The following is a 105,098-nucleotide window of genomic DNA, read 5'->3' on the forward strand; positions in this document are numbered from 1 at the left end:
TGTATTTGCCCTTGAGTTTTAACATTTTGAGCGTTTACAATTCCCGATTGCCATACACTTGGTATTCCTGGAATTTGACTAACAAATGGTACTGTAGCAATGAGAGCGATCGCTCCTATACCTGCAATAGAAACACCCTTCATAAATTAATAACCTCAAACAACTTTCAAAATGTTGATTGCTGATTTATAATTCCCTGTTTTTGCTAGGAAACGTCGTATTAGTCTGTCAAGATTGATTTAATAATTTGTAGTTATAAAATAAAATGCCAACTACAAATGCAGACTATCCCTCTCAGCAAACTGAGAGGTAAGAGAAATTAAACTATCTAATTGACCTTACGTTGGAAGGTAAATGTCCTTTGAATACCCGGTGCAACCTGACCAGTTACAGTATCAACATACTTAGTAACATCAGTGTTCACTGTCGTTCCAGTTTGATCAATGCCAGAGGAACTTGCTGGATTACCACTGAAGAATTGGATAGTGGAAGCACCAGAATCCTTTGCAGAACCAACGATATTGCTAGTATCAATTTGACCACTAATATCGTTGTCTAATGCCCAATTATTAGGAGATTGTGTACCATCTTCAGTAATCACAATCTTGTCAGCATTTAAAATTATGTTTCCAGTTCCAGATTGAGGATCGGAAATGTTTGTGTACCGAATCTGGTACTCAATAATATTCCCAGGAGCAGGATTTCTAGATACATCGGCGACAGCGGGATTCGGATCTATACCATTGACAGCAGGTGTGGATTCAAAATTATCTTGACCTGTACCAACTGCTGGCCCAGTTCCTTGTAAAATTCGTGACATTTTCACTAATTTCAAGAAACCAGTATAGACGCGATCAATAGTGATGTTTTGACTATCAGCTATACCATCTGCATTGGTATCAATAGAAGCAGTAATAGGAACTGGGAAGCCTCTATTAATATCAGTAGATAATGCTGTGCCTGGAGGTAAATCAACTTCTACACCATAGTTGATACTTGCACCAGCAGCAACGTTGGGAATACTCACCGTACCACTAACTAAGGCAAATCCTCCTGCTTGAGTATAGTTATAGATAGCAGACTGACTATTATAGGTAACAGTTACCTTGGTATTATCTGGTAAATCAGCGGTATTAGTTGGTGGTGTTGGCACTAATGTAATCGTGCCAGGATTAGTCCCACTGTTTCTAATTGAGTTGGTAAATCCGACTGACTGCGGATCAATCGTACTACCAGGTGCTGTACCAGCAGGAACGAGAGAAGATTTGTTAGTGAAATCATCGTTGGTTAGACCTGATGGGCCAGTAGCATCTGGCGCATTCTGTGGCCCGTTGAGTATAGCTGAGGCTACAGGTGTTTGCACTGTGAAGGCGTTTGCTTCACCACCAGTACCAACACCACTATTGTTATTGCCTGTATCAACTCCCGTTTCAGGAGTTGTTGGGTTATCAATATAGCCGTCATCAACATTAGCAGGCGGTAGAGTATCAGGAACACCATCACCATTGGCATCTGTACCCCCAGGAGGTGTCATATTGCCTACAGACCCATCGTAGTTGCTGGGATTTTGATCACCAGATTCGTCGTATACTGGGGCGTTAGTGCCAGGAGTTTGACCAAACAATTGGGCAATATTAGCAATAGTTAAAGGTGAAGTTGCAGTTGATTCAACGGCTAGCTGAATTGAGAAGCCGTTCACCGTTGTTCCTGGAGCGATAGAAGTAATAGTAGCTGGATTATTGATAAAACCAACGCGAGTTACTGAAGCTAAAGAGGCTGGTGCTGTTGTAGTCCATGTGGCTGTATTAGCATCAGTGGATATTGGACTTGTGGTGTAAACAGTTTGCCAACCTGGAGGTGGAGTTGGTGCAGCCGCCAAATCTGTACCCGCAGGAATCGCATCAGAAACCAGAATACGGTTAACTGGATTCCCATCAACATTGATGCTTGTCCCTGTCAAAGCTGCTGGGGTTATTCCTTGTCCTGTTGGGTCATTGGACTCAACTCGTAAACTCAAACCGTAAGTCAGTTTGTCATCTGTAATCGCAGCTGTGCCAGCATTGTTGTAAGCACTACGAGTCTTGAGAACAGTGGCTAAAGCATAGGTTTTTAGGCTGGAACCAACTGTAATTTGCTCTGTGGCACTTGCTTCACGTGTACCATTGACAGGTACGCCAGCTACCTCACCAGGACTACCATCGGCGTTATCTACAGTGTAAACGTCACCACCATCAGGATTCCGCAGCTGGTTTTGAGCATTACCAGGAGTGTTACCAAGGGTAACGGTAATTATATCGTTGGTTTGAGCGCCAGGCTGTACAGTTACTGGCACGCGTACTAATACAGTACCGTTAACGGGAACTGAGGGTGTGTCTACGCCGCCTGGAGAAACGTTTGTCCAAGTTGCACCGCCATCAGTACTGTATTGCAATTGGCTACTAGCTGGTGCTTGACCATTTTTATCATTAGGTAATATGCCAGATACTGTACCCGGCCCTGTTGTTGTCGCTTGGTTAGGGATGTGGAATCTTGTTGGGTCATTACCGACGTTTGTTAGGGTGTATGTGTAGGTCAATAAATCATTAACCCCAGCAGTACCACCGTTATTATCTGTGACACCAGAGGCCGAAACGGTGATACCAGCAACCTCTGCTACAGTTACAGTCACAGTATTAGAAGTAGCATTAATACTTGTCCCTGGATTATTGGGATCTTCGTAGGTTGCTGTTGCCGTGTTACTTATAGATATACCTGCTGTAGTACCCTCAGCTAATACAGGGGCGAGAAACTGAAAAAGGCTACCAGTTAATAATGCTGTTGCGACTAGAGAATGATAGCGCTTGCGTCTATTGTTTATAGATTTTTTTAGAGTTACCATAGATGTAGTTTGTTTGTTTGCTGAACTTCTCTCCTGAATCTTCAAGCAGGATAAAGTTCGGCAATTCCCTAAAGAATTACCGTTTATATAACCCCAAACTTGAACGCTTCAGGAATGCACATTTGGGGAGTTAATTGATTGACTCCCCTAAAAGAATATATTGAGGCAACGCGCAGAAATAGATTGCTGTTTGATTCGCACTTAGCCTTGAGGTTTTAGGCTTGTAGGTATGAATACACGTAATTTACTCTTATGTACTGTCTGAGTTATCAATAACAAATAGAATGTAACTTTTGCTGCGAAAAAAACCTTCAGTATAAATAAGTAACTTCTCTAGCAGTAAATGCGAGCATCGCAGTGTATCAGCCAACTTTATATTGAAGCTTCGATAACAGTTTTAAAAAGTACTAAAACCTATATATAAAGGCAGTTATAGATACTTGCTGTGATGTTCACACATTACCCTATCAAATCCATAGAGATAAAAAAGACAAAAGAATGAGGAAAGCTAGTCAGTGATCTAGATCACAACAAAGGGCTGATGATCAATATAAATGCGAAATCATCATCTTATGTATTCAAATTTGTCATCATCTCTTTCAGTATTACAACTAGGTAGCTTTGCTTCACTTAATAATCTATTTTGATTTGGATCTGGAAAAAACTGAGTATTAACACTGGATAAATTAGGTTTTTACTTTTAATTAAATTTTACAAACATCATTTTTCATTGCTTTTGAGTATCATTAAGCATACCCGATAAAAATAGTCGGGTATGTTTGACTGGTATTTTTGCTCGTGTTACTATCAAGCGACAGTTGACGGATAAACGGGGAAGCTAGTTTATGACTCAGGCAACAACCATAGATAACCAAACGCTCAATGCCACATTGAAAGCCTTGAAATGTAAGGAATGTGGTGCAGAATATGAACTGCAAGCTAGTCATGTTTGTGAGTTTTGCTTTGGGCCTTTAGAAGTCAAGTACGACTACAACGCCATACGTTTAACCGTCAGCCGTGAAAAAATTCAAGCCGGGCCAAATTCAATCTGGCGCTATCGTCCCTTTTTACCCGTTGTCACCGACAATGTTATAGATGTGGGAACTGGTATGACTCCATTAGTTCGTTCCCATCGTCTAGCACGTCGCTTGGGTCTAAACAAGCTTTATATCAAGAATGATGCCGTCAATATGCCTACCCTGAGTTTCAAGGATCGGGTAGTGTCAGTTGCTCTGAGTCGGGCTAGGGAGTTAGGTTTCACTACTGTTTCTTGCGCGAGTACTGGCAATTTGGCAAATTCGACAGCTGCGATCGCAGCTCATGCCGGGTTAGACTGCTGTGTGTTCATTCCCGCAGATTTGGAAGCAGGTAAAATCTTAGGTAGCTTGATCTACAGTCCTACTCTCATGGCTGTGAAAGGTAATTACGATCAAGTCAATCGTTTGTGTTCAGAAGTTGCTAATACACACGGTTGGGGTTTTGTCAATATTAATTTGCGCCCTTACTACTCTGAAGGTTCCAAAACTCTGGGGTTTGAAGTTGCTGAACAACTGGGTTGGGAACTACCTGACCATATTGTTGCGCCTTTGGCTTCTGGTTCACTATTTACCAAGATTTATAAAGGTTTCCAAGAATTTGTAGAAGTCGGTTTGGTAGAAGCTAAGAGTGTACGTTTTAGTGGCGCTCAAGCTGAAGGTTGTTCCCCCATCGTCGAAGCCTTCAAAGAAGGGCGCGACTTTATTAAACCAGTCAAACCAAATACAATTGCTAAATCTCTGGCGATCGGCAATCCAGCAGACGGCGTTTATGCTGTAGATATAGCGAACAAAACTAACGGTAATATTGAATCAGTCAATGATGCAGAAATTATTGATGGTATCAAGCTACTCGCAGAAACCGAAGGTATCTTCACAGAGACAGCCGGTGGTACAACTGTGGCTGTGCTAAAAAAATTGGTAGAAGCTGGCAAAATTGATCCAGATGAAACTACCGTGGTTTACATTACTGGCAATGGTTTGAAAACCCAAGAAGCAGTACAAGGTTACATTGGTGAACCTTTGACAATTGATGCTAAACTAGATAGCTTTGAACGTGCATTAGAGCGATCGCGTACACTTGATCGCTTGGAATGGCAACAAGTTCTCGTTTAATCATTTGTTCAAACCAAGGACAAATTCCCACTTTTCACTCCTAACTTTCCTAGTTCTATGGCTGTAACAGTTTTAGTTCCTACTGCTCTTCAGAAATTCACAAATAACCAAGCTACCCTAGAATGTAGTGGTAGCAGTATTTCTGAATTATTTGATTCTTTAGAGCAAAATTGTCCAGGTATCAAATCACGATTGTGTGATGAACAAGGGCAACCCCGACGCTTTTTAAATTTGTATGTCAATAGCGAAGATATTCGCTTTTTGGAAGGGACAGCTACAGCTTTAAAAGATGGTGATGAAGTGAGTATTGTCCCTGCTGTTGCAGGTGGTTGAAATACCAAAAATCTAGCCCAATCCTAACTTTAATAGTAAGCAAAAAGGCTCTTTTTGATCTGTTTCGCTTGGTATTTAGGAATGAGTAAGTTTTTGTTGCCAAGACTCATTATTGTCAATGGTCAAGATAATCCGTTTATAAGACTCATCTTTTAACTCAATTGTTAAATAATTTGTCTGTTTATCGGTATACCAAAACTCTTTACCCCTATTTGTGTAATAGGTTCCAGCTTTAATTACTCCAGGAATAAAGGTTCCAGGGGCACGTAAATCTTTCCAATTACTTTGGGGTTTGGTTATTGTCACTTGTTCAATATGAGCTAGTGGTATTTCCCAGATTTTTTGGCAGCGAACAGCTAGTAGTTGTTCTTTCCAGGTAAATTGTATCTGTAACTTTTCGTCAACTATACTCATGTACATCATCAACTTCCTTGTCAGTAATTTTGGCTCTTGTAAGGGCTGACAACTTAAAATTTTGTTTCAAACCGCTAAAGCCCGATTGGGTAATAGGGGTTTTATGTCATGATGGCAAAGTAGAACACATAAAGCTTTCTTTTATTACAGGGAATCTCTCATGGCTCTCCGTCTCGGTGATACAGTACCCAACTTTACGCAAGCCTCTACACACGGCGACATAAACTTTTACGAATGGGCGGGTGACAGCTGGGTAGTGCTGTTTTCTCACCCTGCTGACTTCACACCTGTTTGCACAACAGAGTTAGGCACCGTTGCCAAACTGAAACCAGAATTTGACAAGCGCAATGTTAAAGCGATCGCTCTGAGTGTTGACGATGTAGAATCCCATAATGGTTGGGTAGGAGACATCGAAGAAACTCAAAGCACAACCCTCAACTATCCAATTTTGGCAGATGCAGATCGTAAAGTTTCTGACCTTTACGACATGATTCATCCTAATGCTAATGCATCTTTAACAGTGCGATCGGTTTTTGTAATTGACCCCAATAAAAAACTACGTCTCAGTTTCACCTACCCCCCCAGCACTGGACGCAACTTTGATGAACTTCTGCGGGTAATCGATTCTCTGCAATTAACTGATGATTACAGTGTAGCTACACCAGCTGACTGGAAAGACGGCGATGATTGCGTAATCGTCCCCTCACTCAAAGATCCAGAAGTGCTGAAGCAAAAATTCCCCAAAGGCTACCAAGAAGTCAAACCCTATTTGCGGATGACTCCTCAGCCTAACAAGTAAACCTGTAAATGATTTCGTGCATTAGACGCAAAGGCGCAAAGATAAAACTTTGCGTTTTTTCGTCTAATCTGCGAGAACGCCTAACGGCGAATGCGTGAAAATAAAATTGAAGCCTAGCCTGGGTCAATATTATGCTTTCATCTCCCTTGGTATTGCAAATTCCTCCGTCAATACAAATGACAGATGAACAGTTCTTCGAATTCTGTCAAGTTAATCGTGACTTACGGATTGAACGTCATAAACTAGGAGAAATATCAATTATGCCACCGACAGGAGGGACAACAGGTAATAGAGGAGGCAACATATTTGGCCAGTTGTGGGTGTGGTCAGAACAAGATGGTACAGGTATAACTTTCGACTCCAGCACTGGATTTAAGTTGTCAACAGGTGCAAATCGATCGCCTGATGCTTCCTGGATTAAACTAGAACGGTGGAATGCTCTTTCAGCCGAAGAACAAGAGAAATTTGCTCCCATTTGTCCAGATTTTGTAGTCGAACTTAGATCCCCTAGCGATAACCTCCAATCTTTGCAAGAAAAAATGGAGGAATATATGCAGGAGCCAGGAATACAATTAGGCTGGTTAATTGACCGCAAACAACGTCAAGTTTATATCTATCGTCCAGGTCAACCAGAGGAATGTTTGGATAATCCTGCTAGTGTTAGCGGTGAATCGGTATTGCCTGGGTTTGTTCTGAACATGAGTAAAATTTGGTAGAGTCAACCGCCTGCGGGGAATTAAAAATTAAAAATTAAAAATTAAAAACCCCCACAGATAAATCGGGGGCTTGAATAAAAATCCCTGATGCCTTCATGAACAAGATTTCTATCTTACCCAACTATATTAATGGTCAGTGGTGTACATCTAAAACTAAAGATTACTTAGAGGTGATCAACCCAGCTACAGCAGAGGTACTTGCTCAAGTGCCTTTATCACCAGCATCTGAGTTAAATCAAGCCGCCGTTGCCGCAGCCGCAGCTTTTACAACATGGCGACGCACTCCACCGACAGAAAGAGTCCAGTATTTATTTAAACTCAAAAATTTATTAGAAGAACATTTTGAAGATTTAGCTCGCACGATTACGCTGGAATGTGGTAAGACTTTGGCTGAATCGCAAGGCGAAATGCGTCGTGCGATTGAAAACGTGGAAGTCGCCTGTGGTATTCCCATGATGATGCAGGGAACCAACCTCGAAGATGTTGCCAAAGGTATTGATGAGATGATGATTCGTCAACCTCTGGGAGTAGCGGCGGTAATCTGTCCTTTCAATTTTCCGGGTATGATTCCCTTTTGGTTTTTACCTTATGCGATCGCCTGTGGCAATACTTACATTGTCAAGCCTTCGGAAAAAGTACCGCTGACAATGCAAAAAGTTTTTCAGTTACTCGAAAAAACAGGTTTACCCAAAGGAGTGATAAATCTAGTTAACGGTGCTAAAGAAGTTGTAGATGCTATTTTAGACCACCCCAAAATTCGGGCGATTAGTTTTGTGGGTTCCACGCCAGTAGCTAAATATATATATAGTCGGGGAGCAGCTAATGGCAAACGATTACAATGCCAAGGAGGCGCAAAAAACCCCATTATTATCTTGCCAGATGCAGACATTGAGATGACTACCAAAATCGCCGCTGATAGTGCTTTCGGTTGCGCTGGACAGCGTTGTTTAGCCGCCTCAATTGCAGTTACAGTAGGCACAGCACGTCAAACTTTTACAGAAGCGATCGCTGAAACTGCTAAAAAGCGAGTGGTAGGTAATGGTTTAGACCAGAATGTGCAAATGGGGCCAGTAATCACCGCCCAAAGTAAGACACGAATTGAAGAATTGATTCAAAAAGCTGCAGACGAAGGTGCAAACCTCTTAGTAGATGGGCGCTATGCCAATATTACTGGGTATGAAAACGGCAACTTTATTCGTCCCACAATCTTGCAAAATGTCCAGCCAGCCGGAGAAATTGCCCGCACAGAGATTTTTGGGCCAGTGTTGAGTTTAATACATTTAGATACTATTGATGATGCGATCGCCTTAGTTAATAGTAGTCAATATGGCAACATGGCTTGTTTGTTTACTACTAGCGGTGCAGCAGCTCGTAAATTCCGCTACGAAGCAGAAGCAGGTAATATTGGTATCAATATTGGTGTTGCTGCACCGATGGCGTTTTTTCCCTTTAGTGGTTGGAAAGAAAGCTTTTTTGGTGACTTACACGGTCAAAGCAACCATGCAGTAGAGTTTTTTACTCAAACTAAAGTCGTTGTTGAACGCTGGCCCAGTGAGTGGTCACGTCAATTTTAATAAAAACTTCATCCCTTCACGGGTTGAGTTTTGTTAGTAGTCAGTGGTCAGTAGTCAGTGGTCAGTAGTCAGTGGTCAGTAGTCAGTGGTCAGTGGTAAAGCGAAAAGTGCGGTAAGGTATTGAGGTCTTGGGGGTTTCCCCCAGGAGCGACTGCCGCACCCCTTGTGGGTCTTGGGGTTTCCCCAAGTAGAGGATCTGGCGTTTCTACCCCGAACTTTGCTCAACGGGGGGAACCCCGCGCGCAAGTTCTCTTCAAGAGGAGTAACTTTTCAAGAAGATTTGTGAAAACTACCTTTAAAGGGATGGGGTATTAGACCAAATTACAAAAAACAACACTTCGACAAGCTCAGTGCATCGCTAACAACTGACAATTGACCACTGACACGCGCAGCGTAAATAAATCTTCAGATTGAAGCGATCGCACCAGAAATATTGAGGCATTCTGAAGTATCTTGATTTTGAGACATTAGTCAAAAATTTTAGAGTTGCAACATCCATGTGCCAATTGCTGGGAATGAATTGCAATGTTCCAACTGATATTTGCTTTTCTTTTGAAGGGTTTTCTGCAAGAGGAGGCAAAACCGATCATCATAGTGACGGTTGGGGCATTGCTTTTTTTGAAGGAAAGGGTTGTCGGCTGTTTTTAGATGAAAAACCTGCAATTGCTTCACCGGTAGCAGAGTTAGTAAGGCGCTATCCCATCCACTCTACCCATGTGATTGCTCATATTCGCAAAGCTACCCAAGGTGAAGTTGCCCTTCACAACTGTCATCCTTTTCGCAGAGAACTTTGGGGAAGATATTGGGTATTTGCCCATAACGGCAATTTACCAGACTTTGATCCAGAAAATCAGCGCTTTTTTCAACCAGTGGGAAATACCGATAGTGAAAAAGCATTTTGTGTGATTCTAGAAACCTTACGACGAAATTTTCCTGACGGTAAGCCTACCCTAGAAAAACTGTATCCTGTTTTACGTAAAATAACAGAAAATCTCAACTCAATAGGTGATTTTAATTACTTACTTTCAGATGGGGAACACTTCTTTGCCCATTGCTCAACAAAACTCAGCTATATTGTGCGTCAAGCGCCTTTTGCCGCTGCTCACTTGATTGATCAAGATATGACTGTGGATTTTCAAGAGGTAACTACTGAGCGCGATCGCGTTGCTGTTATTGCTACTACTCCCCTCACAGACAACGAAGTTTGGACACAAATTCCACCAGGAGATTTGCTCGTATTTCAGAATGGTTTTCCCTTGAGCATAGATGAGCGCTCTTAATTCGTAATTCGTAATTCGTAATTCGTAATGACGCTCTGATGACGCTTTAACGTTTTAACTAAACCTAGAGGCAGTCTCGAAAAACTAGGTTTAAAAGCCAAATTTATTTAAAAGTATTTTTAATTGCCTCCAAAACTGTTAAAATCTCCATATTCTTGATAGAGAATATGATGTTTTGTATTTCTAATTAAAATACTTGCAACTATCTAGTAATATAAACACATATAACTGTATTCCCATCGACTAACCGCAGTTTTAGAGGAGGAAAAGGAATGGCTTTGTGGCAACGTCCACTGAGAAGTTTACAAGCAAATTGGTTCAGGTTAAATTCGCTTAAAGGTTTGGTGTCGCTCTTTTTGGTAGGAGCAGTCTTGAGTGTAGCGCTAGCCGCCTGCTCTGGTGGAAATGTCAGTAGTTCTAATTCTACCGCCCAAACCCCAGGAGCTAGTCCTGTGTCCGCTAAAAAGCAGAATGTTGAATTAACCTTAGTTTCTTTTGCTGTTACCAAAGCAGCCCACGAAGCCATCATTCCCAAGTTTGTAGAAAAGTGGAAGCAGGAACATAACCAAACTGTCACCTTCAACCAAAGCTATGGCGGTTCTGGTTCTCAAACTCGTGCCGTCATCGATGGTTTACAGGCAGATATTGTTCACTTGGCACTGGGATTAGACACCCAAAAGATTGAAAAGGCTGGACTGATTCAGCCAGGATGGGAGAAAAAAGTACCTAATAATGGCATTGTTTCCAAGTCGGTTGCAGCAATAGTTACTCGTTCAGGAAATCCCAAAGGCATAAAAACTTGGGCGGACTTAGAGAACGATCAAGTAAAACTTATTACCGCCGACCCCAAAACATCAGGCATTGCTCGCTGGAACTTTTTAGCTCTATGGAATTCTGCGATTAAAACTGGGGATGATGAAGCTAAAGCGACCGAATTTGTGACTAAAATCTATAACAATGTACCTGTTTTGACAAAAGATGCCCGTGAGGCAACTGATGCATTTTTCAAGCAGGGTCAAGGTGATGCCTTGATTAACTATGAAAATGAAATTATTTTTGCTCAACAAAAGGGCGAAAAGATTGATTATGTCGTTCCTGATATCAACATTTCTATCGACAATCCCGTCGCTGTGATAGACAAGAATGTTGATGAGCACGGTACACGCGAAGTTGCTGAAGCATTCGTTCAATACCTATACACTCCAGAAGCACAGCAGGAGTTTGCTAACTGGGGATTCCGCCCAGTGAATGAAACAGTAGCCCAAACAAAGGAAGTTAGCGATAAGTATCCCAAGGTTAAAACTTTAGGTACTGTTCAAAACTACGGTGGTTGGGACGTGGTTCAGAATAAGTTCTTCGCTGATGGCGCTCTTTTTGATCAAATTCAAGCCCAAAAGAAACGTTAATTAGTCAACAGTCAATGGTAAGCCGAGGCGTTGTCTCACTACTGACAAAAACTTCCTGAAAATTTAAAATTTTGTATTTCTGAATATGACTCTATCTCCTTCTGTAGAAGTTAACACTAAAACTCCTGCCTGGAAGAATTTTCTCAATCAATTGCGGCGAGTTCCTTGGACATGGCGAATTACCTTGGGATATCTGACAGTAATGTTATTTCTCCCTATTGCTGCGATGTTCCTAAAAGCTAGTACGGAACCTCCTGCTAAGTTTTGGGAAATTGCCACTAGTGAGATTGCCTTGGCAACATACAATGTCACCTTTGTCACATCATTGGGCGCTGCCTTTCTCAATGGTATTTTTGGGACTCTAATTGCTTGGGTTTTGGTTCGCTATGACTTTCCGTTGAAACGTGTGATTGATGCCACCGTAGATTTACCTTTTGCTCTACCAACTTCAGTCGCAGGACTAACGCTGGCGACAGTTTACAGTAATAACGGTTGGATTGGTTCGCTATTAGAACCACTGGGAATTAAAGTATCTTTTACTCGTTTGGGAGTAGGGGTAGCAATGATCTTTATCTCACTACCTTTTGTGGTGAGGACTGTACAACCCGTGCTTCAAGAAATGGAACATGAAATAGAAGAAGCCTCTTGGTGTTTGGGTGCTTCGCAATGGCAGACTTTCTGGAAGGTAATTTTGCCGCCTTTATTTCCCACAATTTTGACTGGTGTGGCTTTGGGTTTCTCCCGTGCAGTGGGTGAGTATGGCTCAACTGTGATCATCTCTTCCAATACACCTTTTCAAGATTTGATTGCACCTGTGCTAATTTTTCAACGTTTGGAGCAGTATGACTACTCTGGCGCAACTGTAATTGGCATAGTTCTACTGACAATTTCGTTAGTGTTGCTGCTCGCAATTAATTTTTTACAAGCATGGGCTAGAAGATATGACAGTAAATAAGCCAAAAATTCACTCATCTGGGTCTAGTGCAGGTCAAGCCAGCTTAAAACAGCAGAAAAGTTGGGTTCCAACGGTTTTGATTGGTGTAGCGATCGCTTATTTAGTTCTGGTTCAATATATCCCTGCGATCAACGTTTTTGTCCAAGCCTTTAGCAAGGGGATTGGCCCGTTTTTGGCCAACCTGAGCCGACCTGCTTTTCTTCATGCAGCTTGGCTGACACTATTACTGGCATTAATTGCTGTACCTTTAAATACAGTCTTTGGACTATGTGCAGCCTGGGCGATCGCTCGTCATAAGTTCCCCGGACGCGCCATAGTTCTGAGCATTATTGACCTACCTTTTTCTATTTCACCCGTAGTTGCAGGGTTGATGCTTGTACTACTCTACGGTCGGCAAGGATGGTTTGGCCCTTGGCTCCAAGCACATGACATCCAGATTATCTTTGCTTTTCCAGGTATGGTGCTGGCTACGGCATTTGTGAGTATGCCCTTTGTCGCGCGAGAAGTTATTCCAGTCCTAGAGGAATTTGGCAAAGATCAAGAAGAAGCCGCCAGAACCTTAGGTGCTAATGATTGGCAAATATTTTGGCGCGTCACCCTGCCCAGTATCCGTTGGGGCTTGCTCTATGGTTTAATTTTGACTAACGCCAGAGCAATGGGTGAATTTGGGGCAGTTTCAGTCGTAGCAGGTAACATTGCTGGCAAAACGCAGAGTTTACCACTGTTTGTAGAGGACGCTTACAAACAATATGAAACTGAAGCTGCCTTCTCGGCTGCTGTACTGTTAGCGATGCTAGCAGTAGTTACATTGCTGCTGAAGGAGATTTTGGAACGTAAAACCCGTATTAAAGATGTTGAATAAGTGAGGGCATGGAACATAGGGTATGGTAAACAACAAAGATTAATGCCCAATACCAAAACATGTTCACTAGTGCAGGCTGGTGAAAACAACTATCCGCCTTCTTGCACTAGTACCACAATACATAAATAAAGTTGTAATTAAAAATGAGAATCAATACAAATCTTTTTTTGAAAACCTTTACTACGAGTTCTCAAGCACTGAGTACAAATTGCAAATATATTGGAAATTTAATTTTGCTTGGCTAAATCACACTTTCGGTAGACGATTTAAAAGTCTACTTATGTAGTATACTATCTTATAAGTAGTATAATCAAAATTATTAGAGTCTTCTAAAATATAGTTGCACCTGCGAATTTCTACTTGACTCAAAGATTTTTGTATAAAAATGTATTTTAACAGCGGGTTTGTCTGAGATTATTTTTAGATATTTTTGATGTTTAGCATCAATCAATTTATCACCTGCTCCAATTCATTTTTAATTCATATTACAATTCAACTCCATAGACACCTGTTTTTTTGTTAGTATTCAAAAAAACCCATACATACAGTTACCGTTCAATTGTTGTTTGTCAGTAGCTGTAAAAAACTGTAACAAAAGGGATAAAGCACCTGAGGTTGAATGTCTGATTTTTTCCAAGGAAATTTCCCATTAAAATCCGTATCAGTGATCAAGAGTGCGCCCAAAAGCCCAGAGGCTGAGACCGAGGTGAGTGGAAATTTAGCTATAACCATAGCCGAAGCTGCATCAGACCGCAAAGCAGGCGAAATTCTAGTGCTAAGGGTAGCTGACGTATCTTACCTAGCAGATTACTTTGTGATGATGACTGGCTATTCCAGAGCGCAAGTCAGGGCGATCGCTGAAGCAATCGAAGCAAAAGTAGAGAATGAGTGGCATCGTCGTCCTTTGCGGATAGAAGGAAAGTCCGAGGGAAGTTGGGTGCTACAAGACTACGGCGACGTGATCGTTCACATCATGATGCCAAAGGAACGAGAGTTTTATAATTTAGAAGCGTTCTGGATTCATGCAGAACGTATTTCCCTTCCAGAATCTGATGAGGGTGGGGGTAAGCCAAAATGATTAGGTCTTCGGTTTCTAATTGCCCAGTTCCCATAGACCAACAACCACTTAATGAGTATGAAGAATTAAAAGCCTCCTGGCTATTTCGTGATTGCACCTTAAACTTGCAGGAGTATATCACAAAAATGGCCTGGATTTGGGGTTTATCATGGCTGGTGGCAGGGCCTGTCGCAGCAGCAAGTTTTTCCCCAAACAAATATTTCGCTCATTTTCTTCTCTGCGGAGCAGCCGGAGCGAGTGTAGGGGTATTGCTAAGTTTAACGCGATTGTATTTAGGCTGGCTTTATGTGCGCGATCGCTTGTACAGTACAACTGTATTTTATGAAGAATCAGGCTGGTATGACGGTCAAACCTGGATTAAGCCGCAAGAAGTGCTAACCCGCGATCGCTTGATTGTGACATACGACATCAAACCAATTTTACAGCGACTACAATTTACCTTTGCTGGCTTGGCTGGATTGTTGGTTATTGGTACTATAGTTTGGCATTTGTTTTAAATGGTTAGTTGTCAGTTGTCAGTTGCCAGTAGTACAAACTACTGACCACTGACCACTGACCACTGAAAATTCATAAAAAAGAGATAAATATTAACCCATGACAATGGGAAAACGAACTCAAGCCACAGCACTGGAAGTCCGGCTGCTAAGAGAAGGCATTATTGAATCGAGGCATATAGTCCACGCTGTTGTATGCGATGAACGGGGGCGGGTTCTTACCGTTGCCGGAAACTCTGAAACTGCTGCATTTGTCCGTTCCGCGCTCAAACCATTTCAGGCACTCGCAGTTACCACCACAGGTACTTTGGAACGGTACAACCTCAGCGATCGCGATTTGGCAATTATCACAGGTTCCCATCAAGCTACAATCGAGCAAGTACGACAAGTTTTTAACATCCTTTGGCGCGCCGATCTTGACCCGACAGTACTTCAATGTCCTATTCCTCCAAGTAAACGGAGTGCTTTAGAATACAATTGCTCTGGTAAACACGCAGGAATGTTAGCTGTTTGTCAACAACGCCGTTGGCCTTTAAATAACTATTTAGATCGCAAGCACCCAATCCAGCAATTGATTTTAGGGAAAGTAGCAGAATTGCTGCGAATGCCAGCGGAGGAATTTATCAGCGCTCATGACGACTGCGGCGCACCAACTTATTTAATGCAACTTGGTCAGATGGCTTCTTTATATGCCCTGCTAGCCTCTAGCACTAATTTAGATATGGAGCGCATCGTCCGGGCAATGACTCATCATCCGGCTATGGTAGCAGGAGAAGGAGAATTTGATACAGAACTCATGCGTTTAACTCCAGGGGAACTGGTAAGTAAGGCTGGAGCCGAAGGAGTGCAATGTATTGGCAGACTTGGCGAAGGCATGGGATTGGCTATTAAAGTCATGGATGGGGCAAAAAGGGCAAAGTATGCCGTTGCTATCCACTTGCTTCAGCAAATGGGTTGGATTACTCCTAGCGCCGCAGAAAGTCTGTCAGAAAAGTTTATGGCTTTGGGTAAATACAAGCGTTTAGAAGTAGTTGGAGAATTATCATTTTTATAGTTGCCAAATTTCTAAACTTGGGTTATACTTTAGAAGTCAAGAGCGACGCGGGATAGAGCAGCCTGGTAGCTCGTCGGGCTCATAACCCGAAGGTCAGTGGTTCAAATCCACTTCCCGCCACCAAATACATAAAACAAACCCCTGCAATCCTTAAAGGTTGTGGGGTTTGTTTTATTTACGCTACGCGGGTCAGTTGTCAATAGTTCAGTTGTCAGCGATGCACTGAGCTTGTCGAAGTGTTGTTTTGGATTTGGTTTAATACCCCATCCCCTTGTGGATGAATCACATCCTCAAAGAAAACTTCTGCGCCTGGAAACCGGGACGCACAATGCCAGTTCCCTCAAGTCGGTAGAATCGCCCACGAGACTCGCTCGACTTTTCGCTTTACTACTGACCACTGACCACTGACAAAACTCTATCTCTTTTGGGTAGGGTTTTTAATTTTGATCTATTCTGGAATAGAAACCTTCCAAAAAGCGCGGAGAATCATGGTTGTGAAGTTGCAGCGACCGATTTTGGTGGGAGGATTGGGACTATCCTTTTCCCTGTGGATTTTACAAAGTTGGCATCATTCAATAGTGCAGCTGAGTGAGTTTGGTTTATTTAGTGCCTTAGCTGTTGGTGGTGGTTTGTGGTTATTCCGGCAAAATCGCCCCAAAAATCATCTAGAGCAGCTAAATGGTATTGTTGTAGATCGGGTAACAGTAGAAACTGCGATCGCCAAAACTGAAGCCCTAATTAACCAACTAGCACAAGAAGCAGAAAATCATCCAGCCTTAGAAACTTTACGAGAACAAGTTGCCCAACTGCTGTTGGAGTTAGACCGACAAGAAATTAAAGTGGGTGTTACTGGTGGTAAATCTGTTGGCAAAAGCACCTTAATTCAAGTGCTAAAGTCTAACTGGAGCAAAGAAATATCGCAGAAAGTTAGCTTTCAAGAAACAGCACCCTTATTTAGAGAAGCGGGTGAGAAGTCAGATACAGCGGCTTTGGCAGAAGTAAACAAAACTGATTTTGTCCTGTTTCTTACCAATGGTGATTTAACAGACTCGGAATTTCAAACCTTACAACAGCTAAAGGCAGCAAGTCAGCCCACAACTTTGGTTTTCAATAAGCAAGACCAATATTTGGCAGATGAACGTGCTAGTGTCTTGCTGTCCTTAAAACAGCGGATGCCGGGAAATGTAGTTGCAACTGCGGCTTCTCCCATTCCTATTAAAGTACGGAAACATGAAGCTGATGGAGCAGTGCAAGAGTGGATGGAACAGCCAGCGCCAGATATCCAGCAGTTGACGCAGCAATTGAGTGAAGTTTTGGCACAGCAAGAAAAGCAGCTAGTTTGGGCAACTACCATGAGGAAGACCCTAGCGCTAAAAACTGAGGCGAAAAACTGTCTAAATAAAATCAGACGCGATCGCGCCACCCCAGTTATAGAACAATATCAATGGATAGCTGCTGCTGCTGCCTTTGCTAACCCAGTTCCAGCACTTGATATTTTGGCGACTGCGGCTATTAATGCTCAAATGGTGATGGATTTGGGTAATGTTTATCAGCAGAAGTTTTCTTTGGAACAGGCGCAAACTGTAGCTGGGACAATGGGAAGTTTGATGCTGAAGCTGGGTTTAGTCGAACTTTCTACAAAAGCTGTTAGTACTGTCCTCAAAAGTAACGCCATCACCTTTGTCGCTGGTGGTGTTGTGCAGGGAGTGAGTGCTGCTTATCTCACTAGGGTTGCAGGGTTAAGTCTAGTCGAGTATTTTGAGCAGCAAGAAGTAGCCATAGATTCTGGTAATAATTTGAATTTAGACAAGTTGCGGCAAACTTTGCAAAACGTCTTTCAGCGAAATCAGCAGATGGCTTTTTTGCAAAGTTTTGTTAAGCAAGGTGTGAAGCGTTTATTGCCAGAAACACAGCAGGTTGAAGTTGTCAGATGACTTCGCGCAAAGGCGCTAAGAAAAACTTTGCGTCTTTGCATGGTTCGGCACTTCTGATGATTCCAGAATAATCTGCAAGCAGTCCTCTTTTCTGGTAACTTTACCAACAATACGTTTTTCTTTTAAGGAGTTATTTATCAGCACCGCGATCGCGTTTGCATCACCTTGTTTCGCAAGAGCCAGTATGGTTTGTGAATCCATTTAACTATTTTTTTAAAAGCTTGTATTTATAAAGCCCAAAACCAACTCATGTCTAACCACTTCCTGAACAATTTTTTATTGTTCTTAATTATTGAGTTAGAACATATAATTCGTTTAAATTCAGTCTTGAAACACTATTATAAATGAGCGATCGCCCTTGTATTTTCTCTTTTTTTGCTGGTTCTGGTTTTCTAGATTTAGGGTTTGAAATTAGTGGTTTTAATATTGTTTATGTCAATGAAATCTTCTCCCCATTTATGGCAGTATACCGCTATTCGCGGGATATTCTCAACTTACCATTGCCAGAATACGGACATTATGAAGGAGAAGCAGCAGACGTTACTAAACTTATCGATGGAACGCAGGCGCAACGCTTAAAAGAATTAGTTAAAGATTGTCGTAAATCTCATAATATTGTGGGCTTTATTGGCGGGCCTCCCTGTCCTGATTTTTCTACTGGTGGTAAAAATAAAGGACGGCTGGGAGATAATGGTAAACTTTCGGCTTCTTATGTAGAATTAATTTGCCGTAATCTACCAGATTTCTTTTTATTCGAGAATGTAAAAGGTTTATATAGAACGATAAAGCACCGTTTATTTTTTGAAACGCTGAAGCAACAATTACAGCAAACAGGATATATATTAACAGAACGGTTAGTTAATGCTATTGAATATGGTGTACCCCAAGACAGAGAAAGAATTATTCTGATGGGTTTTAGAAATAATTTTTTGAAGGAAATGGAAATCAGTCATGAACTTACCTTTCCTTGGAAAAAACACATTTTATATCCTCAAGAAAAGGTGTTTGCTTATCCTTGGCGTAAATGTGAACCGTTTCAAGAAAGTTCTATAACTATTTGTCCTAAAGACATTCCTCAAGAACTAACGGTTGAATATTGGTTTATAAAAAATAATGTGTTGAAACATCCTAATGCTAAACATTATTTTCAACCAAGAGCAGGTATTACCAGATTTGCTACTGTTGACGAAGGAGATGATGCCAAAAAATCTTTTAAACGTCTACACAGATGGCGTTACTCTCCGACAGCTTGCTACGGAAATAATGAAGTACATTTGCATCCTTACAAAGTTCGCCGAATATCTGTAGCAGAAGCTTTAGCTATACAATCTTTACCTGTAAATTTTGTATTTCCAGAAAATATGTCACTCACCAATATGTTTAAAACTATTGGTAATGGAGTACCATATCTAGCATCAAAGGCATTAGCTCAGACTATTGTTGATTTTTTAAGAATTAACATTTATCCTCCTCATGTCACAACAGCCTAATGTCAACTTAAATACCTGTAAAATTCTCGTACCTTTGTAAAGCTGACATGTCAGACCAGTTCAGCAGCTTGTTTTCAGGATAAACTCGTAATAAATATGCTTTAATATATATATAAGAAATGTTTTAATTTTTTATAAAGATTAATAATCAATTATTGGCAAAGGCACGATGGCAGCAGACTATCCAGACATTGATATTGCGCCATTCATCGATCACGCCCTGCTAACACCTACAGCTACCCCAGAGCAGGTTGAGCAATGGTGCGAAGAAGCAGATAGATTTCATTTTGCAGCGGTTTGTCTTCATCCCGCTTATGTGAAACAAGCAGCGGAACTCCTCCACGCTAAGAATCCAAAAGTCTGTACGGTAATTGGCTTTCCTACTGGTGCGACAACTTCAGCAGTCAAACTGTATGAGGCTCAAGAAGCAGTAGAAAATGGTGCTACTGAGTTGGATGTTGTGATTAACTTAGGTTGGTTGAAAGCTGGCAAAACTGAAGAAGTGCATCGGGAGATTGCCGAAATTTGTGAAGAGACTGGGCAAACTGTCAAGGTAATTTTGGAAACAAATTTACTGACAGATGCAGAGAAAAATTTGGCGGCGGAAATATGTATGGAAGCGGGAGCAACATTCTTAAAAACCAGTACAGGCTGGAATGGTGGTGCTACGGTAGCAGATGTGCGGCTTTTGAAGGAAATAGCAAAAGAAAGAGTAGGAATTAAAGCCTCAGGGGGTATCCGCACAGTCCATCAAGCCCTAGACTTAATTCTAGCGGGTGCTACTAGATTAGGAACGTCTTGCAGTATCGATTTGCTCCGCCAGCGCGATAACCTGGGAAAGGGTGGATAGTCATTTGTTTTTTGGTCTTTGTCATTTGTCCCAACCTAATGACTAATGACTAATGATTAATGACTAATGACTAATGATTAATGACTAATGAGTAGAACCTATAAAGCAACTGGGATTAATCTCAAAACCCAGGCACTGGGAGAATCTGACAGAATAGTGACAATTTTGACACAGGAATTCGGTTTGATTCGAGCAGTTGCCCCTGGCGCACGCAAGCACAACTCTAGCCTAGGTGGCAGGAGTGGAATGTTTGTGGTGAACGAACTATTGATTGCCAAAGGGCGATCGCTCGATAAAATTACTCAAGCACAAACATTAAAAACTTATCCGGGTCTAGCTCAAGATTTAGGAAAACTATCTGCCAGTCAGTATTTGGCAGAAATAGTCCTGTGTCAAGCTTTGAGCGAACAACCCCAAGAAGAACTTTATGAATTATTCACTGAACATCTCCAGCGGTTAGAAGCCTTACCTAAAACAGAGGCAACTGCTGTTGTAGCACATCTGGCTCAGGGGGTATTTCATCTTTTAGCTTTAGCAGGAATAACGCCCCAGGTACAAGTTTGTTGTTTAACTCAACGTCCATTAACGCCAGACTTTACACATCCTAATTGGCAAGTAGGATTTAGCATTACTGCGGGTGGAACAGTTTGCTTAGAGGCTTGGGAAAGTTTGCGATCGCAGGGAGAAAGAGTAAAACACAAACATGCTTCTTTCGTCTCCCCTATTCCATTTACCCTAAAATCTGGTTATCAAACTGTTGCCCATCGGCAAGAAATACCAGTAATTTCCAGTCGCCTGAATGCTACAGAACTGGCTATGTTCCAACAGTTGTCACAACCAGAGATAATGCAAGTTAACTCAGCCAAAGATTATGGCTGGTTATCTGTTGAGCAGATTTTGCGCCAGTATGCTCAATATCATTTAGGTCGCCCTATTCGCTCTGCTTCTTTGATCGACTCTTATTTTGCTGCCAACCATGATGCAACCGTCTGATTTGGATACAAAAATCCTACCTTTGTCACCAAGCTACGCTAAAAAACAGAATAGGGCATCAGCTCCTACAGTTGGAAATCATCTGAGTGCAGTTCCTAAGCCTGCACCTAGTCAGATGAATAACCAAGAAATGTCCGCAAATAATAAACGTGGAACATCGGAAATACCAAAAACCGATGTTTCTCAGCAATCCGAAAAACCAGCTAAAGAACAATTAACTACGGCCCAGACAGACAAAAATGGCGATCGCAACGGACGGAATTTACCAGTAACTCCTGTCCCAGAAAAAGAATTAGATGGATCTGGTTCAGGTAAAAAAACAATATCAGATAATTTACCACAGCAGGGATTTTTACCCGTATTAAAAAATCCTAATTTTCTTGCCCTTTGGGGTGGTCAAGTTTTTTGCCAATTGGCAGATAAAGTTTATTTAGTATTAATGATCGCTTTAATTAATACTCAATTTCAATCCAGTAATCAAAGCATTAGTGGTTGGGTATCAGCTTTAATGATGGCTTTTACCATTCCAGCAGTACTGTTTGGTTCAATTGCTGGTGTGTTTGTGGATCGCTGGTCGAAAAAGACTGTACTGGTAGCAACAAATGTTTGGCGTGGCATTTTGGTTTTAGCAATACCCATGTTGCTGTGGTTGACTCATGATTGGCAACCTATAGGCGTGATACCAGTTGGTTTTGCGATTATCTTGGGTGTAACTTTTTTAGTTTCCACACTGACACAGTTTTTTGCGCCAGCAGAACAGGCTGCGATTCCCTTAGTCGTTGAAGAACAGCACTTACTTTCGGCAAATTCTCTGTATACGACAACGATGATGGCATCGGTAATTGTCGGGTTTGCCGTAGGAGAACCGTTATTAGCGATCACCGATGCCATTTGGCTAAAACTCGGTGGTGGTGGGGAACTTGGCAAAGAATTATTGGTAGGTGGTAGTTATGCGATCGCTGGGCTAATTTTATTTTTCTTAGCGACTAAAGAAAAAACCCACGACTCCGAAACTGAATTTCCTCACGTTTTTTCGGACTTACGCGACGGTTTTAGCTACTTGAAGGCTAATTATCGCGTCCGTAATGCTTTATTACAACTGATTATTTTGTTTTCTGTCTTTGCCGCCTTAACTGTTCTTGCTGTTCGCATGGCAGAAATAATTCCTAACTTAAAAGCTTCCCAGTTTGGCTTTTTACTGGCCTCTGGTGGTGTTGGAATTGCAGTAGGGGCAACAATTTTAGGACAGTTTGGTCAACGTTTCTCCTATACTCAACTCAGTCTTGGCGGTTGTGTTGGTATGGCAGCATCTCTAATTGGTCTTTCAGTATTCACAACCCAGCTATGGATAGTCCTGTTGTTAGTGGCTTTATTAGGTGTCTTTGGAGCGCTAGTGGGTATCCCAATGCAGACTGCAATCCAAACAGAAACCCCAGCAGAAATGCGTGGCAAAGTATTCGGTTTACAAAATAATGTCATTAATATCGCCCTTTCTTTGCCCCTAGCATTGGCAGGTTTAGCAGAAACCTTTGTAGGTTTACAGGCGGTTTTTTTGGGATTAGCTGCGATCGTCTTTTCAGGAGCGATTTTAACTTGGTACAACTCCCATGAATAGTTATCAAAGTCAGAAAAGTCATGATTTATAACTTTGGTATTATTGCTAACTGAATGAAAATTTTTGCTTTCATGTTAAACTGAGTTCAGTGAAAATTTATCAAAAACTTCCTGGGTATCAATTGGATATTAACCAGAGTAAGTTGTCATCAATATATATAGATAAGCAACTTATAAGTAAAGCAAATAAGCGATAAATACACTGATTTAATAATTGTAAAAATTGGTTTATCGATTAGGTTAGCGTGGAGTTTTATGGTAAACAGAAGACCAGGAACTGCAACGGGATAAAAGACAAACAACCAAGGATAAAAAACTTATATATTAAAACCCGTTTTTCTGATAGCTAAATTAAAGAATGCGTATAGCCTGGATTGGAAAAAAATCACCCTTTTGTGGCAACGTCACATACGGCCGGGAAATTACAAATGCCTTATTAGATCGAGGACATCAAGTTAGCTTTCTTCACTTTGCCCAAGAAGAATCTGCACCCGATAATTGGCCAAACTGTCAAGATGTGCCTCTACCCTTCATTTATAAGTCTCAGGTTTACACAATTCCTACTTTCAAAGCGACCAAAGTCTTAACTCAATCACTACGTCGCATCAAGCCAGATGTAGTTCATGCTTCATTGACTTTATCTCCCCTTGACTTTGTTTTACCAGAAATCTGTGAAGAACTAAATTTGCCCCTAATTGCCACTTTCCACACACCATTTGCAGGCAAGGGGGCAAAATTAATATCTGGAACACAACTTTTAGCTTATCAACTCTACGCACCTTTTTTGGGTAACTACGATCGCGTGATTGTATTTTCTCAAATTCAACGAGAATTGTTAGCACGGATGGGTGTACGAGAAGAAAATATTGCTGTGATTCCCAACGGCGTGGATATTACAAAATACTCTCCTGGGCCTTCTACAGTTAAAGCAGAATTCAAAGCCGAACGCTTATTTGTCTACCAAGGTCGCATAGCCCCAGAAAAAAATGTTGAACCCTTACTCCGGGCTTGGAAACAATCGGATATGGGAATTAATAGCAAATTACTAATTGTAGGTGACGGCCCTTTAAAGCCATCTTTAGAACCTTTTTATAATTGGGAATACGGTATTACTTGGTTAGGATTTGTAGCTGATGAAAATCGCCGCATTGAAATTTTGCGGGGTGCGGATGTATTTATTTTACCTTCACTAGTAGAGGGTTTATCTTTATCGCTGTTAGAAGCTATGGCTTGTGGACTAGCATGTTTAGCGACTGATGTGGGTGCAGATGGAGAAGTGATGGAAAAAGGCGCAGGGGTAGTGCTAAATACCAAGACAGTGCGATCGCAACTAAGAACTCTCTTACCACTATTCCAAGACCATCCTGAATTGACAACCTTACTTGGGCAAAAAGCCAGACAGCGCATATTAGATCGCTATACTCTCAGCAAGAATATTACTTTATTGGAAGAATTATATCGGGAAGTTTTAGCACAACAGCCTGTACCCCTGAGTTGGGGGGCATAGGAAAGTTTGATCGAAAGCAGACCATAGATTTTTAATTTAATTTCTCTCAGCGATCACCATTTATCGCTGAAAATTTGTGTTTTTGATTTTGTGAACACAAAAATTACTCCTCATTTACCAACTTGGATTAGCTCAAAAGAGGGAATAAGAGGCAACTTTTGCCACAGATGTCACAATCTGTTGAAATAACTTTACAAAAGTTAAGGTATTTTGTTACACTCCTTTACATAAAAGCTTAACCTCTGATGAAAAAACTGCATGACCTGGTGCAGTTCCGTTGTTGACCACCGAGGGTAAACCAATACCTTTGCTATTGAATCAAAGATATACCTGCTAGACAGTCCCTAGACTGGCTTGAGGTCGCGTGCGAAAAAACTGAATTGTTGCCAGTAATTTCGAGTTGGTTGGGTCTCACCTTTAAAACTAGAAATCTGGGATTAACACGAGTTAATTGGATTTCTTGCCAACTTGTTTCAGTTTTAAGATTCTTGGTTGGAACTTTGACAGTAGCTAATTAGCAAACAATAATTTGGAGATTTCGCTCATGTCTTTAACTATCGAATCAGCTCAAAATATTTTCTCAAAAACTCAAGTTCCAAGCCCGATTCCAGCAACCATCGCACTGTTTGATCAACTCGGCGTTGACGATCAACTAGCATATCTGTGGTTTGCCTACACTGAAATGGGTCGTACAATTACTCCCGCAGCACCTGGAGCCGCACGCCTGCAACTAGCGGAAAATTTACTCGCCCAAATTAAGCAGATGTCTTCTGAAGAACAAACCCAGGTGATGCGAGATCTGGCTAACCGTGCTGACACTCCTATCAGCCGTTCTTATGGTTTTTTCAGCGTTAATACTAAGCTAGCTTTTTGGTATGAGTTAGGAGAATTAATGAAACAGGGCGTGGTTGCTCCCATACCATCTGGTTATCAAATGTCACCTGGTGTGCAAGTAGTGTTAGAAGCAACCAAGAAGCTTGATGCCGGACAGCAAATTACAGTACTGCGTAACACCGTAGTAGGCATGGGATTCGATACTTCTTCCCTTGGCCCTAGTAGCTATCCAAAACCCGTTGCAGAACCAGCATTTGAACGTACTGCTCCAATTGTTAGCTCTGTTAAAATTGATGGCATAACAGAAGCGGCTGTACTCAGCTACATTGAAGCCATGAATGCAGACAACTTTGATGCTGCTATCAATCTCTTTACTCCCGACGGCGCACTGCAACCACCATTCCAAAAACCGATTGTTGGTCGTGACGCGATCGCCAAATATATGCGTGAAGAAGCGCAAGGACTGAACATGATGCCAAAACAGGGTATCTGTGAAGTTCAGCCAGATGGTTCTAAGCAGCTGAAAGTTACAGGTGTAGTACAAACTCCTTGGTTTGGCGTTAACGTCGGAATGAATATTGCTTGGCGGTTCTTAATCAATCCCCAAGGCCAAATTTTCTTCGTAGCGATTGACATGTTAGCATCTCCTGAAGAACTGCTAAGTCTGCGTCGCGTGTAGAAGTTAGGGTGGGCGTTGCCCACCCTGTTCAAAAAAGTTTGGGAAAGTTAGCCTTTTAAAGGCTATGTTCAAAAGCGATCGCGTTTCTGGCTTCCTTCAAGTACCAAATAGCTTTAGGTTATTTGGTACTTGGAGTTAAAAAATATAGAGTGCTTGCCTAGAAAAGTTTTCAGTCTAATCTGAAGTTTCTGTACGACTGCTTATTCTTTGCCGATACCTACAGATTGAACAGTAGCACTCAACATAGATGGATCAATTGAAATACCTAAGCCCTCAGCTATACGGCGGCCATAAGAAACATCTGCTCGGAAGAAATGGCAAAGTTGACGCATCTGGATGTCCTGTCTTGCTTGACTAAGACTGCCAACGATATTATGAGCAAGACGCTCTTGTTGCTCAGGAGTTAGTAATCGATAGAGATCACCTGCCTGGCTATAATCGTCGTTTCCTTCACGGTGATTGTAACGATCAACGGTGACATCGCCCAAATGGGTAGGTGGTTCTGCATAAGCTGGATTTTCTTTGGGCGTACCTTCAACACTATTCGGTTCATAGTTAGGAGCGCTACCGCCGTTATTTCCCAACGCCATGAAGCCATCTCGCTGATTATGCATTACTGGACATTTGGGCTGGTTGACAGGTAGTTGCTGATAGTTACCGCCTAAGCGATACCGTTGAGCATCTGGGTAAGAAAAGATGCGAGCTTGAAGCATTTTGTCTGGAGAGAAACTAACACCCGCAACTACCGCACTAGGACTAAAAGCGGCTTGCTCAACTTCGGCAAAATAATTTTCTGGGTTACGATTTAGTTCTAATATCCCGACTTCGATTAAAGGATATTCCCCTTGTTTCCAAACTTTCGTCAAGTCAAAAGGGTTATCTCGATGTTTTGACGCTTGCTCCTCGCTCATCACCTGAATACACATCCGCCACTTAGGGTAATCTTTTTTAGCGATCGCTTCAAATAGATCATGAGTTGCATGATCCGGATCTTCGCCTTTGAGCTTGCTCGATTCTTCCTCTGTCAAGGTTTGATGCCCTTGCAAAGTTTTAAAGTGAAATTTGCACCAGACGCGATCGCCTTGAGCATTAATCAAACTGAAAGTGTGACTACCGAAACCATCCATGTGTCGATAGGTTTTGGGAATCCCCCGGTCTGAAAACAGGATTGTCACCTGGTGAAGAGATTCAGGACTAAGTGACCAAAAATCCCATTTTGCGTTCTGGTCTTTGCAATTGGTTTGGGGATTGCGCTTTTGGGTATGGATAAAATCAGGAAACTTTAATGGATCGCGGATGAAAAAAATAGGGGTATTGTTGCCTGTAATATCCCAGTTGCCTTCTTCAGTATAAAACTTGATAGCAAAGCCTCTAGGGTCACGCTCGGCATCTGCTGAACCCTTTTCTCCCCCGACTGTAGAAAAGCGCAAGAGGACTTCCGTTTTCTTGCCAATCTCAGAAAAAAGTTTGGCTTTAGTGTAGCGAGTAATGTCATTGGTAACAGTAAAAGTACCATAAGCAGCAGCACCTTTAGCATGGACAACTCGCTCAGGAATACGTTCTCGGTTGAAATGAGCCAGCTTTTCGAGCAGGTGGAAATCTTGGATTAATACAGGGCCACGCGGCCCAGCGGTGAGTGAGTTTTGGTTATCGGCAACAGGGATACCGTCAGCAGTTGTCAGTTTTTGGGGTTTAGCCATAGATAAAGAAGTAATCCATTAAATTACCGAGATTTGCTCAAAGTATAAACAGACGCTTATTTGTAGAATGAGCTAAATCGTAGTCATGATGACTACATAAATAAATCATACTCGTAATGATTATGATTTACCACCTTTTTTCTTTCTTTAGAAGCAGATGTCAGGATGAAAGTTATGTCAAGTGGTGTAGATAAGTATGAAAACTTATAATCGCAGTTGGCTCGAATAGACGTTTTAGGTTCTATAGTAAAGTCGCTTGATGAGCCTCTAGTTGCTTTTGGAAACTGTTAGTTAAGATTAGACTTGAGATTTTAGCGAATCCTTTAAATTTAAAGACCATCCTAAACTGGTTGGCTGTTCATAAACTCGCTTCAGAGTATTTACATCTCTAAGAGAAATAGGTGGTGAATTGCGAACCTGGGAAAAATACAGAACATCAGTTTGTAGGGGACTATGACCCCAAATTCCCAAAGCGTGACCAAGTTCGTGGCGGGCGGCTGCGGTGAGGTAATTACCTATCTGACTAGGACTTAGCAGGATTGTAAACTTGTGGGATAAAATTTTGTTACTGTTAGTATATAACTCGTAAGTAGTTTGTGCAGAACGGGCACGGGTGATTTTGCTGCCTGGGATAGCCTGTAGAGGCGGCGCTTTCCGCAAAATTGTAATATCAGCAGCTTCTGGCTGTTCGACTACTATCAAAGGCAAATAAACATTCCATTCTTGCACAGCTTGTAAAACGCTGTTAACCCAAGCTTGAACTTGCTTGCTCCTAACAACTTGTGGTGTTTCTACATATACACGAATAGGAAATTGTGACCAGACTAAATAACCGACTTTGGTAGTTGTGACTTGAGAAAAGTAATCACCACTGTTTGTGCTGTCTTGCCAATGCACCAATTTGGGTGGTAGAGGGTGAGGTTTTGGCGAAGGTAGGGATGTGGAAAGAGAAATTTTTAGGTCTGGATTATGTTCTGGCGTATTTGTTAGAACAGCAATTGATTGGAGGTTAGTAAAAACAATTAGCAGCCCTGTACCAATAACTAAGGCAAGAACTGCTAATAACCGTTGCGTATTTAAATTTTTGCGGGTGTTAGGTTTTGGGTATTGAATTTTGTTCCCCATCTTCCTATTCCCCTATCCTTACTTAGGTAGCCAACCGGCACTCAAGACTACTGTTAAACCCATAAAAATAACTGTCAGCGCCCAGGTGACTCTATTCAAGGTGTTTTCTGCGCTTTTGGTGCTGCTAAATAACTGGGCTTGTCCACCAATGGCTCCAATACCATCACCTTTGGGGCTGTGTAGCAACACTAAGATAATCAAACCAACGGCGGAAAGTGCCCAAATACCTTGCACAATATTAGTAGCTGTCATGGTAGCAATCTCATTTATAAAAAGTTTCAAAACAGAGCAGTCAAAAGTTATGAGTTGGGAGTTGAAAAATCCTTAATTTTTAACTCCTAACTCCTAACTTGATTTACATCCCAGCTTGCACGGGAGTGCGAGTACGTTGTACATCATAAGCTGCTGGATTGAGGAGCGATCGCCCCGTCATTTCTGGCGGTTGGGGCAATTGTAAAATATCCAGAAGCGTGGGAGCAATGTCAGCTAGCTTGCCATCGCTTCGCAGTTCGACATTTGTACCATGTCCAGGAATTTTTACTTTCTCTCCTTCCACCAAAATCAAGGGAACTGGATTGGTGGTATGAGCCGTCCAGGGATTACCCCCTTCATCTAGCATATACTCAGCATTGCCGTGGTCGGCAGTAATTATTGCTGTACCTCCGGCTTTGGTGATACTGGTGAGTAGGCGACCCAAACAGCGATCAACTGTTTCAATCCCTGTAACTGTGGCTTCTATTTGACCAGTATGCCCCACCATGTCTGGATTGGCATAATTAATGACTACCAGAGAGTAGATGCCTTTTTGAATAGCTGCGATCGCTACATCTGTGACTGCTTCTGCTGACATGGCTGGAGCTTTATCGTAAGTCGCTACCATTGGACTACTTACGAGTTCTCGGTCTTCTCCAGCAAAAGGTTCTTCCAAACCACCATTAAAGAAATAGGTGACGTGGGCATATTTTTCGGTTTCGGCGGTGCGAAACTGCTTTAGACCGTGATTGGCAATTACTTCTCCCAGAATATTACTCAAATTCTGTGGTTCAAAAGCTACAGCCACTGATAAGTCTGAATCGTACTGAGTAAAGGTCGCAAACGACAGCGGGGTGATTTGCTGTCTTTCAAAGCCTGTAAATTTAGGACTCACAAAAGCCTGAGTCAGCTGTCTAGCGCGATCAGGGCGGAAGTTGAAAAATATCACCCCATCACCTGGTTCTACTGCACCAGGAGCAATTCGGACTGGGGCAATAAATTCATCCTTCACTCCTTCGGCGTAAGACGCTTCTAAGATTTCTATAGCTTGGCGATTATCAACTGCACCATCTTGCGTGATCACGTCATAAGCACGTTTGACCCGATCCCACCGATGATCACGATCCATCGCGTAGTAACGACCGCTGAGGGTGGCGATACGTCCAATTCCTATATTCTTTATGTAGTCTTGCAGGGATTGGATGGCTTTTATGCCCTCGGTGGGTGCGGTGTCACGACCATCAGTAATCGCATGAATACAAACTTCTGAAATTTGCTGTTCTTTGGCTAAGTCCAGTAGTCCGAATAGATGGGTGATATGCGAGTGTACGCCTCCCTCAGAACAAAGCCCTATGAGATGTAACTTGCCATTTTGAGAGCGTACTTCCTGGCAAATTTTGACCAGTGCGGGGTTTTTGAGAATAGAACCATCTTCGACCGCATCGGAAATGCGGACTAATTCTTGCGGTACTACTCGCCCAGCGCCAATGTTCAAATGGCCAACTTCTGAGTTACCCATCTGACCCTCTGGCAACCCTACGGCTTTTCCTGATGTGCGGATGAGAGTATGAGGATAAGCCGCCCATAAGCTTTCCATGATTGGAGTCTTAGCAGCAATAATGGCGTTTCCTCGCTTTTCCTCGCAGTAGCCCCATCCGTCTAAAATGACTAGCACCACAGGAGCAACAGGTGCTTTGGTCATAGTAAAATTGCCCTTTACTTTTTGTAATACCCGAATGATACCACTGCTAATCACCGCTGCAAGTGAATTTCTGCTTATTAACTTATTTTATGAATTACTTTATAGTTTTCTTAGTTTTTTCTTAATCTTAGTAAATTTTATGTGTATTTTTATGATGCTTAAATTATTGGTTAGTTAGTAGTAGTGTTTAAACACTACTACTAACTAAGTCGATCACTTCTTTTTTGCAGAAGATTTGGCAGATTTAGCAGCTTTTTTAGCTGCTTTCTCGGCAGCTATTGCCGCTAATTTAGCCTGTTCTTTTTCTTCAGCAATTTTTTCCAGGTAGTAATGATAATCGCCCAAGTAGACGCGGAATTCGCCATCACGGATTTCTACAATTTTGTTGGCTACCTGAGAGATAAAATATCGATCGTGGGAAACTACAATTGCCGTGCCATCATAGTTTTGCAGGGATTCTTCCAACATTTCTTTTGCTGGAATGTCTAGGTGATTTGTCGGCTCATCTAAAATTAGCAAATTTGCTGGACGTAAAAGCATTTTTGCCAAGGCCAGTCGGGCTTTTTCTCCTCCACTCAATGCTCCCACTGGTTTAAATACAGTGTCACCAGTAAATAAAAACCGTCCTAAAAGCGTTCGGACTTCTTGATTATCCCAATCGGGAACTTCGTCATGGATAGTTTCCATGACTGTTTTCTTCAAGTCTAAAGCTTCAGCTTGATTTTGTTCAAAGTAACCAGGGATGACGTTGTGATCGCCTAATTGAACGCTACCTTCGGTGGGTGGTTCCATACCCATAATCACACGCAAAAGCGTAGATTTACCCGCACCGTTGGGGCCAAGAAAAGCTATGCGATCGCCTCTTTCAATTAGAAGACTGGTTCCTAAAAATAAAATTTTATCATCGTAGATATGAGTTAAATCTTTAATCTCTACAACTTCTCTGCCACTCCGGGGTGCAGGAGGAAAGCGGAAGTGTAGGGTTTTAACTCCAGCAATTGGTGCTTCAATTCGCTCAACTTTGTCTAGCTGCTTTTCCCGGCTTTTTGCTTGGGTGCTGCGAGTTGCACTGGCGCGGAATCTGTCAACAAATGCTTGTTGTTTATCTAGTTCTTTTTGCTGGCGTTCGTAGGCGCTAAGCTGTGCTAATTGACTTTCAGCTTTTTGTTGCAAGTATGCCGAGTAGTTACCAAGGTAAGTAGTAGAAACACCACGTTCAGTTTCTACAATCTGGGTACAGAGACGGTCAAGAAATTCTCGGTCATGGGAGACTATAACCATTGGCGTAGTCAACCCCTTGAGGTAATTTTCTAACCACTCAATGGTTTCTAAATCTAGGTGGTTTGTTGGTTCATCCAGCAGCAAGACATCGGGTTTTTGCAGAAGGATTTTACCCAAACTCATCCGCATTTGCCAACCACCAGAGAAAGCGCTGACGAGGCGATCGCCATCTTCAGAGTCAAACCCCATTTCCGGTAAAATTTTTCCAATACGTGCGTCTAAACCATAGCCATCCAAAGCTTCAAACTGACGCTGCAAGCGATCCAATTTATCAATCAGTTTATCTAGTTCTTCTGGCGTAGCCGTTTCCATTTCTTGCTGCACATGGGTTAGAGACATCTGTACTTGGTTAGCTTCTTGAAAGACTGTCCAAAATTCTTCTCTAACGGTGCGACTGGGATCAACTTCAAACTCTTGGTTGAGGTAGGCTATGTGCAAACTAGCGGGACGAATGATTTCGCCGGCTGTGGGTTCAATTTCTCCAGTGATAATCTTTAACTGGGTGGATTTTCCTGCACCATTGACACCGACTAAGCCAATGCGATCGCCTGGTTTGACTTCCCAGTTGATATCTTTGAGAACCTCGCCTGTGGGATAAATCTTACTGATATGTTCGAGTCGCAGCATCAAGTTTCTCTCAGGTAGGGAATGGGTAGTTAAGGACGAAGTATTAACACCGCTTCCAATATTAACAAAAATTAACTCAAGATTCTGTTTTTTCGCACTATTAATCTTCACTCTGAGAGTGCTGTTGTGCAGCCTGCCTTACTTCCTCTACACTCAAATCTAAAGCCTCCGCTATCTGCTCTACATTCAATCCGGCTGATAACATTGGTAGGACTGCTTTTAACTTACCTAGCCGTTCACCTTCTTCCTGACCTTCCTGAAAGGCTTCTTGATAAACTCGCGTTTGCTTTAACTCGCTTAATCCAAACATTGCTTCTATCTCCTTTCTGCTCATTTGAGGCAATTTATAAACAAAGATTGTCTCTGATTAATTGTAATAATTGCTGTTGTTGCAGTTGTGAATTGATTTCTTGTTTGGTTCTGTTTATCAACTCTCTACCTTGGGCGATCGCAGTATCTTCAGTGGCAATTATTAATTTAATGGTAGCGATACCAATTGGTAGAGATGTAGATTCACCTAATTCATCTAGATAAATTCGTCTGACTCGCTGACTAGTAAAGAACTCACGATAATGTTTAATATCTCCTGTATCTAAACTCTTGGTTGGATATAAAACTACAGCATTCCAATCATTTTGGGGTTTATTTTGCCTGAGATATAAACATATTTCTGCAAACAGTCGTGAATAAATTTCGCCGTCTGTTTGAAATTGTACTTCGACAAAGTAAATTGGATTTTCAGTAGTTTGTACAGGTAGAAATACACCATCGATTCTGAAGGCTGTTTGCTTAACTTCAACTGATGAAAATTGGTAAATGTTAGCTTCTTCAGGAGAATTGCCAATGAGTTCAAAGAAGATATTAGGGAAATCTTGAAATAGGCGATAAAAGATGCTGTCTATTTTCATGAATATTGGAGTTTTAACACAGAGGGACGCTAAAGTAAGCGCAGAGTATTGCAGAGGTTGCAGAAGACTTTAGGCGTTTTGGGTACTTTCTCAGTGTCCTCTGTGACTCTGCGGTTCGCTATATTAGATTAACTAGCCTTCGCCTCATCCCCAAACGCTTCAGCAACAGCAGTAGCAGTCAATCTATCAGTCGCAGCTTTGTCACCCCTTCAGCCGCCTCATTCAAAGCGAATTTAATTATTATCATTATTTCAGTGAAATGGCGAATTTACTTTACACAGCATTAGAAAACCGCCTGTCTGTGTTGAAAGCAACACTACAACAAGCGGTTTACCACGGCTTTTAACAACAAATATTTAGTTAGTACTAGAACTTGCTAACTCTGCTAAACGTTCCTGCTGGTCTTGAGAGATGCAAGATTGAATAACCGTCTCTAAATCGCCTTCCAGAACAGGATTGAGGGAATAGTTTTGACCTAAACGGTGGTCAGTAACGCGGTTATCTTTATAGTTATAGGTGCGGATTTTTTCCGATCGCGATCCTGTACCAACCTGCGATCGCCGCATGGAAGTTACCTCTTCTTGTTGTTCACGTAACTTCATTTCGTACAGTTTCGCCCGCAGGATTTGCATTGCCCGTTCTTTGTTTTGCAACTGGCTACGTTCTTCTGTACAGAAAATTCGTATTCCTGTCGGCTTGTGGAATAAGTCAGCGGCTGTTTCTACCTTGTTGACGTTTTGTCCGCCAGCACCACCAGAACGAGCCGTACTCATTTCAATATCTTTCGGGTCAATATGAATTTCTACGTCATCCACCTCTGGCATAATCGCCACTGTAGCAGTGGAGGTGTGAACTCTTCCACCAGCTTCAGTTGCAGGTACACGCTGCACACGATGTACCCCAGCTTCAAACTTTAGCTGGCTGTAAACGTTGTCACCTTTAATTTCTAGAATGACCTCTTTCCAACCACCCATGTCTCCTAGAGATTCGCTCACCAAGGAAACTTTCCAGCCTTGAGTTTGGGCATAGCGCGTGTACATCCGCATCAAATCGCCAGCCCAAATACTCGCTTCATCCCCACCAGTACCAGCGCGAATTTCCAACATGATGTTTTTGTCATCATTGGGGTCGCGGGGTAGTAGTAAGACTTTCAAGCGACTCTCTAAATATTCTATTTTTTCCTCTAATTCATTTACTTCCAGTGCCGCCATTTCTTGCAACTCTGGGTCACTCGCAGATTCTTTATAGACCTGACGCGCTCCGATCAAATCTTCTTGGGCTGTTTTCCAAGTTTCATAAGTATCAACTACTTCTTCCAAAGAAGAGCGAGACTTAGCAATTTGTTGATACTCATCAGGATTGCTAGCAGTATCGGGGTCGCCAAGGCGACGCGTTAATTCATTAAAGGTTTGTTCAACGGATTTTAGTTTGCCCAGTAAGTATGATTCAGCCATGACAAGTGCGATCGCTCCTTAAAATAACAAATTGGCTCAAGCATTAAATGACAATCGACCCAGCAGGCGCAGGGTCGTCGTTAACAGCAGAGCCAACCCGCTACTTTTTGGTTTGGTCGTCACCAGAGGTTTGAGTGCTGGACATACCGTATTTGCGAAGGAAGCGCTCAACTCGACCCTCGGTGTCAATAATTTTTTGAGTACCTGTGTAAAATGGGTGATTTCCCGACCAAACATCTACGTGTAGTTCTGGCTTGGTGGAGCCAACGGTCATTACAACTTGACCGTTACAGTAAACTTTAGCGTCCGGATACCACTTGGGATGAATATCAGATTTAGCCATTGTTCTTTGTGTGGTGAATCTATATAAATTATAACTTTCAGCTTTTAAGCGAATTGAGGCATTAGGGAGTGGGAATAATTTCCTCTATACCCCATGCCCGATGCGCCATACCCAATGCCCTAACGCTTAGAGTACTGAGGCGCTTTCCGAGCTTTGTGCAAACCATATTTTTTCCGTTCTTTTGCACGGGGATCGCGTGTGAGATAACCTTCAGTTTTCAAAGGTGGACGGTTGTCTGGGTCTAGTTGGCATAAAGCACGAGCAACTCCCAAACGAACAGAATCAGCCTGTCCGGTTAAGCCGCCGCCTTCTGCTTTCACCAAAATGTCATATTCGTTTTCTAGTCCCAGAGTTTCCAGCGGCCCTTTAATCACTCCCAAATAATTGGCATTAAATTGGAAGTATAAATCTCCAGGTTTGCCATTAACAATTAGCTTACCTTCACCAGGAACCAAGCGTACCCGCGCTACTGCGGACTTACGGCGGCCAGTACCCCAGTAAACGGCGCGACCGCTATTGGTATCTACTGCTTGCATTAATTTTCTTCTCCAGGAATTGTATTAATTTTTAATTCTTGAGGTTTTTGAGCATCATGGGGATGAGTAGGCCCAGCATAGACTTTCAGTTTAGTAAACAATTGTTTACCCAAGCTATTTTTAGGCAGCATACCTTTAACAGCTTTTTCTAAAATTCGTTCTGGTAGGCGCTGTTGCAATTTGGCAAAAGTTTCAGTTTTCATGCCACCAGGACGACCTGAATGACGATGATAAAGCTTTTGGGTGCGTTTCTTGCCTGTAACTGCTACTTTCTCAGCATTAACTACAATTACAAAATCACCTGTGTCTAAGTGAGGAGTGAATTCGGCTTTCTTTTTGCCTCTCAGAATTTGAGCAATTTCGCTGGCTAAGCGGCCAAGGCGTTGGTCAGTAGCATCTACTAAGTACCAGTCACGCTCAATAGATTTTTGAGGAGGAAGGTATGTTTTACTCATTTTTTCTTTGTCAGTTGTCAGTTGTTAGTGGTTAGTTGTCAGTTGCTAATGACTAATGACCAACTTTGGTAAAGTGTCGTACCAAATCTCTTTTGGAAAGGGGAAATCAGGATATCCGACTCGTAACAAGCATAAACCTTGTGGAGGTGCGGCATGTTTCACTTCTTGCCGACGTTGCTCTTTCCAGAGTTCGGTAAAGTTAGCAAGTGTCCGCTGCCCAGAGCCGACTTGCGCCAACATCCCTACCAACAGCCGTACCATGCCATACAAAAATCCATCTGCCTGTATTTCAATATGGATAAATGGCCCACTGCGAATACACTCTACTGCTTGTACCTCTACCCAGGAGTGCGATCGCTTTGATCCTGCGCGGTGAAAAGCAGCTAAATGATGCTTTCCCAACAGAGGTTTCAGAGCAGCTTGGATTAAGGATTCATCCAGGGGTGCATAATAATAATGCCAACTGAAGGATTTCACGAACAAGTTCGGTCGATCTTCAGTGTATATTGTGTAGCGATAACGTCGATAGGCTGCACTAAAACGAGCGTGCCAACGTTGATCTACACTAGCTGAAGCCCTTATTAATATATCTTGAGGCAGATAGCTGTTAAGAATTGTTGCCCACTTGTGAGCTGGAATTAAACCTGTAGCTTCAAAATGGGCGACTTGAGCAGCGGCATGAACCCCGGAATCGGTTCGCCCGGCACCGTGTAAGGTTACATGATGACCAAGAATTTTAGCGATCGCTGTTTCTATCTCTTCTTGGACTGTACGCTGCTGTTTTTGTCGTTGCCAGCCATGAAAATGAGTGCCCAGGTACTGAATGACCAAGGCTACTCTATAAGTTGGTGTGGGCTGGTGGCTTTCTAACATAAAATCTACATCAAGACTGAAGTGTGAAGTATGAGGTATAAAATTTTCATCCTTTGTCCTTCATCCTTCATCCTTCTTAGACCAGTTCAATTATTGCCATTTCAGCATTGTCACCTCGACGAGGCACAGTATGCAGAATACGGGTGTAACCTCCTTGGCGGCTACCATACCGAGTAGGAGCTTGCTCAAACAGAGCGTGAACTAGTTGTTTGTCATAGATGTAGCCTAGAGCTTCGCGGCGTGCTGCCAAGGAGCCATCTTTAGCCAGGGTAATCATTTTGTCAACTTTGCTCCGTACCACTTTAGCTCGAATTAAAGTGGTGGTGATTCGACCATGACGGATCAGTTCGGTGGAGAGCGATCGCAACAGGGCGCGGCGCTGGTCAGCTGGTTTACTGAGTTTTTTAACTCGACAACGGTGACGCATAATAATGCACTATGTATTATTAAAGGTTTTGGCTTAGGCGTGTTTAGATCCTCTTTCTTGCGGCAGGGTAATGCCTAAGCGTCGCTGTAAAGCTTCAACTACCTCTTCCGCTGATTTTTGACCGAAATTTTTAATTTCTAACAGGTCTTCTTGGGTATAGTCCAACAAATCGGCTACGGAGTTTACTTGCGCTCGTTTGAGACAGTTGTAAGCTCGCACCGAAAGTTGTAATTCTTCGATGGGAATCTGAGCTGTTGGATCATCTGGAATATCAGCCCCTGTATCTGTTGGTTCTAGTGAAATATCTTTCAACGGGTTGAATAGATCTACTAGAATCCCAGCGGCTGAAGATAGCGCTTCTTGGGGAGATACACTGCCATTTGTCCAAACTTCTAACAGCAATCTGTCTTTGGTAATCGAGCCATCCCCACGGGCTTCTTCAACGCTATAGTTAACTTTCCGCACCGGCATAAATACCGAGTCAATTTGGAGAAAGTCCAAAGAAGTGGCTTCTTCACGCCCTCTTTCTACGGTGCGATATCCTTTACCTTTCTCGATCCGAAATTCCATTTCCAGTTTGCCCCCCTCTGCTAGGGTAGCTACATACTGGGTAGGATCGATGACTTCTACTTCACTTGGTAAATCAAAATGGGCCACAGTGACTGTTGCTGGGCCATTTACGAGTAATCGGCCAATCTGGGGTTGTGAAGAATAGCTTTTAAGGATAACTTCCTTCATTTTCATGAGGATTTCCAGTACATCTTCTCGCACGCCCGAAACTGTAGCAAACTCGTGTGTAACGCCTGCAATCCGCACTGCTGTAACTGCTGTCCCCTCTAGATTGGACAATAATACCCGCCGTAGCGCGTTGCCAACCGTGGTTCCTTGACCACGCTCTAGAGGTTCCAGAACAAATTTACTATAATGGCTCCGACTTTCCTCTGTATTAGACTCTACACATTCAATTTGAAACTGCGCCACGGAGTAGCCTCCCTTGTTTTAAGGTGCTGCTAGCAGGCAAATCTATTGCCTCTCGAAATTTACTTTATTGTCTTGAAGCTTAATTTAGGTGTCAAACCACTAACATGCTTTGGCAAGAGAGGTTGAAGCCCTTTTCAGCCTGTAGACAATTATCATAATTTGGGTGATCTGAAATTTAGCAGCCCTCTATAAAAGAAGATCTGACATGTTTCTGATCGCCCAAGCCGTCAGAAGTTCTTTAGCGCTCACCCTGCTTGGTAATTTAGAGAACAAACGCTCAAGCAGTAATTGCAGGTGACTTCTCTTTGCTTAGACCTTTCGCCCCCAACCGCCCAATAGGTTTGCTCTAAACTCGGCGGCGCTTGGGTGGGCGGCAACCATTGTGAGGAATTGGGGTAATATCTCGAATGAGTGTAATTTCCAGCCCTGCTCCTTGAAGTGCCCGGATAGCAGTTTCTCTACCTGCTCCTGGGCCACTGACCATCACCTCAATTTGGCGCATTCCTTGGTCAATAGCCCGGCGTGCTGCGCTTTCAGCAGCAGTCTGGGCTGCAAAAGGAGTTCCCTTTTTTGCACCTTTAAAACCGCTAGAACCAGCGCTTGCCCACGAAATAACATCTCCATTTTGATCAGTAATGGTGACAATGCTATTGTTGAAAGTAGACTGGATGTAGGCCATCCCATTTGGGACGTTCCGTTTTTGCTTTTTGCTCCCGCTTTTTTTAGTTGGTTGTCTCGCCATGTTTGTTTAGTTAATCTAAAGGTGAAACTTGCTTTGATGAACAAGCGATGAAATTTATTTACCTGGAGCCTTTTTCTTCCCAGCAACGGTCTGCCTTCTCCCGCGACGGGTTCTAGCATTGGTACGAGTTCTTTGACCTCTAACTGGCAAGCCCATGCGATGACGGCGACCTCTATAGGAACCAATATCAACCAAACGCTTGATATTCATCGCCTCCAAGCGCCGCAAGTCCCCTTCAACTTGATAGTTGCTTTCTATTTCTCCTCGCAGGGCGGCTACATCGGCATCACTTAAGTCTTTAACGCGGATGTCTGGGTTTACACCTGTGGTCGCTAAAATTTCTAGCGATCTTGATAATCCAATTCCGTAGATGTAAGTCAGACCAATCTCGATTCGCTTATCGCGTGGAAGGTCTACTCCGGCAATACGTGCCACAATCAATGTCTCCCTATTGTTCTCGCAATTGCTGTTTAAAAAACGCGATTAGTTGCGTTTGTACTTTTTGGGTGGTTATGTGTATCACACCTGACTCTCAGATTCTTGAGAGTACTATCCTTGACGTTGCTTGTGCTTGGGATTCACACAAATCACCATGACGCGACCACGACGTTTGATCACGTTACACTTTTCACAAATTTTTTTGACTGAGGCTCTAACTTTCATGCCTTTTGTAATTGACTCCAAATAGTAAATTATAGCATTTTTAGGGAAATTAATTCAGCTAATTAACTGGCTAACAGCCAAAAAAATGGTTTTATGGTAAACTTTTCTGCATATACTTACTTCTTCCGGAGCCGATAAGTGATTCTACCTTTTGTTAGGTCATAGGGCGTTAATTCTACTTTGACGCGATCGCCAGGTAAAATCTTGATGTAGTTGCGGCGAATCTTACCAGAAATATGTGCTAGGACGTTAAAGCCGTTATCCAAGTCAACACGAAACATAGCATTAGGCAAGGACTCTGTTACCGTTCCTTCCATTTCAATCAGATCTTGCTTAGACAATTTGGTTTTTCCTCAACTCAACAATTTTCTGTTCAGTTGCAGCAAGTTACTTGCAAAAGAACATAATTTGAGAAATATATCAACAGTTTATTAATATATCTTAGCTAAAATTGACTTGCTTCTTTTCTTAATCAGTGTAGTAGGGAGTAGTTGATGGTGAATTTTCTACTCCCTGCTCTCAAGTTATGAAGCAATTAACTGGTGTAGTTCGCTAGTAACTTCTTCTTGGGATTGATCTCCGTTGACACTCAAAAGTCTTTGGCGATCGCGGTAATAATCAATCAAAGGTGCAGTTTCAGCACGGTACACTTCTAAGCGACGACGAATCACTTCTTCACTATCATCTTTTCGTCCTCTAGCTAGTAAACGTGCTACCACAACTTCATCGGGTGCATCCAGATTGACTACCCTTTCGCCACTCTGATGGATTTTTTCTAATAATTCTTCTAGAAAAGCCGCTTGTGTCACTTTGCGGGGAAAACCATCTAAAATCCAACCAGATTGTGCATCTGATTGATTGAGGCGTTCCTGTACCAAATCCTGTACTAGCTGATCAGGAACTAACTCGCCGCTATCTACATAGCTTTGAGCCTTAATCCCTAAAGGGGTTTGCTCTTTCATGGCTTGTCTTAAAATTTCACCCGTAGAAATATGAGGAATATTCAAGTGTTCAGCCAAGGTTTGAGCTTGAGTTCCTTTACCAGCTCCAGGTGGTCCCAAGAAGATTAATCGCGTCACTATTGTTTCACCATTCCTTCATAGCGCTGAGATATCACATAAGTTTGGACTTGTTTTGCTGTATCAATTGCCACACCTACTAAAATTAATAGTGAAGTGGCACCTAGACCCCTAAAGGTTGGTACTCCTAAAGCACTTTCAACAGCAGTGGGAATAATCGCGACAAAGCCCAAAAAGATCGCACCCAAAAAAGTTAGTCGATTGATTACGCGCTCAATATACTCACTTGTAGCTTTTCCGGGACGAATACCGGGAATACTAGAACCCATTTTCTTCAAGTTTTGCGCCACATCAACCGGGTTAACAATCAATGAAGAATAGAAGTAACTGAAGAAAATAATTGAAGTTAAGTACACAAGTGCGTAGACCCAAGGTTGAGAACCACTCGGACTTAAATAAGTACTAACAATGTTTGCTATTTCAGGGTTTTTGGTAAAATTAGCAATCAAAAGAGGCAGACTGAGGATAGCAGCCGCAAAAATGATTGGCATTACACCACCGGAATTGAGACGCAAAGGCAAATAGCTGCGTTGCTCTGCCAATACTCTCCTACCCACTTGGCGGCGGGCTGAAATAATTGGGATGCGGCGGATTCCTTCTTGAACAAACACAATCCCAACAATAGTTGCCAAGAATACCAAGACCAGCACAATCACACGACCGACTATTTCTCTGCCGCCAACTTGTACCAAGTCAATGGTATCGCCCAGAGATTTTGGTAACGAAGCTACAATGTTGACAAAAATTAATAATGATGCACCGTTACCAATACCACGCTCTGTGATTAGTTCCGATGCCCACATGACAAACATTGAACCAGCAGTCAGAGCGATCGCAGTTTCAGCGACAAATATTGGGCCGGGATTTAAGGCAAATTGCTGTAAAAATAATGCCGAAAAAGCCACACTTTGAACAATTGCCCAAACTACAGTGACATAACGTGTAATTTGCGAAATTTTTCGCCGACCCGCTTCACCTTCATTTTTTTGTAAATTTTCTAAAGATGGAATTGCTGCGGTTAACAATTGGATGATAATAGACGCATTAATGAAGGGTAAAATTCCCAAAGCGAAGATTCCTAAAGTCGAAAGTCCTCGCCCAGAAAATATATCCAATAAACCGAATACGGAATTATTACCCGAAATGGCTTCGCCAAACCTAGCTCTATCAATCCCTGGTATGGGTAAAAAGATGCCTAGGCGAACCAAAATTAAAATACCGACGGTGACAAGCAGCCTACCTCTTAGTCCAGCTGCTTGCGCCATCTGCATAAAAGTTTCTTGAGCCGTTGGGGCTTTATCTCGACTGATCATAGACTGCTACCTTTTATAGTGAATCAGGCACTGGAAACGGGTTGGCTGCTATTTAAGTGCGCTGTTGCTCTCACTATAAAATTTCACAACTCCCGCCAGCTGCCTCAATTTTGCTCCGAGCTTGACCTGTAAAAGCTGCCGCTGTTACCTTGAGCGCAACGCTCAATTCCCCATTACCCAACATTTTCAATGGGCCCTTGATAGCAGTGACAATACCTGCTGCTTTTAAGGAGTCCAAAGTTACTTCTGTATTGGCAGGAAGGGAGGCTAACTTCTCTACATTAATCGTAGTGTAATTTTTCCGATTCACAATCGGAAAGCCCTTCAGCTTGGGTAAACGGCGGTACAATGGCTGCTGACCACCTTCAAAACCTGGTCGAGTACCACTGCCAGATCGAGACTTTTGGCCCCGCATACCTAGACCAGCACTGGCACCTTGACCAGCAGAAATACCTCTAGCTACACGCCGCTTGCGTTTTTTTGAGCCTTTTTGCGGCTTAACATCGTTCAGTCTCATGATGTAATTAGTAGTTGTTTACACAAAATCTCTGTAAGTGCGGCTCTACTAAATGTAGAGACTTTCAATAGGAATACCGCGATCTTCCGCAACTTCAGAAAGAGTCCGCAGTGTAGATAAGGCATTGACTGCGGCTCTAGCATTGTTGAGTGGATTGTTGGAGCCTAGTTGCTTAGCTAAGACGTTACGAACTCCAGCTAATTCCAGCACAGTCCGGACAGCACCACCAGCAATTACTCCAGTACCAGGTGCAGCTGGGCGCATCATCACTTTTGCGCCACCGCCGACTCCATCAATAGGATGGGGAATAGAGTTAGATTTTGTGATTGGAATATCAATTAGATGTTTTTTACCATCAGCTACGCCTTTTTTCACGGCACCGATGACATCTGAGGCCTTGCCTACTCCTACACCAACTTGCCCACGTTCATTACCGACGACCACTATCGCCCGGAAACTGAGTTTTTTACCTCCTTTGACGACCTTACTCACCCGCCGGATCTGAATAACTCGTTCTTGCCAGTTGGTTTCTTCTTTCTTTGTGCGATTAGCTTTACGACGACCAGTTGCCATAATCAAATGCTCTCTTTTAGTCAGTTGTCAACAGGCAATAGTCAATAGTCAATGCTCTTGACTTTTGACCTTTGACGATTTAAAAATCTAAACCAGCCTCGCGTGCTGCATCAGCTAGTGCTTTGACACGACCATGATATAGGTTGCCACCGCGGTCAAAAACTACTTGGGTAATGCCTTTTTCTAGCGATCGCGCGGCAATTAATTTGCCGACTTGCACTGATGCTTCGCAATTGGAGCCAGAAGCTAAACTAGATTTCAACTCTGGTTCTACAGTTGAGGCTGCCACTAAGGTTTGATGCTGTGTATCATCTATTACTTGGACATAAATATGCTCACGGGATCGAAATACGGCTAAACGCGGGCGTTCTGGTGAGCCATTGACTTTACCACGGACACGTCGATGACGACGTTGTTTTGATTCTCTACGAGTAAGTTTCATTTTTACTTCTTACCACTCTTACCAGTCTTACCAGCTTTCCGTCTCACTACTTCACCGGCATAGCGAATACCTTTACCTTTGTATGGTTCCGGCGGACGAACATCACGAATTTTAGCTGCTGTGTTGCCTACAATTTCTTTGTCATAGCCGCTAACAATAACGTTAGTGGTACCTTCTACTGCAAACTGAATTCCTTCTGGCGGAACAATTTGTACCTGATGGCTGTAACCCATATTCAAAACTAAGTTACGCCCTTGAACTTGTGCCCGATAACCAACACCTTGGATCTCCAAACGGCGTTGAAAGCCTTGGGAAACTCCTTCAACCATGTTGGCAACTAAAGTGCGGCTTAAGCCGTGCAACTGCCTAGAGGTACGAGATTCATCTCGACGGTTTACTTGTAAGATTTCCCCTTCTTGAGAGACTGTAACGTTAATAGGCAGATCGCGAGAAAGCTCTCCTTTCGGGCCTTTAACCACAACCTTTGTACCATCTATCGCCACTTGTACTTTGGCGGGAATAGTAATTGGACGTTTACCAATACGAGACATAACTTTTTGTCCTTTGTCGTTGTCAGTTGTGAGTCAATGCGGTCTTGGGGGTTTCCCCCATGAGCAACTGACGAACCCGAAGGGTCAGTTGTCAGTTGTCAATGAAAATTGACCATTGACTTTTGACTCTTGACTCTTGGCTACCAAATGTAGCAAAGTACTTCACCACCTACGTTTTGACGGCGTGCTTCCCGGTCAGTCATGATACCACTGGATGTAGAAATAATGGCAATACCAATACCGCCTAACACCCTTGGTAGTTCTTTTCGGTTGGAATAAACACGTAAACCTGGTTTACTCACACGCTTTAAGGCAGTAATTAGCGGCTGACGAGTCTTACCCTTGTACTTTAGGGAAATCACCAGATTCCGCTTTACCCCTTCTTCTGCTTCTGAAAATTCAGCAATAAACCCTTCTTCCCGTAGCACTTTGGCAATACTACGGGTCATTTTTGTCGCTGGCACTTGTGTAGTTTGATGCCGCGCCAGGTTGGCATTGCGGATGCGCGTCAGCATATCTGCAATTGTATCGTTAGCCGCCATCGTTCCCTCTTTAGATGAACTTATTGATCGCGAAAGGGCATTCCCATTTCCTTAAGTAAGGCGCGGCCCTCTTCGTCGTTTTTCGCACTTGTGATGATGGAAATATCCATACCACGGATTTGATCGATGCTGTCGTATTCGATTTCTGGAAAAATGAGTTGTTCTCTCACACCCAGAGTATAGTTGCCACGACCATCAAAGCTTTTAGGGCTAACGCCGCGAAAGTCTCGAATTCTGGGCAATGCTAAGCTAATGAGTCGATCGACAAATGCGTACATCCGTTCGCCTCGGAGTGTCACCATGATGCCAACAGGCATCCCTTGACGAATTTTGAAGCCAGCGATCGCTTTCTTTGCTCGTGTTACTACTGGTTTTTGACCAGTTATCAGCGCAATTTCGCTTAAAGATGCTTCTAGGGCTTTAGCATTTTGTGCTGCTTCCCCTAAACCTCTGTTAATAGTAACCTTAACCAACTTGGGTACTTGATGTACATTGGTGTATTGAAACTGATTGGTCAGTTTAGGGACAATTGTCTCTTGGTATAAATTTTTGAGTCTTGTTGTTGCCATAGTTTTTTGTCCTGATTATCCCTGGGCTTGGTCAGGGAATAAAGTTATGAGTTATTTAGTTATGAGTTAAATTTAATTTTTAACTACTCACTTTTAACTCCTAACTATTTATCCAGAATTTCGCCAGTTTTCTTGAGCTTTCTGACTTTCTTACCTTCAGGTGTGAAGGTGTAACAAACACGACTCGCAACGTTTTGTTTGGTGGAATAAAGCATCACGTTGGAGCTATGTATAGGAAACTCTTGGGTGACAATGCGCCCTGATTCTCCTTCTTGTTGTGGTTTAACGTGCTTGGTTTTAATGTTGACACCTTTAACCAAAACTTTGCTGAGTTGGGGAAGCGCTTTAATAACTTCACCAACTTTGCCTTTGTCTTTACCGGCAATTATCTGCACAGTATCACCAGTTTTGACATGCATTTTGTGGAATACTTTGGGCGTATTCTGTTTGTTTGCCATTACAGCACCTCCGGAGCCAGAGAAACAATTTTGGTAAAGTTTTTATCACGCAGTTCTCGTGCTACAGGGCCAAAGACCCGTGTGCCTCTGGGATTACCGTCTTTGTTGATAATCACAGCAGCGTTATCGTCAAAACGAATACTCATGCCACTGTCACGAGTCAAGGCTTTACGAGTACGGACAATAACTGCTTCTACCACATCAGACTTTTTTACAGCCATATTGGGCGTAGCATCTTTGACAACGGCAATAATTTTATCGCCTATAAAACCATAACGGCGGTTGCCTCCACCTAAGATGCGGATGCACATTAGTTTGCGGGCACCGCTATTATCTGCGACATTGAGGTAAGTTTGGGGTTGAATCACAATTGGTCTCCCTAGTTAAGTTGTTAGTTGATAACAACTATTACGTTGTAGCTCTGGTATTTAGGACTTCTTTGACTTGCCAGCGTTTGGTTTTACTCAGGGGTCTAGTTTCCTGAATACGAACGCGATCGCCCACTTTGCATGTATTCTCTTCATCATGAGCTTTATAGCGTCGCGTTTGAACTACAATCTTGCCGTACTTGGGATGGGGAGCGCGGTTTTCCACGGCAACTACCACCGTTTTTTGCATTTTATCGCTCACTACCAAGCCAACTCGTTCTTTGATTGCCATAATCTCCTACTTTTCTTCTTGAGGCGGTTGAGTTGCTGCCCGTTTGCGTTCTGTTTCGACAGTCAGCAGTTGGGCTAGGCGATGCTTAGCATGTCGGAATTGGTGGGGTTTTTCGAGTTGTCTTGTGGCTTTTTGCAAGCGCAACTGAAATAGTTGTCTTTTAATAGCGAGAATTTCTTGAGACAGTTTATCGTCACTTAATTCTCTAGCTTCTGAAATTTTGGGAAGAGGCATAACCTACTTCTACTCCTACTCTTGTGGTTGAGAGCGCACAATAAATTTCGTTTTTATTGGCAGTTTGTATGCAGCTAAACGCATAGCTTCACGGGCTATTTCTTCGGAAACGCCAGCAATTTCAAACATAATTCGCCCTGGCTTAACTACTGCTACCCAGAACTCCGGCGAACCTTTACCAGAACCCATCCGGGTTTCAGCGGGACGCATGGTTACAGGTTTATCAGGGAAAATGCGAATCCAGATTTGTCCACCCCGACGGATATAACGGGTCATTGCTCGCCGCGAAGCCTCAATTTGGCGGGAGGTTATCCAAGCGGGTTCTTGAGCTTGGAGTGCAAAATCACCAAAATTAAGGGTGCTGCCACGGCTGGCTAAACCTTCCATCCGTCCGCGTTGTTGTTTGCGGAATTTAGTTCTTCTAGGACTTAACATGATTTGTCAGTTGTCAGTTGTCAGTTGTCAGTTGTTAGTTGCCAGTGTCAGGTGTCAGCTGTTTTTTACTACTGACTATTGACCACTGACCATTGACTATCCTTCATTTGAACGGTCTTCAAATTGCTGGCGACGACGTTGCTGTTGACGACGACGAGGTTCGCGATCGCGTGTGGTTGGTTGAGATGGAGTTTCTTCTTGTCCTGGGATAATTTCTCCCTTAAACACCCACACTTTGATACCTAAAATGCCGTAAACCGTTTTAGCTGTGCAGTAAGAGTAGTCAATATCAGCTCTAAGGGTATGTAAAGGCACTCTACCTTCACGAGTCCACTCTGTCCGGGCAATTTCTGCACCGTTGAGTCGCCCGCTGACTTGAATTTTTATCCCTTGAATGCCAGCTCTTTGGGCACGCTGAATAGCTTGTCGCACTACTCTTCTAAATGAAACTCGGCGTTCTAATTGTTGAGCAATATACTCACCAATTAGGTAGGCATCAGCATCAACTCGTTGTACCTCAACTACATTGATCCGAATTTGGCGATTGCTGCCCAATAGTTCTTGGAGTCCGGTACGCAATGATTCAATGCCTTGCCCACCACGACCTACAACTACGCCTGGTCGAGCCGTGCGTACTTCAAGATCAATTTGATCTGCCTTTCGCTCAATTCGCACTTCGGAAATCCCGGCGTTATTTTGAGCGAGTCTACCTAGCTTTTGTTCTATGTATTTACGGAGTTTGTAGTCTTCTTGGAGAAGTTCTGGATAGCGATCAGGAACGGCAAACCAACGAGATTGATGTTCTTGTGTAATACCCAGGCGGAAACCAACTGGATGTATTTTCTGTCCCACAAATGCTTCCTCTAAAATTTCTTACTTTACGCAATTATTTGTGTCTATTTGCCTATTCAGCATTAGCGTCAGTAGCAACAGCTAAAGTAATGTGACACGTCGGCTTGCGAATCTGGTAAGCTCGCCCTTGTGCCCTAGGTTGGAACCGCTTCAGCACAGGGCCTTGGTCTGCATAAGCCTGAGTAATCACCAATTGAGTGCGATCTAACCCAGCATTATGCTCGGCATTAGCCGCAGCGCTTCTGAGCAGCTTTAATACTGGCTCAGTGGCGCGATAGGGCATAAATTCCAGAATTATTAGTGCTTCTCGGTACGATCGCCCCCGAATTTGATCGAGTACTCGACGTACTTTAAAGGGAGACATACGTATATAACGGGCGATCGCTTTTATTTCAGTAGTATCAACAGCCATAATTTTCTCCTTTTGTCAGTTGTCAGTTGTCAGTTGCTAGTTGTCAGTTGTTTGTTACTATTGACTACTGACTACTGACCAATGACCACTTACCTACCCGCTTTTTTGTCACTTTTTCCATGACCCCTGTAAGTGCGTGTTGGGGCAAATTCACCCAACTTATGCCCTACCATCTGCTCATTTACAAAAACTGGAACGTGTTGTCGTCCGTTGTGAACAGCGATAGTATGACCTACCATCAGGGGTAAAATTGTCGAGGCTCTCGACCAAGTTTTAATCACTTGTTTTTCGTTTCTGGCATTCAGCTTTTCAATTTTGCTGAGCAGATGATCAGCAACGAAAGGACCTTTTTTTAGAGAACGACCCATAATTTGATTTTGGATTTTGGATTTCGGATTTCGGATTTCGGATTTTGGACGATTAGGTATCTTAACTAAGCTTTAAAAATTTTCAATGTTCATTTTTAAATAGACCCTAATTTAAAATCCAAAATCTAAAATTCTAGGATTCACGACCACCACGACCGCGCTTAGAAGATTTACGGCGACGACGCACAATTAATTTACTGCTGGCTTTTTTGGGTTTGCGTGTTTTTGCACCCAAGGTAGGCTTACCCCAAGGAGTAACAGGGCCTGATCTTCCGATAGGCGCTCTACCTTCACCACCGCCGTGGGGGTGATCCACGGGGTTCATCACACTACCTCTAACTTTAGGACGACGGCCTTTCCAGCGATTTCTTCCTGCTTTACCTGCACTGAGATTTCGCGCATCGGTGTTGCCTACTTGTCCAATGGTGGCGTAGCATTCTCGTCGAATTAAGCGGACTTCTCCTGAAGGCAGTTTGAGAGTTACATAGTTCCCTTCTTTAGCCACAACTTGCGCTGTAGCACCAGCTGCGCGCACAATTTGACCACCTTTACCGGGAGTCAGTTCTACGTTATGAACGCCTGTACCTAAAGGTATATTTGAGAGGGGCAAAGCGTTGCCATCTTCAATGGGAGCATTTGAACCAGCAATAATTTTTGTCCCAACTTTTAAACCATTGGGTTGCAGGATGTAACGCTTTTCACCATCTTCATAAATTAACAGAGCAATCCGAGCATTGCGATTCGGATCGTACTCAATAGCTGTTACCGTGGCAGCAATATCACGCTTATTACGTTTAAAATCGATAATTCGGTAAAGCTGCTTGTGACCGCCACCCCGGCGACGGCTAGTTATCCGCCCTTGATTATTGCGACCTTTGGCACGGTGTTTGTACTCAGTTAATGACTTTTCCGGCTCTGTTTTGGTAATTTCCGCAAAGTCGGAGATAGTAACTTGGCGAGTACTGGGGGTATAGGGGCGATAAGAACGAGTACCCATAATTAAAGTTCGAGTTGTGAGTTTTAAGTTAGGAGTTAGGAGTTAGAAGTTAGGAGTTAGAGATAATTCATAACTCATCACTCATGGCTCATAACTTTTTAGACTTCTGGGAATAGAACTTGTCTAATCTTCTCTTCATCCCCAGGGGCAACAGTGACGATAGCTCGTTTGTATTGGGGCTTGTAACCAATAAATTTACCTACACGCCGTTTTTTGCGTGGCGGTAATGCAGTATTGATTTTGACAACTTTGACTTGAAATAAGTCTTCAATTGCTGCTTTAATTTCTGGCTTGCTTGCCTTGGGAGTTACTTCAAATGTGTATTTGTTTTGCTCCATCAGGATGGTCGCCTTTTCAGTGACAATTGGGCGACGTACTAAGTCAGCCAGGTGGCGGGGGTCAAAGTTAGGCACTGTAGACCTCCTGAATTTTTTCTAAAGCTGATGCCGTAACTACGATTTTGTCAGCGTGCAGCAAATCATAAACGTTTAGCTGGTCAGCTGGTATTAGCTTTACATTTTCTACATTGCGGGCTGATAAATAAATATTTTCCGCAATGTCAGACAAAATTAATAGTGCTTTATTATCTGGTTCTACACCCCAACGAGCTAGCGCTGCTATCAACTCTTTGGTTTTTGGGCGGGATAGCTCGTTGCTAAATTCTTCCACTACAATCAAGTCGTCAACGCGGCTGACCAATGCTGTCCGCAATGCTAAGCGCCGTTCTTTGCGATTTAACTTTAAGTTAAAGTCTCTAGGCTTGGGCCCAAAAATTACGCCACCACCACGCCATAGTGGTGAACGAATAGATCCTGCACGAGCTCGACCTGTGCCTTTTTGCCGCCAAGGTTTACGACCACCGCCTCTAACTTCCGAACGAGTTTTTGTACTGGCAGTTCCTTGACGAGCATTAGTCATTTGTCGTATCAATGCTCTATGCACTATATGTGCTGCCGTTTCTTCTTTAGCAATTCGCAATTCAAAGGTCGTCTCACCGACTTGTTCTCCTTGCCAATTTTTAACTACACTTTCTACCATGTTTGTGTCCTTTGTCATTAGGAGCTACTGCGTTGGGGAGATAGCGCCGTGGTGAGGCAGCGCGGTCTTGGGGGTTTCCTCCATGAGCGACTGCCGAAAGGGTTTCCCGATTTTAGGCGACTGTCGTGGGGTTCCCCCTATTGAAGCAAGTGGCGTTTTTTTGTCATTAGCCCATCTTCCATAGCCCAATGACTATAGATTGTGTAACTTTTGACTACTTACCAACTTTCTTCGCAGGCAGAACATTCACTAAAGACCCTGGTTTACCAGGAATAGCTCCTTTAATTAGCAGTAAGTTGCGTTCTGCATCTACTCGTATTACAGTCAACTTGCTAATTGTGATGCGCTTACCGCCTAAACGTCCTGCCATCCGTTTACCTGGATAAACACGACCTGGTGTCGTACCAGCACCGATGGAACCTGGCGCTCTGTGGTTTTTGGAACCATGTGACATGGGCCCTCGACCAAAGTTGTTGCGCTTCTGGTTGCCTGCGAAACCACGACCGATACTTGTACCAACTACATCTACAATTTGACCAGCACTAAAAATATCTGCTTTAATCTCTTGACCTAAAGCATAATCACTAGGGGCATCTGTGTGATACTCGTTTAAGTGACGCAAGGCTGGGGCCGATGATTTTGCTAGATGACCTAGTAATGGTCTGTTCAACGCCTTTGGTTTGACTTCGCCAAAGCCAACTTGAATGGCGGCGTAACCATCGGTCTGTTTCGTTTTAATTTGTGTAACGGTGCATGGACCAGCTTGAATAACAGTGACAGGAATAGCTACTCCTGCCTCGTCAAATACTTGGGTCATGCCCAGCTTGGTGCCGAGAATACCTACAGACACAGTAACTGGCTCTCCTTTCTACTTACTGACCTTGGAATTGGACTCTATTTAAGACACGCTGTGTAGCCGTTGGTTGAGGGTGGACGATCCTCTAAAAGTCGTTTTTACAACTTTTCCGGGACACAACAAGCTGTGCCTTTACTGCTTGATGAATCCGTTTATTTTCACTCGCCCTCTTACCAGAACAGCCACAAGCGTCTTCCCAATGGGAAGCAATAACTTCTGGAATTAAGGCAATGCTTTAGAGCTTTGCGCTTTGTGCAGCAATGCTTTCGTCCAAGCAATTGCTCTGGCACTTGCTGATTGTAGTAGGACTTAAGCGTTGTTTTCGCTCAGTATCCGTTAACTGAGGCTGATGCAATGCCATAAACCAACATTACTGCTCAGTTTCTACTTCACTAGACACCTTAAACTATAAGCTTAAGGTCTTGCCTGGTTTCTTCAGGGGCTACAGGAGTGATTGTAGACTGGAGCTTTGGTTTTTTAGCCTCTGGCTCCTTAATTGACCTGAAAGCTTTTCTAGTTTACCAGTCTCTTGCCAGTTTGATCTAGCTTATACCCGTTGAATTCGAGTCATCAGCTTTTAATGCTAACACCAGTTCTAAATGACAGTAAAAAGGTAACTTATTTTATGCGTTTGGTCACAATCTAATAATATAAATCATTTCTTTATCTTTGTCTATAATTTTTTAGACTAATTTGTGGCTTAGTGATGGTAATAGGGAGGTTAATCTAAATTTATACGTTAGTTATCTAACTGAATCACTCGTCTGGCAGTAAATAATAGAGATATCTAGGTGGGATAAAACAAAAATCTATGGCACTAATTACCACTGGCAACGGTTTAATTCGCGATCTGGAAAAATTTGGCTCCCTTGGTGTATATGTACCTTTGGAGGGGGGATTTGAAGGTCGATATCGGCGGCGACTGCGTGCAGCTGGCTATACTACTCTCCATATTACCGCTAAGGGATTGGGCGATGTAGCTGCTTATCTCACAGGAGTTCATGGAGTTAGACCACCACATCTTGGTAAAAAAAGTACTGGTAGTGGTGCGGCGGTAGGTTATGTCTACTATTTGCCGCCGATTGTTAACTATCAGCTAGAACAGCTACCACCAAAGTCAAAGGGTTTAGTTGTGTGGATGATAGAGGGACATATTCTTTCTGATCAAGAAGTGGAGTTTTTAGCAACTTTGCCTAGTTTGGAACCACGAGTCAAGGTGATCATCGAAAGGGGTGGCGATCGCGCTTTTCGTTGGCAACCGCTAAAAGATACCTTCTCTACTAGCTATCAAGCTGTGTAATTGATTAATTTTTGGGCGATCGCTACTGCCAAAACTCAATCAAGAGGCGATCGCTCAATTTTTTTGTATATTAAATATCTTTGATAAGTTAATTAATTAATGTTGAAAAAAAAAGCAACAAATATCAAACAAAAAATATTGAATTGCATTCTTTTATTCTCTACTCAAAGATGGCAATTTAAATAAAAGTTATAATTTAAAAAATACGATTTTTTTTTAATTTAATTTTAAATATGAAAGTTGATCAACGTTATGCTTGGCCTTTGACGGTGACGGAAGCTATAGCTATCCAAGAACAGTTACGGAATCAAGTAATTACAGAAGATCAATTCCAAGAAACCATCCAGTATGTTGCTGGGGTAGATATGGGTTTTGAAGCTAATGGAACGATTAGCCGTGCAGCAGTAGCAGTGCTGAATTTTCCAGATTTACAAGTAATAGAAACAACCTTAGCCTACCGTCCGACATCATTTCCCTACATTCCTGGTTTCCTTTCATTTCGGGAAATCCCAGCTGTATTGGATGCCTTAGAAAAGGTGCAAACAATACCAGACATCATTTTGTGTGATGGTCAAGGAATTGCCCATCCTCGAAGATTGGGTATAGCCAGTCATTTAGGTTTACTTTTGGATCTGCCTACAATAGGTGTAGCAAAATCATTGTTGATTGGTAAGCATGAAGAGTTACCAGAAACTAGAGGCAACTGGCAACCATTGATACACCGGGGCGAAATAATTGGAGCAGCTTTGCGATCGCGTACAGGTGTCAAACCTGTGTATGTCTCTAGTGGTCATAAAGTTAGCTTATCTACAGCAATTAACTATGTACTACGCTGTACACCCAAATATCGGCTGCCAGAAACCACACGCGTTGCTGATAAATTAGCGTCTGCAAGATTACGCAAATAGTATCGATATCGATTTGTTGAAGTTTGTTCTAAATACTTGCTTGCTACTGCTGACTCGTGTTAGGAATCGCACAGAAAGGAGTTGAAGTAGCTACATATTCAGTTACTCAAGTTAGAACAATGAATGCACTAACTTTAAAGTGGCACGATGCAGGTCAAGACATAACACAGAATATTTATGAACAACAGTCGACCAAAAATACTGGCACTGTTCGCATCGGTCGTGATCCAGTGCGGTGCGACATTGTTGTGAGTAACCCGACTGTCTCTGGTCTGCATGTAGAAATTTTTTTTCATCCTCAGCAGCAACAGTTTTTGATTAGAAATCTGCGATCGCAAAATCCCCCCTTAGTAAATGGACAGCAACTAGTCCAAGGAGAAATGCGTTTAAGTGAGGGAAGTGTGATTTACTTAGGTCAAATGCAACTTCAAGTTACTGCCGTTGCAATTAACAACATTCCGGCAACTATATTAGTACCACCACAACCATTAGTGGCAAATCTGCATCCACAGCAGCCATCAATACAACCGAAACATCATCATCATTATCATCCACCAACGCCGCCGCAAGGAATTTATGGCTTAGAGTGTCCTAAATGTCATAAAGTTTCCTCCGCTGAATATCTGCAAGTTGGTTGTCCTTGGTGTGGTACATCTTTAGCTGCGGCAGTGAGTGTATTAGTAGCACCGAGCAATTGAGCAAGGGTAAGCACTTCGGCTACGCTCAGTGGTCGAGGAGCAGGAGGCAAAGGGACAAAAGAACAGTTTTTTGCTCAATGACAACTGACCACTAGCAACTGACCACTGACCACTAACCAATGACTAACTTACAAATTCAATTAAGTTGGGAAGATCCGGCGACGGGAGAACGGCGAGAACCAAATTTGAGTGTACCGATCGCTTTTGGTCGAGAGTTTGCTCGCTTACCTGCTGAACTAAGAGGAAAGCGCGTTGCTAGAATGCTACTTAACAGTAACGAAGTTTCTCGTTATCACGCCCTCATTGACTGCGAACAAAACCAACTGGTGGTGATTGACCAAGGCAGTGTTAATGGCGTATTTGTCAATGGTCAACGACAAATGCGTAGTGCCCTAACTCATGGGGATACTTTGCAAATTGGCCCTTATATGATGACGGTAACGTTTGGTATCAACGCAACCACACAAGCCACTAGTCCGCCGTCAATGATTCAGTTTAACCCCAATACTAATCTGCCAGACCCCAGCTTACCTGCACCAGTGCAGCCTGTGTCACCCGTAGGTAGTACTTTCCCACCAGCAGCATTTCAGGCAGAAAAAGTTGTTGTACAAGCCCTTCACGCTACAGGTTTACCAGTAGATGAATGTGATTATCTGTCAATTGGGGGGGGATTAGGTAGTTTTGTCTGGGTTGATTTGTTGCGAATTAGTGGTGTACGTGCTGATCGGATTGTAGCTTTGGGATTAGAGGGTGAACCGTATGCGCGTTACAAACGCCTCTGTCTCAATTCGCAAATTCCTTTATATGAAAGATTGCGTTCTAATTCTGACTCTTGCCCTGATAATATTTGGGGCTGGCCTAGTTATGCCTTAAGGGAAGCTTGGCATGATTTGAACAAAGGTCAGCCTAATTCAACACTCAAGTATTTATGGCAGGTGTTTGCTGAACCAACATTTGCCGAAACTTATACGCCCCGCGCAGGTAATGTCTTCGATTCGATAGATCGAGAAGTGAAGCGCATTAACTGGAATCAAATTTATCGCTATGGAAGAGTCAGAGCAATTCGTAAAACTGATGATGGCAGATATTGCGTAGCCTATTCTCGCGGGCCGGGAGATTATGCTTTTTTAGTTAGTCGTTATTTACATTTAGCTACTGGGTATCCAGCTATCCAGTTCCTTCCAGATTTGCAAGCTTATAGGGAAAAATATCAAGATTTTAAATCTGTCGTGAATGCCTATGAAGCACACGATCATGTTTATGAGCAACTAGAGAGACAAGGCGGTACTGTCTTGATTCGGGGGCGGGGAATTGTGGCTTCGCGGATTGTCCAGCGCATTTATGAAGCCAGAAAGCGAAATCAAAATATCACGGTTTTGCATTTAATGCGATCGCCTAAACCCCAAGGTAACAAATTTCAAAAGTCTCAGCGGCTAGTCAAAAATCATTACGAATTTCAACCGTTTAATTGGCCGAAAGCTTGTTGGGGTGGTGAACTCCGCGTCCTGTTAGAAAATGCTAGTCCTGAAGAACGCCAGCGTTTATTGGCAGACTGGGGCGGTACAACCACCGCAGACCGCCATGACTGGCAGCAGATTACCGAACAAGGGTTAAAAGAAGGTTGGTATCAAATTACTTTTGGCCAAGTTCTGGGTGTAGAGCAAGATGCTCAAAAACGCACTATTACGCATATTCAGGAAAAAGGCTTGGGGGAAATGAAACTAGCAGCCGACTTTATTGTTGATGCTACCGGACTAGACGCTAAGGTGGAAGCAAATCCTTTACTGGCTGATCTAGTAAAACATTACAAACTACCGCTGAATTATTTAGGACGGTTGGTTGTAGCTAACAATTTTGAACTAGTAGAAATGCGTAGTAATAAAGGTCAAATGTATGCTGCTGGAGCAATTACTCTTGGTGGCCCTTATGCAGCAGTTGATAGTTTTTTGGGCTTGCAGTATGCGGCATTAGTCGCAGTTGATGGACTCGCCGCCGCCCGTGCGCCTGGAGTTAATCAGTTGAATACTGTAACTTCCTTTCAGCAGTGGCTAAAGTGGGTGTTTAACCAATCGCCTTAGTTCGGTAAGAGCAAAAAAATTATAAGCGATCGCCCACCATTTATTTATGACAAATCAGCACCTCAATCACCCATTCCACAGGCTCAAGGCTCGCAATTTATTATTGCGGGGTTTGCTAATAACCTTGATTATCGGTACTGTACTAGGGTTAGTACAAGGTATTAGTGGACTGAAATTGAATAATCAAGTCTTGAGTTTGAGCCTCTACTTTTTAATATTTGGGTTACTTTGCCTTTGGCAACTAGTAGAATTGCATCGCTTAGGAATCAATCTAAGATATGTAGTAGGCAGAGTACCAGAAAACTACAAATGGTTAAAAACTCTAGGCTTGGTGATTATTATCATCTTATTTTCTCTCAGTGCCTACCTTGTATCATTTTCTCTAGTATCATTAATTGCCCCTGATTTTGTAGAGCGACTTCTGCGTCAGATTGCTAGCAATCCATCTCCAAGTAGTTCTGCACCACTTTTTATTAACTTATTAGGAGCGATCGCCTACGTAGTATTTGCTCCAATTGCAGAGGAATTTCTGTTTCGGGGAATTATTTTGCAGCGCTGGGCAACTAAGTGGGGTATTAGAGCTGCTTTGGTGGTTTCCTCACTGTTGTTCGGAATTTTACATGCAAATGTCTTGGGATTAACTATTTTTGGTCTCGTTATGGGGGTTTTATATATTAAAACCCGCACGCTGATTATACCGATCACCTGCCACGCATTGAATAATTTACTAGCTGTGGCAATGGGGTTATTAGCCAATCCAAAGACTACCTCAGCTGCTAACAGCCTAGAACAATTACGTTCTGGCTGGTGGTTGGGGATTTTACTGATGCTAGTATCACTTCCTTTATTAGTTCGCTTTCTCTCACGGAATTGGCCCCACAAAGATGCGCCAGTCCCCTACTTAATAAACGCCTCCCAAGCAGAGAATTAATTTTGGGATAGCACAAGTCATTTCCGCCATAATGACAAATGTCATCTTTAGAACAACACATTTGTTCTGATTTGGTGAAATTTAGAGGAAGACAGTTTAGTTATTAGATGAATTTTTTATGTCCAGCCTTTAATGGTATAGAAATGTATAGACTCTTGTAGAGATATAAATTATAGTTTTTATTTAACATGCAAACATTCGAGCTTCCTTCCTCAATGCAGCTGTCTGTAACATCAAACCATCGTCAGCCTTTGAAGATCCTCGCACTGGGGGATAGCTTAGTTTACGGATTTGGCGATCCAGAAAAGGGAGGTTGGGTTGAACAACTGCGGCGCTGGTGGATGTTGCCGGAGAATGCTGGTCATGTTCTTTACAATTTAGGGGTAAGGGGCGATCGCACGCAGCAAGTAGCAAAAAGACTAGAAGTCGAATTTCGCCATAGAGGTGAACTGCGAAATCGCGTTCCTGACTTAATTATTTTATCTGTAGGGGGAAATGATTCAGCGCGGTTATCTCGCCCTAACGGACGAAATTATACAGATTTTGCTGTATTTGAATCAGAAATCGCTTCTCTATTAGATCTAGCTCAGCAACTCTGCCCTGTATTATTTGTGGGCATGGTGCCGGTAGATGAAGCCAAGATGCCATTTCTAGATTGCTTATACTACAATCACGCAGATCAGTACCGCTACAAAGAAGCTACTAGAGTTGCTTGCACCAAACGGCAGATTCCCTACCTCGATACTTTTGAGCAATGGATGGAACGTGGCGAAGCTTGGCGACTCAAACGCCTCAGCGAAGATGGTCTTCACCCCAACACCCTAGGCTATCAAGCGTTGTTAGAGAATGTACTCGATTGGGAAGCACTTGCTACCTACCATTCTAGATTTGATTTCCAGATGGAACCATCATAAAGGCCTTCCAAATAAAAAATAATTAATCACTATTTAAGTAGGGGAGCCAGTGCTTTGCGTGGGTTTCTACAGATGTCTGTCTCCCCATTGTAGCGACTGCCGTGAGCAGGGAGAAGTAAGAAAATTTATTTTCATACCTATTTATGAAAACCCCATAGCGGTTCTCAATTGTTTGCAATACACTCTTCCTTGGGAAGTCATTTAAAGTGTGAAGTTAAAGGATGAAGTAATTGCTTTCAGTCCTTTATTTGTTGTAACAATTTTTCAAATTGGTATCAGAATAGAACTTTTGGTCTTTACTCCTTACTCAGTACTCTTATGACACCAACTTTATTTGGTCGCTGGCAAACTCGATTATTATTACTTAGTACTGTAGGTGTATTAGTATCTTTGCCTTTTGTAATGGGCTTCATTGGCCCTGGTGCTAATTCAGTTTATTTTTGGATACTTAGCTATGTTGCCATTTTTGGTTTAGGTTGGGATATGCTTTATGACTATCTCCAAAAATTTCGCTGGGATAGGGACTGGCCCGCAGCTTATCAACTCTTAGCTGGTATTTGGGAAATAGTGTTTGTATTTTGTGGGGTAAAACTTATTGGCTTTTTACCAATCCCTCTGCCTAAAGAAGAACTACCATTAGGAGCTTTGTTAATACACTATAGTATTGTCTGGTTAGCAGTTTTTATAGTTTCACAAAGTCTGATGCGAATTCTGTTCCTGCGTTGGCGTTTCCGGGGTGGACAGTGGTTGTAGTCTCAAGCTTTTAAAACACTGGCCAGCAATCATTAGTTTTGTACGACTGTCAATAAATTAACGTGAGTTCGATGAACCTCTCACTCACTCCCTCTCTTTCCGTTTCGGCTATCCATTACCCGGATCTTTCTCAACATTTGCGAGAGTATTCACTCACGCTTTTTGTAACCCTGATTCCTTCATCTTTCATTCTCAATAAAAACCCAATTTTGGCGAGAGTATTAAGAGGTAATTTGTCAAGTATGTGTCACATCTTAGTGTTTAGGACGCTTACAAAACAAGCGTTTCAAGATTGTAAAGAAAGATGTGACTAATGGATAGCCGTTTCGGAGAGGGAGAAGCAACGAAAAATTCAGCTTTTTGCTCCCCTCTCCGTGTCGGAGAGGGGTTGGGGGAGAGGTCAAATAAGACTTGTCGAACTCACGTTAAATTAGCAGTATTTCTAAACCGTTCCATAGAACGTTTGACATTGGATTATCCATAAACAATGATTGCAAAATGTCTAATTGTTCAAGATATTTCACAGATCAAAATAATGTACAAGAGACTAACAACTAGGCAATTTTTGCAATTGAGTAAGCAGATTTTGGGCTTGAGCTTGTATGCAGCAGTTGGTCTCGAAACTGGTAGCAGCATTGCTGCTCCAGTAGCAAAGTTAAATGATTGGCGTTTTGATCCAAAAACTTTGCAACTAGAAATTACTCTCTCAGCAGGTACAACTCCCCAATACTTTTATCTTTCTCAACCCCCTCGTCTGGTTGTAGATTTGCCAGACACCAAGCTGGGTTATGTCTCTACTAATCAAAATTATGCTGGAGCAATCCAAAGAATTCGTGTCTCCCAGTTAGATGCAACTGTTACTCGTATTGTTCTAGATTTGGCGACGGGAACTTTTATAGATCCTAACCAAGTGCAATTACAACCTGTCTCTAAGCAAAACCCAACTCGTTGGGTGTTACGTCCAATGATTTCTGGTTATAATCGTCCCTCCATACAACCGGGAAATGTCCAGTCTTTACCCAATAACCTAACTCCAAGTCCAAACTATCCACAATTGCCTAGTAACTTACCCTCTACTAATTACCAACAGTTGCCTAGCACTCTACCGCCGATAACTACTAACCAACAACAGCCTTTGTTTACTGTACCTCCCATTGTTCCTAGTAATTCTTCTCAAGTACCTAGCTCTATTCTTCCCCCAGCAAATTTCCCTAATCAAACCGATAATTTTAATGGCACTCCTCCTGCGACGAGTCCCGCTTTTCCTGTTCCAACTATTCCTAACTATCCATCCAATGCGCCAAGTATCGAAGTGATTGAGTTTGGTCAACCCCTTCCTAAGCGCAGAAACTAATACTCTGGTAAAACAACTTTACTGAGTTTATAGTTACCACCACCCTAAGGAAACGCTGCACGAACAGCGTTCAAAAACTTGGTATCTGAAACTGCTGGTGCTAATGCATGATCAAAATCTAAAATCTTTCTGTTTCTTGAGACGGCCCAACTGCTCCTGGTTGAGACATGAAGAAATTTTGAGCTGATTCGTTTTGATAAATACATCTAATATCAGGTTTTTCGCTGTCTAAGTTACCTGTAAAGCCAAAGGTGTTGAGGCGGTTTTTACATTCTCTTACCTGGTCAGATGTCACAAGCTTACGTTGCTCTAAAAGTGCCCAATTATTTTGACGGAGAACACATCCAGGGCGCATACTTGGCTGAGCAACATAGACATTAAAGGGGTTGAGAGTTACAAACAGTCTGGCATCCATCACCATTGCGCTGGCTCCATACTGTACACAAATCTCAGGATTTGGCGCTCTAGTATCAATGAATTCACGAGAAGCCACGTTGGACGGACTTAATGTAGTCGTAGAGCTAAAAGCGATGCCAATTCCAATTCCTAAAATCAGCACCCCTGCCAAAATTGCAATGGTAGTAAGGTTAAACATAGGAGATTGGAAAGCAGAGGGTTTAGGAGTAGTAGCCGATCTACCAGTAGATTTACGTCTCATTTTTACTGAATCACGTTCACGCCTGGGAAAGCAGAAAGTGGTCTAAACTGCTTTCCCTTTTTACAGTATGCCGATTCTTAGCTGCAATTGACTGCAACTTTCTAGAAAATATTTTTTTAGTTTAAATTGGCGTTGCAGATTCATAAACTATATCACTCCCTACTCTAGTCGTCTCTTGCAGTTTTGACTGTGGTCTATGCATCTAAAAATGTTGCTTTTACCTGTAAATAGGGAATCCTGAGATAGAAGATTATTTTCTCAGTTGTTATTTTTTACGGGTTATGACACAGGCAAATCTTTTGCAACTTGCTAAACAGGGAGATGCACAGGCGATCGCATTTCTAATGAATCGTCACCTACAATCTAAGGGTATTACTGCAAAGGTGATCCTTGAAGACGGTTGCTTACAGGTGATGCTGGAATCTGCTCAAGTGCCAAATCAGCAAGCCTTGGTTGCGTTTGTTCATAGAGGTATTAGTAGTTTAGGTGCTGCATCTATTGAAAAAGTCCAGGTTTACTGGCAACAAACAGGTGAAGATTTTCCCACCTGGAGTCAGGAATTTGATTTAGATATATCAGAATCTGAACTTGAATTATTAGATAATGAGCAGGATTCTACTACTCCTCAGATTCTAACTGTTTCTATTACCTTAAGTGGTGACAATACATGTGGATTGACAAGCAAAATTTTTGAAACCATCGCTAATAAAATGACAAAAGATATTTTATCTTTGTGTACTGATGTTTTTGTTCAAAAAGTGGTCATTAGTAATGGTAGTTCTATGATTAGCAGGGAACGTTAATATTTAAATGTTGTTTTGATAAAATTTAGTTAAATTTTTGATATATCAATATTACCCTTAAGGGTACTATTTTGAATAAAACTTCAACATTAAAATTTAGCAGCGGGATTTACAGAATATCTAAATTGCTGATTGTACTAATCGACGCAATAAATCAATTGTATTCCTGGCAAAAAGCTAAAATATTAATATTGGAGTAATCTATCATGCTGACAGCAATAGAACCTAGTTTTATTGATTATCCAATTGGTGAAAATTCCATTATTCAAGATATCAAGTTATTTAACGATAAAGATCCTCGATTTGATGGTGTGATTAATGGTGGTAGCCCATCATCGGTTTCTGGCGATGATAAACCATATAATGCTGGCTTTAAATTCAAATCTTCGCAAGCTGGAAAAATAAAAGCTTTGAGGTCTTGGATATCTGCACAAGATAATATAAATCAAATCCATAAAGCGAGATTATGGGATGGTGAAACTAAACAGTTATTAGCTGAGGTTGAATTTGAAAATATTGTTGGTGATGCTTGGAATGAAGCCGCATTAAACCCACCTATTGATATTCAAGCTAACAAGATTTACATTGTTTCAGCTGATGTGCTAAAAAATCTGCCACGACAAGGCAATTTTTTTGCTACATCCTTTGTCAAAGGCCCAATCACTGCATTGGCGACAACTGAATCTACAAACGGAGTATTTGCTTATTATAATTTAGAAGATGGATATGACGATCCGGCATTGGCTCCGGTTTTCCCTGAAAGAAGTTTTCAGAATAGTTACTACTATCAAGATATTGTGTTTCAACGGCAGAGTGAACTAATAACGTTCGATTTATTTAACGATAAAGATCCTCGATTTGATGGTGTGATTAATGGTGGTAGCCCATCATCGGTTTCTGGCGATGATAAACCATATAATGCTGGCTTTAAATTCAAATCTTCGCAAGCTGGAAAAATAAAAGCTTTGAGGTCTTGGATATCTGCACAAGATAATATAAATCAAATCCATAAAGCGAGATTATGGGATGGTGAAACTAAACAGTTATTAGCTGAGGTTGAATTTGAAAATATTGTTGGTGATGCTTGGAATGAAGCCGCATTAAACCCACCTATTGATATTCAAGCTAACAAGATTTACATTGTTTCAGCTGATGTGCTAAAAAATCTGCCACGACAAGGCAATTTTTTTGCTACATCCTTTGTCAAAGGCCCAATCACTGCATTGGCGACAACTGAATCTACAAACGGAGTATTTGCTTATTATAATTTAGAAGATGGATATGACGATCCGGCATTAGCTCCGGTTTTCCCTGAAAGAAGTTTTCAGAATAGTTACTACTATCAAGATATTCTGTTTCAGACGAAGGGTGATTCTACAAATCTCAATGTTAGAGAACATGTTGTCAATCATCCGATATTTTTAGAAAATCTCAAACCTGGAACTGAAAACTGGTTAGAAACTAACTATGCTTCTGGCTTAGAAATCGCTGCTTTTATGAGCGCAGAATCTATTAATAAAGGCGAATCTATTGATATCAAAGCAAATGTTCTTACACCTGGAGATATTAGAGTTGAAGTCTATAGGTTGGGTTATTACGGGGGTGTAGGAGGAAGATTAGTTCAAACAGCCGATAATATTTCAGCAATTAAACAGTCTATATCAAATGAGCTTGTTGATTCCCAAACACAACTTGTCCGATATAACTGGGCAAAAACTTATACTATTACAACTAATGACACTTGGGTCACGGGTTGTTATATGGTGAAGCTAACTGATAAAAATACAAATAAACAATGTTTGGCATTCTTTATTTTGCGAGATGATGCACTAGAGTCTGATGTTATCTATAAATTTGGATTTGCAACTCATCTTGCTTACAATACTTTTTCTTACGATGGAGCTAACAGAAAATCAACATATTCTGGTGGCGAAAGAGCATTACAGATTACCCACGATCGCCCGTGGGTTGCTAATACTTTTGATATTGGAATTGGGAACAGTAATCCATTACGTTGGGAAGTTAATACTATACGCTGGTTAGAAAAAAATAGCTATCGTATTTCTTACTGCGGTGGACAAGACATAGATAAGCAGGGATCAAACTTGGTTAAAAAATATCGCGTATTTATGAATAGTGGACACGATGAATATTGGAGTTTTAATGAATATAAAGCAATTAAAGAAGCGATAGAAGCTGGTGTAAATGTCGTTTCTTTGTCAGCAAATACTTGTTATTGGAATATTAAATGGGATACTGACTATAGAACCGCTGATCTTTATAAAAAGAATGATCCTTTGGCAGGCGGTGTCGTTGATAACTACATAGAAGACACATTTAATATTCCGCCAACCTATCGTTTTCGTGACCAAGAATTACTTGGTAAAACGTTTGATGGATGTCAAATCAAGGGTGAGTGTGGTTTATTAGGAGTTGGGTATATTGGGGATATTGGAAATATTTATGGAGGATATGATCTAACCGTTAAAAAAGAAGATAATCTTTTTAGAGGAACTGGCTTGACGGTAGGTTCTAAACTTAGTAAATTACTTGGTTATGAATGGGATCACATTGATCCAGATCCTCTGGCACAGCCTCAGATTAAAATGGGAACGCCTAATTTTTTAGACAGTATTATTTTTGAATCCACTATCCCCGATTCTATTCCTGGCTCTTCTAATATTTATCAGTCTTTTTTAGGTGAGTTACCCTCGGAGGCAGTGCAAACAGCTCACGGTGTCTATTTTACGGCTCCTAGTGGTGCTAAAGTTTTCTCTGTCGGCTCAATCCAAACCTCTTGGGGTTTAGATTCTTGGGGAGTATCCCCTGCTAGAGAATCTACAGCTTATCAGCGAGTGATTTACAACGTATTTGAGGACATGGGGGTGTGGGGAGGATATCCGGCACCTATATCAGTTCAATCAATAAAGCCTACTATGACACGGCAATTATCTATGAAATCTCCATTAACTCCAAAACCCCATCATTTTAATAGCCTGTTACATCAAATTTCTGCATTATTATCTGAAGTAACTGATGAAAAGGTGAAGTCTAATTTAGATTTAGCACTCAGACAGCTTGGATATGGTAACTATGAGGCAGTACGTACACATTTAAATGATGCTGGCTATCCTGAACTAGTTTCACAAGTTCCTAATCCACCCTCGATTAAAGAGTAACGTCTGTTTTGCTTGACTTTTCAAGGTAAGAACTCTTGCAATGCGATCGCTTTTGAGTAGCGAAGCTAATACAAGCCTAAAGGTAACACCTAAAAGTTTTGCTACTTCTAGCGGTTCTTATTTTACTTAGGTAGAAATTTATTACATTTTTTTGTGGTTAATTATTTTTTTCTATATCTTACCTAAGTGGGAACCGCTATCTACAAAAGTTACAAATTTCATTTAGTGGCATTAATTAATCTATCTCATACATCTGTTTATGCTTGGCTAAAAGCTGGAGATATTTTGCATTGGTCTTAGCTTCTATCCACTTGGCTTTAAATATTGCTGCTGATTCGGCTTTAACTGGATCTACTACATAAGGTAGAATTTCTTTTTTATCACCTGTCTCTGGTGAAGTTTGTTTATATTTTCTACCACTTTTATGATTAGCATAACGACGGGAGCGAGTATAACCCATTTGGATAAATTTTCTTGCCATATCTGCACCGACAAAATCATCTTGCTCTAAATAAGCAAGAAACAGACTATAGATTTTTTCACTAGAATTTTTGGCAATATCAGGAGTTTTGAACCGCCAATAAGGCAAGATTTCGGATTTGTATGGTTCGACCAAAAGTACGCCCTGTTCACCTTTGCCAACCCGATAAAGTTCAGGATGTTGGCGAAAATCAATATTTTTAAAATCTAAAGAATAATCAAAAGACATGCTAGATTTTTATTATTAATAATAGAATCTCAAAAGAAAGTTAACTTCTACCCATGTAGGGAAATTTTATTTAGCTATGCTATCTAGCACTACCTCAGGAAACAGTGTTCTTGCACCGGGAAATCTGCGTAAAGTGCATCACATTGCTATTAACGTCCAAGATATGCAAGCTTCCCGCTACTTTTATGGTCATATTCTGGGTTTGCATGAACTCTCTGGCGATGAAGTACCTGCAACTTTGGTTGAACTGGTAACAGCGGGTAAGGTGGCTAACTTCATTACTCCTGATGGAACAATTCTAGATTTATTTTGGACACCTGATTTAACACCACCAGATCCAAATCCCGAAAAGAGTTTCACTAGGGCATATCATCTAGCTTTTGATATAGATCCACAATTATTTGAGCAAGCAGTAGCAGTAATCAAAGAAAATCAAATAGCGATCGCTCATGGCCCAGTCACCCGTCCTACTGGCAAAGGTGTATACTTCTACGATCCCGATGGCTTCATGATTGAGATTCGATGCGATCCGATGTAGATGTCTTTTCAAGAAGCATTTTTCAGTTTAAATGATGCAAACACTCCCAGGCAAAGATTTCATACATAATTTATAATTCGTAATGACGCTCCTGCGTCGCTAACATAATTCGTAAAAGGACTGAAATATTGTATTAATAAATAGTGAGAATGAAAACTATTTACTGAAATTAAAGAATTAATGCAGATATATAAGGTTATTGAAGAAACAATTACAAAACCACCAATTCCCCACGAACCACATAAGCAATCGTTGAAAGCATGGGCAATGTATTGCTTGCGAGACAAAGGTTTTAAAGTCGTTTATGCTCAAAATGCTGATTTTGCGATCGAACCCAAGGGTGCAAAGAAATTGTATTTTAAAGTTACCAATAATGCAAGTGATGTAGACAATACTTGTGGGTGGATAGTTTGGGATAGTACAACTAAAAATGCTAGTCTCATTCCGCCGCCATCTTAGCTCGACTTTATCCATTTTTCCCTAAAGCTCTGGTTTATTAATCGCTGACCTAATTTACTCAATGTTGCTGTTAGTAGAGCGCAAGAATTGTTTATTCTGGTGGAAAATTTGGCGAGATTAGATAATTATTGGCTGTGAGCGCATACTAATATAGTGAATAGTCCTGAATTTAACAACCTGCCTGCCATCAAACTGATTCCTCTGAGCAGTGAAACGACACCAGTCTTAATTAAGTAAAAGATATGAAACTGCCTTTAGATTCCTCTCCAGCTCAATCTCGGCAGACTAGAGAGCAATTTGCCAATCCAGATGTTTACTTAGATTATGAATTAGGTAAGGCAGTGCAAGCACTACCACCGCTTTATACAAGATTGGTAGGGGTAATCTTAAGTGCGGCAGTTTTTAGTGTGATCGCCTGGGCAGGGTTGAGTAAAGTAGATGAAGTGGCCCAGACTCATGGGAAGTTGATTCCCGGTGAAGAAGTGCAGCCAGTGCGATCGCCTAGTAGTGGCAAGATTAAATTAGTTAATCCAGCTAAAGTCAAAGAAGGTCAGCACGTACAAAAGGATGACGTGTTAATAGCACTTGATTCTGAATCTTCCTTAGCTGATATTGAAAGGTTAAATAATCAAGCTCAGTTAATTAGGCAAGATATCCAACGTGTTAGTAAAGCAGGAGATGAGAGTCAAAAAGCACGGATTAAGGGGGCAGAAATTGAACTTTCTGGTTTGCGAAAACAACTTGCATTTAGCAAAAGCAAAGCAAACAGATTGCGGAGAATAGTTGGTGCTATCACCCGTATAGAAGTTGAAAATGCTCAACAAGAAGTCAGAGACTTAGAAACAAAAATTGCTGCGAAACAGCAAGAAATTCAACAACTCAAACAAAATTATCATACTGGTCTTCTTTCTGATCTCAGCAAGCGTCGTGAAGAATTGCAGTCTGTTGAAAGACAACTCAAACAAGCGCAATTTCAGAGGCAGCAACAGGTTATCCTAGCACCAATTACTGGCAGAATTTACAACATCAGAGTCAACCCAAGCCAAGGGATAGTGCAATCTGGTGAGGAGTTATTGTCAATTTTGCCAGAAGGTAAAGAACCTTTGTTAGAAGTTGATTTACCAAATCAATATCGGGGATTTGTTGATGAAAATATGAATGCAAAGGTGAAGATAGACGCTTTTCCTTATCAAGAGTATGGTGTGATTGAAGGTACTGTTGTTTACGTTAGTCCTTACGCAGTTGTGAAGGATAAGAATTTAGGTAAAGAGGTTTATCCGACCAGAATTAAACTCCATCAAGTCACAATTAGGACGCGGGGTCAAGATAAACTGTTAACTCCTGGGATGGAGGCTACTGGGGAATTTGTAATGCGGCAGAAGTCGATTTTAAGCTTGTTGATTGAGCCAGTTACACGCAAGTTTGATGAAGTATTTTCTATTAAGTAAATCGGCTCAATACTGTAATACAGTTTCTGATAAAAATTAAAGCAATTATCTGAGGTATATATGACTCAAGCCGCATCTAAAGTAATAACCTTTGAAGAATTTGCAAATTGGAAACCAGACAAAGGTCGGTATGAACTACACAACGGGGTAATTGTTGAGATGTCACAACCATTAGGCGACCATGAAGAGATTGTTGGTTTTTTGGTTGAAAAATTAGTTACTGAATATACCCGTTTAAACTTGCCTTATCGAATACCCAAAGCAGCTTTAGTTAAACCACCTGAAAGTGAAACAGGTTACTCACCAGATATACTGTTGTTAAACCGTCTTAATTTAATCACAGAACCTAGATGGAAAAATCAATCAACAGTTATTTACGGCGAATCAATTCCATTAATAATAGAAGTTGTCAGTACTAATTGGCGCGATGATTATCTTGATAAAGCTGGCGATTATGAGGAAATTGGTATTCCCGAATATTGGATTGTCGATTATCTTGGCTTAGGTGGAAGACGGTTTATCGGCAACCCCAAACAACCAACCATTTCAATTTATCAACTCGTGGAAAGCGAATATCAAGTTAGCCAATTTAGGAAAGGCGATCGCATTATATCACCAACATTTCCTGAATTGAATTTAACTGTACAAGAGATTTTTGAGGCTGGCTTACAAAGTTAGTTATTCCCATCGAGGGGAAGGTAAAACGTTTTTACTATTTTCCAAAAATGTAGTAGCGATCGCCTAAGCATCTTTCAGCAAGGTTGAAAAGGTAGCTGTAGTTGACGCTAAATTAATTCTTTCAATATTGTTGAGTACTCATTATAATTTGGAATCATCGACTTTGTAGCCCCATTCTTTTACTTCTTCCGTAAATGCCTTACGGATTTTATCGATTCCATTCTGACTTGTGTAAGCCTCTCTTACGTCTCTCGGCAAGTGACGGTGTTTATCTATCTGAGCGTGGGTTTCCGGCCAGCGTGGTACTACATCTGTTGCACCCTCTCGACGAGAGCTTCCCTGTTGAACTTTTCTGCTAAAGGATTTTCCTTCATGGGAAAGTTCCATAATTTCAAGCTTTCCAGTTACTGGGTTTTGCCATCTTGGAGCAGGAGATTTATGCCAAGGGGTGTTTCTAATCTGTTGACGCTGTACCTCAGTGAACGGCGCTTCAGGGTCTTCAGCCATAGCCCTCCAAGTTTTTCTACGCTGATTAGAGTTAAGATTTTTTCCTGGCTTTGCTCCAATCTTCCGTGTGTCAAATGTATATTTACGTGCAACGTTGCCAGCCTCAGCAAGCTTTTCTACGCCCTTAGCAGCCTTAAAAGCAAGCTTACCTGCTGCAAAAGCATCACCAGCAAAGGGAATAGCAGAGGCAGCTGAGAGAGCAGCGTTTACCTTGTCTCCTTTTGCCAGATACCAACCAGCATTAGCTAAATCAGCAACAGCACCGACAACTGGGATGAAACCTGCTGCATCTAGGACTCCATGACCAATATCTTCGGTATGATTCTTGACAAAATCTCCTGCCTTATCCCACCAACTCTTTTGAGGCTGTGGCTTTGGTGGTTCAGAGACTGTGGGTCGAGGAAGAGGACGGTTGTTAGCGGGTTGCTGTCCCGCAGGAGCGATCGCCTTGGTTGGATTGTTGGTAAAATCACGCTCTCCTTGGCGAAAAGCCTGAAATGCCTTGCTTGGTTGAATCGATCGAGGCTTAGGCCGAGGCTGCTGTGCATTATTCCATTCACGGTGCGTTATGCCTTCTGCTCGCAACAGTTGTGCAGATGGCTGAGTTCGACGAGCCGGCTGTCTCGATGGAACGCTAGCTTTAGGTTGAATGGGGCGAGAATTGTTGATCGAATCTCGCTTTCCCTGGCTGAGGAGTTTCACTCCACTGCTAAAAGATTTTCGATGAGTCTGCTGGAGAGGGTGAGCAATTGGCGAAATCCTCCCGTTTGCGGAAACTTTATAGCCCTCTTTTTTAAGTGCCTGTCTATCTTCTTTTAGAAGCATTGCTATCAAACTCCAGTTTTAAGTTTTTAGTTTTGTTGGCTTCTAGCTTTTGCAAGAGCCAGAAATTGAGTAAAGCCCTAGCTGTAGATTTTAACTTTTCTCTATACAAGTAAAAATCAAATATCCAATTCGCATTCGGGTAAATTACAATTTCTATTTCTTCTCCAGCCATTGCAAAGGACTATATAATTCAAACACTAGCCAACTGCCGTTGATACAATACCCAATACACACCTCTTTTTTGCAGCAACTCATCGTGGGTTCCTCGTTCGACAATCTCGCCTTTTTCTAATACTAAAATCAAGTCGGCTCGTTTCAAAGGTGCAAATCGGTGAGCAATCATAAATACTGTGCGATCGCCCGAAACTTCCTGCAAGTTCTGTAATACTTTTTGTTCTGTCTCACTATCCAAGCTACTTGTAGCTTCGTCTAAGATTAAAATCGGGGCTTGAGAGAGGAATAAACGCGCTAAAGCAATGCGTTGTCGCTGTCCGCCAGATAAAGCGACTCCGCGTTCTCCAATGCTAGTTTGGTAGCCTTTGGGCAGTTCGCTGATAAAATTATGAGCTGCCGCCAGTTGTGCTGCTCTTATTACTTGTTCAGTTGTAATATCTGGATCGCCGAAGGTGATATTTTCCGATATAGTAGCGTCGAAGAGAAAATCGTCTTGGAGGACAACGCTAATTTGTTGTCGTAAAGAGCCGATATCAGCATTTTTAATATCAAAATCATCAATTAAGATAGAGCCGGATTCTGGCTTATAGAGGCGTTGTAAAAGCTTTGAAAGTGTACTTTTACCAGAACCGCTGCGTCCCACAATTCCTACAAACATCCCAGGTTGCACAGTCAAATAAATGCCTTTGAGAACAGGTTCTTCTTGGTCGCTTTGGTAGCGGAAAAACACTTTTTCAAAACTTATTTTACCGTGTAACTGTGGTAAAACTACACCAGAACCAGGTTCAGCTTCTGGAGCAGTATTAAGAATATCTCCAAGTCGATCTACAGATAGTAAAACTTGCTGGAACTCTTGCCAAAGTTGTACTAAACGCAGCAGTGGATCTGTTACTTTAGAAGCTAACATTTGAAAAGCAACTAATACACCAATAGTTATCTTTTGTTCGATGACTAGTCCGGCTCCATACCAAAGAATAATTAAGTAAGAAAAATTGGTCAAAAAGTCGCCAATATTACTGCCAATATTAGAAGTTGTAGAAGCTTTAAAACTAGTGCGAATGTAACGAGCAAACAAACCTTCCCAACGACGGCGAGATTTGCGTTCCGCAGCATGAGCTTTGATTGCGTGAATTCCCGTCACTGTCTCGACTAAAAAAGATTGACTATCAGCACCGCGATTAAAAGTTTCATTTAGCCAGCGACGTAGAATCGGTGTAACCACCAAATTTAGAATGACAAATAAAGGAATTACAGCCAAAGCAACCCAAGTCAGACTGACACTGTAAAAAAACATCAATATTAGATACACCACAGAAAAGATGCTATCTAAGATGACAGTTAAGGCTGTACCTGTGAGAAAGGAGCGAATATTTTCGAGTTCTTGCACTCTGGCAACAGTATCACCTACCCGACGCGACTCAAAATAAGTTAAAGGAAGGCGCATCAGTTGCCGAAACAACTGCGAGGATAAGCCTAAATCAAGACGGTTGGCAGTGTGGGTGAAGATAAATAGCCGTAAAATGCCCAAAACTGATTCTAGAACAGCAACACCCAAAAGAGCGATCGCCATCACATCTAAAGCACTACGGTTTTGATAAACCATGACTTTATCAATGATGTATTGAGTAATAATCGGCGTTGCTAACCCTAACAGTTGTAAGGCGAAAGAAATTAATAAAACTTCTCCTAGCAATTTGCGGTGCTGCCAAACCGCAGGTACAAACCAAGTCAGATTAAACTTATCCTGCTTTTGAATTGGTTCTACTTGCCAAAGTTGCCCATTCCAATTTTCCTCAAGCATTGTTTGGGGAATGCTTTCGCAAGTTTGACCCAGATTACTAGGATTGGCGATGATTACTCGATTACCTTTGACACCATAAACAATAATCCAGTCTCGCTTTCGCCACAGTAACAAAGCCGGAAAAGACAATTGGGGTAAGTCACTTTGGGTAACTTGCAACTGTCGTAATTGCAGCCCTATTTTTTCACCAGCCTCCATTATATCTTGAGGATGTTCTCCCCTGAGTTGACGCTGTACGAACTCTAATTGGATAGGATTTTCTAAGTATTGGGCTGCCATTGTTAAGCAAGCAGCAGCAGTATTAGGACTTAAGATAAACGGATAGCTTGATACTGGTTGGGGTAAATTAGTTTCTTGAGGCTGATAGCGCGATCGCAAAGCTAGCCAAAATTGATTAATTTCTGCTGATGGTACTTCTTTCCAAAGTGCTGCATCCCAACGCACAACTACTACATTACCAGATGCCACAGCTTTAAATCCACCAGAAAGCTTGAGTAAATCTCCAAACCAATCTCCTGTTTTTAAAGTTGCTAGTGACTGAGCTTTTCCGTCTTCTCGAAGACGCACATTCCCTGAAATAATTAAGAATTGATTACCAGGAATATCCGTAGACCAAATTATTTGCCCTGTTTTATATTGACGAGTCTCTGCTTGATTTTTAAATTGAATTTGCTGCTGAGGAGTTAGCAAGCACAGTGGTAAACTGCCCCATTTTAAATAAACTTGTAAGTTCATGATTTATCTTAGAACTCCACCTGAAGCTTGACATTAATATTTTGAATTTTCTCTTCTAACCATTGTTCAAAAAGCTCATCTTTTAGTTCTTGCTTGAGTTGTTCTTCTAATGAAGCTTCTAGAAATTTTTCTACACGAACCAAATACCAAAGTCTATCAATCTCTAGCGGCCCAATTAACTCGCCAGGATTGGCTAAATCAACAGCTCCTCTGAGTACATCTGGCATTGTACCCCGACTGACTGCTCCCATCATCCCATTGAAAATCCGGTCATCTTCTATGGAATACTCTTGAACTAGTTGTTCAAATCTCGCACCGTCTTCCAGAATCTGACTTTTCAATTCTTCAGCCAGTGCTTGCTCTTGTGTAACTAAACGCGACAGTACTATTCGATCCAGAAATATCTTACGTTCAATAAAATATTCCTGGATGTTAGGTTCAGTAACCTGAGCTTTTAGTGTTTCCAACTTCAGGTTAAAGGTGATTTGCTTGCGAAAGGTAGTGTAATCTATACCTTCACTTGTCAGCCATTCTTGAAAACTTTTGTAGTCCGTTAGCTGATGCTCTAATCGAAAATCCATCACTACTTGATCAATTAAATCAGCACCAATATCAAACTCCTCTATGGTTTGTAGTTCTTGCTCTATGACGTATTGACCAATAATTTCCCAAATGACAGACTCAAGTCTGCCGGAAGACTTTAGGTATCTTAATGCTTGGCCTAGAGAAATAGGCTGGTCATCAGCAGTTAAGAACACGGTAGACTCTATCATTGAAGGTATATTTCAAGCTTATATGTTTGAGTAGACTTGCACCAATTGTCTGTTTGCAAGTATTACTCATGTTTTTAGGTGCATAACATGGACACCTACAAAATCTAGTTAACATATTTCGGATATAGTGAAATATTTTTGTAAAAAACAACGTTATGGTTTCTAGTATCAGACTAATCCTACAACAAATGCCAATTTTAAAGGTGCGATTTCTTATCTCGTTTTCTTATGCAAGCCAGTTGTAGCGAAGCGGTGACTGAGCGCTGCGAAAAATCTAGTTGACCGCACCAAAGAATTTGTACAGCGCTCGATCAACAACTGGCATTGGGGAGAGAGTCCAGAGGGACGGATACCGTTGGCGAAATGGGACTTTGTTTGTGTAGTAGCGAATTATATTCGCCCAAAACTTTTCAAACATCCTCTTAAATTAGTTTTTCAAACACCATTAAATGCTGCTGGGGTAACAAATTTTTGGTTTCACGCCAAACTAAACCAACAGCTTGCATTTCTTTGCGTACTTGTTTTTGAGTCATTTTGTGCAAACGTTTGATCATGATAAAGGGATTTTCAGCCCGGTATTCAACTAGTACTACTTTACCGCCTGGTTTTAGGGCTTTGACAATACCTTGCATCACTTCTTGAGGATACTCAAATTCATGATAAGCATCGACCATTAACGCTAAATCTACACTTTCATCTGGCAAGTTGGGGTTAGTAAGAGTAGCTAAAATAGGTTCAACGTTGGAGATATTTTTCTCTTTTTTGAAAAGCTTAATGATCTCTAGCATTTCTCGTTGAATATCTACAGCAAATACTTTTCCCGCTGTTAATAATGGCGCGATGCGAAAACTGAAGTAACCTGTACCAGCACCAATATCTGCTACTACATCATTCGGTTGTAAATTGATCGCAGTTATCACCTTACTGGGTTGTTCTTCTGTTTCTCGCCTGGATCGTTCTAACCAGCCAGCGCCTGTGTGTCCCATAACTTCGGCGATTTCTCGACCCATGTAATATTTACCAATACCATCAAGACTGTGGAGCGATCGCTGTTCATAAACGCTATCTGTAATTGCTGTGCTAGTTGGGTTAAATAACCAGCTTCCACATATTACTAGAAGGATGACAATTAAAGAGAAAAATTTGTGATTCATGAGTCTTTACCACAAAGGACTGAAGGAGTTCATGATGGCTATTTAAATTACAAATGGTTCTAAGGAACGATCGCACCACTGTTGACCAATGCGCTCAGCTACCAACGGTCTAACAGTAAACTTGGGTGGGGAGCCATCTTGAACATCAATCCGCACACAGGAGTAGGATAATCGCTTTTGAACTGCGTAGCCTTCGCGTCCTACATACAACAACGAATCCGCAACTTTGCGAGTAGGACTACCAGGAATATCAGCAAAAGTCTCCATCAATTCAGTTCCCTCTAGACGCTGACGGCGGGGACGATGACCACCACCACCAGAGATAATCCAATTGATGTGAGAGTCAGCATATCCTGTATCAACCGTGTGGAGATATTCTAAGCAGTGGGCGTGACCACTGAAAATTAAATCGACTATTGGACGTTCTTTAATTAAGGAACCCAAAGTTTCTGCTACTTGTTCTAAAACCCAACGCAAGCGATGACGAACCGCTAAAGTTTGTGCTTGTTTCCACTTCGTTGCTTCTGTGACGTAGGGAGGATGATGAAAATAAATGATTCTTCCGCGGACTTCTGTTGTGTTCCAAGATTCGATTAGCCTAGTTCGCAACCAATCAAGTTGTTCAAAATCAATTGCAGTTGTGGTGTCAGATGTTAATTGTTTTTCAATGTCGATTTTTATTTCGTTGATTTGATCTAATTTAGCGCTGAGATCATCGAGTTGTTCAGCTTCAGCGGGGTTATCGGGATTGAGGCGATCGCTCAATGCTAAAATCTGTAATTCCTCTTGATCTATTTCGTGGCGACGCTTTTGCAATTCTTGACGGTAAATCTCCCCTTCTTGAGTTTCAGGTAAAGGTGATGGTGTATTAAAGGTATTAGAATCTAAAGCAAAAAAGTCAATACCACCGTAACGAAAAGTGTAATAGCGATTGGGTAAGCGGGTGAACTGTCCCGGTTGATAACGTAAACAGCGCCCAGTGTCAGTTTTAGCAGTGTAATGCTGATCTAAATGATGTTGTAAATCTTCTGGGGAAGTTATTGCAACCAGATAATCAACAAATGCTCGTGAATATGCATCACCTTGATTAGAACCATGCCAACCAATCTCAAAATCTTTGTAACGCAGCATCCGACGCAACCGCAGTGTACTTCCTGTCAATAGACGATACATGAAAGGGACATCATAATAATCATGATTTCCTAACACTGGCAGAAACGGCAAATTAAATACCATGCGGTCATAAGAAATGTTTTTGGGATTGTCGCCACCCACCAGAAACTCTCGGTAAGGTTCAATAAAATTTGTTGGGTAATACTCATGGGAACCCACCACATAAATTACATCACCAGTGTGCAATACAAAACGGCAGTCATCTTTGTGGGGAAGCATCAGTTCAGCGACTTGTCGTTGGGGATGACGACCGTAATGAGATTTTGTACCGCTGTCACCGATAACCATAAAAGAAAAATCAGGATTATCATCCTTCCCATCATCGATAACCATACTGGTTTGATCAATTCCCCGTTGCATAAGACTCGGATGTTTCCACCGCACCCTTTCCTTCATCTTTTGGATTTTTACAGGGATTGATGGTTCGGAAATCAATTTCATAGCAGATGCTCCCAAATTTTAGTTAAGAATCAAGTTCAAAAGTTAGCCCTTTCAAAGTGGGTAACAAGAAATTGCTTATTAAACTCTTTACTCTGTGTTCTCCGTGTCTCTGTGGTTAAATAAATTATTTTTAAACCGCAGAGGCACAGAGATATCAGAGAGAAAAAAATAGATTTTATTTATAACCCGCCGCTTGTAATAAAAACAGCTTGGCATAACGTCCCTGAGTTTTTAACAACTCCTCGTGAGTCCCTTGTTCTACAACTTCTCCGTTTTCTATAACTGCGATTTTGTCAGCCATACGTACTGTTGAGAAGCGGTGAGAAATTAAAAACACCATCTGTTCTTTAGTTAGGGAGCGAAAATGATTAAAAATATCAAACTCGGCTTGAGCATCCATTGCTGATGTTGGTTCATCCAAAACCAGAATATCTGCCCGATTTCGCATAAAAGCACGAGCTAAGGCAATTTTTTGCCACTGTCCCCCAGAAAGTTCCTGTCCTCCTTTGAACCAACGACCAAGCTGTGTACGGAAATCTTCGGGCAATTGTTCAATGAAAGGTTGAGCCATGCCTTTTTGAGCAGCATTTTGCCAACGGCTTTGGTCTTCTAGGTGTTCTACATCGCCTACGCCGATATTCTCACCTACGGTAAATTGATAGCGGACAAAGTTCTGAAAAATTACGCCAATACGACGGCGCAATACATCCACATCCCATTCTTGCAAGTCCAAACCATCTAAAAAAATCCGTCCAGAGTCTGGGGTGTAAAGTCGGGTAAGTAGTTTGATTAAGGTAGTCTTGCCGGAACCATTTTCACCCACAATTGCCAGTTTTTCTCCCGGTTTCAAATGTAAGGAAATGTTTCTCAACGCAGGTCTAGAACTTCCTGGATAAGTAAACGATACATTTTCAAAGCGGATACCATCTTGAGGATTGACACCAATAGTTGCTTTACCCCAAGGCTGTGGGACTTCTTCTTCTAAAAAATCGTAGAGATTTGAAAGATAAAGATTGTCTTCATACATCCCCCCAATGGAAGTAAGGGCGTTGGAGAAAGTAGACTGTCCTTGGCGAAAAACTATGAGATACATTGTCATATCTCCTAAAGAAATTCTACCCACCACAGTTTCTACAACTATCCAAGCGTAAGCCATGTAAAATGCAGCGGTACTCACTAAACTCAAGAGATATCCCCACAATCCCCGCCGCAAAGTTAGGTCGCGGTCTTCGCCATAAAGTTGATTAAAAAGATTGTGGTAACGGCTTAATAACATTTCCCCTAACTGGTAGAGTTTGACTTCTGTAGCAAAGTCTTCTCTGGCTAAGAGGTTTTCTATATAGTGTTGTTGGCGAGTTTCGGGCGCACGCCAACTAAATAGGCGAAAGGCTTGTCCGGCAAACTTTGTTTCTGCAATGAATGCAGGCATAGCTGCTAAAATCAACACGATTACTGCCCAAATTGAAAAATTCACCAGCAAAACGCCGTAGGTAACGAGAGAAAGGGCACTTTGCACCAACCCAAAGGTACGAGTTACCAAAGAAAGGGGGCGAACTGATGCTTCTCGACGAGCGTTGGTCAATTTATCGTAAAATTCTGAATCTTCAAATTGTCTGAGATCAAGTGTCAGCGCCTTTTCTAAGATGAGTACATTTACCTTTTGACCTAGTAGTACCCGCAATAGCGACTGACAAATAGACAGTCCCCGCTGACTACCTGCTAATAAAGCAACTGCGATCGCTTCTAATCCTACATATAATAATGGGCGAGAAATATTGACAAAACTACTGCCATCTGATTGAGAAGCTAAGACTACCGCATCAACGATTAACTTACCAAGGTAGGCGATCGCTGCCGGTAAAAGACCAGCGGCTAAAGTTAAAGTAGCCAAAATAATTGTCAAAAAGCGGCTAGTATTCCACACCAAGCCTATAGCCCGTCCGCTATAACGGAAAACTGCCAGTGATTGGCGCAGGGCATTTCGTTTCTTTTTAATCTTCATTATTATTTTTATAGCGTGGAAATACCCATAATTGCTGACAAGCGATCAAGGGCTGCCATAAAACCTGAATCCCAAGTTGAGAATTTTGTGGTGTTTCTTTTGCTAACCACGATTTAATATTATGTCTTTAGATAGAACTCAGGCGATTTATATTGGTGTACGAATTGATATTTTACAACTTCTAAACTTTTTTAATGATTTAGATGTAGATAAGTAATATTTTCAAGAACAAAGTATTAAATATTTACACTTAACATGTAATGTCAATGATAGGGACGATATAACTAACTGCATACCAACCAGTCGTCTTAATTGATATTTATCTAATGAGTCCTCATTTACAGGTTCTTGAAAAATTTATCAAATCTTTAAGTGTATTTAACTAGAAAGAAAATATACTCAATATTAGGGTATAAAATATTTTCACACTGTCAACAGCAAAGACAAAATTTTTTGACGAAATGACCTCTTTGCCATAGTTCCCTATTATCAAGTTACGCACTATTTACCCTCACAGCCTCAAGGGTTAATCAACCCTCTTAGCTCCTATTAACACAGACTTATACCCCCTTTGACCTCTTAAAAGGTGAGATTTTAATTGATAATGAATTTCCTCTCTATTGTTCATAACAATGCTTGGCAGCAAGTGTCTGAGCCACCTTTCCCTCTAAGAAATATCCTGCTGTGCTGGGTAAACCCTATTTGATTAGTCAGAGATTGTGATTGTCAATAGACTTATCAAGAAATAGTCATTTGCAAGCAGGTCAAACAACTAAAACCTTGATTATTTGGGGTTTTATTACATCTGTGATGTTATCAGCCCCATGTGTAGATAAACTTTTGAGTATCGCAAAATTTTTACCTTTGACAGAGGTCTATTTGAGGACAGTCGAAACATAAGGATTTCCCAAATAGGTTTTTGAGTGGTGAAAAACTCCAGAGACTAAATCATTCCGCGAGTTATATCATCAAAATCGAAATCATGCTAAATGTCTTAAACCCAACCATGACAACATTTAGCGTTTTTTATCATCTTTAAAGATGCCTAAAAAACTGATTTTATCTAATTGATGAAAAATCTCAAAATTGCCGAATTAACCTGCGGAATGAATGATTTTAAAGATGTTTATCTAGATATTGAAGGCTAAATTTTGGAAAATCACGACTTTGTTAATAATTATGAAGCAAGGATTATGAAGCAATGAATCGAAGTTTTAGATACCTAACTTTATTTTGCTGCACGATATTACTCATACTCTTCTTGGGTCAAATAGAAGGCTATACACCAGCTCAGGTGAGTTCAAGAACTTCTATTAGAGTCACTGCGGCTGCTTTTAGCCCTAAAGGAGATACCCTAGCCAGCGGTACTGAAAAAGGCGAAATCGCCTTGATGGATGTCAAGAGTGGAAAGTTGATCCGAACTCTCAAGACTGAGACAGATGCTGCGATCGCTGGACTTGCTTACACCGCAGACGGCAAAATGGCTAGCGTCAGCAGAGACACCAAAGTACGGCGCTGGAACATGACTAGCGGCAAACAAGAGGCTATCCTCCAAGCATCTGAAAACCCACCAAGGGCAATTGCTACCAGTCCAGATGGCAAGTTGCTAGCTAGTTCCGGGGAAGACCCCAAGGTGGCTGTATGGGACTTAACAACCAACAAACTGATCGCTTTCTTTGAGGGACACGAGCGCTTCGTCAATAGCGTCGCCTTCAACAGCGATAGCACTCTCTTAGCTAGCGCAGATGAACAAGGTCGGATCTATATATGGGATCTCAAAGAAAAGAAATTGCTGCGAGTCCTGCTTGGTCATTCCGACGGAGTAACAGCGATCGCTTTTAATCCCAACCCCAAGAATGTAAATCAGTTAGCCAGTGTGAGCAAAGATACCACAGCTAGACTTTGGGATGTAACCACAGGGAAACAGGAAAGAGTTCTCAGTCAAGCCACTAAAGCCCTTAGTACAGTTGCTTTCAACCGCGGTGGTACGCTCTTGATCGCTGGGGGTAATGACAACAATATCTACAAATGGAATCTAAATAGTGGTGCCCTGATTTCAACCCTCAAGAGTGCAGTAAATTCTCCTATCAAAGCTATTGCTGTTAGCCCAGACGGTCTGAACTTTGCTAGTGCATCCGAAAATGGTGAGCTTAACTTGCGGGACTCAGAAAGTAATCTAGTTAAGCAAACCATCCAATTAACCCCTAGCTTATTAGACTCAACTATTGATCTATTACCCCTTAAATTAAAAGAAAATAAGAGTCTAAAACCTAGTAGCTCAGTTAAAAAAACTACTGTCAGTCCTAGTAAAAAAACGCTGATTGCTGCTGTACCACCACCACCAGGCGGGCCAATCTTAGTCATCACCAAAGCTGCTAACCCCTTTAGCAAATATTACCCAGAGATTCTGCGAAATGAAGGACTTAACACCTTCAACGAAAGCGATATCTCATCAGTTACAGCAACAACACTTGCCAACTATGATGTTGTGATTCTTGGCGAGATGACCCTCACTTCTGCTCAGGTGACAATGTTCACCAATTGGGTTACAGGTGGCGGCAATTTAATTGCGATGCGTCCTGATCCGCAGCTGGCTAATTTACTGGGATTAACCAGTGCAGCATCAACGCTTCCCAATGCCTATTTACTTGTAGATACCTCGACAGAAGCTGGCAATGGGATTGTCGACCAGACCATCCAATACCACGGAACAGCTGACCGCTATACACTTAACGGTGCTGCTAATATCGCTACACTGTACACCAACCCCACAACGGCAACAACCAATCCAGCCGTCACATTACGTAGCGTTGGTAATAATGGTGGTCAAGCTGCCGCATTTACCTACGACTTAGCGCGTTCAATCATTTACACTCGTCAAGGTAATCCTGCTTGGGCTACACAAGAGCGTGATAATTACTCACCCATCCGATCTAACGACTTATTTTTTGGCAATAAAAGCGGAGATTTTCAACCGGATTGGATCAACCTCAATAAGGTGGCTATTCCTCAGGCTGATGAGCAACAACGGCTGCTGGTCAACTTAATTATCAAAATGAACCTGGATAAGAAGCCGTTACCGCACTTCTGGTATTTTCCAAAAGTCAAAGATGCGATCGTCAAAGCTATTGTACTTATGACTGGCGACGATCATGCTAACGGCGGAACTGAAGGTCGGTTTAACCAATTTAAAGCACTGAGTGAACCTGGTTGCTCAGTCAATGATTGGGAATGTATTCGGGGTACATCGTATATATATCCCAATACAACATCCTTAACTAACGCTGAGGCAGCCGCGTTTAATGCTGATGGCTTTGAAGTGTCATTGCATGTCAATACCAACTGTGGGAATTTCACATCCACGACACTAGATACTTTCTACACACAACAATTAAGCATTTTTGCTAGTAATTACTCAAGTATTCCTGCACCTGTTACCGAACGACACCATTGTTTAGTGTGGAGTGACTGGTTCACCACTCCACAAGTGGAGCTTAGTAAAGGTATACGGCTTGACACAACTTACTACTACTGGCCGCCCGATTGGATTCTTAACCGCCCAGGATTCTTCTCCGGTTCTGGTATGCCGATGCGTTTGGCTAACCAAGACGGGACAATGATTGATGTCTATCATTCGGTTACACAAATGACCGACGAGTCAGGACAAACATACCCTTCAACAGTCGATGCTCTGCTAGATCGAGCAGTTGGATCAGAGGGGTACTATGGTGTTTTCAATGTCAATGCTCATACTGACTTTCATGATGATAATCCTTCGTCGAATGATCCTCTCTTAGAAGGCTCAAGAGTATCCAACGCTGTGGTTACTTCTGCCAAAGCCCGTAATATACCGATTATTTCTGCTAAACAACTTTTGACATGGCTTGATGGTCGCAACAACTCATCTTTCGGTTCTCTAGCATGGAACAACAACACCCTCAACTTCACTCTTAGCAAGGGTACAGGTGCAAATAATTTACAGGCGATGCTACCAAATCGTTCTGGCAACCTAGTCCTGAGCAGCATTACTCGTAATAGTAGTAATGTTACTTTCACAAAACAAGTAATTAAAGGCATTGAGTACGCCTTCTTCTCAGGTGATTCTGGTTCTTACATTGCTATATACACCCCAGATACAACACCCCCAACGGTTACTGCCAATACTCCTGCCAGTGGAGCCACAAATGTTAATACAGTAACCAGTCTTACAGCAACATTCAGTGAGCCAATAGACCCAGCAACGATTAATAGTAGTACATTTGAGTTACGAAATGCAGGAAGTACACTGATTTCTGCCACTGTTACATACGATGAGGCTAGCCTCACAGCGACCCTAACACCGAGTAGCCCGTTGGCAAGTTCAACGACTTACAACGCCACAGTTAAAGGTGGAGCAACTGATCCAAGGGTGAAAGATTTAGCGGGCAATGCCTTGGCTGCAAACTTTACCTGGTCATTTACTACTACAAGTACAGCGCCTCCTAAGAGCATTTGGAATAGTTCGGCAACTCCAACTAACCCATCAACTCCTGATCCTAATGCGGTCGAATTAGGCGTTAAGTTCCAGTCTGATATCGATGGCTTGATTACTGGCATCCGATTCTATAAAGGAAGTGGTAACACAGGAACCCATATCGGTAATTTATGGAATAGCACTGGTACGCAGCTCGCAACGGCAACTTTTAGTAACGAAACTGCCTTGGGTTGGCAACAGGTCAACTTTAGTACGCCAGTAGCAATTACCGCCAATACTACTTATGTTGCTTCCTACCATGCACCTAATGGAAACTACGCTTCTGATAATGGTTTCTTTGCTAGTTCTGGAGTCGATAATCCGCCACTGCGCGCTTTACGCGATGGAGTAAGTGGAGGTAATGGTGTTTACAAGTATGGTGCTACCGCTTTCCCTAATAACACTTATCAGGCGAGTAATTACTGGGTAGATGTGGTCTTTGCAAGCAGTACAGGCCCTGATACAACACCACCAACAGTAACGACAAAATCTCCCAACAGCGGCGTGACAGGAGTAAGCACCGGAACTAGCGTCACAGCCACTTTTAGTGAAGCAATGGACTCGGCAACCATTAATACCAACACATTCGAGTTACGCAACTCCAGCAATGCCTTGGTATCAGCCACTATCAGCTATAACACCACTAACCGTACAGCAACGCTAACACCAAGTAGCCTATTAGCAAATTCGACGACTTATACCGCCACTGTCAAAGGTGGTAGCACCGGAGTAAAAGACTTAGCAGGTAATGCTTTAACAGCAAACTTAACTTGGTCATTTACCACAGTAGCAACAGGATCATCTTCCAGTATCTGGAGTCCTGCAACAACTCCCACCGTGTTAGCAGATCCTGATACCAGTGCTGTTGAGTTGGGCGTTAAATTTCGTTCAGATGTCAGCGGTTTCATCACTGGCATCCGATTCTACAAGAGTACAACTAATACTGGGACTCACGTCGGCACCCTATGGAGCAGTACTGGTACACAGTTGGCTACAGCCACTTTTACTGGTGAAACTGCCTCCGGTTGGCAGCAGGTCAACTTTAGTACACCAGTCGCAATTACCGCCAACACTACTTATGTGGCTTCCTACTACACAAATGTTGGGCGCTACTCCGTAGACCAAGGGTATTTCGCTAGTACTGGTGTGGATAATCCACCACTGCACGCTCTCAGCAATGGGTCGAGTGGGGGTAATGGTGTTTATAACTACAGCGCGAATCCTGCCTTCCCCAATTCCACTTTCAGCTCAAGTAACTACTGGGTTGATGTTGTGTTTAGTACCAACTAAAACTTTGATTCAGTAGTTTAAAACCTCAATTATTGGTTTCTTTTTTCCAACTTTCTAGTTCTTCTTAAAAGAGAACTAGAAAGTTAGAAAACAGCCAAACTTTTCTCCCACAACTATTTGAGTGGAGATTCAATTCAGAAAAGCTTAGAAGAAATGAGAGGTTTGAAAAAAGTTTCTTTTAAAGATTAATTGGGGTTTTAACAACAAATCCTAATTTGACAGCAGATATAAACCGCACTTACATAACCCTAATTTTTAATAGTCAATCAAGGTTATAGGCATCTATATCACTGCCATTATTTATCACTATTATTTGCAGGAGGTTAAATGAACAGGCTCACTCGCATGATGATCCTGATGATGTTAACAACACTTCTAGTGTTAGGACTGAATCTAGGTTTTCAGCCGCAGATGCAGAGGGTACTTGCTGCTGATCCCTGCTCTTCTCCAGCCAACTCTATAGTTGCTGAAAACTGCCGAGTTGGAAATCCCTCTACTGAATGGGATATTACTGGCATCGGTGATCCAAGTATTCAGGGTTTCGCTACAGATATCAGCGTCAATCGAGGAAACAATGTTTCCTTCAAAATCAAAACTAATGCTACTAACTACCGTCTAGATATTTACCGCATGGGTTACTACGGTGGTAGAGGTGCCCGTAAAGTAGCAACTGTTCAACGTTCGTTAACACAGCCGCAAAACCAACCGAACTGCCTCAATAATGCAGCAACTGGATTGATTGATTGTGGTAACTGGGCAGTATCTGCTTCGTGGACTATCCCATCAAATGCAACCTCTGGGATTTATTTCGCAAAAGTTGTGCGCTCAGACACTGGAGGAGCCAGCCATATCGTCTTTATTGTTCGGGACGATGCTAGTACTTCTGATATGCTCTTTCAGACCTCTGATACTACTTGGCAAGCATATAACGACTATGGTGGCAATAGTCTATATAAAGGGTCGCCTGCTGGTAGGGCATACAAGGTCAGCTATAACCGTCCTTTTAACACCCGCATAGTTGACAGTGGTCAAGATTGGCTCTTCAACGGTGAATACCCAATGGTTCGCTGGCTAGAGTCTAATGGCTATGATGTCAGCTATTTTACTGGTGTAGATAGCGATCGCCGTGGTAATTTAATTCGCAACCATAAGGTTTTTCTGTCAGTTGGTCATGATGAGTATTGGTCAAATAACCAACGCGCCAACGTCGAAGCAGCTAGAAATGCTGGTACTGATTTAGCTTTCTTTAGCGGTAACGAAATCTTCTGGAAAACCCGATGGGAAAACAGTATTGATCCTTCGGTGACACCCTATCGTACTCTTGTTACTTACAAGGAGACGAAGGCTAATGCAATTATCGATCCGCAAACACCTACCTGGACAGGTACTTGGCGCGACCCACGCTTTAGCCCACCTGCTGACGGTGGTCGTCCTGAGAACGCTTTGTCTGGAACAATATTCGAGGTCAACGGGGGTACTAGAGCTATTCAAGTACCTGCGACCGATGGCAAGATGCGCTTTTGGCGCAATACCAACATTGCTACCCAATCGGCGGGGCAGACTGCCACACTGGCCAATGGAACCTTAGGTTACGAATGGGATGAAGACCTTGACAACGGGTTCCGCCCCCCTGGTTTGATTCGCATGTCAACGACCACGGCCAATAACGTCGAAGTTTTACAGGACTACGGGTCTAGTTATGCCCAAGGCACAGCAACTCACCACTTGACATTGTATAAGCATAGCAGTGGGGCGCTAGTGTTCGGTTCTGGAACAATACAGTGGTCTTGGGGTTTAGATGTCAATCACGACAATCCAGATCGAGGTGATTCAACACCAGATGCACGGATGCGGCAGGCAACGGTTAACTTATTCGCTGACATGGGTGTGCAGCCAGCTACTTTGCAGTCTGGCTTGCTTTTAGCCACAGCCTCAACTGATACAACCACTCCTAGCTCAACAATTACTTCGTCAACTGCTGGTGCAACTGTACAAACCGGCAGCCAGATGACAATTAGTGGTACTGCAACTGATATAGGCGGTGGTGTCGTTGGTGGTGTTGAAGTATCTGTAGACGGCGGCACAACATGGCATCCAGCTGTGGGTCGTGGCAACTGGAGCTACACTTGGACACCTGAAACTGCTGGAATAGTAACCATCAAGAGCCGTGCGATCGATGATAGCGGCAATATCGAAAATCCTGGAGCAAGCATTACCGTTAACGTGGGGACACGCACATGTCCTCCAGCTCCAGCTTCTTGCAGTATATGGGATGCTACAGCAACTCCTACCATAGCCGCAGATCCTAGTACCAGTGCTATCGAGGTTGGTGTTAAATTCCGTTCGGATGTCAACGGCTACATCTCTGGCATCCGTTTTTATAAAGGTACTGCCAATACAGGTACTCACGTCGGCACCTTGTGGAGCAACACTGGTACGCAGTTAGCGAGAGCAACCTTCACCAATGAAACTGCTTCAGGTTGGCAACAAGTCAACTTTAGTAACCCAGTGGCAATTACCGCAAATACAGTTTATGTAGCTTCCTACCACACTACTGTTGGGCGTTATGCTTATGATAATGGTTTCTTTACTAATTCTGGTGTAGATACTCTACCGTTACACGCTCTACGTAATGGAGTAAGTGGGGGTAATGGTGTCTACACCTATAGCTCAACCCCAGCCTTTCCCACCTCAACTTACCAGTCAAGCAACTACTGGGTTGACGTAGTATTCACAACTACCCCAACCTCTGACACAACGCCACCAACTGTGAGTTCGACAACTCCCAGCACTGGAGCTACAGGAGTAAGTAATGGGACAAGTGTCACAGCTACTTTCAGCGAAGCAATGGATTCAGCAACAATTAATGGCAGTACATTTGAGTTGCGAGGAGCGAACAATGATTTGGTATCAGCTACTGTTGCTTACAATGCTGCTAATCGCACAGTTACACTGACACCTAGTAGCTCACTTGCAGTTGTGACGACTTACACTGCTACCGTCAAAAGTGGAACCAGTGGAGTAAAAGATCAAGCAGGCAATGCCTTAGCGGCAAACTATAGTTGGTCATTTACTACAGCAGCATCATCTTCTTCCTGTTCATCATGCAGCATCTGGAATAATGCAGCGACTCCTGCCTTAGCCGCAGATCCTGATAATACTGCTATCGAAGTTGGCGTTAAGTTCCGTTCAGATGTCAATGGTTCAATTACTGGCATTAGGTTTTACAAAAGTACAATCAATACAGGTACTCATGTTGCCACCTTGTGGAGCAATGGTGGTACACAGTTGGCAAGGGCAACTTTTAGCAACGAAACTGCTTCAGGTTGGCAGCAGGTTAACTTTACTACTCCAGTAGCGATTACCGCAAACACTACATATATAGCGTCTTACCACACTAATGTTGGACACTACTCTGTAGATGAGGGTTACTTTACTAATGCTGGTGTAGATAATCTACCGCTGCGCGCTCTTGGTAATGCAGCAAGTGGGGGCAACGGCGTTTATAACTATAACTCGAACCCTGTCTTCCCCAACTCCACTTACCAGTCAAGCAACTACTGGGTGGATGTCGTTTTTAGTGCGAACTAGAACACCGAGTTTAGTTAACTCCAGCAGGAGTGAATGAAACTCATAAAAACGGAAAGGCATACAAAATAGGCACTTCCAAAATTTCTAACTTGTAAGAAATTTTGGAAGTGCGCTTTATGCGAAATAAATGCGTGAGGGTTGTAAAATGGGTGATTACAATTTTAAATCAATCAATTTATGCAGATGGTCAACGTTTAATCGCAGTTATTTGATTGGTGGTGATCGCTTTCATACAATTCAAGCCCAATAAGCTAGCTATCTACTGTGTAATCGGCTTTAAAATTTTTATTATTGTTTTTATTTATATTTAGAATTATGGCTAATTTTATAATTGGTGATAAATAATTCTTTACCTTTGTTAGCCTTAATTTGTTTATAATTGTTCATTCCATACTGCAATTCCCACTCAAAGAGATTACAGCATTGAAAATTTTCTCTAATTTGAGGTGAATCATCATAAGTTATTAGCCAACGATGACCGCACTGTATTATCAATTCAGCAAACCTCTGATGCTCAAAAGACGTGTGTAAACCACCAGATTTTCCATATAGCTTGGATTTAGTGGCCGCAAAATAAGGAGGATCTAAAAATATAAATACATCTTTTGCATCTGTCTGTAATAGTTCCCTGTAATCTAAATTAGTAATCTTTACATCTGCTGTTAAAATTGTTTCTAATTTCTTCAGGCGGTCTATGGACGAGTAAGTAAAACGTTTATGAAAAGCTTGCTCAGAAAATCCACCAGATTCTACAGTACCTGAAAAAGTAATTCTATTTAGAATAAAAAAACGTACTGCTCGATCAAAATCAGATAAATTGTTGGTATCTACACTATTTAATTCTTTAAATAGTAACTTCCCATCGGAGTATTTATCTTTAACACGACATATTTCTTCCACTAGCTGAGGTAGATGAGATTGAGTAGATTTCCAAAACATAAATAGCTCATGGTTTAAATCATTAATCCAGATTTTAAGGTGAGGAAATTTTTGCTTTAAGTAAATAAATACAGAACCGCCGCCCACAAAAGGTTCTCGAAACTCAGAAAAGCTATCTGGTAAGTATTCAGTTATCTGGTTAATACCTTTTGACTTCCCACCGGGATAGCGTAGTGGACTTTTTATCATAATTATTGTAACCAATAAAGTTTATAAGTTTAAATTTTCAAAAAAACATACTTGAATTGATGAACGCGCCGCACAGTGACAGCGAAAAGCTTTTGATCTGCCCGAAATGCTTTAAGCCTCCATCAATGCACAGATGAAACACGAGCAAAGTGTATAAGGTTTAAAGCCAAAACTCAATCGACAATATTCTTATACCAATTCTCATCGCGCTGTTTAATATTTTCATTCTCAATTGGAACACCAAACTGAACTATCAGGTCAGTGTGCATAGTGCGCCGTACTTTAATCGCGGTAGACTAAAGCAAATTTAATAAAAAGTCAATAAGTCTTAATTTTCGTTAGAGTGAGATCACAATCAAAGTGTGAGGATTGATACTATATGCGAATCTTACTGGTATATCCAATATTTCCCAAAACCTTTTGGTCTTATGAAAAAATTCTAGAGTTAGTTGACCGTAAGGTTTTGTTACCTCCTTTAGGTTTAGTGACAGTAGCGGCAATTTTACCTCAAGAATGGGAATTTAAACTGGTCGATCGCAACATTCGTCCGGCAACTGAAGCAGAATGGGCATGGGCAGATATAGTAATTTTCTCCGCAATGATTGTCCAGAAGCAAGATTTACTGGAGCAAATTCAAGAAGCCAAGCAACGCGGTAAGCTAGTTGCAGTGGGTGGCCCTTACCCCACTTCTGTACCCCACGAAGTTGAAAATGTCGGCGCAGATTTCCTTATTCTTGATGAAGGGGAAATCACATTACCCATGTTTGTTGAGGCTATTCAACGTGGTGAAACATCTGGTACTTTCCGCACCGCAGAAAAACCGGATGTCACCAGCACACCAGTACCCCGCTTTGATTTATTAGAATTGAATGCCTACGATATGATGTCGGTGCAGTTTTCGCGTGGGTGTCCCTTCCAATGCGAATTTTGCGATATTATTGTTCTCTATGGTCGCAAACCCCGTACCAAAACCCCAGCACAACTGTTGGCAGAATTAGATTACCTCTACGAGTTGGGTTGGCGGCGCGGTGTATTCATGGTAGACGACAACTTTATTGGCAACAAACGCAATGTTAAATTGTTGCTGAAAGAGTTGAAAGTTTGGATGGCAGAACATCAATATCCCTTCCGTTTTGATACCGAAGCTTCAATTGATTTGGCGCAAGATCCAGAAATGATGGAGTTGATGGTTGAATCTGGCTTTGCGGCGGTGTTTTTGGGAATTGAAACGCCGGACGAAGATAGTTTGCAAATGACGAAGAAGTTTCAAAATACCCGTAGTTCCCTGTCTGAAGCGGTGCAAACTATTATTAAAGCAGGGTTGCGCCCGATGGCGGGATTTATTATCGGGTTTGATGGTGAAAAAACAGGCGCAGGCGATCGCATTGTGCGTTTTGCAGAACAAGCGGCAATTCCCTCCACTACTTTTGCCATGTTACAAGCGCTACCCAACACAGCATTATGGCATCGTTTGAAAAAAGAAGGAAGACTGCGGGAAAATCAAGATGGCAATATCAACCAAACAACGTTGATGAACTTCATCCCTACTCGTCCTCTGGAAGATATTGGCAGAGAATATATTGAGGCATTTTGTACCTTATATGATCCAGTGAAATATTTGGATCGCACCTATCGTTGTTTCTTGATGATGGGTGCGCCAAGTTGGCAAGCACCATTCAAAATGCCAGAGTGGATAATTGTCAAAGCACTGCTAACTGTGATTTGGCGACAAGGAATCAAACGCGAAACCCGCTGGAAGTTTTGGCATCACTTGTTCAGCATCATTAAGCGTAACCCAGGAGTTGCCGAACATTACCTTTCTGCCTGCGCCCACAACGAGCATTTCCTAGAATATCGCCAAATTGTGCGTGATCAAATTGAAAGTCAGCTAGCTGAATATTTGGCACAAGGTGCAGAAAAACCATACATACCAGTGAAGGCACAAACAGAGGAAAAAACAAAAGCTGTAGTTAGTTAAATAGAGTTTTGTCAGTGGTCAGTGGTTAGTGGAAAATAAACAACTAACAACTGACAACTAACAACTGACCCGCCTAGCACAAATAAAAGTATGTCAAAATTGAAAAAATTGCTGGGTTGAGAAAGACTGACCATGACAGTAACCACAGCCAAATGGAGTCTAGAAGACTATCACCGGATGATTGAAGTCGGTCTTCTAGTTGATCGTCACGTCGAACTGTTGAATGGAGAAGTTATCAACATGGCACCAGAGGGGCCAGAACATGCCCAACTCAGCACTGATACGGCTGATTATCTACGCGAACTACTGGGTCAGCAAGCATTAGTGCGAGATGCTAAGCCTATTACTTTACCCGAAAGCGGTTCTGAACCAGAACCTGATTTAGCTATTGTTGAACCACATCGAGTCATCTATCGCACCCATCACCCTTATCCAGAAAATATCTTTTGGCTAATTGAGTACGCCAACAGTAGCTTAAGCAAAGATTTAGATGCCAAGCGCAAAACCTATGCAATCGCAGCCATTAAAGAATATTGGGTTGTAGACTTGAAACATCGACAAGTCAAAATCTTTCGAGAACCCGTCAATGACGATTATTGCTCTGAAGTAACATTAACACAAGGAAAAATCAGCCCTTTGGCATTTCCAGAAATTACAGTTTCCATACAGCGATTGTTAGAAGGATAAAACAAAAATCAATGACAATCCTCAATACCCGTAACTTATCCTTAGAAGACGTTCAGCGTCTTTTCGGTTTTCAAAAACAGTACAATAATTCATTTTCTAACCTGTTATCTTTAGAACCTCTCTCGGAAGATGAACAACAAGAACTTCTACAAATTCAGAATGACTTTGACAGATATCTCACAGCAGGCAAAGTTTCCGAAGGACAAATAAAGTTTCTTGTGCTTGCTCCCTTGCTCAGGTTAGCTGGATTTTATCGTTATCCTCTAGAAATTCGTTTAGAAGAAAACATAGCTGATATTGAAGTTGAAGATGAAGATTTAATCATTAAAGGTAGGATGGATATTTTAGCTGTAACCAAAGCTAAACATACAACAGCTAATGCTTATTTTTGGATATTATTGATTGAATCTAAAAACAGTAGTATTGCCCTATCAGAAGGTTTACCTCAATTATTAACATACGCGTATAAAAGCCTGCGGCAACAAAATTCTGTTTGGGGATTAGTAACGAACGGACAATATTATCAGTTTGTGTATATTCAACAAAAAGAGTTGTTAATTTATCAATTAATGCCATTATTGCATTTCATGGAATCTCCCCGTGCCATTGAATCGCTCCAAGTTCTCAAAGCAATTTGTCAGTTGTAAATACCCTTTCAATACTCAGTTGAGTTTCGTACGAATATTTACTTATTTATAGAAACTACTTATTGATTTGAAGTTTATTAAAATCAGCATAGTCTGATACATTGTTAGTAACAATAATTAGACAATTAACCTGAGAAATTGCAGCAATTTGACCATCTGCAAATGATGGTATTTTGCCAATAGTTACCAGATTTGTGTAAGCCTTATATGTTACAATATCTAATCCTTCTACAAAGAGCAGATATCCCGCACTCCACATTAATCAAGTCGTTCATGCTCTCGTCCCATCTTACTCTAAAGGGACTACCCTGACTTACCGCAAACGGACTACCAGGAAGATGTCCTAAAGGGGCTGCATTATCATAGCTTATACTTTTCTCGTTTATCCACCCCCCAAGCATCCATTTGGACGTTATTTGCCATCCAACACAAGTGTAGAAAGCATTCCAGTTTTCTCCTACTTCTAGCCAGATTTTTTTCTGCACACTAAAGCCATATCGACCGTTGCTGTACTTTACCCACAGCTGATCAATCGTCCGTAAGTCGGTACAAGAAAATTCTTCGATTGAACCCATATTCAACCAACCTTCCTTTTTTCTGTTAGCAACTTTTAGCATAACTGCCAGAGTTTCTTGATCTGCTTTTTTCCACTGTCCTGTTTTGAGTAAATCGCGCAACCGCGTATAGTCTACCCCTTTATCAGAAGCTAAGGGTAATTCACTGCTTCCACTGCTTCCATGAAGGCGAGTAGATTCCATACGTCGCCGTCTCTCCGCTTCTTTTTTTCGTTGTAATTTTTCTGCTTCTTGTTGTTGTCGTAGTTTTTCCGTTTCTTCTTGTTGTCGTTGCAAATGTTGTTGCCGTTCTTCTATTTCCCGCTTAAGTTTTTCAGCAGCAACACGAATACCTCTAGCTACATCTGTGAAAGCTTCATGTAGAGAGTGCCAATGTCTTGACACCACAGGTTCAGCATTCTTAGGCAAAGCTTGCAGTTTTGATAATAGCGATCGCGCGCCCGATTGGCTCGCCTTTCCATCCATAAAATCTGCTCTAACCATCGAGACTTGAGATAGTGCTTTTGTCTATCGTTGAGTTCCAAAGTTTCAAATAAATCACTAAATTCTTTCTTTAAAAATATTGAATGATCTTCTTTCTTTGCCAAAATTCACTCCTTAACCACACAAAAAATCTCTATCGCAATTTATATCATGCTTGGTGAATCACTGATAAAATATCATTGTGATCGCCGCGTTAATCACAAGATATCTGAGATTACTTACCTGCGATATCTTCTCTGCGAGGCCTACGCGAACGATTGGCTTCGCCTACGCAATGGCAAGTATTCATTTAATTACGAATTATAATAACTCTGCCATTTGTTGTATATTTACCAAACTATTGGCACACAAAATACCAGAAGCAGCTACCGCAGGTACACCAATTCCCGGCATTGTGCTATCACCCACGCGATACAAACCTTTTATCGGCGTTTGTGTACTGGGAAACATTGCTTTACCTGCTGCGATCGCAGGGCCATAAGTTCCCTGATATCTTCGTAAATAATGGGCATGAGTTAGGGGTGTTCCAATAAGTTCCAATACCACACGCCCACGAATATCTGGAATCACCTTTTCTAAAGCACGATATAAAGATTGCGCTTTCTCTTGTTTCTTCTGTTCATACTCATTATTTCGTTCCCAACCAGCAAAGGGTTCTAAGGTGTAGGCATGAACTACATGATGTCCCTCTGGTGCTAAAGTTTTATCCCACACGCTAGGAATCGAGATCATGCAAGTATTACCAGGTGTTGTGATATCTTGGCTAGAATCGTGAACCGCCACATGATGTCCCGTCAAATTATCTAACCCAGTTGCCTTAATACCTAAATGCAAATGCATAAAGCTGTCAACTGCTGGTGTATTTAAAGAAATTTGCCGGAAAGAAGCGGGCAAATCTTCAGGATTTAGCAAGTGATTGTAGGTATCCCAAATCGTCGCATTGGAAATCACAATTGGCGCTTGCAAAACTTCACCATTTTTTAGCCTTACACCTACAGCTTTACCAGATTCCACCAAAATTTTTTCAACGTGACATCCTAAACGCAACTGACCACCCCAACGTTTTAACCCCCGCACCAAGGCATTCACAATTGCTGCACTACCCCCCACAGGATACTCAACCCCAGCACGGGAACGTTCACCCAGCATAAAAGCAACTTCTGGGGCAATTGTGCCGTGGGCTTTTAACCCAGAAAGCAAAAAACATTCTAAATCAATCAGCCGCCGCACCCAAGGATCTTGAATTGTGGCATCCATGACGTTACCAACAGAAGCTTGCACCAGAGGCAAATAAGGTAACATTTTCGCCAAAGACGGTAAGTAACGTTGCAATAATACTAAAATTACTTGCCAATCAGATCTCAAAGCTAAGGTGGGAATACCTTTCATCGCTCCATACAGACCTAATAAACGTTCTTCAAATCGTTGAAATTCTTCAGCACCTTGGGGCGTAAGTTTATGTACCTCATGACGGTACATCTCAGCATTGCTATAAACTGCAAAAGTAGCTTCTGGAAAGTGGTAATGTCCCAAAGGATCATAGGGTATAACTTGAAGAGATTCACCTAAAGCATCTAGAACTTGTTTAAGAGGGTTCAAACTCTGGGCATCCTTCAGTCCACAATAAAAGGAGGGGCCAGAATCAAATTCAAATCCTCGCCGTTTAAAGCTATGGGCTGCACCACCAGCAATTGTATGACTTTCACATATAATTACTCGTTTGCCATAACGAGCCAGCAAACCAGCAGTACATAACCCACCAATACCGCTACCAATAACTATGACATCACTATCTTGCATGTTTGTTTTTTGTTAGTTGTTAGTTGTTAGTTGTTAGTTGTCAGTTGTCAGTTGTTTATTTTCCACTGACCACTAGCCGCTGACCACCGACCATTAGCCACTAGCCACTGACCACTAGCCACTGACCACTGACCACTGACCACGGACTAGTTATGAATGAACCACTAATTGAACTGAGAGGCATTTCTAAGTCTTTTGGTAGCAATAAAGTTTTAGATAATGTAGATTTGACAATTTACCGGGGAGAAGCACTAGGGATTATTGGCCCTTCCGGGACTGGTAAATCGACAGTTTTACGGTTGATAGCTGGGTTATTGAATCCTGATGAAGGAGAAATTTTTGTACAAGGGGTACGAAGACAAGGGTTGATTGAGGATAGTGCTGATCCAATTGACATTGGCATGGTGTTTCAACAAGCGGCGTTATTTGATTCGTTGACAGTAGATGAGAATGTAGGATTTTTACTGTATCAACATTCCAAGTTACCGCGATCGCGGATTCAAGAACTAGTCAAAGCAAAATTAGAAATGGTCGGTTTATCTGGAATCAGCAATCTCTACCCATCTGAACTTTCTGGAGGGATGCGAAAAAGAGTCAGTTTTGCCCGTGCGATTATGTCTAATCCTGATAGTCTCACAGACGGCCCGGAAGTTCTACTATACGATGAACCAACAGCGGGACTTGACCCCATCGCCTCTACCGTGATAGAAGATTTAATCCGTGATTTGCAACTTGCACACGGGGTTTGTGGTACTTATGTCATTGTTACCCACCAAGAAAGTACGATTCGTCGTACAGCTGATAGACTGGTGTTTCTCTATCAAGGTAAAGTGCAATGGCAAGGTAAAGTTAGTGAAATAGACAGCACAGACCAACCATTAATCAAACAATTTATGAGTGGTAGTGTGCGAGGCCCTATTCAAGTGGTTGGCTAAAAATTCAGAGTAATGAGTTAAAAGTGAAGAGTTAAATTCAACTCATAACTGCTCACTTCTCATTGGTTGTTGGGTGGAGAAAAAAATATGCGAGATCTTATTACAAACCGTTTCACGTCTAGACGAACATTGAGAGAAGGTTCAGTAGGGTTGCTAGTCCTTGTAGGGCTAGGAGCATTTGTGATGATAGTCTTGTGGTTGAATAGATTTACCGCTGCTAGTAGTTCATACAAAGCTATTGTTGAATTTGCCAACGCTGGTGGGATGCAAAGAGGCTCAACAGTTCGATATCGGGGTGTGAAAGTAGGCAGTATTTCTAGAGTTCAACCAGGGCCTAATGCCGTGGATGTAGTCATTGAAATTGCTTCTCCTGATCTTGTGATTCCCCGGAATGTTGTAGTTGAAGCTAATCAAAGTGGATTAATTAGTGAAAGCATTATCGACATCACACCAAAAACATCGCTACCTCCTGGTGCTGTTAATGCAAAGCCGCTAGATAGCAATTGCGATCGCAGCTTAATTATTTGTAATGGTTCTCGGTTACAAGGTCAAATTGGTATCAGTGTTGATGAACTTATTCGCAGTTCAACTGATTTGGCGGCTACATATAGTAATCCTAAGTTTTATCAAAGGTTAAATCAACTTCTAGAAAGCTCAACGCAAGCGACTTCTAGTGTTACACAACTTACTCAAGATCTGCGGGGTTTAAGTAAGAGTTTTCAAGGACAATTAAGCACATTTTCAGCTACTGCCAACTCAGTCCAACGAGCAACAAATGAACTAACTGCATCCACAACGAAAACTGTTAATCAATTAGGTACAACAGCCAGTGAATTTAGTACTACTGCAAATAAAGCTAATAGTTTGCTCGGTAATCTAGATAACCTAGTAACTACCAATCGTTCTATGTTAGTTGGCGCTTTGAACAATATTACTGAAACTAGTAATCAGTTGCGAGTGACAGTCAGTAGCCTATCACCTGCTGTTAATCGGTTAACCCAAGGAGAATTACTCCAAAATTTTGAAACTCTCTCAGCAAATGCAGCTCAAGCTTCAGCTAATTTACGCGATGCCTCTCAAACGTTAAATGATCCTAAGAATTTAGTGTTATTACAACAGACCTTAGATTCAGCAAGGGTTACATTTGAAAATACTCAAAAACTAACATCTGATTTAGATGAATTGACAGGTGATCCTGCTTTCCGCCAAAATCTGCGACAGCTGGTAAATGGCCTCAGCGGCTTAGTATCTTCTACAGATCAAATGCAACAACAAGTAAAAGTTGCTGCGACCTTAGACTCCATGAGAGTAAGTGTTAACAAACAAGATGTTGTAATTCCAAGTTCTTCAACTCCCAAGCAACGAACAGTTACCATTAATCCTTCACCCGCTGCTATTAACATTATTGAAAATAACCCTCAGTTAAGTCCTAATTCTAGTCCGTTGGCTACTAATTCATCTTTAGAAAACTCATCCCAAGAAAAATTATTAAAGCAGTTGCGAGATTACGGAGAGCAACGAGAAAAAGAGAACAAAGCGAAGTAAAAGCATTGAAATGAGGTTAACTTTTGTATTATCAAGCTACAATTAGGATATTGGTTTTATGCCTGCGATCGCTTCTGGTTGCTCTAAAAAATGCCAGGCGATCGCACCTTCTAAGCTACATGTAACTCATGCTGCAAATTTCTCACAAAATCATTCTCCCTGACAACGAAATCGAAACTACCGCGATTCGCTCTCAAGGAGCAGGCGGACAAAATGTTAACAAGGTTTCTACAGCAATCCATTTACGCTTTAATATTGCAGCTTCATCATTACCCGCTTTCTACAAAGAGCAGCTTTTGCAGCTGAACGACCGACGCATCACCCAAGAGGGGGTTGTTGTTATTAAGGCTCAAGAACACCGCAGCCAAGAAAAAAACCGAGAAGAGGCATTAAAAAGACTTAAAGACCTCATCAAAAGTGCAGTCATACTACCCCAAAAGCGTAAACCCACCAAACCAACTCGTAACTCTCAAAAAAGACGACTTGATCACAAAAGTAAGCACGGACAGATTAAGTCTAATAGAGGACAGGTTAGAGATTATTGAAATGGCAATTAACATTTGAAAATAATTGCACTCTGCATCACCTGATGGCAAAATCTACCAATGGAACAATACCAACTCAGTTTACAAAACTGGCCGCCAGAAAATTATATCAAAGCCTTTAAGTTCGCAGCACACGCACATCAAGGGCAGAAAATACCAGGCTCAGAAATACCTTACATCATGCACTTGAGTTTTGTGAGCATGGAAGTAATTGCAGCACTCAATGTAGAAAAAGAAAATAACGGAGACCTTGCCATTCCATGTGCGATTTTACATGACATGATCGAAGATACTGATACTACTTTTGAGGAAATAAAAGCCGAATTTTCCCAAGTAATAGCTGATGGGATACTTGCGTTGACTAAAAATGAAAGTTTGGCAAAACATCTGCAAATGGCAGATAGTTTGCGGAGGATAAAAGAGCAACCGCAAGAAATTTGGATGGTGAAATTAGCAGATAGAATCAGCAATCTCCAAGCACCACCATCTCATTGGACTATAGACAAAATTATTCGTTATCGAGAAGAAGGTATTCAAATTCATGAAGCTTTGAAGGATGCAAGTCCTTTTCTAGCTTCACGTTTAGCTAATAAAATTGCAGATTACAAGGCGTTTATCCAGTAAGTTTAAAGGTACTTTTGGTAATATTCTTCTATCGCGCCTACTACTTTTAATAATGGTGAATCTAAGGGTTCAATCCAATCTGCTACTTCACGAGCTAGTCCAAGAGTTGAGACTCCTGCCGATGGTTCCAGATTACCATTTAGTGTCTTATCTCTAACAGACTGTAGGTTATTGACCAGATGATTTAAACGCTCTGAATGTCCAAACTCAGGTTGTTTAATTTGCTGTTCTGTACGGATTTGTTCGGCAATTTTAATAGCTTGATCAAGCAGCTTGATAAATTCTTCTGTCTTGGTTTTCATAAATTTTACGGACAACTAAAATCTTTGATGACGATATTTTGTCCCTCAGACCACTTAATATTTGGATCTCTTGTATCTTTAATAAAAGTCTGTTGACCACCACCAGGATAGCATTGTGTGGGGGTTTGAGGGGCAACAATGCCTTGATAAACTGTCATTCCTGCTGGCAAAGTAACTGGTTGTATCATAGTGGCTTTATTGCCCCATGATTGATCAAGAGCTAGATTCTTGATTACTTCTACATTTGTTTTATATTGGTCAGCTGTTAAATATCTACCATATCTATTTTCAGTACTACTATAATAACGATAAAAAGTTTGAGGTTGTTCTAGTTTAACTTCCTGACATTTAGAGTTAAGGAAAGTAATGGCAATTTCTGATGGAAGAGGGCATGAAGAACTAATTTCTTCAGCAAGAACTCGTGATGAATTAAATACAAAACGTGGCAAGAAATTGACTGCCAACAAATTGCTAAAAATGCTTAAACCAATGCCTACAGAGATCGATTTAAATTTCACGTACACTTTACCTCTCAAGTTTTTGTGAATACATCAAATTTATTAAAATAATGGCGATGTCAGCCAATAGTTTAATCTGCTAGCTTATCTTCTCTCACCAAAGTAGAAAAATCAAGAACAGATAAGACAGTTAAGGAAATTAATAAATAAATGTTGGAGACAGTTAAGACAGTTAGTCAACCTCTTCCCTGGGGGATACTTCGTGAATAGGTAATTAAAAATCTTCCAAAAAGGTTACTCTACCTCTATACTATTGAGAAAATTGAGTTATGCTCAAAATTTTTGCTGATCGGGGTGGGACGTTTACTGATCTTGTTGCTGTTACTAATCAGCAGGCAATAATAGACAAATTGTCAAGATATCCTGAACGTTTTTTAATAGTTCCCCTTCCTAACCAACAATGGATTATCGTCTATAAATTACTTTCAGAAAATCCCGAACAGTATCAAGATGCAGCTATTCAAGGCATTCGGGATATGATGAGCCTTGCCAGGAATGAACCCATTCCTACACAATTAATAGAAGTAGTAAAAATGGGGACAACAGTAGCGACAAATGCTCTGTTAGAAAGAAAAGGCGATCGCCTGGCACTTTTAATCACCAAAGGTTTTAAAGATGCACTACGAATTGGCTACCAAAATCGTCCGGATATCTTTGCTCGTCATATAGTTTTACCAACTATGCTTTATGAGCAAGTTATTGAGGTAAATGAGCGCTATGATGCCCATGGTCATGAATTAGTTCCAGTCGATATTCAACAAGTCAAAAATGACTTACAAGCGATTTATAACCTTGGCATTCGTAGTTGTGCCATTGTTTTGATGCATAGCGATCGCTATCCCTACCACGAAGAACAAGTTGCTCAAATTGCTGAAGATATTGGATTTACACAAATTTCAGTATCCCATCAAGTTAGTCCTTTAATGAAATTAGTTAATCGAGGAGATACAACAGTTGTAGATGCTTACTTAACTCCTATTTTGCGTCGCTATGTTAACCAAGTAGCTAGTCAATTACCCAACGTCAAATTAATGTTTATGAAATCTGATGGTGGTTTAGTTGCAGCCCAACAATTTCAAGGCAAAGATAGTATTTTAAGTGGCCCGGCTGGTGGTATTGTCGGCGCAGTTCAAACTAGTAAAAGAGCAGGGTTTGAGTTAGTAATTACCTTTGATATGGGAGGAACCAGTACAGATGTAGCCCATTTTAAAGGAGAGTATGAACGACAACTAAATTCAGAAATTGCTGGGGTGCGGATGCGAGTTCCCGTATTAGCAATTAATACTATTGCTGCTGGCGGCGGTTCAATTCTCTTTTTTGATGGTTCTAGTTATCGTGTCGGCCCAGAATCGGCTGGATCAAATCCTGGCCCTGCTTGTTACCGACGGGGTGGGCCATTAGCAGTTACAGATGCTAATGTCATGTTAGGCAAAATTCATCCCCAATATTTCCCTTCTATCTTTGGGAATGATGGCAATTTATCCTTAGATAAAAATATTGTTATTCAGAAATTTACACAATTAGCTCAAGAGATTAAAACTGCCACAAATAGTACTAGTAGCCCTGAACAAGTAGCTGCTGGATTTATAGCGATCGCTGTCGAAAATATGGCCAATGCAATTAAAAAAATTAGCCTACAACGGGGTTATGATGTTACCCAATATGTGCTTTGTTGTTTTGGTGGGGCTGGAGGACAAGTTGCTTGTTTAATTGCCGATACCCTAGGGATGAAAAAGATATTTATTCATCCTTATGCAGGAGTTCTCTCTGCTTATGGAATGGGATTAGCTGATGTCCGGGCAATGAGAGAAAGCGGAGTAGAGCAACCTTTAAAGCAAGCATTAATTCCTCAATTACAGCAGTTAATGGCATCTTTAGAAGCCCAAGCTAGAAGTGAATTAAATTCAGAAACAGGAACCATTGCAGAAGAAGTAGTTAAAAAATTAAATTTAAAATATGAGGGTACTAACTCTACTTTAAATGTAAATTTTGCCTTGAATATACTAGTGATGCGGCAAGAATTTGAGATAGAACATCAATCTCGCTATGGTTTCATCCAATTAGACAAAAACTTAATTGTAGAGTCTGCTTCAGTAGAAGTAATTCAGAAAATGGATACTCCTGAAGAACCGTTAATTACTCGTAATCGTGCGATAGATGAAATACCCAAATCTATTGAGATAGTCAAAATGTTTACCAGTGAACAGTGGCACAATACGCCCGTTTATCGCAGAGAAGATTTACAGCCGGATGATAGAATTAATGGCACTGCAATCATTGTCGAAAAAATTAGTACGATTGTAGTTGAGCCTAATTGGCAAGCACAGTTAACTAAACATAATCATTTAGTTTTAGATCGGCTTACTTAAATTTCTGCTCCATTTGGAGATACTTGGGAACACCGACTAGTTCTTGAAAATCTTGAAAATTAACCAAGTCGGGAAAATTAGTTGTCGTTCCCTGTTCTTTTAAGTGGCGTAAGCAAGCTGTCATCACTTGCGTTACTGCTAACAAACCAGTGAGTGGGAAAAATACAATTTTAAAGCCCAATTGTTGTAACTCAGAAGCAGAAAGTTGGGGGGTTTTACCACCTTCAACAATATTGGCCACCAGTGGTATATCGGGAAAAGTAGCGGCTATAGTTTGCAGTTCTTCAATAGACTGGGGTGCTTCCACGAATAGTATATCTGCCCCGGCTGCGATGTAAGCTTGACCACGAGCGATCGCTTCTTCTAAACCCAGTGGCCCACGAGCATCAGTACGGGCAATAATTACCAAATCGCTGTCACCACGAGCTTCTACTGCGGCTCGAATTTTTCCTGCATGTTCTGCTGTTGGGATGACTCGCTTTCCTTCAAAGTGACCGCATTTTTTTGGCCACTCTTGGTCTTCCAAAAGTACTCCCGCAACCCCCAACTGTACAGCATCCTTAATTGTACGGATGACATTCAAAGCGTTGCCATAACCAGTATCCAAATCGGCAATCAAGGGAATACTAATTGAGTTGGCAATTCGTCCTACACTATAGAGCATTTCAGTAGCAGTGAGAAAACCGTAATCTGGTAAACCCAATGTAGCAGCGGCAATCCCAAAGCCGCTGGTAGCCGCTACTTCAAATCCTACCTGTTCAACCAACTTAGCACTCAGACAGTCGTAAACCCCAGGAATAACGATAATTTCCGGACGTGCCAGTAACTGCCGCAATTTTTGTCTAGCAGACATAAAGCAATATCTAATGCAGAGAAAGCAAGTAACATTTTGAGAATACAGCGAGTTAGCTCACTTTAAATGTGAAGTCCTTTTACGGTAACTGTTGCAAAGTTAAAACTTTTTCATATTTCTACTGATAGGGTCAAAACCTCTAGAAAAAATAGTGCTGTCATCATAACAAGCACCAGTTAGATCTGCTCCGTACAATTTGGATAAGTTGAGTTTGGCTCCTCGGAGATTTGCTTCCTTCAATTTGACACCACTTAAGTTCGCTCTAGTTAAGTTGGCTTGGGCTAGGTTAGCTCTACTTAAGTCGGCTCCCCAAAGTTTGGCTTTGGCTAAGTTAGCTCTACTTAAGTCGGCTCCCCATAAATTGATTCCAGGTAAGTAGGCTCCAATCAGCTTAGTTTTACTTAAGTCTGTTGCTGGAAAATATCTTTCTCCTGCGGTATAACGCCGCTTCAGTTCTTCAGCATCCATGAGTTGTGTTAACCTTCTTCAATAAAAAAGAAGCAATTTGTTGCCATTCTTGATTTAACTCTCCTGAAAACTCTGGCTGGCCGCTGCGTTGATACCAGTAACGAGCATTTCTCAGATCACCCTCTTGACGGTGTAGATAGGCATGAACCCAGGCACTATCAGCATCGCTAGCATTTTGAACTATTTCATGAGCTTGGTTCCAATCACCTTGCTTGTCATGCCACAAGGCTCGCAACGCTTTCGGTAGTGTCTGGGGACATGAGCGCTGTTTTTCGATCAATCGTAGGAATTCCTCTGTAGTCATGATCGCCACTCAATAAGATCAAACCTCTATTTCCAAGATACTCCTCGATTGGCTGAGATGCGATCGCATTTTGGGTATTTTTTGTGTGTCTTAATAATGGCGGGACACTACCAAGCTGCGTTTCTGCCTTGATACAGGTTGCTACACTTGCTCATCATTTTCAACAATTGCCCCAAGTAGAGATGCGATCGCCCTTTCAATACGTTGCCATCCAATCGGTGAACTGAAATCAATTCCTAAGAATGTATCGCTGACTTTGGTTCGCATAACCAGATAAACAATTCCAGCAATCAAAACTGCACTGATGGCAGGGATATCTTTATCTGGGGGGAAGGAATACTTTTGCTTGAGAAATTCCAAACTTTCAATCGCCACTTGATCGCGCACTGTTGCTAACTCATGCGTCAACTCATTGCCTTGGAGTAACTCCCAACGCATAATCTCTTGTGTAATGGGTCGTTCTTGCAAGTCATACATAAAGCGTGTCAGCAACAATACCATCCAATCAGTCAGCGATTCGGCATCGAAGGTGGTTTCATCCCCAATTAATTCTTCAACTGTAATCCAGTAGTTACCTTCCTTGCCAAAAGTTTGTAGCAACGAGGGAAGATTCTCAAAATATCGATAAATCAAAACTTTATCAACTCCCAATACGGTTCAGTTAAGGCTCAAAATCATGTAAATTAGGCATTGTTACCAAGAATGGAAATTAAATGCCGTGCATCTGAGGGATTTTTCATTGGTGTCTCCTGATATACAAAATACTGAGTTGCTGAAAGCAATCGAAATGGCTATTCCAGCAACGGCAATTGAACAGGCGATCGCTAATACCAAAACCGAAGAGGAACGCACGCGATCGCTACCAGCGCAGTTAATGGTCAGTCTGGTAATAGCAATGAGCCTGTGGTCGAGAGATTCGATGCGGGATGTACTCAAAAACTTAGTAGATGGTCTTTCTGTGGCATGGGTAAAAGTTGGCAAATATTGGCGAGTCCCTTGTAAATCAGCAATTACCCAAGCTCGACAAAGATTAGGTGCAAAGGTGATGAGCCAATTGTTTCATCAGCTGGTAAAACCAATGGCAACGGGTG

General features: G+C 41.8%; 101 protein-coding genes, 1 tRNA gene and 1 pseudogene. 45 read left to right on the forward strand and 58 right to left on the reverse strand.

The features are described from left to right. Nucleotides 1-328: 328 nt before the first annotated feature. The gene (locus I8751_RS25680) at nucleotides 329-2,878 is read right to left on the reverse strand and encodes a beta strand repeat-containing protein (protein ID WP_214441921.1); all 2,550 of its coding nucleotides are present in this window, start codon (nucleotides 2,876-2,878) and stop codon (nucleotides 329-331) included. Nucleotides 2,879-3,723: 845 nt separating this feature from the next. On the opposite strand from I8751_RS25680, the gene thrC reads away from it, so the two are divergent. After that, nucleotides 3,724-5,028 (forward strand): threonine synthase, encoded by a 1,305-nt coding sequence (thrC, locus tag I8751_RS25685; RefSeq protein ID WP_214441922.1) that lies wholly within the window; start codon nucleotides 3,724-3,726, stop codon nucleotides 5,026-5,028. Between the two features lie 57 nt (nucleotides 5,029-5,085). Further along, nucleotides 5,086-5,361, forward strand: coding sequence for a MoaD/ThiS family protein (locus I8751_RS25690; protein ID WP_214441923.1), 276 nt, complete (start codon nucleotides 5,086-5,088; stop codon nucleotides 5,359-5,361). Nucleotides 5,362-5,436: 75 nt separating this feature from the next. Here the strand turns inward: I8751_RS25690 and I8751_RS25695 are convergent, their stop codons facing one another. Beyond that, complete coding sequence (locus tag I8751_RS25695; protein WP_214442016.1) at nucleotides 5,437-5,781, reverse strand: hypothetical protein; 345 nt, start codon at nucleotides 5,779-5,781, stop codon at nucleotides 5,437-5,439. Between the two features lie 154 nt (nucleotides 5,782-5,935). On the opposite strand from I8751_RS25695, the gene I8751_RS25700 reads away from it, so the two are divergent. The 12 genes from I8751_RS25700 to I8751_RS25755 all read left to right on the forward strand — a co-directional run bounded on the left by I8751_RS25700 (nucleotide 5,936) and on the right by I8751_RS25755 (nucleotide 17,927). Continuing rightward, the gene (locus tag I8751_RS25700; RefSeq protein WP_214441924.1) at nucleotides 5,936-6,574 is read left to right on the forward strand and encodes a peroxiredoxin; all 639 of its coding nucleotides are present in this window, start codon (nucleotides 5,936-5,938) and stop codon (nucleotides 6,572-6,574) included. Nucleotides 6,575-6,705: 131 nt separating this feature from the next. Then, on the forward strand, nucleotides 6,706-7,290 hold the full coding sequence (locus tag I8751_RS25705; protein ID WP_214441925.1) for a Uma2 family endonuclease: 585 nt from the start codon (nucleotides 6,706-6,708) through the stop codon (nucleotides 7,288-7,290). Between the two features lie 95 nt (nucleotides 7,291-7,385). After that, entirely contained in the window at nucleotides 7,386-8,864 is a 1,479-nt protein-coding gene (locus I8751_RS25710; protein WP_214441926.1) for a CoA-acylating methylmalonate-semialdehyde dehydrogenase, read from the forward strand. Nucleotides 8,865-9,361: 497 nt separating this feature from the next. Continuing rightward, nucleotides 9,362-10,144, forward strand: coding sequence for a class II glutamine amidotransferase (locus I8751_RS25715; protein WP_214441927.1), 783 nt, complete (start codon nucleotides 9,362-9,364; stop codon nucleotides 10,142-10,144). A 272-nt stretch (nucleotides 10,145-10,416) separates the two neighbouring features. After that, complete coding sequence (locus tag I8751_RS25720) at nucleotides 10,417-11,550, forward strand: sulfate ABC transporter substrate-binding protein (RefSeq protein WP_214441928.1); 1,134 nt, start codon at nucleotides 10,417-10,419, stop codon at nucleotides 11,548-11,550. Nucleotides 11,551-11,635: 85 nt separating this feature from the next. Beyond that, complete coding sequence (cysT, locus tag I8751_RS25725) at nucleotides 11,636-12,505, forward strand: sulfate ABC transporter permease subunit CysT (protein ID WP_214441929.1); 870 nt, start codon at nucleotides 11,636-11,638, stop codon at nucleotides 12,503-12,505. Further along, nucleotides 12,492-13,367, forward strand: a complete 876-nt coding sequence (cysW, locus tag I8751_RS25730; RefSeq protein WP_214441930.1) for a sulfate ABC transporter permease subunit CysW — start codon at nucleotides 12,492-12,494, stop codon at nucleotides 13,365-13,367. Before cysT ends, cysW begins: the two co-directional genes overlap by 14 nt. Before the next feature lie 619 nt (nucleotides 13,368-13,986). Next, nucleotides 13,987-14,445 carry a ribosome silencing factor gene (rsfS, locus tag I8751_RS25735; protein WP_214441931.1) on the forward strand — a complete coding sequence of 153 codons (459 nt, stop codon included), beginning with the start codon at nucleotides 13,987-13,989 and terminating at the stop codon, nucleotides 14,443-14,445. Further along, complete coding sequence (locus I8751_RS25740; RefSeq protein WP_214441932.1) at nucleotides 14,442-14,942, forward strand: CGLD27 family protein; 501 nt, start codon at nucleotides 14,442-14,444, stop codon at nucleotides 14,940-14,942. The genes rsfS and I8751_RS25740 overlap by 4 nt, the downstream gene beginning before the upstream one ends. A 97-nt stretch (nucleotides 14,943-15,039) precedes the next feature. Further along, entirely contained in the window at nucleotides 15,040-15,993 is a 954-nt protein-coding gene (locus tag I8751_RS25745) for an asparaginase (RefSeq protein ID WP_214441933.1), read from the forward strand. 46 nt (nucleotides 15,994-16,039) lie between these two features. Continuing rightward, a tRNA-Met gene (locus I8751_RS25750) sits at nucleotides 16,040-16,116 on the forward strand. Nucleotides 16,117-16,481: 365 nt separating this feature from the next. Continuing rightward, on the forward strand, nucleotides 16,482-17,927 hold the full coding sequence (locus tag I8751_RS25755) for a YcjF family protein (protein ID WP_214441934.1): 1,446 nt from the start codon (nucleotides 16,482-16,484) through the stop codon (nucleotides 17,925-17,927). A 15-nt stretch (nucleotides 17,928-17,942) separates the two neighbouring features. On the opposite strand, the gene I8751_RS25760 is transcribed toward I8751_RS25755, so the two are convergent. Further along, entirely contained in the window at nucleotides 17,943-18,128 is a 186-nt protein-coding gene (locus I8751_RS25760; protein WP_214441935.1) for a hypothetical protein, read from the reverse strand. 143 nt (nucleotides 18,129-18,271) lie between these two features. On the opposite strand from I8751_RS25760, the gene I8751_RS25765 reads away from it, so the two are divergent. The 6 genes from I8751_RS25765 to I8751_RS25790 all read left to right on the forward strand — a co-directional run bounded on the left by I8751_RS25765 (nucleotide 18,272) and on the right by I8751_RS25790 (nucleotide 25,894). Beyond that, nucleotides 18,272-19,417, forward strand: a complete 1,146-nt coding sequence (locus I8751_RS25765) for a DNA cytosine methyltransferase (protein ID WP_214441936.1) — start codon at nucleotides 18,272-18,274, stop codon at nucleotides 19,415-19,417. A 169-nt stretch (nucleotides 19,418-19,586) separates the two neighbouring features. Continuing rightward, on the forward strand, nucleotides 19,587-20,267 hold the full coding sequence (gene deoC / locus I8751_RS25770) for a deoxyribose-phosphate aldolase (RefSeq protein ID WP_214441937.1): 681 nt from the start codon (nucleotides 19,587-19,589) through the stop codon (nucleotides 20,265-20,267). An 87-nt stretch (nucleotides 20,268-20,354) separates the two neighbouring features. Further along, nucleotides 20,355-21,260 (forward strand): DNA repair protein RecO, encoded by a 906-nt coding sequence (recO, locus tag I8751_RS25775; RefSeq protein ID WP_214441938.1) that lies wholly within the window; start codon nucleotides 20,355-20,357, stop codon nucleotides 21,258-21,260. Next, a complete protein-coding gene (locus tag I8751_RS25780; protein WP_214442017.1) occupies nucleotides 21,247-22,875 on the forward strand; it encodes an MFS transporter in 1,629 nt (542 codons plus the stop codon). Before recO ends, I8751_RS25780 begins: the two co-directional genes overlap by 14 nt. Nucleotides 22,876-23,232: 357 nt before the next feature. Beyond that, nucleotides 23,233-24,381, forward strand: a complete 1,149-nt coding sequence (locus I8751_RS25785; protein ID WP_214441939.1) for a glycosyltransferase family 4 protein — start codon at nucleotides 23,233-23,235, stop codon at nucleotides 24,379-24,381. A 544-nt stretch (nucleotides 24,382-24,925) separates the two neighbouring features. Beyond that, nucleotides 24,926-25,894 (forward strand): orange carotenoid protein N-terminal domain-containing protein, encoded by a 969-nt coding sequence (locus I8751_RS25790; protein WP_214441940.1) that lies wholly within the window; start codon nucleotides 24,926-24,928, stop codon nucleotides 25,892-25,894. A gap of 200 nt (nucleotides 25,895-26,094) precedes the next feature. On the opposite strand, the gene I8751_RS25795 is transcribed toward I8751_RS25790, so the two are convergent. The 37 genes and pseudogenes from I8751_RS25795 to rplC all read right to left on the reverse strand — a co-directional run bounded on the left by I8751_RS25795 (nucleotide 26,095) and on the right by rplC (nucleotide 51,853). Beyond that, entirely contained in the window at nucleotides 26,095-27,594 is a 1,500-nt protein-coding gene (locus I8751_RS25795; protein WP_214441941.1) for a catalase, read from the reverse strand. A gap of 297 nt (nucleotides 27,595-27,891) precedes the next feature. Next, complete coding sequence (locus I8751_RS25800; protein ID WP_214441942.1) at nucleotides 27,892-28,719, reverse strand: peptidase; 828 nt, start codon at nucleotides 28,717-28,719, stop codon at nucleotides 27,892-27,894. An 18-nt stretch (nucleotides 28,720-28,737) separates the two neighbouring features. Continuing rightward, the gene (secG, locus tag I8751_RS25805) at nucleotides 28,738-28,971 is read right to left on the reverse strand and encodes a preprotein translocase subunit SecG (RefSeq protein ID WP_214441943.1); all 234 of its coding nucleotides are present in this window, start codon (nucleotides 28,969-28,971) and stop codon (nucleotides 28,738-28,740) included. 103 nt (nucleotides 28,972-29,074) lie between these two features. Beyond that, nucleotides 29,075-30,673, reverse strand: a complete 1,599-nt coding sequence (gene gpmI / locus I8751_RS25810; protein ID WP_214441944.1) for a 2,3-bisphosphoglycerate-independent phosphoglycerate mutase — start codon at nucleotides 30,671-30,673, stop codon at nucleotides 29,075-29,077. Between the two features lie 213 nt (nucleotides 30,674-30,886). Then, nucleotides 30,887-32,581, reverse strand: a complete 1,695-nt coding sequence (locus I8751_RS25815; RefSeq protein WP_214441945.1) for an ABC-F family ATP-binding cassette domain-containing protein — start codon at nucleotides 32,579-32,581, stop codon at nucleotides 30,887-30,889. Between the two features lie 100 nt (nucleotides 32,582-32,681). Continuing rightward, a pseudogene (locus I8751_RS25820) lies at nucleotides 32,682-33,489 on the reverse strand (Rpn family recombination-promoting nuclease/putative transposase). A gap of 356 nt (nucleotides 33,490-33,845) precedes the next feature. Beyond that, the gene (prfA, locus tag I8751_RS25825; RefSeq protein ID WP_214441946.1) at nucleotides 33,846-34,943 is read right to left on the reverse strand and encodes a peptide chain release factor 1; all 1,098 of its coding nucleotides are present in this window, start codon (nucleotides 34,941-34,943) and stop codon (nucleotides 33,846-33,848) included. Between the two features lie 100 nt (nucleotides 34,944-35,043). Beyond that, the gene (gene rpmE / locus I8751_RS25830) at nucleotides 35,044-35,286 is read right to left on the reverse strand and encodes a 50S ribosomal protein L31 (RefSeq protein WP_214441947.1); all 243 of its coding nucleotides are present in this window, start codon (nucleotides 35,284-35,286) and stop codon (nucleotides 35,044-35,046) included. 119 nt (nucleotides 35,287-35,405) lie between these two features. Continuing rightward, nucleotides 35,406-35,822: a 30S ribosomal protein S9 gene (rpsI, locus tag I8751_RS25835; protein WP_214441948.1), complete on the reverse strand. Its 417-nt coding sequence runs from the start codon at nucleotides 35,820-35,822 to the stop codon at nucleotides 35,406-35,408. Continuing rightward, nucleotides 35,822-36,277 (reverse strand): 50S ribosomal protein L13, encoded by a 456-nt coding sequence (gene rplM, locus I8751_RS25840; RefSeq protein WP_214441949.1) that lies wholly within the window; start codon nucleotides 36,275-36,277, stop codon nucleotides 35,822-35,824. Before rplM ends, rpsI begins: the two co-directional genes overlap by 1 nt. Nucleotides 36,278-36,322: 45 nt before the next feature. Next, nucleotides 36,323-37,150 carry a tRNA pseudouridine(38-40) synthase TruA gene (truA, locus tag I8751_RS25845; protein WP_214441950.1) on the reverse strand — a complete coding sequence of 276 codons (828 nt, stop codon included), beginning with the start codon at nucleotides 37,148-37,150 and terminating at the stop codon, nucleotides 36,323-36,325. 76 nt (nucleotides 37,151-37,226) lie between these two features. Continuing rightward, nucleotides 37,227-37,577 (reverse strand): 50S ribosomal protein L17, encoded by a 351-nt coding sequence (rplQ, locus tag I8751_RS25850; RefSeq protein WP_214441951.1) that lies wholly within the window; start codon nucleotides 37,575-37,577, stop codon nucleotides 37,227-37,229. A 33-nt stretch (nucleotides 37,578-37,610) separates the two neighbouring features. Further along, on the reverse strand, nucleotides 37,611-38,558 hold the full coding sequence (locus tag I8751_RS25855; protein ID WP_214441952.1) for a DNA-directed RNA polymerase subunit alpha: 948 nt from the start codon (nucleotides 38,556-38,558) through the stop codon (nucleotides 37,611-37,613). A 346-nt stretch (nucleotides 38,559-38,904) separates the two neighbouring features. Further along, entirely contained in the window at nucleotides 38,905-39,300 is a 396-nt protein-coding gene (gene rpsK / locus I8751_RS25860) for a 30S ribosomal protein S11 (protein WP_010998331.1), read from the reverse strand. Between the two features lie 54 nt (nucleotides 39,301-39,354). Then, nucleotides 39,355-39,735, reverse strand: coding sequence for a 30S ribosomal protein S13 (gene rpsM / locus I8751_RS25865; RefSeq protein WP_214441953.1), 381 nt, complete (start codon nucleotides 39,733-39,735; stop codon nucleotides 39,355-39,357). Between the two features lie 114 nt (nucleotides 39,736-39,849). Then, nucleotides 39,850-39,963: a 50S ribosomal protein L36 gene (gene rpmJ, locus I8751_RS25870; RefSeq protein WP_015129703.1), complete on the reverse strand. Its 114-nt coding sequence runs from the start codon at nucleotides 39,961-39,963 to the stop codon at nucleotides 39,850-39,852. Between the two features lie 116 nt (nucleotides 39,964-40,079). Continuing rightward, on the reverse strand, nucleotides 40,080-40,304 hold the full coding sequence (infA, locus tag I8751_RS25875; protein ID WP_006276978.1) for a translation initiation factor IF-1: 225 nt from the start codon (nucleotides 40,302-40,304) through the stop codon (nucleotides 40,080-40,082). 183 nt (nucleotides 40,305-40,487) lie between these two features. Further along, nucleotides 40,488-41,042 (reverse strand): adenylate kinase, encoded by a 555-nt coding sequence (locus I8751_RS25880; protein ID WP_214441954.1) that lies wholly within the window; start codon nucleotides 41,040-41,042, stop codon nucleotides 40,488-40,490. Further along, entirely contained in the window at nucleotides 41,042-42,355 is a 1,314-nt protein-coding gene (secY, locus tag I8751_RS25885) for a preprotein translocase subunit SecY (RefSeq protein ID WP_214441955.1), read from the reverse strand. Before secY ends, I8751_RS25880 begins: the two co-directional genes overlap by 1 nt. A 73-nt stretch (nucleotides 42,356-42,428) precedes the next feature. Then, nucleotides 42,429-42,872 (reverse strand): 50S ribosomal protein L15, encoded by a 444-nt coding sequence (gene rplO / locus I8751_RS25890; protein ID WP_214441956.1) that lies wholly within the window; start codon nucleotides 42,870-42,872, stop codon nucleotides 42,429-42,431. Between the two features lie 48 nt (nucleotides 42,873-42,920). Beyond that, on the reverse strand, nucleotides 42,921-43,445 hold the full coding sequence (rpsE, locus tag I8751_RS25895; protein WP_214441957.1) for a 30S ribosomal protein S5: 525 nt from the start codon (nucleotides 43,443-43,445) through the stop codon (nucleotides 42,921-42,923). A 79-nt stretch (nucleotides 43,446-43,524) separates the two neighbouring features. After that, a complete protein-coding gene (gene rplR / locus I8751_RS25900) occupies nucleotides 43,525-43,887 on the reverse strand; it encodes a 50S ribosomal protein L18 (protein ID WP_214441958.1) in 363 nt (120 codons plus the stop codon). Nucleotides 43,888-43,889: 2 nt separating this feature from the next. Continuing rightward, complete coding sequence (gene rplF, locus I8751_RS25905) at nucleotides 43,890-44,438, reverse strand: 50S ribosomal protein L6 (RefSeq protein WP_214441959.1); 549 nt, start codon at nucleotides 44,436-44,438, stop codon at nucleotides 43,890-43,892. A gap of 140 nt (nucleotides 44,439-44,578) precedes the next feature. Beyond that, the gene (rpsH, locus tag I8751_RS25910; RefSeq protein WP_214441960.1) at nucleotides 44,579-44,980 is read right to left on the reverse strand and encodes a 30S ribosomal protein S8; all 402 of its coding nucleotides are present in this window, start codon (nucleotides 44,978-44,980) and stop codon (nucleotides 44,579-44,581) included. Nucleotides 44,981-45,000: 20 nt separating this feature from the next. Further along, on the reverse strand, nucleotides 45,001-45,549 hold the full coding sequence (rplE, locus tag I8751_RS25915) for a 50S ribosomal protein L5 (protein WP_214441961.1): 549 nt from the start codon (nucleotides 45,547-45,549) through the stop codon (nucleotides 45,001-45,003). 104 nt (nucleotides 45,550-45,653) lie between these two features. Continuing rightward, complete coding sequence (rplX, locus tag I8751_RS25920) at nucleotides 45,654-46,007, reverse strand: 50S ribosomal protein L24 (protein ID WP_214441962.1); 354 nt, start codon at nucleotides 46,005-46,007, stop codon at nucleotides 45,654-45,656. Next, nucleotides 46,007-46,375: a 50S ribosomal protein L14 gene (gene rplN / locus I8751_RS25925; RefSeq protein WP_214441963.1), complete on the reverse strand. Its 369-nt coding sequence runs from the start codon at nucleotides 46,373-46,375 to the stop codon at nucleotides 46,007-46,009. Before rplN ends, rplX begins: the two co-directional genes overlap by 1 nt. A 40-nt stretch (nucleotides 46,376-46,415) precedes the next feature. Further along, on the reverse strand, nucleotides 46,416-46,667 hold the full coding sequence (gene rpsQ / locus I8751_RS25930; RefSeq protein ID WP_214441964.1) for a 30S ribosomal protein S17: 252 nt from the start codon (nucleotides 46,665-46,667) through the stop codon (nucleotides 46,416-46,418). 6 nt (nucleotides 46,668-46,673) lie between these two features. Continuing rightward, nucleotides 46,674-46,901, reverse strand: a complete 228-nt coding sequence (rpmC, locus tag I8751_RS25935) for a 50S ribosomal protein L29 (RefSeq protein WP_214441965.1) — start codon at nucleotides 46,899-46,901, stop codon at nucleotides 46,674-46,676. 15 nt (nucleotides 46,902-46,916) lie between these two features. Then, a complete protein-coding gene (rplP, locus tag I8751_RS25940; RefSeq protein ID WP_214441966.1) occupies nucleotides 46,917-47,336 on the reverse strand; it encodes a 50S ribosomal protein L16 in 420 nt (139 codons plus the stop codon). A gap of 96 nt (nucleotides 47,337-47,432) precedes the next feature. Then, entirely contained in the window at nucleotides 47,433-48,188 is a 756-nt protein-coding gene (rpsC, locus tag I8751_RS25945) for a 30S ribosomal protein S3 (protein WP_214441967.1), read from the reverse strand. A gap of 52 nt (nucleotides 48,189-48,240) precedes the next feature. Continuing rightward, complete coding sequence (rplV, locus tag I8751_RS25950) at nucleotides 48,241-48,600, reverse strand: 50S ribosomal protein L22 (protein ID WP_214441968.1); 360 nt, start codon at nucleotides 48,598-48,600, stop codon at nucleotides 48,241-48,243. An 89-nt stretch (nucleotides 48,601-48,689) separates the two neighbouring features. Continuing rightward, nucleotides 48,690-48,968: a 30S ribosomal protein S19 gene (gene rpsS, locus I8751_RS25955; RefSeq protein ID WP_214441969.1), complete on the reverse strand. Its 279-nt coding sequence runs from the start codon at nucleotides 48,966-48,968 to the stop codon at nucleotides 48,690-48,692. A gap of 133 nt (nucleotides 48,969-49,101) precedes the next feature. Then, nucleotides 49,102-49,965: a 50S ribosomal protein L2 gene (gene rplB, locus I8751_RS25960; protein WP_214441970.1), complete on the reverse strand. Its 864-nt coding sequence runs from the start codon at nucleotides 49,963-49,965 to the stop codon at nucleotides 49,102-49,104. 98 nt (nucleotides 49,966-50,063) lie between these two features. Continuing rightward, nucleotides 50,064-50,378 carry a 50S ribosomal protein L23 gene (locus tag I8751_RS25965; protein WP_214441971.1) on the reverse strand — a complete coding sequence of 105 codons (315 nt, stop codon included), beginning with the start codon at nucleotides 50,376-50,378 and terminating at the stop codon, nucleotides 50,064-50,066. Beyond that, the gene (rplD, locus tag I8751_RS25970) at nucleotides 50,371-51,003 is read right to left on the reverse strand and encodes a 50S ribosomal protein L4 (RefSeq protein WP_214442018.1); all 633 of its coding nucleotides are present in this window, start codon (nucleotides 51,001-51,003) and stop codon (nucleotides 50,371-50,373) included. The genes I8751_RS25965 and rplD overlap by 8 nt, the downstream gene beginning before the upstream one ends. Nucleotides 51,004-51,217: 214 nt before the next feature. Continuing rightward, nucleotides 51,218-51,853, reverse strand: a complete 636-nt coding sequence (gene rplC, locus I8751_RS25975) for a 50S ribosomal protein L3 (protein WP_214441972.1) — start codon at nucleotides 51,851-51,853, stop codon at nucleotides 51,218-51,220. Between the two features lie 817 nt (nucleotides 51,854-52,670). Between rplC and ndhN the strand changes: the two genes are divergently transcribed. From ndhN to I8751_RS26015, 8 genes are all read left to right on the forward strand, one after another. Further along, on the forward strand, nucleotides 52,671-53,159 hold the full coding sequence (gene ndhN, locus I8751_RS25980) for an NAD(P)H-quinone oxidoreductase subunit N (protein WP_214441973.1): 489 nt from the start codon (nucleotides 52,671-52,673) through the stop codon (nucleotides 53,157-53,159). A 233-nt stretch (nucleotides 53,160-53,392) separates the two neighbouring features. Continuing rightward, the gene (gene nfi, locus I8751_RS25985; protein WP_214441974.1) at nucleotides 53,393-54,067 is read left to right on the forward strand and encodes a deoxyribonuclease V; all 675 of its coding nucleotides are present in this window, start codon (nucleotides 53,393-53,395) and stop codon (nucleotides 54,065-54,067) included. Nucleotides 54,068-54,186: 119 nt separating this feature from the next. Then, nucleotides 54,187-54,765, forward strand: a complete 579-nt coding sequence (locus I8751_RS25990) for an FHA domain-containing protein (RefSeq protein WP_214441975.1) — start codon at nucleotides 54,187-54,189, stop codon at nucleotides 54,763-54,765. Between the two features lie 119 nt (nucleotides 54,766-54,884). Then, on the forward strand, nucleotides 54,885-56,843 hold the full coding sequence (locus tag I8751_RS25995; protein ID WP_214441976.1) for an FHA domain-containing protein: 1,959 nt from the start codon (nucleotides 54,885-54,887) through the stop codon (nucleotides 56,841-56,843). A gap of 46 nt (nucleotides 56,844-56,889) precedes the next feature. Then, nucleotides 56,890-57,774 carry a CPBP family intramembrane glutamic endopeptidase gene (locus tag I8751_RS26000; protein WP_214441977.1) on the forward strand — a complete coding sequence of 295 codons (885 nt, stop codon included), beginning with the start codon at nucleotides 56,890-56,892 and terminating at the stop codon, nucleotides 57,772-57,774. Nucleotides 57,775-57,962: 188 nt separating this feature from the next. Next, entirely contained in the window at nucleotides 57,963-58,688 is a 726-nt protein-coding gene (locus I8751_RS26005; protein ID WP_214441978.1) for a GDSL-type esterase/lipase family protein, read from the forward strand. 318 nt (nucleotides 58,689-59,006) lie between these two features. Beyond that, on the forward strand, nucleotides 59,007-59,441 hold the full coding sequence (locus I8751_RS26010) for a hypothetical protein (protein WP_214441979.1): 435 nt from the start codon (nucleotides 59,007-59,009) through the stop codon (nucleotides 59,439-59,441). A gap of 535 nt (nucleotides 59,442-59,976) precedes the next feature. Continuing rightward, the gene (locus tag I8751_RS26015; protein WP_214441980.1) at nucleotides 59,977-60,795 is read left to right on the forward strand and encodes an AMIN domain-containing protein; all 819 of its coding nucleotides are present in this window, start codon (nucleotides 59,977-59,979) and stop codon (nucleotides 60,793-60,795) included. Between the two features lie 118 nt (nucleotides 60,796-60,913). Here the strand turns inward: I8751_RS26015 and I8751_RS26020 are convergent, their stop codons facing one another. Further along, nucleotides 60,914-61,453 (reverse strand): DUF3172 domain-containing protein, encoded by a 540-nt coding sequence (locus I8751_RS26020; protein WP_214441981.1) that lies wholly within the window; start codon nucleotides 61,451-61,453, stop codon nucleotides 60,914-60,916. Between the two features lie 281 nt (nucleotides 61,454-61,734). On the opposite strand from I8751_RS26020, the gene I8751_RS26025 reads away from it, so the two are divergent. Both I8751_RS26025 and I8751_RS26030 read left to right on the forward strand, forming a co-directional pair. Further along, nucleotides 61,735-62,256, forward strand: coding sequence for a hypothetical protein (locus tag I8751_RS26025; RefSeq protein ID WP_214441982.1), 522 nt, complete (start codon nucleotides 61,735-61,737; stop codon nucleotides 62,254-62,256). A 206-nt stretch (nucleotides 62,257-62,462) separates the two neighbouring features. Beyond that, the gene (locus I8751_RS26030) at nucleotides 62,463-65,435 is read left to right on the forward strand and encodes a DUF4082 domain-containing protein (RefSeq protein WP_214441983.1); all 2,973 of its coding nucleotides are present in this window, start codon (nucleotides 62,463-62,465) and stop codon (nucleotides 65,433-65,435) included. 235 nt (nucleotides 65,436-65,670) lie between these two features. On the opposite strand, the gene I8751_RS26035 is transcribed toward I8751_RS26030, so the two are convergent. Next, complete coding sequence (locus I8751_RS26035; protein WP_214441984.1) at nucleotides 65,671-66,144, reverse strand: DUF4385 domain-containing protein; 474 nt, start codon at nucleotides 66,142-66,144, stop codon at nucleotides 65,671-65,673. Nucleotides 66,145-66,220: 76 nt separating this feature from the next. On the opposite strand from I8751_RS26035, the gene I8751_RS26040 reads away from it, so the two are divergent. The 4 genes from I8751_RS26040 (at nucleotide 66,221) to I8751_RS26055 (ending at nucleotide 69,267) form a co-directional block, all read left to right on the forward strand. Continuing rightward, the gene (locus I8751_RS26040) at nucleotides 66,221-66,682 is read left to right on the forward strand and encodes a VOC family protein (RefSeq protein WP_214441985.1); all 462 of its coding nucleotides are present in this window, start codon (nucleotides 66,221-66,223) and stop codon (nucleotides 66,680-66,682) included. Nucleotides 66,683-66,862: 180 nt separating this feature from the next. Next, nucleotides 66,863-67,141, forward strand: coding sequence for a hypothetical protein (locus tag I8751_RS26045; protein ID WP_214441986.1), 279 nt, complete (start codon nucleotides 66,863-66,865; stop codon nucleotides 67,139-67,141). Between the two features lie 242 nt (nucleotides 67,142-67,383). Further along, complete coding sequence (locus I8751_RS26050) at nucleotides 67,384-68,589, forward strand: HlyD family efflux transporter periplasmic adaptor subunit (RefSeq protein ID WP_214441987.1); 1,206 nt, start codon at nucleotides 67,384-67,386, stop codon at nucleotides 68,587-68,589. Nucleotides 68,590-68,649: 60 nt separating this feature from the next. Further along, the gene (locus I8751_RS26055) at nucleotides 68,650-69,267 is read left to right on the forward strand and encodes a Uma2 family endonuclease (protein WP_214441988.1); all 618 of its coding nucleotides are present in this window, start codon (nucleotides 68,650-68,652) and stop codon (nucleotides 69,265-69,267) included. A 141-nt stretch (nucleotides 69,268-69,408) separates the two neighbouring features. Here the strand turns inward: I8751_RS26055 and I8751_RS26060 are convergent, their stop codons facing one another. The 7 genes from I8751_RS26060 to I8751_RS26090 all read right to left on the reverse strand — a co-directional run bounded on the left by I8751_RS26060 (nucleotide 69,409) and on the right by I8751_RS26090 (nucleotide 78,852). After that, nucleotides 69,409-70,599, reverse strand: coding sequence for a hypothetical protein (locus tag I8751_RS26060; protein ID WP_214441989.1), 1,191 nt, complete (start codon nucleotides 70,597-70,599; stop codon nucleotides 69,409-69,411). After that, nucleotides 70,580-70,771: a hypothetical protein gene (locus I8751_RS26065; protein WP_214441990.1), complete on the reverse strand. Its 192-nt coding sequence runs from the start codon at nucleotides 70,769-70,771 to the stop codon at nucleotides 70,580-70,582. Before I8751_RS26065 ends, I8751_RS26060 begins: the two co-directional genes overlap by 20 nt. 18 nt (nucleotides 70,772-70,789) lie before the next feature. Beyond that, the gene (locus tag I8751_RS26070; RefSeq protein ID WP_214441991.1) at nucleotides 70,790-73,309 is read right to left on the reverse strand and encodes a peptidase domain-containing ABC transporter; all 2,520 of its coding nucleotides are present in this window, start codon (nucleotides 73,307-73,309) and stop codon (nucleotides 70,790-70,792) included. An 8-nt stretch (nucleotides 73,310-73,317) separates the two neighbouring features. Continuing rightward, nucleotides 73,318-74,079: a peptidylprolyl isomerase gene (locus tag I8751_RS26075; RefSeq protein ID WP_214442019.1), complete on the reverse strand. Its 762-nt coding sequence runs from the start codon at nucleotides 74,077-74,079 to the stop codon at nucleotides 73,318-73,320. Nucleotides 74,080-74,504: 425 nt separating this feature from the next. Beyond that, a complete protein-coding gene (locus I8751_RS26080) occupies nucleotides 74,505-75,236 on the reverse strand; it encodes a class I SAM-dependent methyltransferase (RefSeq protein WP_214441992.1) in 732 nt (243 codons plus the stop codon). 42 nt (nucleotides 75,237-75,278) lie between these two features. Continuing rightward, nucleotides 75,279-76,850, reverse strand: coding sequence for a metallophosphoesterase family protein (locus I8751_RS26085; protein WP_214441993.1), 1,572 nt, complete (start codon nucleotides 76,848-76,850; stop codon nucleotides 75,279-75,281). A gap of 175 nt (nucleotides 76,851-77,025) precedes the next feature. Beyond that, a complete protein-coding gene (locus I8751_RS26090; protein ID WP_214441994.1) occupies nucleotides 77,026-78,852 on the reverse strand; it encodes an ABC transporter ATP-binding protein in 1,827 nt (608 codons plus the stop codon). Between the two features lie 1,201 nt (nucleotides 78,853-80,053). On the opposite strand from I8751_RS26090, the gene I8751_RS26095 reads away from it, so the two are divergent. Both I8751_RS26095 and I8751_RS26100 read left to right on the forward strand, forming a co-directional pair. Next, nucleotides 80,054-84,655, forward strand: coding sequence for a DUF4082 domain-containing protein (locus I8751_RS26095; RefSeq protein WP_214441995.1), 4,602 nt, complete (start codon nucleotides 80,054-80,056; stop codon nucleotides 84,653-84,655). 327 nt (nucleotides 84,656-84,982) lie between these two features. Then, nucleotides 84,983-88,246, forward strand: coding sequence for a N,N-dimethylformamidase beta subunit family domain-containing protein (locus tag I8751_RS26100; protein ID WP_214441996.1), 3,264 nt, complete (start codon nucleotides 84,983-84,985; stop codon nucleotides 88,244-88,246). 297 nt (nucleotides 88,247-88,543) lie between these two features. On the opposite strand, the gene I8751_RS26105 is transcribed toward I8751_RS26100, so the two are convergent. After that, nucleotides 88,544-89,374, reverse strand: coding sequence for a DNA adenine methylase (locus I8751_RS26105; protein WP_214441997.1), 831 nt, complete (start codon nucleotides 89,372-89,374; stop codon nucleotides 88,544-88,546). 379 nt (nucleotides 89,375-89,753) lie between these two features. Between I8751_RS26105 and I8751_RS26110 the strand changes: the two genes are divergently transcribed. From I8751_RS26110 to I8751_RS26120, 3 genes are all read left to right on the forward strand, one after another. Continuing rightward, nucleotides 89,754-91,352, forward strand: a complete 1,599-nt coding sequence (locus I8751_RS26110) for a B12-binding domain-containing radical SAM protein (RefSeq protein ID WP_214441998.1) — start codon at nucleotides 89,754-89,756, stop codon at nucleotides 91,350-91,352. A 132-nt stretch (nucleotides 91,353-91,484) separates the two neighbouring features. Beyond that, nucleotides 91,485-92,039: a Uma2 family endonuclease gene (locus I8751_RS26115; protein WP_214441999.1), complete on the forward strand. Its 555-nt coding sequence runs from the start codon at nucleotides 91,485-91,487 to the stop codon at nucleotides 92,037-92,039. A gap of 11 nt (nucleotides 92,040-92,050) precedes the next feature. Continuing rightward, on the forward strand, nucleotides 92,051-92,686 hold the full coding sequence (locus I8751_RS26120) for a restriction endonuclease subunit R (RefSeq protein WP_214442000.1): 636 nt from the start codon (nucleotides 92,051-92,053) through the stop codon (nucleotides 92,684-92,686). Nucleotides 92,687-92,889: 203 nt separating this feature from the next. On the opposite strand, the gene I8751_RS26125 is transcribed toward I8751_RS26120, so the two are convergent. After that, nucleotides 92,890-93,726: a GUN4 domain-containing protein gene (locus I8751_RS26125; RefSeq protein ID WP_225894421.1), complete on the reverse strand. Its 837-nt coding sequence runs from the start codon at nucleotides 93,724-93,726 to the stop codon at nucleotides 92,890-92,892. A gap of 318 nt (nucleotides 93,727-94,044) precedes the next feature. After that, entirely contained in the window at nucleotides 94,045-95,544 is a 1,500-nt protein-coding gene (locus tag I8751_RS26130; protein WP_214442002.1) for a phytoene desaturase family protein, read from the reverse strand. Nucleotides 95,545-95,696: 152 nt separating this feature from the next. Between I8751_RS26130 and I8751_RS26135 the strand changes: the two genes are divergently transcribed. The 4 genes from I8751_RS26135 to I8751_RS26150 all read left to right on the forward strand — a co-directional run bounded on the left by I8751_RS26135 (nucleotide 95,697) and on the right by I8751_RS26150 (nucleotide 99,193). Next, nucleotides 95,697-96,479 (forward strand): ABC transporter ATP-binding protein, encoded by a 783-nt coding sequence (locus tag I8751_RS26135; protein ID WP_214442003.1) that lies wholly within the window; start codon nucleotides 95,697-95,699, stop codon nucleotides 96,477-96,479. A gap of 87 nt (nucleotides 96,480-96,566) precedes the next feature. Next, complete coding sequence (locus I8751_RS26140) at nucleotides 96,567-98,024, forward strand: MlaD family protein (RefSeq protein WP_214442004.1); 1,458 nt, start codon at nucleotides 96,567-96,569, stop codon at nucleotides 98,022-98,024. Nucleotides 98,025-98,152: 128 nt separating this feature from the next. After that, the gene (gene arfB, locus I8751_RS26145) at nucleotides 98,153-98,569 is read left to right on the forward strand and encodes an alternative ribosome rescue aminoacyl-tRNA hydrolase ArfB (RefSeq protein WP_214442005.1); all 417 of its coding nucleotides are present in this window, start codon (nucleotides 98,153-98,155) and stop codon (nucleotides 98,567-98,569) included. 60 nt (nucleotides 98,570-98,629) lie between these two features. Next, on the forward strand, nucleotides 98,630-99,193 hold the full coding sequence (locus I8751_RS26150; protein WP_214442006.1) for an HD domain-containing protein: 564 nt from the start codon (nucleotides 98,630-98,632) through the stop codon (nucleotides 99,191-99,193). A 2-nt stretch (nucleotides 99,194-99,195) separates the two neighbouring features. Here I8751_RS26150 and I8751_RS26155 read toward each other — a convergent pair whose 3' ends face one another. Both I8751_RS26155 and I8751_RS26160 read right to left on the reverse strand, forming a co-directional pair. Beyond that, complete coding sequence (locus I8751_RS26155; protein WP_214442007.1) at nucleotides 99,196-99,495, reverse strand: hypothetical protein; 300 nt, start codon at nucleotides 99,493-99,495, stop codon at nucleotides 99,196-99,198. Nucleotides 99,496-99,500: 5 nt separating this feature from the next. Beyond that, complete coding sequence (locus I8751_RS26160; protein WP_214442008.1) at nucleotides 99,501-100,013, reverse strand: hypothetical protein; 513 nt, start codon at nucleotides 100,011-100,013, stop codon at nucleotides 99,501-99,503. 269 nt (nucleotides 100,014-100,282) lie between these two features. On the opposite strand from I8751_RS26160, the gene I8751_RS26165 reads away from it, so the two are divergent. Further along, nucleotides 100,283-102,382, forward strand: a complete 2,100-nt coding sequence (locus I8751_RS26165) for a hydantoinase/oxoprolinase family protein (RefSeq protein ID WP_214442009.1) — start codon at nucleotides 100,283-100,285, stop codon at nucleotides 102,380-102,382. On the opposite strand, the gene I8751_RS26170 is transcribed toward I8751_RS26165, so the two are convergent. From I8751_RS26170 to I8751_RS26185, 4 genes are all read right to left on the reverse strand, one after another. Continuing rightward, entirely contained in the window at nucleotides 102,375-103,235 is an 861-nt protein-coding gene (locus I8751_RS26170; protein WP_214442010.1) for an isocitrate lyase/PEP mutase family protein, read from the reverse strand. The genes I8751_RS26165 and I8751_RS26170 overlap by 8 nt on opposite strands. Nucleotides 103,236-103,334: 99 nt before the next feature. Continuing rightward, entirely contained in the window at nucleotides 103,335-103,703 is a 369-nt protein-coding gene (locus I8751_RS26175) for a pentapeptide repeat-containing protein (protein WP_214442011.1), read from the reverse strand. Then, entirely contained in the window at nucleotides 103,693-104,007 is a 315-nt protein-coding gene (locus I8751_RS26180; RefSeq protein ID WP_214442012.1) for a hypothetical protein, read from the reverse strand. The genes I8751_RS26175 and I8751_RS26180 overlap by 11 nt, the downstream gene beginning before the upstream one ends. A 141-nt stretch (nucleotides 104,008-104,148) precedes the next feature. After that, complete coding sequence (locus I8751_RS26185; RefSeq protein ID WP_225894422.1) at nucleotides 104,149-104,658, reverse strand: TetR/AcrR family transcriptional regulator; 510 nt, start codon at nucleotides 104,656-104,658, stop codon at nucleotides 104,149-104,151. A 136-nt stretch (nucleotides 104,659-104,794) separates the two neighbouring features. On the opposite strand from I8751_RS26185, the gene I8751_RS26190 reads away from it, so the two are divergent. Continuing rightward, a partial coding sequence (locus I8751_RS26190) for a transposase domain-containing protein (RefSeq protein ID WP_214442020.1) occupies nucleotides 104,795-105,098 on the forward strand: 304 nt, incomplete at its 3' end.

The organism is Atlanticothrix silvestris CENA357 (assembly GCF_016056295.1).
Classification (GTDB): domain Bacteria; phylum Cyanobacteriota; class Cyanobacteriia; order Cyanobacteriales; family Nostocaceae; genus Atlanticothrix; species Atlanticothrix silvestris.

Excerpts from the sequence above, each read along its gene's own strand:
- I8751_RS25680 (WP_214441921.1), bottom strand. The coding sequence starts at position 2,878 with ATGGTAACTCTAAAAAAATCTATAAACAATAGACGCAAGCGCTATCAT.
- thrC (WP_214441922.1), top strand. The coding sequence starts at position 3,724 with ATGACTCAGGCAACAACCATAGATAACCAAACGCTCAATGCCACATTG.
- I8751_RS25690 (WP_214441923.1), top strand. The coding sequence starts at position 5,086 with ATGGCTGTAACAGTTTTAGTTCCTACTGCTCTTCAGAAATTCACAAAT.
- I8751_RS25695 (WP_214442016.1), bottom strand. The coding sequence starts at position 5,781 with ATGTACATGAGTATAGTTGACGAAAAGTTACAGATACAATTTACCTGG.
- I8751_RS25700 (WP_214441924.1), top strand. The coding sequence starts at position 5,936 with ATGGCTCTCCGTCTCGGTGATACAGTACCCAACTTTACGCAAGCCTCT.
- I8751_RS25705 (WP_214441925.1), top strand. The coding sequence starts at position 6,706 with ATGCTTTCATCTCCCTTGGTATTGCAAATTCCTCCGTCAATACAAATG.
- I8751_RS25710 (WP_214441926.1), top strand. The coding sequence starts at position 7,386 with ATGAACAAGATTTCTATCTTACCCAACTATATTAATGGTCAGTGGTGT.
- I8751_RS25715 (WP_214441927.1), top strand. The coding sequence starts at position 9,362 with ATGTGCCAATTGCTGGGAATGAATTGCAATGTTCCAACTGATATTTGC.
- I8751_RS25720 (WP_214441928.1), top strand. The coding sequence starts at position 10,417 with ATGGCTTTGTGGCAACGTCCACTGAGAAGTTTACAAGCAAATTGGTTC.
- cysT (WP_214441929.1), top strand. The coding sequence starts at position 11,636 with ATGACTCTATCTCCTTCTGTAGAAGTTAACACTAAAACTCCTGCCTGG.
- cysW (WP_214441930.1), top strand. The coding sequence starts at position 12,492 with ATGACAGTAAATAAGCCAAAAATTCACTCATCTGGGTCTAGTGCAGGT.
- rsfS (WP_214441931.1), top strand. The coding sequence starts at position 13,987 with ATGTCTGATTTTTTCCAAGGAAATTTCCCATTAAAATCCGTATCAGTG.
- I8751_RS25740 (WP_214441932.1), top strand. The coding sequence starts at position 14,442 with ATGATTAGGTCTTCGGTTTCTAATTGCCCAGTTCCCATAGACCAACAA.
- I8751_RS25745 (WP_214441933.1), top strand. The coding sequence starts at position 15,040 with ATGACAATGGGAAAACGAACTCAAGCCACAGCACTGGAAGTCCGGCTG.
- I8751_RS25755 (WP_214441934.1), top strand. The coding sequence starts at position 16,482 with ATGGTTGTGAAGTTGCAGCGACCGATTTTGGTGGGAGGATTGGGACTA.
- I8751_RS25760 (WP_214441935.1), bottom strand. The coding sequence starts at position 18,128 with ATGGATTCACAAACCATACTGGCTCTTGCGAAACAAGGTGATGCAAAC.
- I8751_RS25765 (WP_214441936.1), top strand. The coding sequence starts at position 18,272 with ATGAGCGATCGCCCTTGTATTTTCTCTTTTTTTGCTGGTTCTGGTTTT.
- deoC (WP_214441937.1), top strand. The coding sequence starts at position 19,587 with ATGGCAGCAGACTATCCAGACATTGATATTGCGCCATTCATCGATCAC.
- recO (WP_214441938.1), top strand. The coding sequence starts at position 20,355 with ATGAGTAGAACCTATAAAGCAACTGGGATTAATCTCAAAACCCAGGCA.
- I8751_RS25780 (WP_214442017.1), top strand. The coding sequence starts at position 21,247 with ATGCAACCGTCTGATTTGGATACAAAAATCCTACCTTTGTCACCAAGC.
- I8751_RS25785 (WP_214441939.1), top strand. The coding sequence starts at position 23,233 with ATGCGTATAGCCTGGATTGGAAAAAAATCACCCTTTTGTGGCAACGTC.
- I8751_RS25790 (WP_214441940.1), top strand. The coding sequence starts at position 24,926 with ATGTCTTTAACTATCGAATCAGCTCAAAATATTTTCTCAAAAACTCAA.
- I8751_RS25795 (WP_214441941.1), bottom strand. The coding sequence starts at position 27,594 with ATGGCTAAACCCCAAAAACTGACAACTGCTGACGGTATCCCTGTTGCC.
- I8751_RS25800 (WP_214441942.1), bottom strand. The coding sequence starts at position 28,719 with ATGGGGAACAAAATTCAATACCCAAAACCTAACACCCGCAAAAATTTA.
- secG (WP_214441943.1), bottom strand. The coding sequence starts at position 28,971 with ATGACAGCTACTAATATTGTGCAAGGTATTTGGGCACTTTCCGCCGTT.
- gpmI (WP_214441944.1), bottom strand. The coding sequence starts at position 30,673 with ATGACCAAAGCACCTGTTGCTCCTGTGGTGCTAGTCATTTTAGACGGA.
- I8751_RS25815 (WP_214441945.1), bottom strand. The coding sequence starts at position 32,581 with ATGCTGCGACTCGAACATATCAGTAAGATTTATCCCACAGGCGAGGTT.
- prfA (WP_214441946.1), bottom strand. The coding sequence starts at position 34,943 with ATGGCTGAATCATACTTACTGGGCAAACTAAAATCCGTTGAACAAACC.
- rpmE (WP_214441947.1), bottom strand. The coding sequence starts at position 35,286 with ATGGCTAAATCTGATATTCATCCCAAGTGGTATCCGGACGCTAAAGTT.
- rpsI (WP_214441948.1), bottom strand. The coding sequence starts at position 35,822 with ATGCAAGCAGTAGATACCAATAGCGGTCGCGCCGTTTACTGGGGTACT.
- rplM (WP_214441949.1), bottom strand. The coding sequence starts at position 36,277 with ATGAGTAAAACATACCTTCCTCCTCAAAAATCTATTGAGCGTGACTGG.
- truA (WP_214441950.1), bottom strand. The coding sequence starts at position 37,150 with ATGTTAGAAAGCCACCAGCCCACACCAACTTATAGAGTAGCCTTGGTC.
- rplQ (WP_214441951.1), bottom strand. The coding sequence starts at position 37,577 with ATGCGTCACCGTTGTCGAGTTAAAAAACTCAGTAAACCAGCTGACCAG.
- rpsK (WP_010998331.1), bottom strand. The coding sequence starts at position 39,300 with ATGGCGAGACAACCAACTAAAAAAAGCGGGAGCAAAAAGCAAAAACGG.
- rpmJ (WP_015129703.1), bottom strand. The coding sequence starts at position 39,963 with ATGAAAGTTAGAGCCTCAGTCAAAAAAATTTGTGAAAAGTGTAACGTG.
- secY (WP_214441955.1), bottom strand. The coding sequence starts at position 42,355 with ATGATCAGTCGAGATAAAGCCCCAACGGCTCAAGAAACTTTTATGCAG.
- rplO (WP_214441956.1), bottom strand. The coding sequence starts at position 42,872 with ATGAGACTGAACGATGTTAAGCCGCAAAAAGGCTCAAAAAAACGCAAG.
- rpsE (WP_214441957.1), bottom strand. The coding sequence starts at position 43,445 with ATGGCAACTGGTCGTCGTAAAGCTAATCGCACAAAGAAAGAAGAAACC.
- rplR (WP_214441958.1), bottom strand. The coding sequence starts at position 43,887 with ATGAAACTTACTCGTAGAGAATCAAAACAACGTCGTCATCGACGTGTC.
- rplF (WP_214441959.1), bottom strand. The coding sequence starts at position 44,438 with ATGTCTCGTATTGGTAAACGTCCAATTACTATTCCCGCCAAAGTACAA.
- rpsH (WP_214441960.1), bottom strand. The coding sequence starts at position 44,980 with ATGGCGGCTAACGATACAATTGCAGATATGCTGACGCGCATCCGCAAT.
- rplE (WP_214441961.1), bottom strand. The coding sequence starts at position 45,549 with ATGGCAACAACAAGACTCAAAAATTTATACCAAGAGACAATTGTCCCT.
- rplX (WP_214441962.1), bottom strand. The coding sequence starts at position 46,007 with ATGGCAAACAAACAGAATACGCCCAAAGTATTCCACAAAATGCATGTC.
- rpsQ (WP_214441964.1), bottom strand. The coding sequence starts at position 46,667 with ATGGCAATCAAAGAACGAGTTGGCTTGGTAGTGAGCGATAAAATGCAA.
- rpmC (WP_214441965.1), bottom strand. The coding sequence starts at position 46,901 with ATGCCTCTTCCCAAAATTTCAGAAGCTAGAGAATTAAGTGACGATAAA.
- rplP (WP_214441966.1), bottom strand. The coding sequence starts at position 47,336 with ATGTTAAGTCCTAGAAGAACTAAATTCCGCAAACAACAACGCGGACGG.
- rplV (WP_214441968.1), bottom strand. The coding sequence starts at position 48,600 with ATGGCTGTTGATACTACTGAAATAAAAGCGATCGCCCGTTATATACGT.
- rpsS (WP_214441969.1), bottom strand. The coding sequence starts at position 48,968 with ATGGGTCGTTCTCTAAAAAAAGGTCCTTTCGTTGCTGATCATCTGCTC.
- rplB (WP_214441970.1), bottom strand. The coding sequence starts at position 49,965 with ATGGGTACTCGTTCTTATCGCCCCTATACCCCCAGTACTCGCCAAGTT.
- rplD (WP_214442018.1), bottom strand. The coding sequence starts at position 51,003 with ATGGTAGAAAGTGTAGTTAAAAATTGGCAAGGAGAACAAGTCGGTGAG.
- ndhN (WP_214441973.1), top strand. The coding sequence starts at position 52,671 with ATGGCACTAATTACCACTGGCAACGGTTTAATTCGCGATCTGGAAAAA.
- nfi (WP_214441974.1), top strand. The coding sequence starts at position 53,393 with ATGAAAGTTGATCAACGTTATGCTTGGCCTTTGACGGTGACGGAAGCT.
- I8751_RS25990 (WP_214441975.1), top strand. The coding sequence starts at position 54,187 with ATGAATGCACTAACTTTAAAGTGGCACGATGCAGGTCAAGACATAACA.
- I8751_RS25995 (WP_214441976.1), top strand. The coding sequence starts at position 54,885 with ATGACTAACTTACAAATTCAATTAAGTTGGGAAGATCCGGCGACGGGA.
- I8751_RS26000 (WP_214441977.1), top strand. The coding sequence starts at position 56,890 with ATGACAAATCAGCACCTCAATCACCCATTCCACAGGCTCAAGGCTCGC.
- I8751_RS26005 (WP_214441978.1), top strand. The coding sequence starts at position 57,963 with ATGCAAACATTCGAGCTTCCTTCCTCAATGCAGCTGTCTGTAACATCA.
- I8751_RS26010 (WP_214441979.1), top strand. The coding sequence starts at position 59,007 with ATGACACCAACTTTATTTGGTCGCTGGCAAACTCGATTATTATTACTT.
- I8751_RS26015 (WP_214441980.1), top strand. The coding sequence starts at position 59,977 with ATGTACAAGAGACTAACAACTAGGCAATTTTTGCAATTGAGTAAGCAG.
- I8751_RS26020 (WP_214441981.1), bottom strand. The coding sequence starts at position 61,453 with ATGAGACGTAAATCTACTGGTAGATCGGCTACTACTCCTAAACCCTCT.
- I8751_RS26025 (WP_214441982.1), top strand. The coding sequence starts at position 61,735 with ATGACACAGGCAAATCTTTTGCAACTTGCTAAACAGGGAGATGCACAG.
- I8751_RS26030 (WP_214441983.1), top strand. The coding sequence starts at position 62,463 with ATGCTGACAGCAATAGAACCTAGTTTTATTGATTATCCAATTGGTGAA.
- I8751_RS26035 (WP_214441984.1), bottom strand. The coding sequence starts at position 66,144 with ATGTCTTTTGATTATTCTTTAGATTTTAAAAATATTGATTTTCGCCAA.
- I8751_RS26040 (WP_214441985.1), top strand. The coding sequence starts at position 66,221 with ATGCTATCTAGCACTACCTCAGGAAACAGTGTTCTTGCACCGGGAAAT.
- I8751_RS26045 (WP_214441986.1), top strand. The coding sequence starts at position 66,863 with ATGCAGATATATAAGGTTATTGAAGAAACAATTACAAAACCACCAATT.
- I8751_RS26050 (WP_214441987.1), top strand. The coding sequence starts at position 67,384 with ATGAAACTGCCTTTAGATTCCTCTCCAGCTCAATCTCGGCAGACTAGA.
- I8751_RS26055 (WP_214441988.1), top strand. The coding sequence starts at position 68,650 with ATGACTCAAGCCGCATCTAAAGTAATAACCTTTGAAGAATTTGCAAAT.
- I8751_RS26060 (WP_214441989.1), bottom strand. The coding sequence starts at position 70,599 with ATGCTTCTAAAAGAAGATAGACAGGCACTTAAAAAAGAGGGCTATAAA.
- I8751_RS26065 (WP_214441990.1), bottom strand. The coding sequence starts at position 70,771 with ATGGCTGGAGAAGAAATAGAAATTGTAATTTACCCGAATGCGAATTGG.
- I8751_RS26070 (WP_214441991.1), bottom strand. The coding sequence starts at position 73,309 with ATGAACTTACAAGTTTATTTAAAATGGGGCAGTTTACCACTGTGCTTG.
- I8751_RS26080 (WP_214441992.1), bottom strand. The coding sequence starts at position 75,236 with ATGAATCACAAATTTTTCTCTTTAATTGTCATCCTTCTAGTAATATGT.
- I8751_RS26085 (WP_214441993.1), bottom strand. The coding sequence starts at position 76,850 with ATGAAATTGATTTCCGAACCATCAATCCCTGTAAAAATCCAAAAGATG.
- I8751_RS26090 (WP_214441994.1), bottom strand. The coding sequence starts at position 78,852 with ATGAAGATTAAAAAGAAACGAAATGCCCTGCGCCAATCACTGGCAGTT.
- I8751_RS26095 (WP_214441995.1), top strand. The coding sequence starts at position 80,054 with ATGAATCGAAGTTTTAGATACCTAACTTTATTTTGCTGCACGATATTA.
- I8751_RS26100 (WP_214441996.1), top strand. The coding sequence starts at position 84,983 with ATGAACAGGCTCACTCGCATGATGATCCTGATGATGTTAACAACACTT.
- I8751_RS26105 (WP_214441997.1), bottom strand. The coding sequence starts at position 89,374 with ATGATAAAAAGTCCACTACGCTATCCCGGTGGGAAGTCAAAAGGTATT.
- I8751_RS26110 (WP_214441998.1), top strand. The coding sequence starts at position 89,754 with ATGCGAATCTTACTGGTATATCCAATATTTCCCAAAACCTTTTGGTCT.
- I8751_RS26115 (WP_214441999.1), top strand. The coding sequence starts at position 91,485 with ATGACAGTAACCACAGCCAAATGGAGTCTAGAAGACTATCACCGGATG.
- I8751_RS26120 (WP_214442000.1), top strand. The coding sequence starts at position 92,051 with ATGACAATCCTCAATACCCGTAACTTATCCTTAGAAGACGTTCAGCGT.
- I8751_RS26125 (WP_225894421.1), bottom strand. The coding sequence starts at position 93,726 with ATGGATGGAAAGGCGAGCCAATCGGGCGCGCGATCGCTATTATCAAAA.
- I8751_RS26130 (WP_214442002.1), bottom strand. The coding sequence starts at position 95,544 with ATGCAAGATAGTGATGTCATAGTTATTGGTAGCGGTATTGGTGGGTTA.
- I8751_RS26135 (WP_214442003.1), top strand. The coding sequence starts at position 95,697 with ATGAATGAACCACTAATTGAACTGAGAGGCATTTCTAAGTCTTTTGGT.
- I8751_RS26140 (WP_214442004.1), top strand. The coding sequence starts at position 96,567 with ATGCGAGATCTTATTACAAACCGTTTCACGTCTAGACGAACATTGAGA.
- arfB (WP_214442005.1), top strand. The coding sequence starts at position 98,153 with ATGCTGCAAATTTCTCACAAAATCATTCTCCCTGACAACGAAATCGAA.
- I8751_RS26150 (WP_214442006.1), top strand. The coding sequence starts at position 98,630 with ATGGAACAATACCAACTCAGTTTACAAAACTGGCCGCCAGAAAATTAT.
- I8751_RS26155 (WP_214442007.1), bottom strand. The coding sequence starts at position 99,495 with ATGAAAACCAAGACAGAAGAATTTATCAAGCTGCTTGATCAAGCTATT.
- I8751_RS26165 (WP_214442009.1), top strand. The coding sequence starts at position 100,283 with ATGCTCAAAATTTTTGCTGATCGGGGTGGGACGTTTACTGATCTTGTT.
- I8751_RS26170 (WP_214442010.1), bottom strand. The coding sequence starts at position 103,235 with ATGTCTGCTAGACAAAAATTGCGGCAGTTACTGGCACGTCCGGAAATT.
- I8751_RS26175 (WP_214442011.1), bottom strand. The coding sequence starts at position 103,703 with ATGGATGCTGAAGAACTGAAGCGGCGTTATACCGCAGGAGAAAGATAT.
- I8751_RS26180 (WP_214442012.1), bottom strand. The coding sequence starts at position 104,007 with ATGACTACAGAGGAATTCCTACGATTGATCGAAAAACAGCGCTCATGT.